This window comes from Candidatus Eisenbacteria bacterium (genome assembly GCA_035577985.1).
Classification (GTDB): domain Bacteria; phylum Desulfobacterota; class Binatia; order DP-6; family DP-6; genus DATJZY01.
Window position 1 is genome coordinate 1 of sequence record DATJZY010000093.1, and the last position, 96,859, is coordinate 96,859.

General features: G+C 69.1%; 101 protein-coding genes, 1 tRNA gene, 1 pseudogene and 1 riboswitch. Of the genes and pseudogenes, 62 read left to right on the forward strand and 41 right to left on the reverse strand.

Features of this window, described 5'->3' with window-relative positions:
* Nucleotides 1-363 (reverse strand): helix-turn-helix domain-containing protein (locus VMS22_12800; GenBank protein ID HXJ34904.1); only part of this gene is annotated, 363 nt, incomplete at its 3' end.
* Nucleotides 364-759: 396 nt separating this feature from the next.
* On the opposite strand from VMS22_12800, the pseudogene VMS22_12805 reads away from it, so the two are divergent.
* Nucleotides 760-923 (forward strand): annotated as a pseudogene (locus VMS22_12805) (tyrosine-type recombinase/integrase).
* A 307-nt stretch (nucleotides 924-1,230) separates the two neighbouring features.
* Here the strand turns inward: VMS22_12805 and VMS22_12810 are convergent.
* Entirely contained in the window at nucleotides 1,231-1,560 is a 330-nt protein-coding gene (locus VMS22_12810) for a type II toxin-antitoxin system PemK/MazF family toxin (protein ID HXJ34905.1), read from the reverse strand.
* On the reverse strand, nucleotides 1,561-1,797 hold the full coding sequence (locus tag VMS22_12815) for an antitoxin MazE family protein (protein ID HXJ34906.1): 237 nt from the start codon (nucleotides 1,795-1,797) through the stop codon (nucleotides 1,561-1,563). It lies immediately after the preceding gene.
* Nucleotides 1,798-1,891: 94 nt separating this feature from the next.
* Here VMS22_12815 and VMS22_12820 point away from each other — a divergent pair, with 94 nt between their 5' ends.
* The 3 genes from VMS22_12820 to VMS22_12830 all read left to right on the forward strand — a co-directional run bounded on the left by VMS22_12820 (nucleotide 1,892) and on the right by VMS22_12830 (nucleotide 5,347).
* Nucleotides 1,892-3,313 (forward strand): hypothetical protein, encoded by a 1,422-nt coding sequence (locus VMS22_12820; GenBank protein ID HXJ34907.1) that lies wholly within the window; start codon nucleotides 1,892-1,894, stop codon nucleotides 3,311-3,313.
* Between the two features lie 218 nt (nucleotides 3,314-3,531).
* Nucleotides 3,532-3,939, forward strand: coding sequence for an ATP-dependent dethiobiotin synthetase BioD (gene bioD, locus VMS22_12825; protein HXJ34908.1), 408 nt, complete (start codon nucleotides 3,532-3,534; stop codon nucleotides 3,937-3,939).
* 46 nt (nucleotides 3,940-3,985) lie between these two features.
* On the forward strand, nucleotides 3,986-5,347 hold the full coding sequence (locus VMS22_12830) for a hypothetical protein (protein HXJ34909.1): 1,362 nt from the start codon (nucleotides 3,986-3,988) through the stop codon (nucleotides 5,345-5,347).
* 27 nt (nucleotides 5,348-5,374) lie between these two features.
* Here VMS22_12830 and VMS22_12835 read toward each other — a convergent pair whose 3' ends face one another.
* The 9 genes from VMS22_12835 to VMS22_12875 all read right to left on the reverse strand — a co-directional run bounded on the left by VMS22_12835 (nucleotide 5,375) and on the right by VMS22_12875 (nucleotide 16,504).
* On the reverse strand, nucleotides 5,375-6,025 hold the full coding sequence (locus VMS22_12835) for a DUF1214 domain-containing protein (protein ID HXJ34910.1): 651 nt from the start codon (nucleotides 6,023-6,025) through the stop codon (nucleotides 5,375-5,377).
* Between the two features lie 1,148 nt (nucleotides 6,026-7,173).
* Nucleotides 7,174-8,697 (reverse strand): hypothetical protein, encoded by a 1,524-nt coding sequence (locus tag VMS22_12840; protein ID HXJ34911.1) that lies wholly within the window; start codon nucleotides 8,695-8,697, stop codon nucleotides 7,174-7,176.
* Between the two features lie 47 nt (nucleotides 8,698-8,744).
* Nucleotides 8,745-10,331, reverse strand: a complete 1,587-nt coding sequence (locus tag VMS22_12845; GenBank protein ID HXJ34912.1) for a hypothetical protein — start codon at nucleotides 10,329-10,331, stop codon at nucleotides 8,745-8,747.
* A 96-nt stretch (nucleotides 10,332-10,427) separates the two neighbouring features.
* Entirely contained in the window at nucleotides 10,428-11,804 is a 1,377-nt protein-coding gene (locus VMS22_12850) for a hypothetical protein (GenBank protein ID HXJ34913.1), read from the reverse strand.
* Between the two features lie 31 nt (nucleotides 11,805-11,835).
* The gene (locus tag VMS22_12855; GenBank protein HXJ34914.1) at nucleotides 11,836-12,468 is read right to left on the reverse strand and encodes a hypothetical protein; all 633 of its coding nucleotides are present in this window, start codon (nucleotides 12,466-12,468) and stop codon (nucleotides 11,836-11,838) included.
* Entirely contained in the window at nucleotides 12,465-13,739 is a 1,275-nt protein-coding gene (locus VMS22_12860) for a thrombospondin type 3 repeat-containing protein (GenBank protein ID HXJ34915.1), read from the reverse strand. The genes VMS22_12855 and VMS22_12860 overlap by 4 nt, the downstream gene beginning before the upstream one ends.
* 814 nt (nucleotides 13,740-14,553) lie before the next feature.
* Nucleotides 14,554-14,970 carry a Csp1 family four helix bundle copper storage protein gene (locus VMS22_12865; protein HXJ34916.1) on the reverse strand — a complete coding sequence of 139 codons (417 nt, stop codon included), beginning with the start codon at nucleotides 14,968-14,970 and terminating at the stop codon, nucleotides 14,554-14,556.
* A 226-nt stretch (nucleotides 14,971-15,196) separates the two neighbouring features.
* Nucleotides 15,197-15,640: a cytochrome c-type biogenesis protein CcmH gene (locus VMS22_12870; protein HXJ34917.1), complete on the reverse strand. Its 444-nt coding sequence runs from the start codon at nucleotides 15,638-15,640 to the stop codon at nucleotides 15,197-15,199.
* Between the two features lie 792 nt (nucleotides 15,641-16,432).
* A tRNA-Gly gene (locus VMS22_12875) sits at nucleotides 16,433-16,504 on the reverse strand.
* Between the two features lie 92 nt (nucleotides 16,505-16,596).
* Here VMS22_12875 and VMS22_12880 point away from each other — a divergent pair.
* From VMS22_12880 to pgeF, 7 genes are read left to right on the forward strand one after another with little or no spacing between them, the layout of a single operon-like run.
* A complete protein-coding gene (locus tag VMS22_12880; protein HXJ34918.1) occupies nucleotides 16,597-17,001 on the forward strand; it encodes a CBS domain-containing protein in 405 nt (134 codons plus the stop codon).
* The gene (locus VMS22_12885) at nucleotides 16,998-17,597 is read left to right on the forward strand and encodes an SIS domain-containing protein (GenBank protein ID HXJ34919.1); all 600 of its coding nucleotides are present in this window, start codon (nucleotides 16,998-17,000) and stop codon (nucleotides 17,595-17,597) included. The genes VMS22_12880 and VMS22_12885 overlap by 4 nt, the downstream gene beginning before the upstream one ends.
* Before the next feature lie 56 nt (nucleotides 17,598-17,653).
* Nucleotides 17,654-18,565 carry a hypothetical protein gene (locus VMS22_12890; protein HXJ34920.1) on the forward strand — a complete coding sequence of 304 codons (912 nt, stop codon included), beginning with the start codon at nucleotides 17,654-17,656 and terminating at the stop codon, nucleotides 18,563-18,565.
* The gene (locus VMS22_12895) at nucleotides 18,565-19,329 is read left to right on the forward strand and encodes an SAM-dependent chlorinase/fluorinase (GenBank protein ID HXJ34921.1); all 765 of its coding nucleotides are present in this window, start codon (nucleotides 18,565-18,567) and stop codon (nucleotides 19,327-19,329) included. The genes VMS22_12890 and VMS22_12895 overlap by 1 nt, the downstream gene beginning before the upstream one ends.
* Nucleotides 19,326-20,168 carry a site-2 protease family protein gene (locus VMS22_12900; GenBank protein HXJ34922.1) on the forward strand — a complete coding sequence of 281 codons (843 nt, stop codon included), beginning with the start codon at nucleotides 19,326-19,328 and terminating at the stop codon, nucleotides 20,166-20,168. The genes VMS22_12895 and VMS22_12900 overlap by 4 nt, the downstream gene beginning before the upstream one ends.
* A 7-nt stretch (nucleotides 20,169-20,175) precedes the next feature.
* Entirely contained in the window at nucleotides 20,176-20,628 is a 453-nt protein-coding gene (locus tag VMS22_12905; protein ID HXJ34923.1) for a dCMP deaminase family protein, read from the forward strand.
* On the forward strand, nucleotides 20,625-21,275 hold the full coding sequence (pgeF, locus tag VMS22_12910) for a peptidoglycan editing factor PgeF (protein ID HXJ34924.1): 651 nt from the start codon (nucleotides 20,625-20,627) through the stop codon (nucleotides 21,273-21,275). The genes VMS22_12905 and pgeF overlap by 4 nt, the downstream gene beginning before the upstream one ends.
* Here pgeF and VMS22_12915 read toward each other — a convergent pair.
* Entirely contained in the window at nucleotides 21,259-22,122 is an 864-nt protein-coding gene (locus VMS22_12915) for a 2-oxo acid dehydrogenase subunit E2 (GenBank protein ID HXJ34925.1), read from the reverse strand. The two genes, pgeF and VMS22_12915, sit on opposite strands and share 17 nt — an antisense overlap.
* A gap of 130 nt (nucleotides 22,123-22,252) precedes the next feature.
* Between VMS22_12915 and VMS22_12920 the strand changes: the two genes are divergently transcribed.
* The 5 genes from VMS22_12920 (at nucleotide 22,253) to VMS22_12940 (ending at nucleotide 26,196) form a co-directional block, all read left to right on the forward strand.
* A complete protein-coding gene (locus tag VMS22_12920) occupies nucleotides 22,253-22,525 on the forward strand; it encodes a hypothetical protein (protein HXJ34926.1) in 273 nt (90 codons plus the stop codon).
* Between the two features lie 27 nt (nucleotides 22,526-22,552).
* Nucleotides 22,553-23,155: an RlmE family RNA methyltransferase gene (locus VMS22_12925; protein HXJ34927.1), complete on the forward strand. Its 603-nt coding sequence runs from the start codon at nucleotides 22,553-22,555 to the stop codon at nucleotides 23,153-23,155.
* 705 nt (nucleotides 23,156-23,860) lie between these two features.
* Entirely contained in the window at nucleotides 23,861-24,619 is a 759-nt protein-coding gene (locus VMS22_12930) for a hypothetical protein (GenBank protein HXJ34928.1), read from the forward strand.
* Between the two features lie 6 nt (nucleotides 24,620-24,625).
* A complete protein-coding gene (gene gloB / locus VMS22_12935) occupies nucleotides 24,626-25,405 on the forward strand; it encodes a hydroxyacylglutathione hydrolase (GenBank protein ID HXJ34929.1) in 780 nt (259 codons plus the stop codon).
* Nucleotides 25,406-25,422: 17 nt separating this feature from the next.
* Nucleotides 25,423-26,196 (forward strand): enoyl-CoA hydratase-related protein, encoded by a 774-nt coding sequence (locus tag VMS22_12940; protein ID HXJ34930.1) that lies wholly within the window; start codon nucleotides 25,423-25,425, stop codon nucleotides 26,194-26,196.
* On the opposite strand, the gene VMS22_12945 is transcribed toward VMS22_12940, so the two are convergent.
* Nucleotides 26,197-28,233, reverse strand: coding sequence for a thioredoxin domain-containing protein (locus VMS22_12945; GenBank protein HXJ34931.1), 2,037 nt, complete (start codon nucleotides 28,231-28,233; stop codon nucleotides 26,197-26,199).
* Between the two features lie 143 nt (nucleotides 28,234-28,376).
* Here VMS22_12945 and VMS22_12950 point away from each other — a divergent pair, with 143 nt between their 5' ends.
* Both VMS22_12950 and VMS22_12955 read left to right on the forward strand, forming a co-directional pair.
* Nucleotides 28,377-28,544: a hypothetical protein gene (locus VMS22_12950; protein HXJ34932.1), complete on the forward strand. Its 168-nt coding sequence runs from the start codon at nucleotides 28,377-28,379 to the stop codon at nucleotides 28,542-28,544.
* Between the two features lie 61 nt (nucleotides 28,545-28,605).
* Nucleotides 28,606-28,744: riboswitch (cyclic di-AMP (ydaO/yuaA leader) on the forward strand.
* A complete protein-coding gene (locus VMS22_12955; GenBank protein HXJ34933.1) occupies nucleotides 28,745-29,146 on the forward strand; it encodes a septal ring lytic transglycosylase RlpA family protein in 402 nt (133 codons plus the stop codon).
* A 16-nt stretch (nucleotides 29,147-29,162) separates the two neighbouring features.
* On the opposite strand, the gene VMS22_12960 is transcribed toward VMS22_12955, so the two are convergent.
* From VMS22_12960 to hemL, 7 genes are all read right to left on the reverse strand, one after another.
* Nucleotides 29,163-29,621, reverse strand: a complete 459-nt coding sequence (locus tag VMS22_12960; protein ID HXJ34934.1) for a hypothetical protein — start codon at nucleotides 29,619-29,621, stop codon at nucleotides 29,163-29,165.
* Nucleotides 29,622-29,760: 139 nt separating this feature from the next.
* Entirely contained in the window at nucleotides 29,761-30,570 is an 810-nt protein-coding gene (locus VMS22_12965) for a ParB/RepB/Spo0J family partition protein (protein HXJ34935.1), read from the reverse strand.
* A 203-nt stretch (nucleotides 30,571-30,773) separates the two neighbouring features.
* Nucleotides 30,774-31,097 carry an ATP synthase F0 subunit C gene (gene atpE, locus VMS22_12970; GenBank protein ID HXJ34936.1) on the reverse strand — a complete coding sequence of 108 codons (324 nt, stop codon included), beginning with the start codon at nucleotides 31,095-31,097 and terminating at the stop codon, nucleotides 30,774-30,776.
* A gap of 81 nt (nucleotides 31,098-31,178) precedes the next feature.
* A complete protein-coding gene (gene atpB, locus VMS22_12975) occupies nucleotides 31,179-31,895 on the reverse strand; it encodes a F0F1 ATP synthase subunit A (protein HXJ34937.1) in 717 nt (238 codons plus the stop codon).
* The gene (locus tag VMS22_12980) at nucleotides 31,895-32,200 is read right to left on the reverse strand and encodes a hypothetical protein (GenBank protein HXJ34938.1); all 306 of its coding nucleotides are present in this window, start codon (nucleotides 32,198-32,200) and stop codon (nucleotides 31,895-31,897) included. Before VMS22_12980 ends, atpB begins: the two co-directional genes overlap by 1 nt.
* 34 nt (nucleotides 32,201-32,234) lie before the next feature.
* Nucleotides 32,235-32,420, reverse strand: coding sequence for an AtpZ/AtpI family protein (locus VMS22_12985; GenBank protein HXJ34939.1), 186 nt, complete (start codon nucleotides 32,418-32,420; stop codon nucleotides 32,235-32,237).
* Nucleotides 32,421-32,463: 43 nt separating this feature from the next.
* Complete coding sequence (hemL, locus tag VMS22_12990; protein HXJ34940.1) at nucleotides 32,464-33,747, reverse strand: glutamate-1-semialdehyde 2,1-aminomutase; 1,284 nt, start codon at nucleotides 33,745-33,747, stop codon at nucleotides 32,464-32,466.
* A gap of 117 nt (nucleotides 33,748-33,864) precedes the next feature.
* Between hemL and dnaA the strand changes: the two genes are divergently transcribed.
* From dnaA to VMS22_13110, 24 genes are all read left to right on the forward strand, one after another.
* Entirely contained in the window at nucleotides 33,865-35,229 is a 1,365-nt protein-coding gene (gene dnaA, locus VMS22_12995; GenBank protein ID HXJ34941.1) for a chromosomal replication initiator protein DnaA, read from the forward strand.
* 182 nt (nucleotides 35,230-35,411) lie between these two features.
* The gene (dnaN, locus tag VMS22_13000) at nucleotides 35,412-36,524 is read left to right on the forward strand and encodes a DNA polymerase III subunit beta (GenBank protein ID HXJ34942.1); all 1,113 of its coding nucleotides are present in this window, start codon (nucleotides 35,412-35,414) and stop codon (nucleotides 36,522-36,524) included.
* Between the two features lie 85 nt (nucleotides 36,525-36,609).
* Nucleotides 36,610-39,036 (forward strand): DNA topoisomerase (ATP-hydrolyzing) subunit B, encoded by a 2,427-nt coding sequence (gyrB, locus tag VMS22_13005; GenBank protein HXJ34943.1) that lies wholly within the window; start codon nucleotides 36,610-36,612, stop codon nucleotides 39,034-39,036.
* Between the two features lie 2 nt (nucleotides 39,037-39,038).
* A complete protein-coding gene (gyrA, locus tag VMS22_13010; GenBank protein ID HXJ34944.1) occupies nucleotides 39,039-41,528 on the forward strand; it encodes a DNA gyrase subunit A in 2,490 nt (829 codons plus the stop codon).
* A 141-nt stretch (nucleotides 41,529-41,669) separates the two neighbouring features.
* On the forward strand, nucleotides 41,670-41,828 hold the full coding sequence (gene rpmH / locus VMS22_13015; protein ID HXJ34945.1) for a 50S ribosomal protein L34: 159 nt from the start codon (nucleotides 41,670-41,672) through the stop codon (nucleotides 41,826-41,828).
* Nucleotides 41,825-42,178: a ribonuclease P protein component gene (gene rnpA, locus VMS22_13020; protein HXJ34946.1), complete on the forward strand. Its 354-nt coding sequence runs from the start codon at nucleotides 41,825-41,827 to the stop codon at nucleotides 42,176-42,178. The genes rpmH and rnpA overlap by 4 nt, the downstream gene beginning before the upstream one ends.
* Nucleotides 42,126-42,419 carry a membrane protein insertion efficiency factor YidD gene (yidD, locus tag VMS22_13025; GenBank protein HXJ34947.1) on the forward strand — a complete coding sequence of 98 codons (294 nt, stop codon included), beginning with the start codon at nucleotides 42,126-42,128 and terminating at the stop codon, nucleotides 42,417-42,419. Before rnpA ends, yidD begins: the two co-directional genes overlap by 53 nt.
* A gap of 2 nt (nucleotides 42,420-42,421) precedes the next feature.
* Nucleotides 42,422-44,038 (forward strand): membrane protein insertase YidC, encoded by a 1,617-nt coding sequence (gene yidC, locus VMS22_13030; protein ID HXJ34948.1) that lies wholly within the window; start codon nucleotides 42,422-42,424, stop codon nucleotides 44,036-44,038.
* A gap of 15 nt (nucleotides 44,039-44,053) precedes the next feature.
* Nucleotides 44,054-44,782: an RNA-binding cell elongation regulator Jag/EloR gene (gene jag / locus VMS22_13035; GenBank protein ID HXJ34949.1), complete on the forward strand. Its 729-nt coding sequence runs from the start codon at nucleotides 44,054-44,056 to the stop codon at nucleotides 44,780-44,782.
* Nucleotides 44,775-45,425, forward strand: a complete 651-nt coding sequence (locus tag VMS22_13040; protein ID HXJ34950.1) for a 16S rRNA (guanine(527)-N(7))-methyltransferase RsmG — start codon at nucleotides 44,775-44,777, stop codon at nucleotides 45,423-45,425. The genes jag and VMS22_13040 overlap by 8 nt, the downstream gene beginning before the upstream one ends.
* A gap of 56 nt (nucleotides 45,426-45,481) precedes the next feature.
* Nucleotides 45,482-46,273, forward strand: a complete 792-nt coding sequence (locus tag VMS22_13045; GenBank protein ID HXJ34951.1) for an AAA family ATPase — start codon at nucleotides 45,482-45,484, stop codon at nucleotides 46,271-46,273.
* A 24-nt stretch (nucleotides 46,274-46,297) separates the two neighbouring features.
* Nucleotides 46,298-47,170, forward strand: coding sequence for a ParB/RepB/Spo0J family partition protein (locus VMS22_13050; protein HXJ34952.1), 873 nt, complete (start codon nucleotides 46,298-46,300; stop codon nucleotides 47,168-47,170).
* 198 nt (nucleotides 47,171-47,368) lie between these two features.
* Nucleotides 47,369-47,836: a polymer-forming cytoskeletal protein gene (locus tag VMS22_13055; GenBank protein ID HXJ34953.1), complete on the forward strand. Its 468-nt coding sequence runs from the start codon at nucleotides 47,369-47,371 to the stop codon at nucleotides 47,834-47,836.
* A 48-nt stretch (nucleotides 47,837-47,884) separates the two neighbouring features.
* Entirely contained in the window at nucleotides 47,885-48,319 is a 435-nt protein-coding gene (locus VMS22_13060) for an ATP synthase F0 subunit B (GenBank protein HXJ34954.1), read from the forward strand.
* 1 nt (nucleotide 48,320) lies between these two features.
* Nucleotides 48,321-48,821 carry an ATP synthase F0 subunit B gene (locus VMS22_13065; GenBank protein ID HXJ34955.1) on the forward strand — a complete coding sequence of 167 codons (501 nt, stop codon included), beginning with the start codon at nucleotides 48,321-48,323 and terminating at the stop codon, nucleotides 48,819-48,821.
* The gene (atpH, locus tag VMS22_13070; GenBank protein HXJ34956.1) at nucleotides 48,818-49,363 is read left to right on the forward strand and encodes an ATP synthase F1 subunit delta; all 546 of its coding nucleotides are present in this window, start codon (nucleotides 48,818-48,820) and stop codon (nucleotides 49,361-49,363) included. Before VMS22_13065 ends, atpH begins: the two co-directional genes overlap by 4 nt.
* Nucleotides 49,364-49,384: 21 nt before the next feature.
* The gene (gene atpA, locus VMS22_13075) at nucleotides 49,385-50,893 is read left to right on the forward strand and encodes a F0F1 ATP synthase subunit alpha (GenBank protein ID HXJ34957.1); all 1,509 of its coding nucleotides are present in this window, start codon (nucleotides 49,385-49,387) and stop codon (nucleotides 50,891-50,893) included.
* Nucleotides 50,894-50,898: 5 nt separating this feature from the next.
* Nucleotides 50,899-51,759, forward strand: a complete 861-nt coding sequence (gene atpG, locus VMS22_13080) for an ATP synthase F1 subunit gamma (GenBank protein ID HXJ34958.1) — start codon at nucleotides 50,899-50,901, stop codon at nucleotides 51,757-51,759.
* Nucleotides 51,760-51,767: 8 nt separating this feature from the next.
* Nucleotides 51,768-53,195, forward strand: a complete 1,428-nt coding sequence (gene atpD, locus VMS22_13085; GenBank protein HXJ34959.1) for a F0F1 ATP synthase subunit beta — start codon at nucleotides 51,768-51,770, stop codon at nucleotides 53,193-53,195.
* A gap of 1 nt (nucleotide 53,196) precedes the next feature.
* Nucleotides 53,197-53,460: an ATP synthase F1 subunit epsilon gene (atpC, locus tag VMS22_13090; GenBank protein HXJ34960.1), complete on the forward strand. Its 264-nt coding sequence runs from the start codon at nucleotides 53,197-53,199 to the stop codon at nucleotides 53,458-53,460.
* A 28-nt stretch (nucleotides 53,461-53,488) separates the two neighbouring features.
* The gene (locus tag VMS22_13095) at nucleotides 53,489-54,235 is read left to right on the forward strand and encodes a glucose 1-dehydrogenase (protein ID HXJ34961.1); all 747 of its coding nucleotides are present in this window, start codon (nucleotides 53,489-53,491) and stop codon (nucleotides 54,233-54,235) included.
* Between the two features lie 134 nt (nucleotides 54,236-54,369).
* Nucleotides 54,370-54,963, forward strand: coding sequence for a TetR/AcrR family transcriptional regulator (locus VMS22_13100; GenBank protein HXJ34962.1), 594 nt, complete (start codon nucleotides 54,370-54,372; stop codon nucleotides 54,961-54,963).
* Nucleotides 54,960-56,051 (forward strand): acyl-CoA dehydrogenase family protein, encoded by a 1,092-nt coding sequence (locus VMS22_13105; GenBank protein ID HXJ34963.1) that lies wholly within the window; start codon nucleotides 54,960-54,962, stop codon nucleotides 56,049-56,051. Before VMS22_13100 ends, VMS22_13105 begins: the two co-directional genes overlap by 4 nt.
* A gap of 17 nt (nucleotides 56,052-56,068) precedes the next feature.
* Nucleotides 56,069-57,298, forward strand: coding sequence for an acyl-CoA dehydrogenase family protein (locus VMS22_13110; protein HXJ34964.1), 1,230 nt, complete (start codon nucleotides 56,069-56,071; stop codon nucleotides 57,296-57,298).
* 64 nt (nucleotides 57,299-57,362) lie between these two features.
* Here VMS22_13110 and VMS22_13115 read toward each other — a convergent pair whose 3' ends face one another.
* On the reverse strand, nucleotides 57,363-57,953 hold the full coding sequence (locus VMS22_13115) for a hypothetical protein (GenBank protein ID HXJ34965.1): 591 nt from the start codon (nucleotides 57,951-57,953) through the stop codon (nucleotides 57,363-57,365).
* Between the two features lie 148 nt (nucleotides 57,954-58,101).
* Between VMS22_13115 and VMS22_13120 the strand changes: the two genes are divergently transcribed.
* From VMS22_13120 to VMS22_13150, 7 genes are read left to right on the forward strand one after another with little or no spacing between them, the layout of a single operon-like run.
* Nucleotides 58,102-59,427 (forward strand): hemolysin family protein, encoded by a 1,326-nt coding sequence (locus tag VMS22_13120; protein HXJ34966.1) that lies wholly within the window; start codon nucleotides 58,102-58,104, stop codon nucleotides 59,425-59,427.
* A complete protein-coding gene (locus tag VMS22_13125) occupies nucleotides 59,424-60,566 on the forward strand; it encodes an acyl-CoA dehydrogenase family protein (GenBank protein ID HXJ34967.1) in 1,143 nt (380 codons plus the stop codon). The genes VMS22_13120 and VMS22_13125 overlap by 4 nt, the downstream gene beginning before the upstream one ends.
* Before the next feature lie 28 nt (nucleotides 60,567-60,594).
* Nucleotides 60,595-61,182: a TetR/AcrR family transcriptional regulator gene (locus VMS22_13130; protein HXJ34968.1), complete on the forward strand. Its 588-nt coding sequence runs from the start codon at nucleotides 60,595-60,597 to the stop codon at nucleotides 61,180-61,182.
* The gene (locus tag VMS22_13135) at nucleotides 61,179-61,877 is read left to right on the forward strand and encodes a TetR/AcrR family transcriptional regulator (protein ID HXJ34969.1); all 699 of its coding nucleotides are present in this window, start codon (nucleotides 61,179-61,181) and stop codon (nucleotides 61,875-61,877) included. Before VMS22_13130 ends, VMS22_13135 begins: the two co-directional genes overlap by 4 nt.
* Before the next feature lie 59 nt (nucleotides 61,878-61,936).
* Nucleotides 61,937-62,386: a helix-turn-helix domain-containing protein gene (locus VMS22_13140; protein ID HXJ34970.1), complete on the forward strand. Its 450-nt coding sequence runs from the start codon at nucleotides 61,937-61,939 to the stop codon at nucleotides 62,384-62,386.
* 48 nt (nucleotides 62,387-62,434) lie between these two features.
* The gene (locus tag VMS22_13145) at nucleotides 62,435-63,493 is read left to right on the forward strand and encodes a MaoC family dehydratase (GenBank protein ID HXJ34971.1); all 1,059 of its coding nucleotides are present in this window, start codon (nucleotides 62,435-62,437) and stop codon (nucleotides 63,491-63,493) included.
* Between the two features lie 5 nt (nucleotides 63,494-63,498).
* Nucleotides 63,499-63,903: an isoprenylcysteine carboxylmethyltransferase family protein gene (locus VMS22_13150; protein HXJ34972.1), complete on the forward strand. Its 405-nt coding sequence runs from the start codon at nucleotides 63,499-63,501 to the stop codon at nucleotides 63,901-63,903.
* Nucleotides 63,904-64,279: 376 nt separating this feature from the next.
* Here VMS22_13150 and VMS22_13155 read toward each other — a convergent pair whose 3' ends face one another.
* A complete protein-coding gene (locus tag VMS22_13155) occupies nucleotides 64,280-66,298 on the reverse strand; it encodes a tetratricopeptide repeat protein (GenBank protein ID HXJ34973.1) in 2,019 nt (672 codons plus the stop codon).
* A 226-nt stretch (nucleotides 66,299-66,524) separates the two neighbouring features.
* On the opposite strand from VMS22_13155, the gene VMS22_13160 reads away from it, so the two are divergent.
* The 3 genes from VMS22_13160 (at nucleotide 66,525) to VMS22_13170 (ending at nucleotide 70,880) form a co-directional block, all read left to right on the forward strand.
* The gene (locus VMS22_13160) at nucleotides 66,525-68,831 is read left to right on the forward strand and encodes a sulfatase-like hydrolase/transferase (protein HXJ34974.1); all 2,307 of its coding nucleotides are present in this window, start codon (nucleotides 66,525-66,527) and stop codon (nucleotides 68,829-68,831) included.
* A gap of 88 nt (nucleotides 68,832-68,919) precedes the next feature.
* Nucleotides 68,920-70,290, forward strand: a complete 1,371-nt coding sequence (locus tag VMS22_13165; GenBank protein HXJ34975.1) for a glutamate--cysteine ligase — start codon at nucleotides 68,920-68,922, stop codon at nucleotides 70,288-70,290.
* Between the two features lie 305 nt (nucleotides 70,291-70,595).
* Nucleotides 70,596-70,880, forward strand: coding sequence for a hypothetical protein (locus tag VMS22_13170; GenBank protein ID HXJ34976.1), 285 nt, complete (start codon nucleotides 70,596-70,598; stop codon nucleotides 70,878-70,880).
* Nucleotides 70,881-70,911: 31 nt separating this feature from the next.
* Here VMS22_13170 and VMS22_13175 read toward each other — a convergent pair whose 3' ends face one another.
* Genes VMS22_13175 through VMS22_13190 form a run of 4 tightly spaced genes read right to left on the reverse strand, consistent with a single transcriptional unit; the run spans nucleotide 70,912 to nucleotide 74,136 of the window.
* Complete coding sequence (locus tag VMS22_13175; GenBank protein HXJ34977.1) at nucleotides 70,912-71,304, reverse strand: secondary thiamine-phosphate synthase enzyme YjbQ; 393 nt, start codon at nucleotides 71,302-71,304, stop codon at nucleotides 70,912-70,914.
* The gene (locus tag VMS22_13180; GenBank protein HXJ34978.1) at nucleotides 71,301-72,308 is read right to left on the reverse strand and encodes a L,D-transpeptidase family protein; all 1,008 of its coding nucleotides are present in this window, start codon (nucleotides 72,306-72,308) and stop codon (nucleotides 71,301-71,303) included. Before VMS22_13180 ends, VMS22_13175 begins: the two co-directional genes overlap by 4 nt.
* Nucleotides 72,309-72,344: 36 nt before the next feature.
* Nucleotides 72,345-73,655: an FAD-dependent oxidoreductase gene (locus tag VMS22_13185; GenBank protein ID HXJ34979.1), complete on the reverse strand. Its 1,311-nt coding sequence runs from the start codon at nucleotides 73,653-73,655 to the stop codon at nucleotides 72,345-72,347.
* Between the two features lie 4 nt (nucleotides 73,656-73,659).
* Complete coding sequence (locus tag VMS22_13190; protein HXJ34980.1) at nucleotides 73,660-74,136, reverse strand: hypothetical protein; 477 nt, start codon at nucleotides 74,134-74,136, stop codon at nucleotides 73,660-73,662.
* 68 nt (nucleotides 74,137-74,204) lie between these two features.
* On the opposite strand from VMS22_13190, the gene VMS22_13195 reads away from it, so the two are divergent.
* Together VMS22_13195 and VMS22_13200 are read left to right on the forward strand one after the other, a co-directional pair.
* Complete coding sequence (locus VMS22_13195) at nucleotides 74,205-74,993, forward strand: SDR family oxidoreductase (GenBank protein HXJ34981.1); 789 nt, start codon at nucleotides 74,205-74,207, stop codon at nucleotides 74,991-74,993.
* Nucleotides 74,990-75,790: an SDR family oxidoreductase gene (locus tag VMS22_13200; GenBank protein HXJ34982.1), complete on the forward strand. Its 801-nt coding sequence runs from the start codon at nucleotides 74,990-74,992 to the stop codon at nucleotides 75,788-75,790. The genes VMS22_13195 and VMS22_13200 overlap by 4 nt, the downstream gene beginning before the upstream one ends.
* On the opposite strand, the gene VMS22_13205 is transcribed toward VMS22_13200, so the two are convergent.
* Nucleotides 75,769-76,692: an MltA domain-containing protein gene (locus VMS22_13205; protein ID HXJ34983.1), complete on the reverse strand. Its 924-nt coding sequence runs from the start codon at nucleotides 76,690-76,692 to the stop codon at nucleotides 75,769-75,771. The genes VMS22_13200 and VMS22_13205 overlap by 22 nt on opposite strands.
* Nucleotides 76,693-76,757: 65 nt before the next feature.
* Nucleotides 76,758-77,939 (reverse strand): alanine--glyoxylate aminotransferase family protein, encoded by a 1,182-nt coding sequence (locus VMS22_13210; GenBank protein ID HXJ34984.1) that lies wholly within the window; start codon nucleotides 77,937-77,939, stop codon nucleotides 76,758-76,760.
* A gap of 44 nt (nucleotides 77,940-77,983) precedes the next feature.
* Between VMS22_13210 and VMS22_13215 the strand changes: the two genes are divergently transcribed.
* From VMS22_13215 to VMS22_13225, 3 genes are read left to right on the forward strand one after another with little or no spacing between them, the layout of a single operon-like run.
* Complete coding sequence (locus VMS22_13215) at nucleotides 77,984-79,411, forward strand: FAD-linked oxidase C-terminal domain-containing protein (protein ID HXJ34985.1); 1,428 nt, start codon at nucleotides 77,984-77,986, stop codon at nucleotides 79,409-79,411.
* 2 nt (nucleotides 79,412-79,413) lie between these two features.
* Nucleotides 79,414-80,589 carry an FAD-binding oxidoreductase gene (locus tag VMS22_13220; protein ID HXJ34986.1) on the forward strand — a complete coding sequence of 392 codons (1,176 nt, stop codon included), beginning with the start codon at nucleotides 79,414-79,416 and terminating at the stop codon, nucleotides 80,587-80,589.
* A gap of 50 nt (nucleotides 80,590-80,639) precedes the next feature.
* On the forward strand, nucleotides 80,640-81,395 hold the full coding sequence (locus tag VMS22_13225; protein ID HXJ34987.1) for an acetoacetate decarboxylase family protein: 756 nt from the start codon (nucleotides 80,640-80,642) through the stop codon (nucleotides 81,393-81,395).
* Between the two features lie 4 nt (nucleotides 81,396-81,399).
* On the opposite strand, the gene VMS22_13230 is transcribed toward VMS22_13225, so the two are convergent.
* The gene (locus VMS22_13230) at nucleotides 81,400-82,587 is read right to left on the reverse strand and encodes a cytochrome P450 (GenBank protein ID HXJ34988.1); all 1,188 of its coding nucleotides are present in this window, start codon (nucleotides 82,585-82,587) and stop codon (nucleotides 81,400-81,402) included.
* 22 nt (nucleotides 82,588-82,609) lie between these two features.
* Nucleotides 82,610-83,476 carry an LLM class F420-dependent oxidoreductase gene (locus tag VMS22_13235; protein HXJ34989.1) on the reverse strand — a complete coding sequence of 289 codons (867 nt, stop codon included), beginning with the start codon at nucleotides 83,474-83,476 and terminating at the stop codon, nucleotides 82,610-82,612.
* Between the two features lie 88 nt (nucleotides 83,477-83,564).
* On the opposite strand from VMS22_13235, the gene VMS22_13240 reads away from it, so the two are divergent.
* The gene (locus tag VMS22_13240) at nucleotides 83,565-84,773 is read left to right on the forward strand and encodes a heterodisulfide reductase-related iron-sulfur binding cluster (GenBank protein ID HXJ34990.1); all 1,209 of its coding nucleotides are present in this window, start codon (nucleotides 83,565-83,567) and stop codon (nucleotides 84,771-84,773) included.
* Between the two features lie 4 nt (nucleotides 84,774-84,777).
* Here the strand turns inward: VMS22_13240 and VMS22_13245 are convergent, their stop codons facing one another.
* Nucleotides 84,778-85,548 carry a glutathione S-transferase gene (locus tag VMS22_13245; GenBank protein ID HXJ34991.1) on the reverse strand — a complete coding sequence of 257 codons (771 nt, stop codon included), beginning with the start codon at nucleotides 85,546-85,548 and terminating at the stop codon, nucleotides 84,778-84,780.
* Nucleotides 85,549-85,553: 5 nt separating this feature from the next.
* A complete protein-coding gene (locus VMS22_13250; protein ID HXJ34992.1) occupies nucleotides 85,554-86,195 on the reverse strand; it encodes a glutathione S-transferase family protein in 642 nt (213 codons plus the stop codon).
* 95 nt (nucleotides 86,196-86,290) lie between these two features.
* Here VMS22_13250 and VMS22_13255 point away from each other — a divergent pair, with 95 nt between their 5' ends.
* The 4 genes from VMS22_13255 (at nucleotide 86,291) to VMS22_13270 (ending at nucleotide 88,923) form a co-directional block, all read left to right on the forward strand.
* Complete coding sequence (locus VMS22_13255; protein ID HXJ34993.1) at nucleotides 86,291-86,893, forward strand: class I SAM-dependent methyltransferase; 603 nt, start codon at nucleotides 86,291-86,293, stop codon at nucleotides 86,891-86,893.
* Nucleotides 86,890-88,296 (forward strand): amidase, encoded by a 1,407-nt coding sequence (locus tag VMS22_13260; GenBank protein HXJ34994.1) that lies wholly within the window; start codon nucleotides 86,890-86,892, stop codon nucleotides 88,294-88,296. Before VMS22_13255 ends, VMS22_13260 begins: the two co-directional genes overlap by 4 nt.
* Before the next feature lie 61 nt (nucleotides 88,297-88,357).
* Entirely contained in the window at nucleotides 88,358-88,603 is a 246-nt protein-coding gene (locus tag VMS22_13265; GenBank protein ID HXJ34995.1) for a hypothetical protein, read from the forward strand.
* Nucleotides 88,600-88,923, forward strand: coding sequence for a type II toxin-antitoxin system PemK/MazF family toxin (locus VMS22_13270; protein HXJ34996.1), 324 nt, complete (start codon nucleotides 88,600-88,602; stop codon nucleotides 88,921-88,923). The genes VMS22_13265 and VMS22_13270 overlap by 4 nt, the downstream gene beginning before the upstream one ends.
* On the opposite strand, the gene VMS22_13275 is transcribed toward VMS22_13270, so the two are convergent.
* From VMS22_13275 to VMS22_13310, 8 genes are all read right to left on the reverse strand, one after another.
* A complete protein-coding gene (locus VMS22_13275) occupies nucleotides 88,908-89,339 on the reverse strand; it encodes a hydrogenase (protein ID HXJ34997.1) in 432 nt (143 codons plus the stop codon). The genes VMS22_13270 and VMS22_13275 overlap by 16 nt on opposite strands.
* Nucleotides 89,339-90,124, reverse strand: a complete 786-nt coding sequence (locus VMS22_13280; GenBank protein ID HXJ34998.1) for a glucose 1-dehydrogenase — start codon at nucleotides 90,122-90,124, stop codon at nucleotides 89,339-89,341. The genes VMS22_13275 and VMS22_13280 overlap by 1 nt, the downstream gene beginning before the upstream one ends.
* Nucleotides 90,125-90,134: 10 nt before the next feature.
* Nucleotides 90,135-91,250, reverse strand: a complete 1,116-nt coding sequence (locus tag VMS22_13285) for an ABC transporter permease (protein HXJ34999.1) — start codon at nucleotides 91,248-91,250, stop codon at nucleotides 90,135-90,137.
* Nucleotides 91,247-92,368: an ABC transporter permease gene (locus VMS22_13290; protein ID HXJ35000.1), complete on the reverse strand. Its 1,122-nt coding sequence runs from the start codon at nucleotides 92,366-92,368 to the stop codon at nucleotides 91,247-91,249. The genes VMS22_13285 and VMS22_13290 overlap by 4 nt, the downstream gene beginning before the upstream one ends.
* 136 nt (nucleotides 92,369-92,504) lie before the next feature.
* On the reverse strand, nucleotides 92,505-93,443 hold the full coding sequence (locus tag VMS22_13295; GenBank protein HXJ35001.1) for an ABC transporter ATP-binding protein: 939 nt from the start codon (nucleotides 93,441-93,443) through the stop codon (nucleotides 92,505-92,507).
* The gene (locus VMS22_13300) at nucleotides 93,440-94,351 is read right to left on the reverse strand and encodes an ABC transporter ATP-binding protein (GenBank protein ID HXJ35002.1); all 912 of its coding nucleotides are present in this window, start codon (nucleotides 94,349-94,351) and stop codon (nucleotides 93,440-93,442) included. Before VMS22_13300 ends, VMS22_13295 begins: the two co-directional genes overlap by 4 nt.
* Entirely contained in the window at nucleotides 94,348-95,325 is a 978-nt protein-coding gene (locus VMS22_13305; protein ID HXJ35003.1) for an HlyD family efflux transporter periplasmic adaptor subunit, read from the reverse strand. The genes VMS22_13300 and VMS22_13305 overlap by 4 nt, the downstream gene beginning before the upstream one ends.
* A gap of 2 nt (nucleotides 95,326-95,327) precedes the next feature.
* Nucleotides 95,328-96,770, reverse strand: coding sequence for a TolC family protein (locus tag VMS22_13310; protein ID HXJ35004.1), 1,443 nt, complete (start codon nucleotides 96,768-96,770; stop codon nucleotides 95,328-95,330).
* Nucleotides 96,771-96,859 lie beyond the last annotated feature (89 nt).

Genomic DNA, 96,859 nt, shown 5'->3' on the forward strand with positions numbered 1-96,859 from the left:
CCAGAGGCTCGCGGCGACCATCCAGCCGCGGAGCGTCTCCACGGACAACTGGAGGGCATGCTCCTCGGTGAGCTTCTGGTGCGCGAAGGTCGGGCCGAAGTCGCTGTAGCGCTCGCGCACGAGGCTCAGCGCGCGGTCGCGCGTGCTCGCCGCCAGCCGCCGATTGCTTGGCCGTCCACGCCGCCGCGACGCCAACCCCGATGCGCCGTGGTGCGTGAACGCCTCGTAGAGCCGGCGCACCTGGCGCTCGCTGAGCTTCAGCAACGCCGCCGCCTTGCGCCGCGTGAGCCGATGCTCCGCGATCCACGTCATGACCTGCAGCCGATCCAATTCCCCCATGCTCAGCTCCACCGTCTCCGCCATCGCGCCACTGTGGCCGAAAAGCGGACATCTCTACTTTGGAGGAACCGGACATTTGCACTTTGGGCCTACGCACGCCGCGTCCGACTTTCGGAGATTACGTCAGCCTTCCCACCGTTGTCCGGACTGCCGACCCGGTGCCTGTCGGATCATCCCGCGGTAGCGGGACCGTCAACCGGGAGCTGATGTTCCTCAAGCGTGTCTTCAACCTGGCTCCGCGCGATGGCAAGGCTGAGCGGAACCCCGTCCGGGACGTAAAGTTCTTCAAGGAAGACAACCAGCGGGTTCGTTGGCTCACCGAGGAGGAAGAGGCGCGTCTCCCCTGGCGTGAAGGGCAAGTCAGGGGTTAACGCGACGAACTACATGAACCGCGTCTTTGGGCCCGCGGTCGAGCGCGCAGGCATTCAGAACTTCCACTGGCACGATCTGCGGCACACCTTCGCGAGCCGGCTGGTGATGGCGGGCGTGGACCTGATGACCGCGAGGAACTCATGGGCCACAAGACGATCACGATGACGCAGCGCTACGCGCACCTGTCGCCGGAGCACAAGCTGAACGCGGTGGAGCGGCTCACTCGGCACACAACCGGCACCACTACCGGCACCAGCGCTGAAACCACCGAGGAGCATCGCGAGCCTGCGACGCAAGTGCATGATCGGCGGAGGGAAAAGAGAGCGGGCGACCGGGGTCGAACCGGCGACGTCCAGCTTGGGAAGCTGATCGACGAGGTGCTGCAAGACTATGATCCGTGGGGATAGCTCTTGCTACCGCCAGCACTTACAGGCCAGTCCGGATTCTGCCGGTTTCACTGGTTGTCCCCCGGTTTCACTCCTCAACCGGCACCACGACCGGCACCGGAGCAGGGGCTCCTCATCCCGCCAGACCAAGGAAGATCAGCAACGCGCGGTTCACGCGCACCAGGTCGCGGTCCGAGAGTCTGCCGATGCGCTTCCCGAGCTTCGCCTTCGGCACCGTGGTCACCTTGTCGACCATCAAGCGAGAGGGCCTGTCGAGCCCGTTCGAGGGACTGGGGTCGACGACGAGACGGAACAGCGGGGCGTCCGTCGGATCGCTCGTGAAGGCGCAGATCGTGATCGAACTCGTCGCGTTGAAGCGGTCGTCCTGCACGATGACCACCGGTCGCGGCTTGCCGGCGTAATCTTTGCCCCCGGCCGCGGTCCATATCTCGCCGCGTGTCACTCAGTCCTCGGAGGCCAGCGCATCGACGAATGCCTGATCCTCGGCGGCATGCCGGCTCGATGCGACGAGTCGCGACTGCCGCGCGGCCTGCGCCGCAAACCTCGGCGATCGGGTGTCGGGCACCCAGATCTGGATCGGTCGCAGCCCTTGTGCACGCAAGCGGTCCCGGTGCGCTTGAACCTTTTGCCGGGAGCTGGAGGGCCTCCGATTCCTGGACCTCGGCTTCGCGGACGGCATGAACCGAGCCTCCTTGGGTAAAGGTTACATGTAACCTACAGCTGGCCGATCGAGAGTGCAACCGGCGAGCCGCCCGGGTATGAGCGGGATCGCGATGACCAACGACTGGTGCCGAGCGCTCGGCATCGAGCCGCCCACGCTCGAGGCCGTGGCCCATCACCGGGAAGCGAACACCTTCGCGCTCCTGCTCGTCGCTCTGCTCGAGCGCGGCGAGCCCATGACGCTGGCTGAGGTCGCGACGCGGTTCGAGGAGGCGGGCATCGCCGGGCGCGCCCAGGCGCTGTCGTCCCTGAAGCGCTGCAAGCCGGGACGACCGCCGGCCTACCGTGACGGGGATCGTTATCACCTCGACCCGCACGACGACGACCTGGACTTGTGGGTGTTCCGGCTCGGTCTCCGGCCGCCGAGAGTCGCCCGCATAGCACCACCGGTACTCGGCGCCGCGCCGTTGCCGAACCCCGATGTGGCGCTCACGCCAGCCGAGCTCGACGAGGCGTGGACCGATGCGTCGCTCGGCGGCTGGTCACAACGACGCATCGTCCTCGCGGTCCTCGACGCACACGGTGCCCCGCTCGCGCCGGCCGACGTGGTCGCCGCCGTCGCCCGACGCACGCGATGGCATGGATTGACCGTGGACGCGACGAAGTTCGCCCGCCGCGGCAGCGCGGTGGCGGTGCGAGACGACGGGCGCTGGGCCGTCGCCGACGACGCCGCCGAGACGATGCGCCAGGTTCGGCGTGCACTGCGCGAACGCATCACGCTCGTGCGGCGTCAGGGGTCGCAGTATCCCGGGCCCGCCGCCGTGGAGGCGGCCACCGTGGCATGGGAACGACGGCGAGCGGCGCACCGGGCGGAGCTCGCGCGTTTGTCGCGCGCGCTCCTCGTGACGTTCCCACTCTGCTCACCGCGGGCTGCCGTGCTGCTCGACGTCGGCGAGCACACGATCCGCGCCTTCGTCGACGACGGGTTGGACGAGCTCCGCGCCGGCCTCGCGACCTACGACGTCATCGGCGCCCTGCAGGTCCGCGCCCGTCTGCGCGCGCTCGGCTTCGATCCGGGCGGACGCCGGCTCGCGGAGCTCGAGCCGCCCCAGAAGACGAAACAGCTCAACCGGCGCGGGCGCACGTTGAAGGCCACGACAACCTTGTTGGTACAGGGGTCGTGCGGCATCCGTAAGCCGTTCGGGGAGGAGGGCACGCTGGCAGCGTACCTCGCCACGGGAGCGACCGGGAAGCTTCTTCGACGACTCGAAGCCGACGCGAAGTCCCTGCACGCCCTCTACGAGTACGGACGGCTCCACGGCGCGGTGCGGCTGCGCTGGGGTTTCCTCGACGAGCGCCTCTCTGTCCCGTGGGTCGATCGCGACGAGCCGACGCTCCACGATCTCGAGAAGTCCGCGCTCGCGATGAACGTGCCGCTCGAGGTCGTGGTCGGGAGCGCGCCCGGGTGGAGCGAGCCGTGGTCCCGCGTGCGGCTCGCGCGGGTGGTGCGGGATCGGGACGGGTGGCAGCACTGACTCGTCGGGGACGACGGCGCCGTCATCGACGAGGCCACGGTGCAACGTGCGCGGCTCTCGGTCGCGGTGCATTGACCGAGCGCCCAACGGCCTACCTCGGAAAAACCGGTTGCGGTAGCAGGTGGTGGCCGGGGGCCGTAGGGGCCGTAGGCGCGACAACCCTGGGAAGTTGACGGAACCGAGAGTTATCAGTTGCTCGGTGCGGCGATCTCCCCCCTGTGCCCCCGGCTTGCGCGGTCGACGTCGACGGCATCGTCGCCCTGATCGCGCGGCGCGCGCGCGAGGTGGACGTGCTGCTCGTCGAGGGCGCCGGCGGCCTCCTCGTGCCGATCGCGGGCGATCTGACGTACCTCGATCTCGCCGTGCGGGCCCGGCTCCCGTTGCTCGTCGTCGCCGCCAACCGGCTCGGCACCGTGAACCACACGGCGCTCACCGCCCGGGTGGCGACCGCCGCCGGGCTCGACGTCCGCGGCTTCGTGCTCTCGCAGCCGACGCCGTCGACCGACGTTTCGGCGGCGTCGAACGCGGACACGATCGCGCGGCTCACCGGCCTTCCCTGCCTCGGGGTGCTGCCCCACGCCGAGCGCCCGGGCCTGACAGCGCATCTGCTCGTGATCCCGAGCTAGCCCTTCGATTTACAAGCGCCATCCCGCGCGATAGCCACCCGGGTCGATGCGCCCACTACCGATCGTCCTGCTCCTGCTGGCCTCGCTCGCGTCCGTCTGCACGGCGGGGGCCGCGGATCTCGCCGTCCTGACACGCGGGAAGGTTCTCCGTCTCGACGCCGGGTCCGATCCGGGAAAATCCCGGGGCCTCGTGCGTTTCGGGCACGACGCCGCGCTCGCCGCGGCGCCCGATCCCTCGTGCCCGTCCGCCTCCGCGTTCGATCTCGGGCTCTTCACGGTGGCGGCCAACGCGGTCGTCCGGAACGAGAAGGTCGCCCTCGAATGCGCGAAGTGGCGGAAGACCCGCACGGGCTGGCGCTACGACGATCCGGACGCCGCCGGCGGCGTCCGTCGGATCACCTACGGACCCCGGGGCCTCGCCGTCCGCCTCGTCGGCCCCGCGGCGATGCCGGCCCCCGGCCCCGTCGGCTACGCGTTCGTGTGGTTCGAGGTCGGCGCGATGCGATTCCACGGCCGCTTCCACGTCTTCGAGGCGAACACGGCCGACCGGGTGCGAAGCCGGAGACTCTCGAAGGCCGCCGGCGACGGCGAGACGCGTTTCTGGGCGATCATGTGGGGAGACGATGCTTCCGAGACGGCCGTGCAGGAGACCTCGGCGCTCCTGCAACGCGCCGCGAAGCGCTCGAAGGCGGACGCCCGATCGCGCTTCCTCCTCGGCATGCTCCATCTCTATCGTTTCGGGCAGCTCACCGAGCGCTTCAGCGCGGCCAGCGAGGCCGGCCGCGCCGAGATCGCCGCGGCCGTCGCCGCCTTCGACGACGCCGAACCGCTGCTCTGGAACCGGACGACGCGCGTCGGCGATTCCCGGATGCCGGGGTTCGCCGCCGCCGCGCGCTACGCGCTCGCCGTCGTCACCGCCGACGAGGCGCTCCGGCAGCGGGCGCTCGCGGATCTCGCGTACGCGGTCGAGATCAACGCGTTCTTCAACGTGTTCGACCTGATGACGGTCCTGCAGGCGGAGCCCGCGGGCAGCTCGGCGTTCCAGCAGGCGTTCGCCGACCTGAGCGCGTACATCGGCGATCCGAACACGCTCGCGTGCGCCGTCACCCAGCCGGAGGTGTGCACGAACGCCGGGCTCGCACCCACGGCGCTTCCCGGCACGTTCGTGATGTTCGGCGACGCCTACGCCAAGAGCGGCGACGCCGCGACGGCGAAGTACTGGTACCAGTTCGGGATCGCCGCCGAAGCGGGGTGGGCCTTCGAGGGCCTCGCCGCGGAACGCCTGGCCGGCGCCGATGCGCGGGTCGCCGCGTACCAGGACGTGGATCCCGCCAACGACCCGCCCATCATCGGCGCAGGCCCCGAGGCCTGCGCGTCCTGCCACCACCGACCGCTCACGGGCGAGTAGTCGGGACCCGGCGTCGTCGAGGCGTCGTCACGACGCCTCGCGCACGCGCGGAATCTTCCAGCTCCCGTTCAGGATCGACGGGGACTTGTCCTTCGGCCAGTACATCCGCAGCATCAGGATGAAACGGCCGGCGGGCGCGGGCAGCCAGTTCGATTCCTTGTCCGCCCCCGGGGACTCGTGCTGGATGTAGAGGTCCACCGAGCCGTCGGGATTCGTCTTGAACGTGTTGCGCTGGCTCACGTTGTAGCGGTCGAGCGCGTTCGCGACGAAGAAGTAGTCCGCGTCGTACATCGTGAGCGACCAGAAGCCGTTCACCGGCGGCAGCTCGCCCTTCTTGAAGTGCATGACGTACTTCTTCGCGCCCGTGTAGTCCTGGAGGATGTCGGGCCCCTCGGAGGTGGGATAGACCGCGTCCTCCGGACGGTTCGCGCCGAGGCCGATCGCCGTGATGAGCGCCCGCTGCCGGTACGCGGGGCCGTAGAGCCCGGTCTTGGTCGTGAACAGCCAGCCGTCCTGGAGCGTCAGGTCGCGGGCCAGGATGCCCTCCTTCATCCAGCGCATGATCGCGTGCTGGGCCGGCTTCGGCGCCTCGTTGATGCCGGCGACGATCGCGGGCGAGACCTTAGAGGCGTCGAAGTCCTGGCCCGGCACGATGCCGATCTTGGCGAGCTTGGCCACCATCGCCGCGTCGGCGGCGGCCGGAGGATTCTTAGACGCCGCCCATGGGGTCGGCTCCCAGCGAATGCGGGGCCACGCCGAGGTGGCGGGCTTGGCGAGAGGGGGCGTTTCAGCGGATCACCGAACGCAACGGAGTGTTGCGCCAGGTGCATCTGGCGGGGCGCTCCACCGGGTCGTCATCCCGCCGCGGATTCGGCTCACGCACGCCACGGAAGAGGCGCGGCGGACGCGCATCGCTGGGCTTCCGAAGTTCAGCCAGTGAGACTGGCCCTCACGCGATGCCTTTCTAGGAAGCGCGAGAAGGATTTGCTCGGTCGTGCACTTACCAGAGAGCGGGCGACCGGGGTCGAACCGGCGACGTCCAGCTTGGGAAGCTGATCGACGAAGGGCCGGAAGACTATGATCCGTGGGCATAATCCGAGCGGCGGCGCTTAGTTGGGTGCGGCGGCGGTTTCTACCGGTTTCACTCCAGTTCACCCATTTTCGCTCCTCAACCGGCACCACTACCGGCACCAAGGATTCTGCGGGTCGCGCTAGAGGGGTTGCCGGCAATGGAAGGCGGCCTAGAGGAGTGGAGAGCCTTCTTACCGCGGGTGACTGCGTCCTGGAAGATTTTGGTCATCAGGGCGCCCCGGTTTGCGACCGGCTTGAGCGAGCAAGCCTCCTTGAGCTGCGCGAAGTGGAATCGCGCGCTTTCCGGTCCGAGGGTACTCACGCAGTGGGCGAACCAGGGTCGGCTCTGGGGGCTGTCCGTGAAGGAGACGACCTCGTCGACCAAGAGGGCGATCGAGGAGAAACCAATGAAACGAGCGCTTCTTGGTGGCGTGACTCTTGCGCTCTGCGCTCGCGCCGAAGCGGGCCCGCGGAAATGGTAGTCTGCGAGTTCACCGAGTCACGGGGCACAGTGACGGTGTCCGAAGACCTGTTCGGCCGACGTGGTCATGGACTTCATGCCCGCTCCGTTCGTCTCCACGCTCCAGCTGCAACTTGGCCGCATTGCCTTCGTTCGTCCAAGGTTGAGAGGATAGCTTCGGCGTCGTCGGGGTCGACGAGCGGCGTGAAGTGCACACGCCACGCCGACCGTGGCGCATTCACGTCCACGACCGTACGGAGCTGAGCGAGCTATCGCCCTCTGCGGCCTGCCGTGATCACGGTGCGCACTCGGCGGGGGCTGGCGCCTTGCTCGCCTTGAACTGCTTGTCCACCTTCCACGCGGTCGTGCCACCGAATCGCAGGCAGTACCGGTGGGCGCCGAGCGTCACCGCCACATCGACGGGCGATGGATCGACGGCCAACCAGTGGCCGAGTCCGACCCCCTTGCCGGTGACCTTGAGGGACTTCCCCGCCTTCACCACCACGAGCGTGATCGGGCCACTCTTGTCCTTGTACTTGTAGCCCTTGCCCTGCCCCGACTTGCCGACCAGCGACCAGTTCGAGGCCGGCAGGACGTAGGTGTCGTCGAAGCCGCCGTCGACGCTACGTATCCGCACTGTGGCGCCTGCCGACGTCGGGTCGTCCTCGCTGTCGTTGCCGGCCCCGAGCGTCAGCGCTGTGTCTTTCGATCCGACGGAGAGCCCGCCCTTGGCAGGAGCGCCGGCCTTCGTCTTGAGCAACAGCGTGCTGCCCGTGAGGAGGTCGGTCGTCACGGGGGGCAGCGTCGTCGTCGTCACGCTCGTCGTGGTGGTCGATGAGGTGGGGACGGACGTCGAAGAGGTCGAGGTCGTGACGACGCTGGTGCTCGTCGTCGAGGAGCCGCCGATGGCCACGGTCACCGTCGCATAGAGGCGTGCTCCCGAGCACGCGCCCGCAGTGCCCGTCGCCCCGTTCACATTGGTGCACGGCTGCCCACCGGCGCCATTCGCGCTGTTCCCGGACTCGCCGCCGACCGCGATCGTGTAGTCACCGGCCGCCAGCGCCAGCGTCAATGTTTCGCTGCTACCGTTGTAGCCTGCGACGTGTCCCGGGTTGGAGAAACCCCCCGTGGTCGTCGTACCGCAACTGGTGCCGGAGCATGGTGTGTTGCTGACGGAGGAGATGTAGTCGATCTGACTCCAGTCGCCAGACGCGTTCGCCATGCTCCAGTTCGCGAAGGCGTCGAATTGACCGAAGTACGTGTTGTTGACCGTGTCTCGGTATCCGTCGTGGGGCGTGTACACCCAGCCGACCGGCCCGGCGTCTCTCGGCGAGGGGAGTGGCGCAAAGGTGTTGGCGTCGACGGGCTGCAACGGATCACCCGACGTGTCGTCATGCCCCTGGGGCACCAAAGTCCCCGCATACACGCTGAAGGCAGGGTTCAGCACGGTGTCCAGAACGGGCGTCGCGTTGCTCGTCGACGTCGGCTTGTAGTTCGTCGCCGTGATGGTGACGACCGCATCACCGCTCAGATGGAACACCCAGAACTCGGCGTTGGTCGTGATATAGTGACTGTCGGCGAGCGTCGCCTCAGTGCCATCGTACCAGCCGTAGCGGGTGAAGATGTTCGAGCTCTGGCAGAGAACCCCCTCGGCGACGGAGTGGCACGGATCCGTGATCGCAGTCCCGCTCGCGGTCGTCTCTTTGAACACCGTTCCGGAGTTCATGTCGTAGTTCGACACGTGAGCGTCCGCCGGGCCGCCGACGGCGAGCCAGAGTGCGGCGAGACCGACGGCGCGTAGGCCCGTGCTCGAGCTCATTTGAATTCTCCTTCTGCGGTGGACTGTATCGACCTCGTCCAGCGCACCTAGTTCATCACACAGGACGCAGGTGCCCGCTTCACGGTTCTGGCGGCCTGCGTCTCCTGAAATCTCACCGAGACACCGCAGGGGACGGCGGATTCCACGACGGGGAACTCCGCCTTCCACCGGCCTGACGCCTCCAGCCGTGCGGTTCCCAGGACTGCTCCCCCTGTGTTGCCGTCGTCCAACCGGACATCGAGGGTTCCCGACAGGAGCGCGCCGCGCTCCTGCTTGGTGACGATGGGCAGCAGCCGGATCTTCCCGCTTGCGACGAGCGTCCCGGTGGCTGCGTTCCATTGCGCGTGCGACACCTTGATCGACCTGACCGCCCGGGCCGACGAGCGCCCCGCCGGGAAAATCCGGATGGCGGTCTTGACGACCGCCGACTCTCGGCCCAGTCCACTGGTTTCCACCGCGCGGACCGACAACCGAAGGATCTTGTTGGCCAGTGACGGCGGCGGCACCCACTGCAGCGTCGCAGCGAACTTGTGCGTCGCCGGGTCGTAGGTCGTGTCGGAGACCGCCGCTCCGCGCGGTCCCTTCAGCAGCTCGATGGCGACGGGATCGGCACTGCAGCTGAACGCCGATATCCGGACCCAGGAGAGCGCCTTGCCGACCTCCCCGTCCAGCGGGTTCCCGAGGACCGCGATCTGTGGGCCCGTATCGCCCGCACACGCGGGCGGCTGGGGGACCGTCTTGATGGCGATGCTGAGCCTGCCGCCAAAGAAGCCGTTCGGCAGGCAGTCCGCGCAGCCGCCACCGATGACCACCGTGTAGTCGCCTGGCTCGAGATCCTGATCCTCGAGAATCTCGGTCGTGGTGTCGGGCGTCGCGCCGATTCCAGCGTGGTCATTCTTGTGTCCGACATAGAATATCTTGGCCCAGTCACCCGCGGGATTCCCGTCGGGACACTTCGCGACGGGACAGCCGCTCGGAAGTGTCGGCTGCCCCGGTACGGCCCATTCGTTCCCCATGCTCCAATCGCCGAGCGCATCGAACTGGCCGACGAACGGGTTGACGGGAGAGCCGTCGAGGTCGGCATTGCCGCCGTCGTTGGCCGGTGAGAACAGCCCACCGGTCGTGGAATACCCGTGCGTGTCCCTGTACCCGTCGTGCGGCGCGTACACGTGGCCCTCCGGGGCGACGTCCACTGGAGACGCGACCGGAAGAAAGTCGATGTCGTCGAGCGGGTTCGCCGGGTCGTACGGGGTATCGTCGTGGCCGTACAGCGGCATCAGGCCTCTGTAGAGGCTGAACGCGGGATCCAGCCCGGCGGGATACGTCTGGCCGTCCCGCTGCACCGGCACGGTTTCGAGAGTGAGCGTCACGAGCGACTCGCCATCGAGATGGAACTTGTAGAAGTAGCTGCCCGCGCCTAGCAACCGGTGGCTGTCGGCGAGCACCGGTCGCGTCCCGTCGGCCCAGGCGCGGTTTCCGGCCCAGTAGTCCTCCACCGGTGCTTGGGGAGTAACCTCCTTGTAGAGACAATGCGCGAGACCCTGCCTCGCCGTGGCGAACAGCAGGATTCCTGCCAGCAGTCGACTGGTGAAGCGATTCCGGTGAGGGCGCCGTGCCCTCACCGGATCGCTCATGAGCCACCCGATACGCGCGGATTGCGAGCGCATCGGGAATGTGTCGAGTGAGGATTCCACTCCGATAGCCCTACCAGTTCGACTCGACACCTCGGTTCAAGGTGCGCACACCACCGGGGCTGACGCCTCCTTCGCACTGAACTGCTGGTCCGCCTTCCATTTGGTGACACCACCGAACTGGAGGCAGTAGCGATGGCCTCCGAGCGTGAGCGTCACCCGGAGCGGCGCCGGGCTCACCGTGAGGGACTGACCGAGCCCCGCGCCCTTGCCGGTGATCTTGACGAGTTTGCCAGCGGTGATCGTCGCGCTGCCGATCGGGCCGGCGGCGAGCGTCTTATCCTTGTACTTGTAGCCCTTCCCCTCGCCCGGCTTCCCGACGAGCGCCCAGTTCGCCGCGGGCAGGTCATAGAGCTCGTCGAAGTCGCCGTTGATGCTGAAGACGCGGACCGTAGCGCCGACCGACGTCGGATCGTCCGCGCTGCCGTTCCCCGCCCCCAACGTCACCGCGGGGTCCTTCGACTGGAGCGAGAGCTTGCTCTTCGTGGGTGCACCCACCTTCGTCTTGAGCGTGATCTTCTTCCCTGTGAGCAGGTCCGAGGAGAGCCCGGGGGCTGCGGTCACGGCGAGCGTGATCCTGCCGCCGAAGCCTCCGAAAGCGCTGCACCCTGGGCATCCTCCACCGACGATGACGGTGTAATCGCCCGCGTCTAGCGGCTCGTCCTGCAGGACCTCGGCGGTCGTATCGGCCACCGCGCCGACGCCGACGTGATCGTTCCGATGTGCGACGTAGTAGATCGTCGCCCAGTCGCCGACGGGATTGCCGTCGGGGCACTCATCGACCGGGCATGCACTCGGAATGGTCGGCTGGCCGGGTATGCCGTAGGCGTTCGCCATGCTCCAATCGCCAAGCGCATCGAACTGGCCGGCGTACGGATTGATCGGATAGCCGACGTTGAAAGGATCACCGCCGTCGTTGTCCTCCGTGTAGAGTCCACCGGTGGTGGAGTAGTTCAGGGTGTCCCTGAACCCGTCGTGCGGAGTGTAGACGTGGCCCGGAGGGGCGGCATCGACGCGGGAGGCCATCGGCAGGAAATTGACGTCGTCGACGGGATTCAGCGGATCGAAGGACGCATCGTCGTGCCCCTCGAGCGACATCAATCCTTTGTAGAGGGTGAATGCCGGATCCAGGCCGAGGTCGACGAATGCATCCGGAATCGCAATCCCTTCCACACTGATCGTGACCAGCGAGGGACCGTCCAAGTGGAACTTGTAGAAGAAGTCTCCCGAGCCCAGGCAGTGGTGACTGTCGCCGAGAATGTTCCGGGTGGCGTCGGCCCAGCAGGCGTTACCGGTCCAGGCGTCATCGACCGGCGTCCCCGGCGTCAGCACCTTGTACTTGTTGTGCGCGAGTGCCGGGCTGCCAACGAGAAGCAGCAGCGCGAACATGAGTGCAGGGAAGGTTCGATTCATCATCGGTTCTCCTCATGGGTTAGCCGGAGGGAATTCATGGGGCAGTCACCGGAACGCAGCGGAATGGGGGGCCGCCCGTCTCCCCCTTCACGACCGTGCAGTCCGCGTCCTTCTTCCGCATCAGCGGCTCGTCGTTCCGCCAGTCGGCCTTGTGGCAGGACTTCCGGCGGGCGGCCGTGGTCGCGCCGATCGCCGCACAGACCTCCGCGTGTGAGCAGCCCTGCTGGTCGACGGCTGCGCCAGCGGGTGTCGCCGGACATTTGTCCTCCGCGTTCCGGAGCCCGTCGCCATCGGAGTCTTCCGTGAGGCTGGCGAGCGCGTCCTCCGCGTCACCCACGTCGGCATGGCACTCCTCGAGCGGCGTCAGGGGAACAAGCCGAAGCACCTTCTGCATCGCGGTCACGATCGTGGGATCGGACGCGTTTCCGAGGCTTCCCGACGGCGCCGGCGGTATCGCGCGCGCGCCATACACCGCCTTGATTTTCGGAAGCAGGAAATCGTACCCCTGAAACCCCTCGACGTGGCAGGCGGTGCAGGCGCTGGCTCCCACTGCCGCCTTGATCGTCTCGTTGGCGGACGCGGGCCACGCGAGCAGACCCGCGGCTACCAGCAGTAGACAGCCGAGCCGCCGCCCTCTCCCCCGACCGTTGGAGCGCGTCGCCGTCATGGGGCGTCCGTCGCAACGCAGTGAAGCGTCCGTCCACCGCTCCTGCCTTTGGCGACCGCGCAGTCCGCACCCTTCTTGGTCATCACGGGCTCGTCGTTCTTCCAGTCGGCCTTGCGACACGCTCGCCGGCCGGCAGGGGTGGTCGCATCGAACGACGCGCAGAATTCCGCCCGCGAGCAGCCCACCTGGTCGACCGCCGCCCCCAGCGGCGTCGACGGGCAGCCGTCGTGGTCGTCGGCTCGACCGTCGCCGTCCGCGTCGGGGACGGCGCTCGTCATCCGCGCCTGGACCGTGACGAGATCCGCCCGGCACTGCGCCAGGTCGTTCTCGGGATCCGTCGGGAACGGGTCGCACGCGTCGCCGACGCCGTCCCCGTCAGTGTCGCGCTGATCGGGGTCTGCCGCGCCCGGGCAGTCGTCCAGGTCGTCCGCGACGCCATCGCCATCGGCATCGGCTGGCGCGACACCCGGCGTGATCGTCACGCGGTACCTGCCAGCCACGCCGTCGAGGGCGCCCACGAACAGTGTGTACTTGCCGTCGTGGTCGGACTGCAGACGGAACGTCGTGGAGACCGTCTCGCCGGAAGTGGATGCGACCCTGTAGTCGAGCAGCTTCAATCCCGCCGAGCCCAGAGGATCGTCGACGGGGTGTGGCGACGTGGTGTAGGTCTGATGCCGTTCCGACGACGCGTTGGTGTCCCACCCTCCGTACATTGCGAACGCCAGGCGCATCGGCGCGGTGTTGGCAGGGTCGTCGTCCACGGTGACGGCCACGTACACGGGACCGCCGCCGAGGACGGCGTCGAGGGGCGCGAAATGGATGAGGCCGTAGTCGAGCCCGTGGCCCCATCCTTGATCGCCGTTGGCCGGGTCGGTCCACGAGCGCCCTCCCACCGCCAGCACGCGATCCGTCGCCAGATCGGGGTCGTGAACAGCATTGTAGGCGCTCACCTGTCCCAGCAAGCTTTCCGGGGCCGGGCTTGCGCCATTGCCCGTCTGCACGACGCGCGGCGTGACACCGTCCGTCATCAGGGCATACCACTGGACCGGGAGGCCGCCGACGTAGCCGGTAACGTCACCGTTGGTCCAGATGGCCCCCGGAGGAGTCGCCGGGAATCCGTCGGCGCCGTTCGTGCTGCCCGCGATCCCGGCACCGTAGCCGGCGAGGTTATAGGTCGTCTGTGCGTGCGCGCACGGACTCCCGAGCAACACGGCCCCAACGAGGAAGGAGAATCCGAGTCGCAGGACGGTCGCCTCCCCCTCTGGTTGCACGACGGGAAGTCCTACACGTGCCGTGCGACGCACCACATGCGACAAATCGTCGCCCCCTCGTGGCCCACTTCGCATCGGGCCCCAGGCGTTTACGTGGATCCGTTCTCTGAGTGCTCGATCCCACGCAGCCCTAAGCCCTGGCATCGTGCTCCCAGGCAACGGTCCTGGGCGTCCCTGAGCCCGGGTGGGGTATGTGTTCCCCGATCACCCGTAGCCCCGGGTCGGTCACACCATCGACGTCTCTCCGTCCGCTGTGCGTATCTGGATCGATGGCGACATCGAGCCCATCTTCAGCCCAATCCGCGTCGAGGACCCCGACAATCGGCGTGTGGACCTCGGCGGCGCGCAGATCGACGCGCACGAGGCCGTAGAGGACAACCCTGGCAAGGTCACCGGCTACCTATCGGACATTCCGGTCCCCCCCCCGGCTTGTGTGGGGTACAATAGTAGGCGGTTTGCGGCTGCCGAGCGCGTAGCCTGCCCCAGCTGCGGACGCGACGGGCGTGCGCGAGGTGACCGCAGGCCGCTTATTGGTTGCGTCAACTTCGGGCTCTAGACAGCTACCTAGTGCCTGGTTGGCCGTGGACTCCTGGATGCACATCGCGAAGCAGGCCCTGTGGTAACTCGCTCCGCGAACGGGGCGAACCCGGCGTGCTCGTCGGGTGCGGCATGAGTGAGGACGCCGTTCGTGGCGCGCGCCGGGCGCTTCGGCGAGCGCATCCTGGCAGGCCCCCCGCACGTCCAGCTTCGGCCTCCTCGGCTGGCTCACGGCGCCGAGCCCGGGTGGCCCGACACAGGGCTCATGCCAGTCGGTTCAGGCCGCGAGCACTTTCGCTGCCGCAGCGCTCTTCTCGCACGCCTCCAGGCATGTCTTGCAGATGGGATGGCGCTCCGCGTGCTTGCGGCACTCGCCGGCGCAGTCGGTACACACCGCCTCGCAGAGTCGGGCCATCGCTGGCAGATGTTTGCTCCGTGCGTCGGCGAGCGGGCCGACGCCGCGACAGACCCCGAGCATCTGCGTGACGCTCTTGGCGCAGTCGGCGATGCTGGTGTCGCCCTTGGCCAGCAGGTCGAGGCAATGCTGCAGGCACGCATCCCCCGCGCGCATGCAGCCGGCGGCGGCGTCAGCGAGCGCTGTAGCGTTGTCGCCGCCTCCGGTCGCCCCGCCGGGCACCGCCTGCATCGCCAACGTCACCGTTCCCACGGCCATCAGTTCCCGACGTGTCAGCATGGCATCCTCCTCGTGGAGGTTGCAGTAGCAGAGAACCGAGAGCGTGGGCGAGCCCCCGGAAAGCGATCCCAGGGAGGGCGTCAGCGCGGCGGGCTGTTCAATAGCAGAAAGCGCCAGCCCCTCGCCGTCCGCAGCACCCTTCGGTCACCGGGCCGGCCCCCCTGACCTCTTAGGCGAACGGGGGGCATCGTCTGATGGAATATGATTTTGATGTCTCCGGACGGGATCAGGAGTGGCGCAGCTCCGCTTCGAGTTGCGCCCGGAGCGCGGGATCCACGGCGGAGGGTGTGACGTCGGCCGTGGGCGCGGACGCGCGCATCTGGCGCCGCCACCACGCGACGACGACGCCGGAAGCGAGCGCGAGGCCGACGTATGGTGCAAGCCACGCGACGAGGCCTAAGCCCCGCCACGGGGGCATCGCTAGGATGCGCTCGCCGAAGAGTCGCTCGATCTCGGCCCGCACTTCGGCCTCGGGTACGCCCGCGGTGAGGGCCGCGCGGACCTCGTTGCGCAACGTCATCGCGCCGGAACTCGAGCAGTCCGCGAGCAGAAGACCCGGGCAATACGGGCTCATGTACTCATGATTGATCGCGCGCGCGTGTTCGTCGACTGTGCTCGCCACGATTGCCCGGCTGTGCCCGAGCAGGCCCAGCGCGACCACGGCGTACACCGCGCACCGCATCGAGCTTCACAATAGCGGTCCTTCGCGCAGAGGCCACCGTACAGATTGCGACACGATGTCGCAGGTACTCCTGCGCCGGAAGAGGTCGGTGGTCGCGCCCACACCCACTTGGCTGGACGGGAGTCGGACCAATCCACCGGAGCGAGCTCGCTTCCACGGCCATGGCGCCCGTCCTCTCGCAGTAACCGTCCGAGGATCGAGCCTTCGCGCGGACGCGTGACACCATGTCGCATCCCGGCGCTCGCGGGCGATATGTTGGATGGATGCGCTTCTCGTGGCTCGTGACGGCAGTCGCCCTCGCCTGCACCACGGGTGTCGCCGACGAACTGCTCCTGCACCCAAGTTGCGCGATCATATCCGTCGAGTTCGCGGTGCCCGCGGACTGGCGCTGTCACGGCATCGACGATTGTCTGCTCTGCGCCCGCACCGGCAGCGGAGTGAGATCTAACTAGCCGTTCGTTGTCACGCGTACGGGTGGAACGGTGGAACGCGCGCCATTCCGCGTGGCCGGTCGACTCCATCTGCCCGCCCCCGGCCGGACGGGTCGATGACCCGAGCCCGCGGCACGTATCGGAAGCCTAGCTAGATCAGGGACGGCGCGCGGCCGGGCACGGCACCGGAATCGGCGCCAGAGGTTCGCCTCAGCCCAGAGCCACGTGAGAGGCTTCGGCGAGGCACATCCCGCGCAACTCCTTTTGAAGTCCCGCTTGTCAGACTGGACTTCGCGCCCGCTTCCTATGCCACAAGAGAAAGACTCACTTCGTCGTGCACTTGGGAGAGAGCGGGCGACCGGGGTCGAACCGGCGACGTCCAGCTTGGGAAGCTGGCATTCTACCACTGAATTACGCCCGCGGCAGAGCCGTTTCAGTACCGCAGCGCGCCCGGGGTGGCAAGGCGGCGGCCGTCGTTTGACGCTCGGGGACGCCCACAGTAGAGCCACCCCCGTGCGGGGCCACGCGCGCAACATCATGACCGAGCGCGTGACGAAGATCCTACCCGATACGCTGCTGCCCGAGATCGCCGCGACGCTCGTGGATGCCGGCTTCGGGGGACTGCCCGTCTGCGACGACGACGACCGCGTGGTGGGCTTCGTCTCGGAGATCGACCTCATGGACGCGCTCCTGCGCGACGATCCCGGGGAGACGCTCGCGCGCGACATCATGTCGACTCCGGCCATCACGATCGACGAGTTCGCACCGGCCGAGGAGGCCATGACCATGCTGCGGGAGCGCGGCATCCATCACCTCCCCGTCGTGCGGCAAGGGCGCCTGGTCGGGATCATCGCGCCGGTCGACGTCCTGCGGTATTACGTCGACCACGTGCTGCCGAAGCCACCGGAGGCGGGATGAGCGCCACGCGAAGCGCGATCGCCGAGCTCTTCCGCGAGAGCGCCAAGGTGCGGGACGTGTTCCTGGCCGAGCAGTCCGAAGCCCTCGAGCGCGCGATCGACCTCGTCGCGGCAGCGCTCGGAGCCGACCACAAGGTCCTCCTGTTCGGGAACGGCGGCAGCGCGGCCGACGCCCAGCACATCGCCGCCGAGTTCGTCGGGCGGTTCTATGGCGAGCGGCGCGCCCTGCCGGCCATCGCGCTCACGACCGACACGTCGGCGCTCACGGCCATCTCCAACGACTACGGCTACGACGAGGTGTTCGCGCGGCAGGTGCGCGGGCTCGCGCGTCCGGGCGACGTCGCGATCGCCATCTCCACCAGCGGGAAGTCGGCGAGCGTGCTGCGTGCGGTCGAAGCGGCGAAGATCCTCGGCGTGAAGACGATCGGATTCACGGGCGGCACCGGCGGACCGCTCGCGTCGCTGGTCGACGTCGAGCTCCGCGTCTCGGCGAGCACCATGTCGGCGCGTATCCAGGAGACGCACATCCTCGCCGGCCACGTCATCTGCGAGCTCGTGGATCGGAAGCTCTTCGGCACGTCCCGGACCCTCTCGTGAGCCGCCGCCGGCGAATGAAGCGGCGTCCGGCACCCGCGCCACTCGATCCGCGTCGCGTGCGCACCGTCCCGCTGGGGCGCCGTCCGAGCAAGGTCGAGAAGGGCCTCCTCGGAGCGCCCGTTCGCTCCGGGCGGTCGATGCGGGCGTTCCTTCGCGGCCTCCCGGACATCCTGGGGGCGCGCGATCTCCGGACCGCCGCCGAGAAGATCGCGGGCGCGATCCGCCGCGGGCGACCGGTCGTGCTCGGCATGGGCGCGCATCCCATCAAGGTCGGGCTGGGGCCGCTCATCGTCGACCTCCTCGAGCGCAGCCGGCTCGCGGCCGTGGCCATGAACGGCGCCTGCCTGGTCCACGACTTCGAGCTCGCGTGGGGGGGCAAGACGTCGGAAGACGTTGGGCCCGGCCTCGATCGCGGGCTCTTCGGCATGGCGCGAGAGACCGGCGAGTTCCTGAACCGCGCGACGTCCGACGGCGTGACCGCCGGCCTGGGGCTCGGGCGGGCCGTGGGCGCGGCCATCCTGCGCGCGCGGCTCCCCTTCCGCCGCACCAGCATCCTCGCGGCGTGCGCCCGCCTGGACCTGCCGGCGACCGTCCACGTGGCCGTCGGCACCGACATCATCCACATGCACCCGAGCGCCGACGGCGCCGCGATCGGTGAGGGCAGCCTGCGCGACTTCCGCGTCCTGTCGGCCGTCGTGGGACGGCTCGACGGCGGGGTCTACCTCAACCTCGGCTCGGCGGTCATCATGCCCGAGGTGTTCGTGAAAGCCTTGAACCTCGCCCGCAACGTCGGCCATCCCGTGCGGCGCGTGACGACCGTCGACATGGACTTCATCCGTCACTATCGACCGGGCGTGAACGTCGTCGCGCGGCCGACCGCCATCGGCGGGCTAGGGATCCGTCTCACCGGGCACCACGAGATCATGTTCCCGCTTCTCTGGTCGGCCGTGGAGGAGGCGCTCCGCTGATCACCCTCACGACCGACTTCGGGACGACCGACCCGTTCGTCGGCATCATGAAGGGCGTGATCGCGAGCCGCGCACCGGGAGCGGCCGTGGTCGACGTCTCGCACGGCATCCCGCCCCAGAACGTGCTCGCCGGCGCGCTCGTGCTGCGCGCCGCGGCACCGTATTTCCCCCGCGGGACGACCCACGTCGCGGTCGTCGATCCGGGTGTCGGAACCGATCGCCGGGCCGTGTGCATCGAGACGGCCGAGGCCTGCTTCGTCGGACCCGACAACGGGGTCCTCTCCCTGGCGGCACCTCCCGAGCGGGTCCGGCGCATCGTCGAGCTCGAGAACCCTCGCTTCCACCTCTCGCCTCGTAGTCGCACGTTCGACGGGCGCGACGTCTTCGCGCCGGTGGCGGCCGCGCTCGAGACTGGTACGGGCGTCTCGGACCTCGGCGCGGAGCGCACCGACCTGGTCCGGGTGTCGCTGCCCGCCCCGGTGCGGGAGGGCGCGACGATTCGTGGCGAGGTCGTCTACGTGGACGGGTTTGGCAACCTCGCGACCAACATCGAGGCGCGCGACCTGCCTTCCGCCGTCGCGCGGATGGAAGTCGCCGGGCGGCGCATCGACGCCCTGTCAGCCACCTATGGGGCGGTCGCTCCCGGGGCCCCCGTCGCGCTCGTGAACAGCTGGGGCGTCGTCGAGATCGCGGTCCGGGACGGCAACGCGCGGGCGACCCTGGGCATCGGCGTCGGTGCGCCGGTCGTCATCGTGGGCGCATGAACCGTCGCCGCCTGCTCGTCCACGGGGGGCTGTTCGCGCTGACGGTCGTCACCGCGACCGCGGCCGGCGCGATCTGGGACGGCGTCGACCCCTTCGTTTCGGCCGCCGCATATGCGCGAGGGCTGCCTTACGCCATCTCGCTGCTCGCGATCCTCCTCTGTCACGAGATGGGGCACTACCTCATGTGCCGCCGGCACGGCGTCGACGCCTCGCTCCCCTATTTCCTGCCCGCCCCCCCACCGATCGTGTTCGGGACCTTCGGCGCCTTCATCCGCGTGCGATCCAGATTTCCGCATCGGCGGGCGCTCTTCGACATGGGCGCCGCGGGCCCGTGGGCGGGGTTCGTCGTGGCGATCGTCGTGCTGTTCATCGGCCTCCACTTCTCGCGCGTCGAGACGACGATGCCCGAAAGCGGGGTGTGGATGTTCGGCGACTCGCTCCTCACGGCCTGGCTCACCCGAACCGTCGTCGGGGCGGATCCGAACAACGTCATCATCCATCCCATCGCGCTGGCCGGATGGTTCGGCCTGCTCGTGACGTCGCTCAACCTCCTGCCGGCGGGACAGCTCGACGGCGGGCACATCGTGTATGCGGCAATGGGACGGGCGACGCCCGCGCTCTCCGCCGTCCTGGTGGCGGTGCTCGCCTGGCTCGGCCTCCGCGGCTGGCCGGGTTGGTATCTCTGGGCGGCCATCGTCGTCCTCATGAACTTCCTCGGACACCCCCCGACGACCGACGACCAGGCGCCGCTCGACCTGGCCCGGCTGGTGGGTGCCGTGGCCAGCCTGGTAGTCTTCGTCATCACGTTCGTGCCCGAGCCGATCCGGATCATTCCGTGAGGTCGCAATGAGCACCCGACCGAGCTGGGACCAGTACTTCATGACGATCACCCGCCAGGTGGCCGAGCGCTCGACGTGCCTGCGCGCCAAGGTGGGGGCTGTCATCGTCCGCGACAAGAACATCCTCGCCACCGGCTACAACGGCTCGCCGGCCGGACTGCCCCACTGCACAGACGTCGGCTGCCTCGTCTACAAGTCGACGACGCCCTCGGGCGAGGTCGAGGAGAACTGCTTCCGGACCATCCACGCTGAGATCAACGCCATCGCTCAGGCGGCCAAGAACGGCCACGCCATCCGGGACGCCGACATCTACATCACCCACACGCCCTGCATTCACTGCTTCAAGGTGCTCGTGAACACCGGCATCAAGCGGATCGTCTACGAGCGGCCCTACAAGCTCCACACGATCGAGGAGCTGCTCCGCTACACCGACGTCTCGCTGGCCCAAGTCGCCGAGTGACGACGACGCGCACGCTCGTCCACGAGCCATGGCTCGCGGTTCCGGGGCTCGTTCACGGCTTCCTGCCGGGCCTCGTCGACCCGCCGCGGCGGGTCGAGGTCCCACGGCAAGTTCACGGGACGCGCGTCGTGACGCTGGGCGACGGCGCCGAACGTCCCGAGGCCGACGGCCTGGTGACGTCGGCGCCCTGCGCCTGCGTCGGCATCGTCACCGCCGACTGCGTGCCGATCCTCATGCTCGCGCGCCGCGCGCGTGCCGTCGCCGCCGTGCACGCGGGCTGGCGCGGCGCCGCCGCCGGCGTCGTCGAAGCGGCGCTCGATCATCTGCGCGCGACGTTCGGCGTCGAACCGCGCGACGTCGAGATCGCGATGGGACCGGCGATCGGTGGCTGCTGCTACGAGATCGGTCCCGAGGTGCGCGCCGCGTTCGTCGCGCGTACCGGCGACGTCACCCGCGATGCGTGGACGCGTGGTGCCGATCGCGACCTGCTCGATCTTCGCGCCGCGATCGGGCTCCTCGCGCGGCGGGCCGGCGTCGTGCACGTCGCCGTGCTGGGACCCTGCACGCGCTGCGACGGCGGCTACTGCTCCTACCGTCGCGACGGGGGCGACGCCGGACGGCAGGTGAGCTTCATCGGCTGGGGGTAGCGCCGATCGCGAGCGACGGCGCCGACGTCGGCACCCGCCCGTCGTACTGCTCCGGGTTGAGGAGGTACGCGCGCATGAGGTCGACCATCTTCCCGGCCTGGTAGCCGTCCATGAACCGGTGATCGAAGGTCGCGCCGATGGTGAGGAGCGGCCGCACGACGACCCGGCCTTCTTCGGCGACCGGGCGGTCCTCGACCTGGCCCACCAGGACGACGATCGGCGTGCGGCTGAACGGCACCAGCGGAGCGAGCGCGTTCGTGATCCCGAAGGTCGCGATGTTGCTCACCATGGCGCTCCCGAACTCGTCCTTCACGATGCCGAAGCGCGAGAGGTCGAGGTCGAGATCGTAGATGAGGTAGGCGATTGTCCGCATGATCGGCCCGAGCAGCGTGACCGGAATGCGGTCCAGGAGGGACTTCGTGCGCTCGACCTGGCGGTCCTTCCGGGCGCGGAGCAGCTCGACGCGCTCCTCGACCTCGCGGGCGATGTCGACCGCGCCCTTCTCGTCGGCGCGCTGGATCTTGAATCCGGAGAGGTCCCGGCCGCCCTCGGTGGCGACCTGGAGGAAGATGTCCACCGTCTCCCGGAGCATGATGCGGCGGCGCGCCACGATGCCGTTCGTCTGCGGAAAGGCCCGGATGGCGAGCGCCAGCGAGCGCGCGATCAGGTGGGTCACGGTCACCCGGACACCCGAGGCCGCGCGGACCCGCTCGATGTAGGCCAGCGAGCCCTGCATCGGGAAGTCGACCAGGCTGTACACGCTCGGGTCCCTGGGGGGCCGCCAGGCGTGAACGGCGACCCGGCGCCATCCCTTGAGCGGCTCGAGCGGGCGGAAGGTTCGCGCCATGGGACGTCTCGTCTCTAGCGACGGCTATGCGGACCGTCAATGTGCGGCCCCTGTGCTTGTACCTCCACCAGGGCGCTGGTACTCTCCCGAGGAGCGGTCGGGTCGCTTCGGCCGCGGCAGGAGGTACGTCGTGAAAGGGTTCCTGATGACGTTGGTGGTGGTGGCGGGGTTGGTTGCGGCTCCCTCGATCGGGCGTGCCCACGATGCCTACGACGACAGCCAGTCCCACCCGCTGCGGTTGGCCGGCTACGCGCTCAACCCGGTCGGCTATGCGATCGAGTGGCTGGTGATGCGACCGATTCACTTCGTCGTCTCCCAGAAGAAGACGGAGCGCATCTTCGGTCACACGCCGCACGAGACGCCTTTCGGCGACTACCGCGCGTACACGCCGGACGAGGACTAGGCCCGCCACCGGGGAGACGCGCTCCCCGTGAGATACGAGCGCAAGGACGCGCCGTATCGTCGCGCGAAGGCCGAGGGCTTTCGCGCCCGCAGTGCGTACAAGCTGGCTGAGCTCGACGACCGGGCTCGCCTGCTCCGCCGCGGCGACCGCGTGGTCGACCTCGGCGCGTGGCCGGGTGGATGGATCCAGGTCGCCCTCGACCGCATCGGTCCGTCGGGCCGCATCGTCGCCGTCGATCTGGTCCCTATCGATCCGTTTCCGGGACGTCCCGTCGAGACAGTGGTCGGCGACCTTCGAGATCCCGCCGTCGTCGCGACGCTGCGAGAGCGACTCGGCGGCCCCGCGGACATCGTCCTCTCGGACGCCGCACCCAAGCTGACCGGCGTACGCGACGTCGACGAGGCCCACTCGTCGGAGCTGGTCGGCGCGCTGCTCGACGCCATTCCCGTTCTCCTCGGACCGGGCGGTCGAGCCCTCGTCAAGCTCTTCATGGACTCCGGATACACCGCCACGTCGGCGCGACTGCGGGAGCTGTTCGCCGATGTGAAGACCACACGTCCCTCCTCCTCGCGACGGGGATCTTCAGAGCTCTACCTGATTGCCCGGGGCTTCCGACCGGCGACCCGGTAGGGTGTGGATAAGCTGTGGACCTGTGAACAACCCCGCGCCTGGCACGCGCCCCTCCGCCGGCTCGTGCCCTTTCGGGGTGACCTGCTCGTAAAGAGCCAAGTTATTTGCGGAAAGCAGTGTGCCGCGGGCTAGGCGATAAGGTGCACCCGGGGCCGTGTTCGCGATCCGATCCGCAGGCGAACGCCAATGGGTCCCGTGTGGATAACCGGGCTGTCCCGATCGGCCTTGTGCGGCAAGCGTTTCGTGATCGCTGGGCGCGCAAAGCCTCTCCGGGCAAGGGCTACAGCGAGGGACGGCTCCGGAATACTTGCGGCGCAAGCATTCTGGTCGGCTCCATCGTTCTCGTGCCTGTGCTGCATGTGGAAGATCGTCACATGGTGCGATCGAGCCATCGGACAAAGGCGGAATCGTTCACTCTCAGATCGCGCGCGTCGTGATCGATGGGCGTCGGAGACCGCCGTCGTGGATGAGGCGCTCGCTTTGTCGACCTCGCGTGAGCGGGCGTACCGGCAGTCGTTCGCGTGAGCGCCGACCAGCTGTCCGGGCTTGTCCGGATTGCTTTTCCCGACAGCGCTTGCTCTAACGACGTCGTGCGATCGCGGATTTCGCGGCTCGCACTCTCGACTTGTTCCGCAATCGCGGAAGGGGGTGGGGATGGCACGGGTGAAAGAGGAGCCGCGTGGTCGGCTTGCAACGTTGCAGGACATGCTCGCAGGCGGAGGTCAGGTGATTCTCGACCAGGCCCAGACGCTCCGCGACGGTCTGCAGCGGCGCATCGGCGACGTGAGCCGCGGTCTGGAGGGACAGCTCGGCACGCTGTTCTCGGGACTCGAGCAGCGTTTGATGGAGCAGCTCGACGAGCTCGTGAGCGGCCTCGCGATCTCGCTCCGCAAGGACATCGACCGGTTGCGTGAGCGCCTGCGAACGATCGAAACCCGCCTGACGGACGTCCCCAAGGAAGGCGTGCGTGAGCTAGTGAATCCGCTCCAGACCCTCGCGACCAATGCCGTCGAGACGGCCGCAACCGTTCAGACGCGCCTCGAGGAGCTCGTGTCGCGCCTCCAGCAGGTCGAGCGCCGCGCCGTCGAGATCGGGCGCGAAGCGACGCAGGACACGCATGCCGCCGACGATCTGCGGCAGCGCATGGAGCGGATCGAGAGCCGCCTCGCCGACATCTCGCGCGACGTCGGCGGCAAGCTGGGTGAAGTCGGGGCCCTGCGGGAGCGCCTCACCCGCATCGAGAGTCGCGTTCTGGACACGAGCAAGGACCAGATCGCGCGCGCCGGCGAGTCGACCGGCCTGCGCGATCGGTTGGCGCGCCTCGAGGCGCGCCTGAGCGATCTTTCGCGCGAGCAGGTGGCGCGTGCGGTCGAGGCCGCCGGCCTCCGCGAGCGCGTCTTCCGACTCGAGCAGCGCACCGTCGTCGCCGAGCCGCCTCGCTTCGCGGCGGAGCGACCCGAGTAGATATCGGTGGACGTCGTCGCGGTCCCGCAGCTCCTCGACAACTACGCGTACCTGGTCATCGATCCGGCGACGCACGAGGCAGCGGTGGTCGACTGTGCCGAGGCTACGCCGGTCCTGGCCGAGGTGAAGCGTCGGGCCGTGCGGCTCACGGCCGTGCTCGCGACGCATCATCACTTCGACCACGTCGGCGGCAACAACGACCTGCGCGCGGCGCTGCCCGATCTGCGCATCTTCGGATCGGCCGAGGACGCGCCGCGCATCCCGGGCATCACCAATCCGGTGCATGACGGCGACTCCGTCGCGGTCGGCAAGCTCGCGGGACGGATCATCTTCATTCCCGCCCACACGAGCGGACACGTGGCGTACTACTTCCCGAATTGGAAAGCGGTCTTCACCGGCGACACGCTCTTCGCGGCGGGTTGCGGCCGCCTTTTCGAGGGCGACGCCAAGCAGATGATGGGCTCGCTCCAGCGCCTGGCCGTTCTCCCGGACGACACCCGCATCTACTGCGGGCACGAGTACACGCAGAAGAACCTCGAGTTCGCCGCCACGCTCGAACCGTCGAATCGGGCCGTATCCGAGAAGCTCCAGGCGGTGCGCGTTCGTCGCGGTCGTGGCGAGCCGACGGTGCCGAGCACGATCGCCGAGGAGAAGGCGACGAACCCCTTCCTGCGCACCTCCAGCCCCGAGCTCGCCGCCTCGGTCCGGGCCAAGGTTCCCGGGCTCGCGGCAGGTGACCCGGTGGCTCTGTTCGCCGCGACGCGAGCGTTGAAGGACCGGTTCTGAGGCGGTAGAGGCTCGCCATGGCCGACGAGATCCTGGCGGGCACCGAAGATCACATCTGCACGATCACCCTCAACCGGGCCGACAAGCGCAACGCGCTCAACGGCGAGATGATCGCCCAGCTTCGGGCGACCCTCGCGCGTGTGGCGAAGGACAGGGACGTCCGCGTGGTCGTGCTGCGCGCCAACGGGTCGGCGTTCTGCGCCGGCCTGGATCTCTCCGAGATGGCCAAGCAGCGCGAGGCCGGCGAGGCGGACCTCGGTGGCCTCGAGGTGGTGCTGCACGAGCTGGAGGAGGTTCCGCAACCGACGATCGCGGCCGTGCAGGGTGACGCGGTCGCCGGCGGCTGCGAGCTGGCGCTCCACTGCGACATCCGGGTGGCGGCCGACGATGCGCGCTTCTCGATGCCGCTCGCGCGTATCGGGCTTGCGGTGCCGGTGACGCTCACCTGGAAGCTCGTCGACACGATCGGCGCCGCGAAGACGAACGAGCTGCTGTTCACGGGTGAAGCCGTCGGCGCGGAGACGGCCGCGCATCTGGGCCTCGCCAACCGCGTCGTCTCGGCCGATGAGCTCGACAGCTCCGTGCAGGCGCTGGCGCGCCAGATCGTGAACAACGCGCCGCTGTCGGTTCGGGCGATGAAGGCGTTCGTGAAGCGCGCCGTGCAGTTCCGGAAGGCGACGCCGCGCGACGACCTCGAGGAGATGCATCGCCAGGTGCGCCAGAGCCGCGACCTCCAGGAAGGGCTCGCCGCGCGCCGCGAGCGACGCCCGCCGAAGTTCCGCGGCGAATAGCTACTCGAGCAGCCCCCGGAGCTCCGCCGGGTCGGTCGTCGGCGCCGAGCAGGTGAACTGCCGACATACGTACGCGGTCGGACGTCCGTCGCGAGCCGGACGATCGCGGGCGGGTGCCGGCGGCGCCGGGTCACCCGGCTCGACGCGCACGAGCGCGCGGTGCGGAAGGTAGGCCGAGCGCACGACGTCCCAGAGCGCTCGGGTCCCGGCGTCGCCGCGCGGTCCGACGATGACGACCTCGGTCGGCGTCCGCGCGTAGAGCTCGAGCGCCTCGAGGTAGGTCGCATAACCGAAGGGCTGTTGCGCAGCGGCGTCGTGGTAGAGGTGCAGCAGCTCGTCGGCGCGCGCCCGGTATCGGTCGAGACCGGTGAAGGCGTGGAGGCGGAGCAGGGTGATCGTCGCGACGGAGCTGCCCGACGGCAGGGCGCCGTCGGCGCCGGACTTGGAGCGCGTGATCAGGGCCTCGCCGTCGCTCGGGGTGAAGAAGTACCCGCCGCCCCGGTCGTCGTGGAACCGGGCGTCGATCGCGTCCACGAGCGTCTGCGCGCGCTCGAGGTGTCGCGGGTCGGCCGTCGCTTCGTACAGATCGAGGCACGCAGCCGCGAGGAACGCGTGATCGTCCAGGAACGCGAGCTGCTTCGCCTCGCCCAGCGCCCAGCCGTGGAGGAGGCGACCACCCCGTCGAACGGCACTCCACAGGAAATCGGCCGCGCCGACCGCCGCCTCGATCCAGCGCTCCACGTCGAGCACGCGACCCGCGTCGGCCAGCGCGGAGATCATTAGCGCGTTCCAGGCGACGATCACTTTCTCGTCGCGCCGTGGCGGTACGCGCCTGGCCCGCGCCTCGTACAGCCGCTCGCGGGCACGCTCGATCGCCTCGGCCGTCGCCTGCGCCGATCGTCCGAAGACCTTCGCCAGGTCCTCGACGTCCAGGGTCAGGTGCGCGATGCTCCTGCCCTCGAAGTTTCCCTCGTCGGTGATGTCCCAGTGGCGACAGACGAGGTCGACGTCGGCGGGGTCGACGATGTGCGCGACCTCCTCCCGCGTCCAGACGAAGAACTTGCCTTCCTCGCCTTCGCTGTCGGCATCGGTCGCCGAGTAGAAGGCGCCCCCGGGGTCGCGCATCTCGCGCAGGACGTAGTCGAGCGTGTCGGCGACCACGCGCCGGAAGCGATGGTCTCCGGTCACCTGGTGGGCGTCCAGATAGAGCCTCGGGAGGAGGGCGTTGTCGTAGAGCATCTTCTCGAAGTGGGGCACGAGCCACCGCTCGTCGACCGAATAGCGATGGAACCCCCCGCCGATCTGGTCGTACATGCCTCCGGCAGCCATGCGCCGGCAGGTGAGGCGGACCGCCTCGAGGAGGTCCGGGCGCGTGCGGTGATGGCGCAGCATCAGTTGGAACACCTGGGCGTGGGGGAACTTCGGCGCTGCGCCCAGGCCGCCGTAGGTCTCGTCCACGTGGCCGACCAGCGCGATCGCGGCGCGCTCCGGAAGCGACGGATCGAGCACGGTCGCAGGCGTGTTGGTCCCCTCCAGCTTCTCCACGCCTGCCAGGATTTCCTTCGTCGCCTTGGCGACGTCGTCGGGGCGTTCGTGGAACGCCCGTGCGATGGCCTGGAGGACCCGGGGGAACGCCGGCAGGCCGTGCCGGTCGACCGGCGGGAAGTAGGTCCCCCCGTGGAAGGGCTCCTTGCTCGGGGTGAGAAAGACCGTGAGGGGCCACCCCCCGCGGCCGATCAGGAGCTGGACCGCCTTCATGTACACGTCGTCGATGTCCGGCCGCTCCTCGCGATCGACCTTTATGCTGACGAAGAGATCGTTCATGAGGCCGGCGATGCCCGGATCGTCGAAGGACTCGCGCTCCATCACGTGGCACCAGTGACAGGACGAGTAGCCGATGGAGAGAAGGACGGGCTTGTTCTCCCGTCGCGCCCGCTCGAACGCTTCCTCGCCCCATGGGTACCAGTCGACCGGATTGTGGGCGTGCTGGAGGAGGTACGGGCTCGTCTCGCTGGCGAGCCGGTTCGGACGCCCCATGACGGCATGCTGGCAGTCGAGTCCCGCCGCGGCAACCGCTTCGGCGTTGACAGTCGGGCCCTTGCGGACTACCAAGCGCGATTGTGCGGACCGTGTACGTCTCGGAGTACCCGGCGATTCAGCATGCCCATGGGCCGAGCGACATGGTGACTGTCCGATTGAAGCGCCAAGGGGGCGAGTGGCGCGCCATCTGCGCCGGCTGCGACACGGAGTTCGTGTACCGCAAGCCCCAGAAGAGCACCGTCCGCCACTTCCAGTCGCCGCTCCTCCCCAACGTGAAGGGCAACTTCGACGCCGGGGACGACCACTAGGGCGTCTGCGAGGGTGGCTTGACAGCTCCTGCCCGGTGGGGCAACAAACCCGCCTACCGAAAATATCGGTACGCCTAATCCCCGTAAGGGGAGCGGAGGACCCAGAAGTTTCTGGGGTGAATCCGGAATCGTCCGGACGGGCTACGCTCTTTGTGCCCGAACCCGTCAGCTAACTTCGCCGGCGTACAAGGAGCGGGATCATGAAAGCCGAGCTCAATCGAGCCGGGGGAGCGATCCCCCGGCTCTTCGTTTTGGTGGCCCTTGGGGTCACCCTGTGCACCAGCGGAGTCGCTCGTGCGGACTTCGGGGCCGTGCCGCGCAAGACCGTGATTGCGTCGTGGTACGGGCCGGGATTTACCGGACGTCGTACGGCGAGCGGGGATCGCTTCGACCCGCGAGCGCTCACCTGCGCCCACAAGACGCTTCCGCTCGGCACGAAGCTACGCGTGACGAATCCGCGCACCGGCGCGCAGGTGCTGGTGACCGTCACGGACCGCGGGCCGTATTCCGGCCGGCGCGAGATAGACCTGTCGCACGCTGCCGCGCGCGAGGTCGGGATCATCGGGCGCGGTGTCGCGCCCGTGCTGATCGAGATCCTGTAGTCGCGCGTCGAATCGCTCAGGCGATGTGGCGCAGGCCTGGGGCGCGTCCCGTGACCGCGTGACGCGAGCCGTTCACCCGACGGAACGGGAAGCGGACGACCTTCACGCCATCGACGTACGAATCCTGTTGCCGCTGCTTCCAGCGACGCAGGCCGGCGCGAATGAATTCGCTCTCCAGATCGAGCGCGTTGCACACGTTCACGAACGAGTATGGCCAATCGAGGTCATCGGACTCGAACCATTCCTCGACCTCGGCCAGAAGACGCTGCCCGGCGCGATCTCTCGCCCAGACGTACTTCTGAAAGCTCCCGACCGCGTCCTCGAGGACGGCGAGCATGAGACGCTTCTCCGGCTGCAGGGAAGCATCGACGCCACCCTTGCCGTAGAACTGCGAGGGCATCACCACTTCGGGCTCGATCTCGAGCCCCAGCCCCGGTGAAGAGGTCACGGTTCGTTCCGCCGCCGCGTTGTTCATGACGTTCCCCCTGAGCGAAGGTCGTGCCATTGTTCGATGCCATGACTTCCGCTGAAGATACGGGGATCGTCGGACGTTCGGACGGCACCCACACGTGAAACGCCGGTAACAAAACGTGACGGGTATGCGTCTCGAAGCGCTACAACGAGGCTTTGATGCCTTTGGACATGGACGAAATCGCTCGGAGGCGGCGCTGGATGAGACGTTCCGAACGGCGCAGCACGCGTACGATTTCGGGCGGCAGCTCCAGCTGGGGATCCCCCTCCATGGCTAGCCGCCGAAGAGCTCGGTTGAACCGCCGTGCAGCGAGGAACACGTCCCGCAGGACGGGGCGATCCGTCGCCTTCCCGGTCTTTTCGGCGCGGAACTTTCGGACCGACACCGCAGCGAGCTGGATGCGTCGCCACAGCGCCTCGGCCGCTTCCGAGGTCTCCTGCCTCGCGATTCCCATCAGCAGCTCGCGCGAGATCGATCGCCCTTCGCGGTGGAGATCGGCCTTCACGGACTCGGGTAGGCGATTCAGCGCCAGCGTGTTCGACACGTAGGGACGGCTCTTCCCGAGCAGATCGGCAACGTCGCGATGGCTGTAGTCGTGGCGCTCGATGAGAAGCGCGAGCGCCTCGGCCTCTTCGAGCGGTGAGAGATCCTCGCGCTGCAGGTTCTCGATCAGCGCCACCTCGAGCGTGTCGTCGCCTTCACGAATGAGGGCGGGCACCCTATCGAGGCCAGCCAACTGCGCCGCTCGGAACCTGCGCTCTCCGGCCAGGAGCTGGAAGCCGGCGGCCTCGCTGCGCCGGACGACGATCGGCTGGAGAAGCCCTCGTGCGCGAATCGACGCGGCGAGCTCCGCCAGCGCGTCTTCGGCGAAGTGCTTGCGCGGCTGATCGGGGTTGGGAGTCACCGCGCTCAGCGGGACCATCGTCAGGACCGTTCGTTGCCGGCGCTGCAACGATCCTGCGAGCGCCAGCGAGCGAACCTTCGAGTCACCCTGCGGCGTATCGGACCCCGGGACGCTCCACCACATGCCCCACCTCCTCCTCAACAACAGATCGGGTCGTCAGCGCTCTCTCACTCCCTCGAGCACGCCGCCAGGGACGAGGTGTCGGTCGGCCGAGGGCGGCTGATCCCCGGCCGACCGCCAAGTGGACTCGGTCAGATCTTAGCCTGCAAGAAGAAGGAGATCACGAGGGCATAAAGCGTGAGCGCCTCCATTAGTGCCAGACCGATGATGAGCGGCGTCTGGATCTTGTCGGCCGAGTTCGGATTGCGCCCGATCGACTCCATGGCCGCTGCCGTCGCACGGCCCTGTCCGAGCGCCGTGCCGAGGGCCGCCACCCCGAGACCGAGACCGGCCGCGAGGGCGATCAGCCCCTTCGTGATGTCCCCGCCACCCCCCGCCGCCGTCTCCGCGAGGGCCGGACTGGCGAAGAGCACGAGGCCCATCAACGCGAACAAGAACTTCCCGAAACGCTTCATATCTCCCCTTTCAGCACCACCGGGATTTTCCGCTCCTCTTGTCCTCTTCCACTCCCACCGCCCGATGATGAAGACGATCGACTAGAGCTCCTCGACGTGCTCGGCGCCGTGGGCCACGGCCCCCGAGATGTAGATCGCCGAGAGCATGGTGAACACGAAGGACTGTACGATGCAGACGAAGAATCCGAGGGCATAGAACGCGACGGGGATCAGGGCCTTCGTCAGATCCGTGAAGATCTCGATCACCGTGTGGTCGGCGAACATGTTGGCGTAGAGACGGACACCGAGAGAGACCGGCCGGAAGGCGTGGCTGAACAGCTCGATCACCAGCATGAGGGGCGCGATGAACGCGACCGGCCCGAGGAAGTGCTTGAGGTACTTTCCGAGGCCCTGCGCCTTCACGCCGTAGGCGTGATACGCGCCGAACGACACGCATCCCAGGGCGAACGTGATGTTGAACGTCGACGTCGGCGGCGCGAAGCCGGGCACCAGCCCCAACACGTTCGAGAGCAAGATGAAGGCGAAGAAGGTGGCGAGCAGCGGCACGTAGTGCTCGGCATGGTGCGGGATGGCGCTCTTCGCGAGTCCGATGATCGCCTCGACGAAGGTCTCGGCGACGTTACGGGCGGTGACGCCGTCCTCGGGCGCGATCGCGCGCTCTGTGTTGGCGAGTCCGCTGCGAACCCTGATGCCGAAGAGGAGCAGGACCAGCACGACCAGGCTGGCCCCCGCCACGTGCTCCCAGGCACCGTGGAGGTGTGCGACCGTTCCGAACCAAGTAAACGGATGATGCTCCATCAACCCTTCCTGCCCCGCACCGCATCCCAAACGACGGCGGCCGGGAAACACGTAACTCCGAGCGCGAAGCCAATCGGATCCGGCCGCTCGCTTCCGGAGGCGAAGGCCAGCCAGCCGAGCCCCAGGAAGGCCGCAAGCTTAGCAAACAAGAGCCCGATCGCAAGGCGACGACGCCCCCCGACGACGACCAGGCCGACGAGCGCTCCGTAGAGCGCCACGGATAGCCCCATCATCGCCCCACCGAGGAGCGTCCCCCCGATTCCGGGACGCCCGGCAATCGCGGCGACGAGGGCGGCCGTCGCCACCAGGCACCAGTGTCGGGCCTGGAGGCGGGCGACGTCACTTCCCATGGTCGAGGCGGTCGAGCCGGCGAAGTTGGCTCACTAGCCGGACGAAGCCTCCGGCTACCCCGAGGAGAAGGAAGCCCAGGATGCCGTATGGTTCGGTGCCGAACTGGCGGTCGACGAGCCAGCCCACGACCGCGCCGGCGAGGATCGTCCCGACGAAGTCCCAGAACAGGGCCACCGACCGCCCGAATCGAAGTGCTGGGCTCGGGGCCGCCACCGTATCAGAGCCTCGCCAGCACTCTCTTCGCCGCGTCTCCCAGTAGGGCGACGTGATCCTCGCCGTGGGCGAGCGAGACGAACATCGATTCGAACTGGGAGGGCGGAAGGTAGATTCCCTCCTCGAGCATGCCGCGGAAGTAGCGCGCGAAGCGCTCGGTGTCGGCAGCCGTGGCCTCGTCGTACCCCGTTACGCGGTCGACCCCGAGGAAAAGCGTCAGCATGGATCCCACCCGGTTGACGGTCCCCTTGGTGCGGGTCTCGGCAAGGGCACCCCGCAGCTCCTTCTCCGCGCCCGCCCCGAGCATCTCGAGTCGCTCGTACGCCGAGGGATTCGCCTTCAGCTCCCGGAGGGCGGCGAGGCCTGCCGCAACGCTCACCGGGTTTCCCGACAGCGTTCCCGCCTGGTAGACCGGGCCCGCCGGTGCAACCATCGACATCAGGTCACGCCGGCCACCGAACGCAGCGAGTGGCATTCCACCGCCGACGATCTTGCCGAGACACGTGAGGTCCGGCCTGATGCCGTAACGTCCCTGAGCGCCTGCCCACCCCAGGCGGAAGCCCGTGATCACCTCGTCGAACACGAGAAGGGCGCCCACGCGCTCGGTCTCTTGCCGCAACATCTCGAGGAATCCGGCCTTGGGGGGAACGACGCCCATGTTCCCCGCGACCGGCTCGACCACCACGGCTGCCAGCTCCGCGGCGTGGCGTTCGATCAGGTCCCGGGTAGTGGCCAGGTCGTTGTACGGCGCCAGAAGCGTGAGATCAGCGATGGATCCGGGAACGCCGGGGCTGTCCGGGACCCCCAGCGTCAGGGCTCCGGACCCCGCCCGGACGAGCAGGGCGTCGACGTGCCCATGGTAGCATCCGACGAACTTGAGGATGCGGGAGCGCCCCGTCGCCGCCCGCGCCAGTCGCAGCGCGCTCATGGTGGCTTCGGTGCCGGAGCTGACGAGACGCACCTGCTCGACCGCCGGCAGTGCCTCGACGAGCAGCTGGGCGAGCTCGACCTCGAGCCGGGTCGGCGCTCCGAAGCTCGTGCCGCGCGCCGCCTGCTCGGCGATCGCGCGCACGACGGCGGGGTGCGCATGTCCCAGGATCAGCGGTCCCCACGAGCCGAGGAAGTCAACGTAGCGCCGTCCGTCGGCGTCGAAGACGAATGGGCCCTCGCCGTGCGCGATGAAGGCGGGGTTCCCGCCGACGGCGCGCCACGATCGCACGGGGCTGTTCACGCCGCCCGGAATCAGCCGGCATGCCTGTGCGAACAGTCGCTCCGATTCTGCGCCCACGGCGATGGCGACCGGCTAACACCGCGTGGCCTGCTGCGCAACGACTTGAACGGCGAACGCGACTTCGCCTAGAACGGCCCCCCTCCCAGCACGACGAGGGGTGGACGGGACCCTAACGTGACGCAGGCGCATCGCAGCTCGGCGGCGACGAATCTCGAGCGCCCTTGGCGAGACGTGCTCGCACGCCTGGTGTCGCACGCAACCGAGCCCGCCGCGCGCGACATCCTGCGACGTCTCCGCCTGCGCGCCGTGACGCCGGCGCAGGTCGTCGTCGAAGCGCCGAACCGTCTCGTGCTGTCGTGCGTGAACGACAACTATCTCGGCAAGCTGCAAGATGCCGTCGCCGCCGTCATGGGTCCGCGCCAGGTCGTCCTCGACCTCGCTAGCCGCGAGCAGGGCGAGCTCTTTCCCAACCTTCTGCCGCGCAAGCCCGAGCGCAGGCCCGTCGCCATCGGTACGCCCCTCAACCCGCGCTACACGTTCGGGAGCTTCGTCATCGGCGCGTCGAACCAGTTTGCGCACGCGGCGGCGCGAGCGGTGGCGACACAGCCGGGCGACCACTACAACCCGCTCTTCATCTACGGCGGTGTTGGTCTCGGAAAAACGCACCTCGTGAACGCCATCGGGCACGCGCTGCTCGATCACGATCCGACGCGCAAAATCGCCTATCTTTCGGCGGAATCCTTCATGAACGACCTCATCTCCTCGCTGCGGCGGGACCGGATGGAGGCCTTCAAGAACCGCTTCCGGCAGGTGGCCGTCCTGATCCTCGACGACGTCCAGCTCCTGGCTGGTCGCGAGCGCACGCAGGAGGAGTTTTTCCACACGTTCAACAGCCTTTACGAACAGCGCCGGCAGATCGTTCTCACGTCCGACCAGGTGCCCAAGGACATCCCGCATCTGGAAGAGCGCCTGCGCAATCGTTTCGAGTGGGGACTGATCGCCGACATCCAGGCGCCCGACATCGAGACGCGCGTCGCCATCCTCGAACGCAAGGCGGAGCTGGAATCGATCACGCTCGATCACGAGGTCGCGATCTTCCTCGCCGAGCACGTCGCCTCCAACGTCCGCGAGCTCGAAGGTGTGCTCACCCGTCTGGGCGCGCACGCTTCGCTCAGCGGCGGGCCGATCACGATCGACTACGCCCGCGACCTTCTGCGGACGACCGTCCGGTCGCTGCGGCCAGCCGTCACGGTCGACGCCATCATCGACGCCGTCTGTGCCCAGTTCTCACTGCGCTCCACGGACCTGCGCTCTCGCCGGCGGAGCAAACACGTCGCACAGCCGCGCCAGATCGCCATGTATCTCTGCCGTCGTCTCCTCGGCGCCTCGTTGCCCCGCATCGGACAGCTCTTCGGGCGCGACCACTCGACCGTCCTCCATGCCGTCGCGACGACGACGCGCCGTCTGAAAGAAGACGTTGCGCTCCAGACCATCGTCACCGCCCTCGAGCACGACCTCCGCGACGAGACCAACACCTGAAAAAGGGCGTGGACGGGCGTGGACAACCCGCCTGCGATCCACTAGGTGTGATCGCAGGAATAGCGGCGTTTTCCACGGCGTCCACACCCCTTACGACGGTGACGGTTTTCTCTCTGAAGGATCTACGGAACACCTACAGCGTATGCGGATAACTGGTAGATGTCGGCGCGGCGAGGTGGTGTATGGAGTTCAGCGTCAAGCGTGAAGATCTGCTCCACGGCTTGTACTTGGTACAGGGCGTGGTCGAGCGGCGAACACCACAGCCCATACTGGCCCACGTCCTGATCGAGCCGGACGAAGACGGCATCGCGCTCGCGGCGACCGACATGGAGGTGGGTCTGCGGTGTAGGATTCCCGCCAAGGTGAAGAAGGGTGGGCCAGTCACCGCGAATGCACGCAAGCTCTACGAGATCGTCCGTGAGGTGACGGCCGAGGAGGTCACCCTGAAGGCCAATACGGCCGGTTGGGTCGACCTCGTCGCGGGGCGCTCGAAGTTCAAGGTCGTGAGCCTCGAGCCGAAGGAATTCCCCGTGATCCCGGTCGGCCCCGGGGCGACCGCCGGGACGGCGATCAAGATCGCGGCAGGGACCCTGCGGGAGATGATCGACAAGACCCTGTTTGCGGTGTCGACCGACGAGACCCGGTTCAATCTCTCGGGGGTGTACCTGGAGAGCTCGGACGGCGGCATCCGGATGGTGGCGACCGACGGCCACCGCCTGGCGATGATCGAACGGACGCTGAAGGCGCCGAAGCTGGCCCGCGGCGTGATCATGCCACGCAAGGGCCTGGTCGAGGTCCGCAAGCTGATCGAGCAGCAGGAAGAGGTCGAGCTGGCCTTGGTGGTGGCTGACAAGGACGTGCGGGTCCAGGCCCCCAACGTGTCGTTCTTCATGCGGCTCGTGGAGGGAGAGTTTCCGGACTACAAGCAGGTCGTTCCGGGAAGCACGCGGTCCAAGGTTCGGATGAACCGCGAGGACTTCCTTGGGGCTCTGAGGCGGATCGCCCTGTTGGCGAGCGAGCGCTCACACGGGGTGAAGCTCGGCCTCGACAAGGGCACATTGGAGGTCGCTGCGAGCAACCCCGATCAGGGGGAGGCGAGCGAGGACATCGAGGTCTCGTACGCCGGCGAGCCGATGACGATCGGATTCAATGCGCGCTACTTGCTCGACGTCCTGGGTGTTCACGCCGCCGGCGACGTCGTCGAGATGGGCCTCACCGACGAGGTCGGCCCCGGGGTCATCCACGGGTCGCAGGACCCAACTTTCACGTACGTGCTCATGCCGATGCGGCTCTGAGGCTCGTTCCAAGGGCCCGGCGAAAAGTAGCACCATCCATCCCCCAACGGTATAATTTTGCGTTCGACCGGAACCCCGAGATCGCATGGCTGACGTAACGACTCCCCAGCCGGAATACGGCGCCGACAACATCAAGGTCCTGGAGGGCCTCGAAGCGGTCCGCAAGCGGCCCGGCATGTACATCGGTGACACCGGTGAACGCGGTCTTCATCACCTCGTTTTCGAGGTCGTCGACAACTCGATCGACGAAGCGCTCGCCGGTCACTGTACCGACATCGCCGTCACGATCCACATCGACAACAGCGTGACGGTCGACGACAACGGCCGTGGGATCCCGGTCGAGGTGCACCCGACCGAGGGGGTATCGGCCGCGCAGGTCGTCCTCACGAAGCTCCACGCCGGCGGCAAGTTCGACAAGGGCGCGTACAAGGTTTCCGGCGGTCTCCATGGCGTCGGAGTATCGGTCGTGAATGCCCTTTCCGAATGGCTCGAGATGGAGGTGAAGCGCAGCGGGAAGGTGTACGCCCAACGCTACCAGCGGGGTGAACCAGACGCGCCGGTCCGCGAGATCGGCGTCACCGAGCAGCGCGGAACACGCGTCACCTTCAAGCCCGACGCACTCATCTTCGAGACCCTCGACTTGAGCTTCGACATCCTCTCGCAGCGCCTGCGCGAGCTCGCATTCCTCAATCGCGGCGTTCACATCACGATCGTCGACGAGCGCGATCAGAAATCGCACGAGTTCCTGTACGAGGGCGGCATCAAGAGCTTCGTCGAGCATTTGAATCGCGCCAAGACACCGATTCACGAGGACGTGATCTACGTGCAGGGGACACGCGACGGCGTCGAGGTCGAGATCGCGATGCAGTGGAACTCGGGCTACAACGAGGCCGTCTACGCCTTCGCAAACAACATCAACACGATCGAAGGCGGCACCCACGTCATCGGTTTCCGGGCCGCGCTCACGCGCACCGTCAACTCGTACGCCGTCGCCGGCAACCTCCTGAAGGACAAGGAGGACGCGCTCCAGGGCGAGGACATTCGCGAGGGCATGTGCGCCGTCATCAGCGTCAAGGTTCCCGAGCCGCAGTTCGAGGGCCAGACCAAGACGAAGCTCGGCAACAGCGAAGTGAAGGGCATCGTCGAAGCCCTGGTCAACGACAAGCTCGGCATCTACTTGGAGGAGCATCCGAGCGAGGCGAAGCGCATCGCGCTGAAGGGCATCGAGGCGGCGCGCGTCCGTGAGGCGACGCGGAAGGCGAAGGACCTCGCGCGTCGCAAGGGTGCCCTCGACAGTGGATCGCTGCCGGGGAAGCTCGCCGACTGCCAGGAGCGAGATCCGGCGGCCTCCGAGCTGTTCATCGTCGAGGGTGATTCGGCCGGCGGCTCGGCCAAGCAAGGTCGCGACCGGAAGAACCAGGCCATCCTGCCGCTGCGGGGCAAGATCCTCAACGTCGAGAAGGCCCGCTTCGACAAGATGCTCTCGTCACAGGAGATCAAGCTCCTCATCACCGCGCTCGGCGCGGGCATCGGAAGCGACGACAAAGATCTCGCGCGGCTGCGCTACCACACGATCATTCTCATGTGCGACGCCGACGTCGACGGCGCACACATCCGCACGCTGCTGCTCACGTTCTTCTACCGGCACTTCCAGGAGGTCATCGAGGCCGGGCACCTCTTCATCGCCCAGCCGCCGCTCTACCGCGTGAAGCGCGCGAAGGCGCAGCAGTACCTGAAGGACGAGCCGGCGCTCGAGGACTACCTCATCGATCTCGCCGCCGGCGACGTGACCCTCCGCGGCCAGAACGGCCCCGCGCTCACGGGTACGCCGCTCAAGCAGCTCGTCAAGAGGGTCATGCGCATCGACAAGGTCCTGGACCTTCTCGAGCGCAAGGGACGGAATCGCCACGTGCTGGAAGCGCTCGCCCGCCAGGAGGGCATGTCGGCCGACGCGCTGGAGGACGAGGCCAAGCTGCGCACGGTCGTGACCGACGCGGAGAAATACCTCCAGACGGCCGCGCCCGACGTGCTGCCGGTCAGTTTCGACTTCGAGCAGGACCGCGAGCACGCGTGCATTCGGCTCGTCGCTTCGACGCGAGCCAACGGATCGCAGCATCGCAACGTGATCGACCGCGACCTCTGCCTCAGCGCCGAGTTCGACGAGCTCCGCCGGCTCGTGCGCGAGATCGCGCAGGCGGGTGATCCCCCCTTCGTGCTCGGTGAAGGCGAGGACGGGGAGCGATTGCCCAACCTGCACGAGGCCGTGGCGCGGGTCATGGCGGCCGCGCGCAAGGGCATCGAGATCCAGCGCTACAAGGGTCTCGGCGAGATGAACCCGACGCAGCTCTGGGAAACCACCATGGATCCGGAGGCGCGTACGCTGCTGCAGGTGAAGATCGAGGACGCCGTCGAGGCGGACATCATCTTCTCGACCCTCATGGGCGACGAGGTGGAGCCGCGGCGCAAGTTCATCGAAGAGAACGCGCTCAACGTGCGTAACCTCGACATCTGAGCATGGAGCAGGATCCCCGCCGCCTCCCCGTCAACATCGAGGACCAGATGCGCGAGTCCTACATGGACTACGCGATGTCGGTCATCATCGGTCGCGCCCTGCCGGACGCGCGCGACGGCTTGAAGCCGGTTCACCATCGGATCCTCTACGCGATGTTCAACGAGGGGCTCCTCCACAACCGGCGCTACTCGAAGTGCGCGGGCGTCGTGGGCGAGGTGCTGAAGCGCTACCACCCGCACGGCGACTCGGCGGTGTACGACGCCCTGGTTCGCCTCGCGCAGGACTGGAACGTGCGCTACCCGCTGGTCGACGGCCAGGGGAACTTCGGATCGATCGACGGTGACCCGCCGGCCGCCTATCGTTACACGGAATGCCGGCTGACGGCGCTGGCCGAGGAGCTCCTCGCCGACATCGACAAGGAGACCGTCGACTTCGCGCCGAACTTCGACGACTCGACGACCGAGCCGACCGTCCTGCCAACGAAGGTGCCGAACCTTCTCGTGAACGGCGCCGCCGGCATCGCCGTCGGCATGGCGACGAACATCCCGCCGCACAATCTGCGCGAGGTGTGCGATGCGCTGATCGCGCTCATCGAGACGCCCGAGCTCACCGTCGAGGAGCTCATGCGCTACATCCCCGGCCCGGACTTCCCGACCGCCGGGTTCATCTGCGGGCAGGGTCCGATCCGGGAGGCGTACACCGAGGGCCGCGGCATCCTCACCATGCGGGCGCGGGCGACGATCGAGACCGACGACAAGAGCGGCAAGTCGTCCATCATTGTCCACGAGATCCCGTACCAGGTGAACAAGGCTCGGCTCATCGAGCGCATCGCCGAGCTCGTGAACGAGCGCCGGCTCGACGGCATCGCCGACCTGCGCGACGAGTCCGATCGCGAGGGCATGCGGATCGTCATCGACCTCAAGCGCGACGCGGTCGCCGACGTGCTGCTGAACCAGCTCTACAAGCACACGCCGCTGCAGGAGTCGTTCGGCATCAACATGCTCGCGATCGTCGACGGGCGGCCGCAGCTCCTGTCGCTGAAGGACGCGCTCCAGGTCTTCCTGAAGCACCGGCGCGAGGTCGTCGTCCGCCGGACGACGTACGATCTTCGCAAGGCCGAGGAGCGCCTGCACGTGCTGGCGGGCCTCAAGATCGCAGTCGAGAACCTCGATCGCGCCATCGCCATCGTTCGCGGTGCCGCCGACCCGGCGACGGCGCGCGAGGGCCTCATGGCGGCCCTCGGCCTCTCACAGATCCAGGCCCAAGCGGTCCTCGACATGCGCCTGCAGCGCCTCACTGGCCTCGAGCGCGAGAAGATCATCGAGGAGTACCAGGAGACCGAGCGGCTGATTGCGCGCTACCGCCAGATTCTCGCGGACGAGCGGGAAGTCTTGAAAATCATCGCCGCCGAGCTCGCGGACATCAAGACGAAGTACGGCGATCCGCGCCGCACGCAGATCATCGACGAGGCCGCCGAGCTCTCGGCCGAGGATCTGATCGTCGAAGAGGACATGGTCGTCACGATCTCCCACGAGGGATACGTGAAGCGGAATCCCGTCGGCCTCTACCGCGCGCAGCGCCGCGGCGGTCGTGGGAAGATCGGCGCGACCACGCGGGACGAGGACTTCGTCGAGCATCTCTTCGTCGCCTCGACGCACTCCTACTTGCTCTTCTTCACAACCACCGGGAAGGTCTACTGGCTGAAGGTGCACGAGATCCCGCAGGCGGGCCGTGCCGCGCGCGGCCGCGCTGTGACGAACCTCCTGCAGCTGAAGGCCGAGGAGAAGCTCTCCGCGTTCCTCCCGGTACGGGAGTTCAAGGAGGACTGCTACCTCGTCTTCGCGACCCGGCGGGGCCTCGTCAAGAAAACCGACCTCATGCAGTACTCGTCACCACGACCGAGCGGCCTGATCGCAATCGCCCTCGAGGAGGGTGACGAGGTCGTCGGCGTCCGGCTGACCGACGGGCGCAGCGAGGTGATCCTCTCGACCGCCGAGGGCCAGGCAATCCGCTTCGAGGAGGCCGAGGTCCGGCCGATGGGTCGCTCGACGTACGGCGTGCGCGGCATGACCCTGGACGAGGGCGATCAGGTCGTCTCGATCGATCTCGTGGAGACCGGCGCGTCGCTCCTGGCCGTCGCCGAGAAGGGCTACGGCAAGCGGACCGAGATGGACGAGTACCGTCGTACCCACCGTGGCGGCAAGGGCATCATCACCATGAAGACGACCGACAAGACCGGCCGGGTCGTCGGCGTTCGCATGGTCACCGACGACGACCAGATCATGCTGGTGTCGAGCGGCGGCAAGGTGGTGCGCCTGCGCGTCAACGAGATCCGGGTGATCGGCCGCAACACGCAGGGCGTTCGACTCATCGACCTCGAGGAGGGCGAGCGCGTCGCCGCCGTCGCGCGCCTGGCCGAGCGCGAGGACGAGCCCGACAACGGCGAGGCCCCAGCGGCGGAGCCAGCGGCCGACGACTCCACCGAGTCGTAGACGTTCGACGTCGAACCGGTCGTCGAACCCCGTGTAGTCCGGCGTAGGTTCCGTACGAAAACCATCGGACCACCGCCGCTTACATTGACTTTTCAGGGAGGCCGTGGTTTGCGTTCCGGTTGCGCCGGAGCGCGCTGAGCGATGAAGAGAACCTATCAGCCGAGCAATCGGCGACGAAAGCGGACGCACGGATTTCGTGCCCGGATGGCGACCCCCGGGGGACGAAACGTGCTGAAGCGGCGGCGGGCGAAGGGGCGGAAGCGCCTTTCCGTGTCGGTCCCGCCGAAGCAGCCAGGGTGACCACGCAGCCGTCGGGTTCGTTCCCGAAGCGTGCTCGGCTCCGCCGGCGTAACGAATTTCTCCGGGTGCAGGCCGAGGGACGACGGCAGCACACCGAGCATTTCGTCGTCCTCACGGCTCCGCCCGCGTCGTGTTCGACCCGTGTCGGCATCACGGTCAGCACCCGGGTGGGGAATGCGGTCGCCAGAAATCGCGTCAAACGCCTGGTTCGCGAGGTCGTTCGGCAGGCAGGGAGCGTGGCCGAGCCCCCGCGCGACATCGTGGTCATCGCCAAGCCCGGGGCCGCTCACGCCACATATGCAGACGCCGCCGCACAACTCTCACGAGCCCTCGGCTTCGGCGAACGCTGACGAGCCCCGGCCGGGATCGGTCGCGACGGCCGTGCTGGCCGCGATCCGGGGCTATCAGCTCCTCGTTCGTCCGGCGTTGCTACCGTCCTGTCGGTTCGCGCCCAGCTGCTCGGTCTATGCCTCGGACGCCGTGCGCACCCACGGCGCCGCTCGGGGCGCCGTGCTCGCCGCGCGCCGGATCGCACGCTGCCACCCCTGGCATCCCGGAGGGTACGACCCCGTACCCGCCCGCAAAGGCTGACGATGGACCAGCGCCGCGTGATGCTCGCCGTGGCCCTCTCGCTGGCCGTCGTGCTGCTCTACAACGAGTTCGTCGTCCGGCCGCGGCAACACCGGGGCGAGGAAGCGACTCCGCCCGCCCCGACCCAGGAGGCCCAGGGCACGCCGACCCCGACGCCCGAGGCGGCCGCACCGGCCCCGCCGCCGAAATCCGGAGGATATCTTTCTTTCGATCCTGGCCAGGAATCGCCGATCGTCGTCGAAAACGACGTGTTCCGCGCGACCGTCACGCCGGTCGGCGGACGTCTGACGAGCTTCGACCTGAAGGGCTTTCGGCGCGGGGTCGCGGCCGACAGCCCACCGCTCGATCTCGTCGAGCCCGGGTCGTTGCTCCCGTTGACCGTCCAGCTCGGCGACGGCTCGAGCGACGCCGGGGTCACCTACGCGCCGAGCACCCGCGCGCTGGCGTTGTCGGCGGACGCGCAAGGCGAGGTCGTTCTCAAGGGAAAGACCGCATCGGGGACGGAGGTCGAGAAGCGCCTCCGCTTCAGCGGCAACTCCTACGTGTTCGACGTCGGCGTGCGTGTGGCAGGCGCCGACCCTCCGACGTCGGCCGGTCTGGTGATGCCGCGCCTCGCGCGCGACGGAACGCACGGCAGTGGAAGCTCGGCGCGAGAGCTGGGCGTGATCTTCTCGGAGGGGAAGCTCAGCGAGAAGGATTTCACCGGGATCGACACGAAGAGCAGCTCCGAGCCGCCCAAACCCGAGTCCAAAGCGGGCGCGCAGTGGGTCGGATTCAGCTTGCCGTACTTCCTGAGCGCCGTAGTGGCGCCCGAGACCGGCGGCGGGACGGCCGTCGTCGAACTCGCTGGTTCGACGCCGATCGTCATGATGGACGAGAAGCTCGTCGACGGGGCTGCGACGTTCAAGCTCTTCGTCGGTCCGAAGACACGCGAGCTGCTGGCCGCGGCGGGCTACGACCTCGGTCGCACGCTCGACTTCGGCTGGTTCTGGTTCATCGCCGTTCCGATGCTGCACGCGCTTCGGCTGCTGCATCGTGTGAGCGGAAACTACGGCGTCGACATCATACTCCTCACGATTCTCGTCCGGGCGGCGACGATCCCGCTCACCCAGAAGTCGTTCCGCAGCATGAAGGAGATGCAGAAGCTGCAGCCCCAGCTGAAGCGGCTCCAGGAGCAATACAAGGACGATCAGTCCCGGCTGCAGAAGGAGATGATGGAGCTGTACAAGCGCCACAACGTGAACCCGTTTTCCGGTTGTGCGCCGATGGTGCTGCAGATCCCGATCTTCGTCGGCCTCTACAATGCGCTGCTGCACGCGATCGAGCTGCGCCATGCGCCATTCGCGCTCTGGATCACAGATTTGTCGGCGCCCGAGCGGCTCATGATCGGAGGCATCGGAATTCCCGTCCTGACGATCCTCATGGGCGGAACGATGATCCTGCAGCAGTGGCTCACGCCGCAGCAGGGCGACCCGACACAGCGTCAGATGATGATGATCATGCCCCTCGTGTTCACGTTCATGTTCATCAACTTTCCGGCGGGGCTTGTTCTCTATTGGCTGGTCAGCAACATTCTCGGTATCGCGCAGCAGTATGTGATGCTCAAGTCACCGACCTAGCGGGAGAATGTACGAATGCGATCGATCGAGACGGAGGCCGGAACGATCGATGAGGCAATCGAGCGGGCCCTGGAAGCCCTCCAGGTGACGCGCGACAAAGTCGAGCTCGAGATCCTCGAGTACACGACGCGAGGTTTGCTGGGCCTGGGCGGAAAACGCGCTCGTGTCCGAGCGACCATCCGCGTGCCGCGAGCGATGGGCGAGGCCGTCGGGGCCGAGGATCTGGTTTCCCGGGGAACCCCGGGAGAGCTGAACGGTGCGCCTGCGGACGTCGTCGACCCGGTGCGGGCCGTGCTCGAAAGGATCCTGAGTGCGCTGGGCGTCGACGTCCCCGTCGAGGTGCGGGGTCCGACCGAGGACGGCCTCACGCTCGAGCTCATCGGCCAGGACACCGGCATCGTCATCGGCCGTCACGGCCAGACCCTCGACGCGATCGAGTACCTCCTGAACCGTATCGTCGCGCAACGCGGACGAACATCGATCCGCATCTCGGTCGACGTCGAAGGCTATCGCGAGCGACGACGTGAGTCGCTCGAGCTGACGGCTCGGCGGCTCGCGGCCCAGGCGAAGAAGACGGGGCGACCCGAGAGCTTGAGCCCGATGAGCCCCAGGGACCGCCGCATAGTCCATCTGGCCCTCAGCGAGGACGAAGGAGTGACGACGCGCAGCGAGGGCGAGGGCTCGTACCGCCGTGTCGTGATCATCCCGTCCCGGTCGGCAGGTCGAGCGCGATCTGGTGCCTAGCGCCACCAGCGCTTCGATTCTCGAACTTTTCAGCCTGCGGCTGGGATTCTCGCTCACCCCCGATGCCATCCGCAGGATCGATCGCTTCCTCGACACGCTGGAACTCTGGAACCGCCGGCTCCGTCTGACCGGCACACAGAGCCGCGAACAGTTGATCCAGCACCACGTCGCCGACGCGTTGGCCTGCGTTCCCTTGCTGCCGGGGGCTGGCGAGGTGCTCGATCTCGGAACGGGGGCAGGCTTCCCTGGCGTGGTCCTCTCCTGTGTGAGTCCCGATCAGACCGTGACGCTCCTCGATTCCCGGCAGCGCCCCGTGAGCTTCTTGAACGAAGTCATCCGGGTCGCCGATCTCCAGGGAGCACGCACGATCCTCCTTCGGGCAGAGGATGCGGCCAGGGACGGGCGACTGGCCGGCCGCCAGACGCTCGTGACGTCGAGAGCGATTCGTCCCGATACGTTCTTCCGACTCGCGAAGCCGCTACTTGCCCCGGGCGGCCTCGCGGTGTCGATGCAAGCGCCGGCCGTTTCCCCGGAAACGATCCGAGCGATGGTTGCACCGCTCCGCCTGGAGCTCGTCGAGCTGCGAGACTACCGTCTTCCCGACGGCGATCCCCGACGGCTCGTCGTCTGCCGCGTCTCCTAGCCCGGTTCACGGTGCCGCCGCGCTGTGCTAACAGGGCGCTGGCGGGAAGGCTGGGGATGGGGCGCATCATCGCGGTCGCGAACCAGAAGGGCGGAGTCGGCAAGACGACGACCGCGGTCAACATCGCCGCCGCGCTCGCGCTCGACGGACTCAGAACGCTGCTCGTCGATTGCGATCCCCAGGCGAGCGCAACCACCGGACTCGGCGTTCGTCCGGGCGAGGGGCAGGCGACGACGTACGATCTGCTGATCGGCGACCACATTCCCGCCGGCGTCGTATGTGGCACGAGCATCGAGCAACTCGATCTCATCCCAGCGACGCGCGATCTCGTCGGTGCGGAGATCGAGCTCGTCGGGCTCGCGCGCCGCGAATTTCGGCTACGCGATCGCCTGATGCCGATCGCGCAGCCGTACGATTTCACGATCATCGATTCGCCGCCCTCGCTGAGTCTGCTGACGGTGAACGCCCTGTGCGCCGCCGATGGCGTCCTCGTGCCGCTCCAGGCGGAATATTACGCGCTCGAAGGTCTCACGGCGCTGCTCGACACGATCGGTCGCGTGCGCGACGCGCTGAATCCGACGCTCGCGCTCGACGGCCTCGTACTGACCATGTTCGACGGGCGGAACAGCCTCGCGCAGCAGGTGCAGACGGAAGTACGGACACACTTCGGCGATCAGGTCTTCCGGACCGTCATCCCACGCAACGTCCGGCTTTCGGAGTGCCCCAGCCACGGCCTGTCGGTGCTGCAGTACGATCCGCGGTCGCGCGGAGCGGTCGCCTATCGGGCGCTCGCGCGCGAGATCGCGACGCCGCGAGCGATCCGTGAGCCGGTCGCTGCAGAGGCTTGAATGATAGATAGCATGGAGGCGAGAATGCGCAAAGCGTTGGGTCGCGGCCTCGAGGCGTTGCTGCCGGGAGCCCCCACCGAACCCGCACAGCCACAGACGCGGGACCGGATCCCGCTGGCCGAGATCCGCCCCAATCCCGACCAGCCGCGGCGCCATTTCGAGGAGGCCGCCCTGGAGAGCCTCGCCCAGTCCATCCGCCGTCGGGGGCTCCTCCAGCCCCTGGTCGTGCGCCGAGTGGACGGCGGATACGAGCTGATCGCCGGCGAGCGCCGCCTGCGGGCCGCCCAGCGGGCGGGACTCGACGTCGTGCCGGTGGTCGTGCGCGAGGCCGGCCCACAGGAGCGTCTCGAGATCGCCCTCATCGAAAACCTCCAGCGCGAGGACCTGACCCCGCTCGAAGAGGCCGAAGCCTACCGCCACCTGATCGAGGTCTATGCGCTCACGCAGGACGAGGTGGCGCAGGCCGTAGGCAAGAGCCGCCCGGCCGTGGCGAACGCGATTCGGCTCCTCTCGCTCCCGGACGCCGTCAAGGCGCAGCTCGAGGGCGGGGAGCTCAGCGCGGGCCATGCCCGAGCCGTGCTGTCGATCGACGGCCAGCGGGACCGGATCGAGTTTGCCCGCGAGCTCGTCGCCGACAAGGCGACCAAGGGGGAAGCCGAGCGCCGAGCCCAGGCCCGACGCACGAGGGAGACCCGCCCCGGAGCGCCGACCCGCCGGCGCGCGGAGGACCCGCATTGGCGATCGCTCGCCGAGGAGCTGACCAGGGCCCTCGGAACGCGCGTGCGCCTGCACCCTCGGGCGCGCGGCGGCACGATCGAGATCGAGTTCTACTCCGAGGCGGAGCTCACGCGGCTGGTCGACCGGCTTCGGGGTGCGGAACGCGCGCGAGCGTTTTGACTCCATCTCCGAGCCGGTGCTAGAACCGCCCGGCTGTCCTTCAGGTGACCACCGCGGCCGTCGGGGCGAACTCGGCGACGCCCTCGGAGTACGTCGATGGCAATTTTCGGCAAGGATCGTGAGCGGGGGGAGCGAACGCGCCTCGGGTCGTTCGAGGGCCCTGCACCATCCGGTGGAACATCGCCCGCGGAGGGGGAGATGCAGGAGCGCGACAGGGCGAGAACGACTGGTGACGAAAGCACCGGATCGAATGCATTTCTCGGCAAAGGAACACGGATTGTCGGCAAGATCTTCTTCGAAGGGCCCGCGCGCATCGAAGGCGCCGTCGAAGGCGAGATCAGTGCACAGGACACGCTCACCATCGGCGAGAGCGCGGTCGTGAATGCGCAGATCACGGGCAACTCCGTGATCGTCCATGGCCGCGTCACCGGTGACGTCAACGCGCGCAAGCGCCTCGAGATCCGCGCTCCGGGACGCCTGGTGGGTAACATCTCCACTCCGAGCCTCGTCATCTTCGAGGGGGTCGTCTTCGAGGGGCAGTGCAGCATGGGGAGCGATGCGCGCGCGACCGACAAGGATCGCAGAATGGCCATCGTCTTCCCGAAGGACGACCGGGAGGCGGGCCTCACGGCACCACCCCGCGCCGCCGGGGAGCTCGGGAAGTAGGAGAGCGTCGGCTTCCACGCGACCCGCGCTCCTCCCCGACCGGAATCCATGGAAATCCCCGAAGAGTTCTTCAAGGTCCTGCTCGTCCAGATTGCGCTCTTCGTGGGGCTTTGGATGGTGCTGAAGCGCTTCTGGTTCGAGCCGGCACTGAAGGTCATCGCGGCGCGCGAGAAGCGTTCCCACGGAGCCATCGCCGAGGCGAAGGCCGCCCAGGACGAAGCGGCGCGTCTTCGACGCGAGCACGCCGCGGCGCTCGACCAGGCCAAGAGCGAAGCACAGCGCGACGTCCAGGAGCTCCTGCGTGAAGCCGAAGTGCAGCAACGAACGCTGATCACCGAAGCGACCGAGCAGGCGCATCGGACGATGGGCGAAGTGCGCAGCCAGATCGAACGGGAGGTCGCGTCCGCCCGGCAGCAGCTGCGCGCCGACGTCCAGGCCATGGCCAGGGAAGTCGCGAAGACCGTCTTGGGACGCGCGATCTGACATGGAGCACGGGGGCCACGAGCCGTCCATCACGGAGCTGGGTTGGCCGCTGGTCAACTTCCTGCTGTTCGTGGGGCTGCTCGTCTGGCAGCTGCGCGGGCCGATTCGCGAATTCTTCCGCGCGCGCACGGAGCGTCTCCGCGACGAGCTCGCCGCCGGCGAGCAGGCGCGCAAAGAGGCCGAGGCGCTGCGCGCACGGCTCGCGAAGGACCTCGCCGATCTTCCCGCCACGCGCGACCGGCTGAAGGCCGATCTCCTCGCGACGGCGGGGCGCGAGCGCGATCAGATGATCGCGCAGGGCAAGGAGACGGCCGAGCGCATCCGGAACGATGCCAAGCTGCTCGCCGCGCAGGAGCTGGCTACGGCGCGGCGCGCGCTCCGTCAGGAGCTGGTCGGCGACGTCGTTCGGGAGGCGGGTCGGCTCGTGCAGGGCGCGCTCGCCCCCCAGGACCAGGAGCGGTTCGTGCGCGAGTTCGTCGACGCCGCGAGGTCGGCGTCGTGACCGGCGGCCTCGGTCGACGCTACGCGCAGGCATTGATCGGCCTCGCGCGCGATGGGGGTACGCTCGTCACGGCGGGCGAAGAGCTGGCACGGGCCGCGGCAACGTTCGCGACGCCCGAGCTCCGCAACGTCGTGATCAATCCCGGAGTCGCCGCGGTCAGGCGCCGCGCGGTCGTGGACGCGACGGTCACCAAGCTCGGCGTCTCGACGATCGTGGGGAACCTGATTCGCCTGCTGGGCGATCGGGATCGCCTCGCGGTGCTGGATGACGTCGCGCGCGCGTACGATGCGCTCGTCGATCGCGAGCTCGGCCGCGCGCGGGTGAAGATCCGCAGCGTGACGAAGCTCACCGACGTCCAGATCGCCGAGCTCGAGCAACTCGCACGGCGACTCACCGGGAAGAGCCAGATCGTCGTGTCCACCGAGATCGATCCCGCGCTCATCGGTGGCGTCGTGCTCGATGCCAGCGGCACCGTGTACGACGGCAGCGTCAAGACTCAGCTCGCCCGCCTGGCCGGCAGCATGGCCGGCGAGGGGGCGTAAACGACCGGGGGGAATGGTTTGATGCAGATCAACGCTGCGGAAATCAGCGACATCATCCGCCAGCAGATCAAGGACTATCAGAAGCAGGTCGAAGTACGGGAGACCGGGCTGGTCCTCTCGTGCGGCGACGGCATCGCGCGCGTCTACGGGCTCGACAAGGTCGCGGCCGGGGAGCTCGTCGAGTTTCCGCACAACGTCTTCGGCCTCGTGCTGAACCTCGAAGAGGACAACGTCGGCGTGGCGCTCATGGGCGAGGCCGACCTCATCAAGGAAGGCGACGAGGTTCGTCGGACGGGGCGCATCGCAGAGGTGCCGGTCGGCGAGGCGCTGCTCGGACGCGTCGTGAACGCGCTCGGGCAGCCGGTCGACGGCAAGGGCGCGATCAAGACGCCGCACTCCCGGCGCATCGAGCTGAAGGCGCCCGGCATCATCGCACGCGAGCCCGTGAAGATGCCGCTGCAGACTGGGCTCAAGCCCATCGATGCCATGATCCCGATCGGACGCGGCCAGCGCGAGCTGATCATCGGCGATCGCCAGACCGGCAAGACCGCGGTCGCCATCGACACGATCATCAACCAGCGCGGCGGCGACGTGCAGTGCTTCTACGTCGCGATCGGCCAAAAGCGCTCGACGGTCGCGCAGGTCGTCGACCGGCTCTCCAAGTTCGGTGCCATGGACTACACGACAGTCGTCGTTGCGTCGGCGTCGGACCCGGCGCCGATGCAGTTCATCGCGCCCTACAGCGGCTGCACGATGGGCGAGTATTTCCGCGACAGCGGACGGCACGCCCTCGTGATCTACGACGATCTTTCCAAGCAGGCGACCGCGTATCGCCAGCTCTCGCTGCTCCTGCGGCGTCCGCCGGGCCGCGAAGCGTACCCGGGCGACGTCTTCTACTTGCATTCGCGCCTCCTCGAGCGCGCCGCGAAGATGAGCCCCGAGCAGGGCGGTGGCTCGCTGACCGCGTTGCCGATCATCGAAACGCAGGCAGGCGACGTGTCCGCGTACATCCCGACCAACGTGATCTCGATCACGGACGGCCAGATCTTCCTCGAGAGCGATCTCTTCTACGCCGGCGTTCGACCCGCGGTGAACGTCGGCATCTCCGTGTCTCGCGTCGGCGGCAACGCCCAGATCAAGGCCATGAAGAAGGTCGCGGGACCCCTGCGCCTCGAGCTGGCGCAGTACCGCGAGATGGCGGCGTTCGCACAGTTCGGCTCGGACCTCGACGCCGCCACCAAGCGGCAGCTCGATCGCGGCGTGCGCCTGGTCGAGGTGATGAAGCAGGGACAATACGTTCCCCTCGCCGTCGAGAAGCAGGTCGCCATCATCTACGCCGCGACGAACGGGTACCTGGACACCCTGCCCGTCGCGGCGCTCCAGCGCTACGAGCGTGAGCTCTACAACTTCCTCGAAGCCAAGCACCCGCAGACCCTTCCCGCCGTCAAGGAGAAGAAGGAGATCACGGACGACGTGAAGGCCAAGCTCGACGCTGCGCTGCAGGACTTCGCGAAAGTCTTCGCCGCCTAGCCGCGATGCCGAGTCTCAAGGCCCTCCGCAAGCGAATCACGACGGTTCGCTCGACCCAGCAGATCACCAAGGCCATGAAGATGGTGGCCGCGGCGAAGCTGCGTCGCGCGCAGGAGGCCGCCGAGCGCGCCCGCCCCTACTCCGCGAAGGTCGCCGAGATGTTCGGCGCCGTGGTCGCGGACCTCGAGGGCAGCGAGCATCCCCTGCTCGCACGGCGGGACGAGCAACGCATCGAGGTCGTGGTCGTGACGAGCGATCGTGGCCTGTGCGGGGGTTACAATTCGAACCTGCTCCGCAGGGTGGAGGCCTTCGCACGCGAGCACACCGACAAGCGGCTCGTCGTCACCGCGGTCGGGCGCAAGGCGCTCGAGTTCTTCCGGCGACGCAACTTCACGCTCGTCGGTCAGCAGACCGACGTCCTGGCCCGGCCCGCGATCGACTCGGCGCGGGCCGTCGCCGAGGGCGTGACGAAGCGGTTCGCGTCTGGCGAGACCGACGCCGTGTACCTGCTCTACAACGCGTTCCGGTCCGCCATGTCCCAGGTTCCGACCGTCACGCCGCTGCTGCCCGTCACGCGCCCGGAGCGGGCGCAGGGCGAGCAGCCGGTCGAATACATCTTCGAGCCGGCGCGGCCCGAGCTGCTGGCGCTCCTCCTGCCCCGCTACATCGATACCCTGCTCATGCAGGCGCTGCTCGAGTCGATCGCGAGCGAGCACGGCGCCCGCATGACGGCCATGGAAAACGCGACCAACAACGCCTCCGACATGATCGGACGCCTCACGTTGTCGATGAACCGCGCCCGCCAGGCGGCGATCACCACAGAGCTGATGGAGATCGTCTCGGGCGCTGAAGCCCTGAAAGGTTGAGCACACGCATGGCGAACATCGGACGGATCACCCAGGTCATCGGCCCCGCCGTGGACGTCCAATTCACGGACGGCAACCTGCCGCCCATCTTCAACGCCCTCACCGTGTCGAACCCGGCGATCAGCGACGAGGCCGACAACCTCGTCCTCGAGGTGGCCCAGCACCTCGGCGAGAACACCGTTCGCACCATCGCCATGGACTCGAGCGAGGGGCTCGTGCGTGGCATGGACGTGAAGGACACCGGCGACGGCATCAAGGTCCCGGTCGGCGAGGCGGTGCTGGGGCGGATCATGAACGTCGTCGGGAAGCCGGTCGACGAGCGCGGCCCGATCAAGGCCACCAAGAGCTACCCGATCCACCGCGAGGCGCCGGCGTTCACGGACCAGGAAACGCAGGTCCAGATGTTCGAGACCGGCATGAAGGTCGTCGATCTGCTGGCTCCCTACCAGCGCGGCGGCAAGATCGGCCTGTTCGGCGGCGCCGGCGTCGGCAAGACCGTCATCATCCTCGAGCTCATCAACAACGTGGCGAAGCAGCACGGCGGCGTGTCGGTGTTCGCCGGCGTCGGCGAGCGCACGCGCGAGGGCAACGACCTCTACCTCGAGATGCAGGAGTCGAAGCTCCAGGACGGCAACCCCGTCATCTCGAAGGCCGCGCTCGTCTTCGGCCAGATGAACGAGCCACCCGGGGCCCGTGCACGCGTCGGCCTCACCGGTCTCACGGTCGCCGAGTACTTCCGCGACGACGAGGGCAAGGACGTCCTGCTCTTCATCGACAACATCTTCCGCTTCGTGCAGGCGAACTCCGAAGTGTCCGCCCTCCTCGGCCGCATGCCGTCGGCCGTCGGCTACCAGCCGACGCTGGCCACCGACCTCGGCGAGCTCGAGGAACGCATCACCACGACGAAGAAGGGCTCGATCACGTCGATCCAGGCCATCTACGTACCGGCCGACGACTACACCGACCCCGCGCCGGCAACGACGTTCGCGCACCTGGACGCCACCACGAACCTGTCGCGTCAGATCGCCGAGCGCGGCATCTACCCCGCCGTCGACCCGCTGGAATCGACGTCGCGCGTGCTCGACCCCGCCATCGTCGGCGAGGAGCACTACCGCGTCGCCCGCCAGGTGCAGGCGATCCTGCAGCGCTACAAGGAGCTGCAGGACATCATCGCGATCCTCGGCATGGACGAGCTCTCCGAAGAGGACAAGCTGTCGGTCGCCCGCGCGCGGAAGATCGAGCGCTTCCTCTCGCAGCCGTTCCACGTCGCCGAACAGTTCACGGGCTTCGCGGGACGCTACGTGCCGCTCTCCGAAACCATCCGCGGCTTCCGCGAGATCGTCGAAGGGAAGCACGACGACCTGCCGGAGCAGGCGTTCTACATGGTCGGCACGATCGACGAAGCCGTCGAAAAGGCGCGCAAGCTGGCAGCCTGAGATGGCGACCCGACTGCGCCTGCGCGTCTACAGCCCCGAGCGCCAGCTCGTGGACGCCGACGTCTCCGAGGTGACGGCTCCCGGAGCGTTCGGCGAGATCGGCGTCCTGCCCGATCACGCGGCGCTCGTGACCGCGCTCGAGCCCGGAACGCTCTCGTACAAGGACGGCGCGACCACGACCCGGCTCACGATCGGCGGCGGCTTTGCCGAGGTGCGCGACAACGTGATGACCGTGCTCGCCGACTCGGCGCAGGTGGAGGCGTAGCGGTTCGACGGCGAACCGCGGGCGTCGCATGGGCAGGCTCGATGGCAAGACCGCGCTGGTGACCGGCGGCGGCCGCGGCATCGGGCGCGGCATCGTGCTCGAGTTCGCCCGCGAAGGCGCCGACGTCGCGATCAACTACCGTCGGGACAAGGATGCCGCCGAGACGACCGTGCGCGACGTCCAGGGGCTCGGTCGCCGGGCGATCGCCGTGCGCGGCGACGTCAGCCAGTGGGACCAGGTGTCGGCGATGGTCGCGGAGGCGGTCGGCTTTCTCGGTGGGCTCGACATCGCGGTCGCGAACTCCGGTGTGGCGTCGAGGTTTCAGACCGTCGCAGACCTCGATCCGGGCGAGTGGAAGCGCGTGACGTCGACGGATCTCGACGGCGCGTTCTACACGGCCAAGGCCGTCATCCCTCACGTCGTCGCGCGCAAGGGCGTGGTGCTCTTCATATCCTCGGTCGGGGCCGACATGGCAGCCGCTCGCGGCGCGCCCTATCACTCGTCCAAAGCGGCCGTGAACGCGCTCGCGCGCGTCCTCGCCAAGGAGGTCGCCTCCGCCGGCGTACGGGTCAACTGCATCGCGCCGGGTCTCGTGCGCTCCGACATGGGAAACAAGCTGATCGGATTCTTCGGCGAGGGGCTCGTCCAGACGATCCCGCTCGGCCGCGCCGGCGAGCCCGTCGACATCGGACGGGCGGCCGTCTTCCTCGCCTCCGATGACGGTGGATGGATCACGGGCAAGATCCTCCGCGTCGACGGCGGCGCCTGCATGTAGGGGCTTGCGGGGTGGTGCAGCGACCTGATTTCCCCGTTGACAGGGCGCGTCACCGAAGATACTGAACGTTTAGTATGTCGCCCGTCGGCCGGCCCAGGCGAGCGGAGCGCGCCGAACCCTCGCGCAAGCACTTGATGGCGGCAGCCATCGATTGCTTCGCCCGCCTCGGCTACCAGGGCACCTCGATCGACCGCATCGCCCGCCACGCGGGCGTGACCAAAGGCGCGCTCTACTACCACTTCCGGGACAAGGAAGAGCTCCTCTTCGAGGCCGTGAGCGACCGCGTCGGCGGCTTCGAGCAGCACGTGCTCGCCGAGGTCGGGCCGTCGATCGACACGATCGGCGCGCTCCGCCGGGTCATCGACGCCTGCTTCTTTCACGCCACGGTTTCGAACCACCGGCGCTTCATCATCACCCTCATGGTCGAGGCGCTCGACACGAATCCGCAGCTCTCGGCCAAGTTCCAGCGCATCCTGCGGCGCATGCGCGCCTTCCTCGCCGAGGTCGTGCGGCGCGGTCAGGAGGCCGGGACGGTTCGAGCCGAGCTCGACGCCGAGCAAACGGCGGCGCTCGTCGCCGGCGCGATCATGGGAGCCGAGATTCAACACTACCAGGATCCCGCCGAGGTCGATCTCCGCAGGGTCCTGGACACGCTGGTCGTGCAGCTCGCCGACTGGCTGACGCCGCGATCCAGGGCGGTCGCGACGACGGGAGGCTACGAAGCATGATCAACTTTCAGCCGTCGGAGGAGCAGGAGCTCCTGCGCAAGACGCTCGCCTCCTTTGCGCGCGAGGTCGTGCGGCCGAATGCGCGCGAGGCCGACGAGAAGGAGCACGTCCCGGCGCCCGTCGTCGACAAGGGCTGGGAGCTCGGGCTCGTCCAGGACGCGATCCCCGAGGGCCTGGGCGGCTACGGCAGCCCCCGCTCGGCGATCGGGGGTACGTTCATCCTGGAGGAGCTCGGCTACGGGAGCCTCGGCGTCGCGCTCCACCTCGTGACACCCCGTCTGTTCACGATCCCGCTGCTGGTGGCCGGTACCGACGAGCAGCGCGCCAAGTGGCTTCCGAAGTTCGCCGGAACGAGCTTCGCGGTCGGGACCGCCGCCTTCACGGAGCCCCGCTGGGACTTCGACCCGACCACCCTCGCCACCAGGGCCGAGCGCAGCGGCGCCGACTGGGTCCTCACCGGTGAGAAGTGCTTCGTCCCGCTCGCCGACAAAGCCGAGGCGATCCTCGTCTACGCGACCGCGCCGGACGGCCTCGCCGCGTTCGTCGTCGAACCTGGAGCGAACGGGCTCACCGTCGGCGAGCGCGAGAAGAACATGGGGATCAAGGCCCTCGACACCTTCGGCCTGACGCTTGCGGGGGTGCGCGTCCCCGCCGCCAGCCGGCTCGGCGGCGACGGAGCGAAGCTACAGGCGCTGGTCGACGCGCAGCACGTGGCCAGCGCCGCGGCGGCGGTGGGCGTCGGACGGGCCGCGTTCGACTATGCGCGCGACTATGCCAAGGAGCGCACGGCGTTCGGCGTGCCGATCGCGACCAAGCAGGCGATCGCGTTCATGCTCTCGAACATGGCGATCGAGATCGACGCCATGCGCCTGCTCGCCTGGGAAGCGGCGTGGCGGCTCGACCAGAGCCTCCCCGCCACACGGGAAGCGTACCTGGCCAAGCAGTACGCCGCCGACGCCGTGCTGAAGATCGCCGACAACGCCCTCCAGGTGCTGGGCGGCCACGGATACATCCGCGACCATCTGGTCGAGCTGTTCCTGCGCGACGCGCGCAGCTTCGGCACGATCGATGGCGTCGCCATCGTCTGACGAGAGGAGCTGGGACCATGATCGACTTCGAGCTGTCCGAAACCGTCAAGGGCATGCAGACCATGATCCACATGCTCGCCGAGCAGGCGATGCGCCCGATCTCCCGCGAGTACGACGAGCGGGAGCACGAGAAGCCGTGGGACTTCCTCAACACGATGTGGAACGTCTCGCGCGGCGCCAGCATGACCGGCGAGGGCGGCGAAAAGACCGAGAAGAAGGAGCGTCGCGGGCCGTCCGAGCAGAACCTCAACATGTGCGTGACCGTCGAGGAGCTGTGCTGGGGCGACTGTGGCCTCTACCTCTCGATCCCGAACTCGGGTCTGGGCGGTGCCGCCGTCGCCGCGGCGGGCACGCCGGAGCAGAAGGAGCGCTTCCTCGCCCGCTTCCGGGAGGGCGAGCCCAAGTGGGGCGCCATGGCGATCACCGAGCCGCACTGCGGATCGGACAGCTCGGCCATCCAGACGACGGCGGTGAAGGACGGCGACCACTGGGTGCTCAACGGAACGAAGATCTTCTGTACGAGCGGCCTCATGGCGGCCGAGAAGTCGAAGGGCTTCGTGGTCGTATGGGCCACGCTCGACAGGTCGGCGGGCCGCGCGGGCATCCGGGCCTTCGTCGTCGATGCCGGCACGCCGGGCATGTACGTGACCAAGGTCGAGCACAAGCTCGGCATCCGGGCCTCGGACACCGCGACGATCGTGTTCGAGGACTGCCGCATCCCGCTCGACAACATCCTGGGCAGCCCCGAGGTGCCGAAGACGAGCCAGGGCTTCAAGGGCGCCATGGCGACCTTCGACGCCACCCGTCCCCTCGTCGCCGCGAGCGCCATCGGCGTCGCGCGGGCCGCGCTCGACCTCGTGAAGCAGACCCTGGCGGAGCACGGCGTCGAGCTGCGCTACGGACTGCCGCCGCACAAGCTGACGGCGCTCGAGCGCGACGTGATGGAGATGGAGGCGCAGGTGCAGGCTGCGCGCCTCCTCGTCTGGCGCGCGGCGTGGATGCTCGACAACGGACTTCGCAACAACCTCGAGGCCTCGATGTCGAAGGCCAAAGCGGGCCTCGTCGTCACCTGGGTGACCCAGAAGGCGGTCGAGCTCCTGGGCCCCCTCGGCTACTCCCGCCAGCAGCTCCTCGAGAAGTGGATGCGCGACGCCAAGATCAGCGACATCTACGAGGGCACGCAGCAAGTGAACCAGCTCATCATCGCCCGTCGCATCCTCGGCTACAGCTCCGAGCAGCTCCGCTAGGACGGACGTCGATGCTGCTGGGGGCGGGCGCCACCCGGGCGCCCACCCCCAGCGCACTACGCGGCTAGTTGGTCTTCGTCTTCTTGTGCGTGGTACGGGCCGCCATCTTCGCGACGACGGCCTCGGTGCGGTCCGCGGCGCTCTCCGCCTTCACGGCGGCGGCGTCGATGCGATCGGCGGCGTTCTCGGCCCGAGCTGCGGCGCACTCGGCCCGCTGGGACGCGGAGCCGCTGCACGTCGTCTCGGCCACGGCCGTCGGTGTGGTCGTGGTCGCGGAAGCGACCTGCTCGCCGGCGATCATCTGATGCGTGCGCAGCGCGTTGATGTCCGCGTTGGTCAGCACGCGCTGATAGCGCAACAGGTGCACCTGGGGGCTACCCAGGATCCGCGCCCGCGCGAAGCTCACCTCCTTGCGCTGCTCGAAGTAGTAGAGCGTGACCTCGTGATCGTCCCACGGTGGCTCGTCCGAGATCGGACGCACGATCGCCACGTCCGGCATGCCGTTGTACTTGATGTACCGGGCGAGCGCCCTGTTCTCCTCTACCTGAGCCTGGAGCTCGGAGCGTCCGAGATCCTGCTCGTGGCTCGCGCGCGCTACGCCCGCAAGCGCCGCCAGCGCGACCGCCACCGTCCACACCACCATCCGTCGCCGCATGTCTTCCTCCTCCACGGGGCGCGCCTCGCGCCCATCCGCTCCGAGCATAGCGGGCGGCGGCGCGAGTGTCATGCAGGGCCCCTCCGGCCTTGCTTCGGCCGCTGGCCATCCTCTAGCATGCCGCCCCGGACGGGGTTCCCGGCCACGGATGTTGCCTGACCCTTTGCTGATTGCGGTTGCCGTTGGGCTGGTCCTCCTGAACGCCTTCTTCACCGCGGCGGAGCTGTCCATGGCCCGGGTCCGCAACACCCGCATGGAGGAGCTCACCCAGGAGGGGGACTGGCGGGCCCAGGCCGTCCGGGGTCACCAGGACCGCCTGCAGTACTTCCTGTCGGCGACCCAGCTCGGCATCACCCTCGCGAGCCTCGGCCTCGGCTGGGTCGGCGAGCCGGCCTTCGCCCACCTGCTGGCGCCGACGTTCGTCACCCTGGGGATCACGTCGGACGTGGTGGTACACAACGCGGCTGCGGCTGTCGCCTTCCTCTTCATCACCTTCCTGCACATCGTCGTCGGCGAGCTCGTCCCGAAGGCCTACGCGATCCGGGCGACCGAGAAGGTCGCCTTGTGGACGGCGCTTCCCATGCGCGGCTTCCAGGTCGCCGTGAAGCCGGCGCTATGGTTCCTCGACCAGACGGCCTCCCGCATCCTGCGATGGCTGCACGTCGACATCCGCAGCACGACCGACGCGCACTCCGAGGAGGAACTGCGCATGCTGCTCGCCGAGTCGCACCGCGTCGGGACGCTGTCGGGCGAGAAGCGCGAGCTGCTCGAGAACATCATCGACTACACCGAACGCACCGCCCGGCACGCCATGATCCCGCGCGGCGACGTCGTCTACCTCTCGCTGGCGCGTCCCCTCGAGGACAACGTGAAGATCATCGCGCAGACCACGCACACGCGCTTTCCTCTCGCGACGATCGACATCGATCACGTCGCGGGCATGATCCACGTGAAGGATCTCTTCCTGCGCCGCGACCAGCTGAAGAGCTCCGAGGACCTCGTCGACATCAAGCGCGAGATCCTGTTCGTGCCGGAGTCGCGCCCGCTCGACGCGCTCCTGCGCGAGTTCCAGCAGAACCGCACGCACATGGCGATCGTGGTCGACGAATACGGCGGGACGGCCGGCATGATCACGCTCGAGGACGTGATCGAAGAGATCGTGGGAGAGATCCAGGACGAATTCGACCGCGAGTCGCCCAAGGTCGTCGAGACTCCCGACGGGCTCGTCTTCGACGGCCTCTCGCTCGTCGACGACGTGTGGGAGAAGCTCGGCATCGAGGTCGAGGGCACCCACGAGGTGAGCACCCTCGGGGGATTCGTCACCGAGCAGCTCGGACGCATCCCGCGGCTGGGCGATCGCACCGCGGTCGACGGCTACGAGCTGCGCGTGCTGGAGATGAAGGGCCGCCGTGTGAGCAAGGTGCTGGCGGCCCGGCGTGGCGAGCCGAAACCGGCGGAGGTTCCATCCGGATGATGCGTTTCGATCTGTCGCCCGAGCAGCAGCAGCTGAAGGAGACCGCCAGGCGCTTCGCGGCCGAGGAGATCATTCCGGTCGCCGCGCAGCACGACGAGGAGCAGAAGTTCCCGGCCGAGATCGTGAAGAAGGCGTGGTCGCTCGGCCTCATGAACTTCGAGGTGCCGGTCGAGCACGGCGGCCCGGGGCTCGGCGTGCTCGACACCTGTCTCGTGCTCGAAGAGCTCAACTACGGGTGCGCGGGCATCACGAACGCCATCGCCGCGAACGGGCTCGCCGCGATCCCGGTGGGCGAGGCGGGCACCGACGCGCAGAAGAAGCGCTACCTGGGTCAGCTCGCCTCCGAGCCGGCGCTCGCCGCCTTCTGCATCACCGAGCCGGGTGCCGGATCGGACGCCGCCGGCATCTCGACGACGTACCGCAAGATCGGCGACGAGTACGTTCTCAACGGGACCAAGCACTTCATCTCGAACGGCACCGTCGCGAGCTGGTACGTCGTGTTCGCCACCCAGGACCGCAAGCTGCGACACCAGGGCATCTCGGCCTTCGTCTTCCCGGCGGATCTTCCGGGCATCACGAAGCACCGCATGAAGAACAAGCTCGGACAGCGGGCCGCGGACACCGGAGAGATCGCATTCGAGGAAGTCCGGGTCCCGAAGGACGCGCTCCTCGGTCGCGAGGGGGAGGGCTTCAAGCTCGCGATGCGCACGTTCGATCGCAGCCGGCCCGAGATCGGCGCCATCTGCATCGGCGTCTCTCAGCGCGCCCTCGACGAGTGCACGCGCTACGCCAAGGAGCGACAGCAGTTCGGCCAGGCGATCGCCCAGTTCCAGGCGGTGCAGTTCATGCTCGCCGACATGGCGGTCGAGATCGAGGCGATGCGGCTGCTCACCTACAAGGCGGCGTGGATGCTGGACCAGGGTGCGCAGGCGTCGATCGTGTCGAGCTACGCGAAGGCGTTCGGCGCCGATCACGCGATGCGCATCACGACCGACGCCGTGCAGATCTTCGGCGGCTACGGCTACATGAAGGAGTATCCCGTCGAAAAGCTCATGCGTGACGCGAAGCTGCTGCAGATCTACGAAGGGACGAGCCAGGTGCAACGGATCGTGATCGCTCGGAACCTGCTCAAGAACTGAATTCGGCGACACGCCAGGGGTTGGCTCGATGAAGGTACGGGGAGAGACGACGCGCCGGGCGGTTCTGCGCGCCGCGGAAGCCGTCTTCGCGGAACGAGGCTACGCGGGTGCCCGCATGGACGAGGTCGCGGAGCGGGTCGGGATCCGGCGGGCCTCCATGGTGTACTACTTTCGCGACAAGAAGAGCCTGTACGAGGCCCTGCTCGACGATCTCTTCAATGACCTGCCCGCCCGCTACCGGGCGGCCCTCGATGCCGGGGGGCCGCTGAAGGACCGGGTACTCGGCTGCATCGACGTCTGGTCCGCGCAGGTGATCGACCGGCCCGGGTTGCTCCGGATCTCCCTGTGGGAGCTCGCCCGGGCAGGGCGCTCGAGAGCCGTGCCCCTCGCCTCGCGGATCGCCCCGATCGTGAAGCTTCTCGCCGACGCGGTGCGGATGGGTCAACGCGAGGGGGTGTTCCGGAGCGTCGACCCGGTCCGCTACGTCATGAGCGTCGCCGGGGCGACCGCGTTCCTCACCCTCGGCATGACCCTCACTGGGGCTCCCGAGCTCGATTCCGAGGCGCTCGGCACAGAGCTGCGTGGTCTCACCCGTCTCATTCTTTTTGTGGATTGACAGTCTGCCTGCACGCAGGTAGAGCCCGGACGCTGTCGGCTCTAGCGACATCACGCCGGCCCAAGGGGCACACTCGTCGCGCCGCGATCATCGTAGCCGCCGAGCAGATCTTCGCCGAGCAGGGCTACGACCGGGCGCGGCTCGAGGACGTGGCGCAACGGGTCGGCGTGCGTCGCGCGTCGCTCGTCTACTACTTCAAGGACAAGGCGGAGCTCTACGCCACCGTCCTCGACCATCTGCTGCACGAACTCTTCGCGCGCTACCAGCGCGTCCTCGTCGGCGGTGGGCCGATCGAGCAACGGATCGAGGGGCTGGTCGACGTCTGGGTCGACTTCGTCCACCATCGTCCCGCCCTGCTGCGGATTCTTCTCCGCGAGATGGCCGACGGGGTGAGCGAGCACTCGCGGCCGGTCGCCGACAGCACGCTCCCGCCGACGCTGGCGGTCATCAAGGCCATCAGCGAGGGGCACGAGACGGCGGCGCTCCGCACGATCAATCCGCTCCATCTCATCATGACGCTCGCCGGGACGAGCGCGTTCCTTCTCTTGGGGCAGACGATCGTCGCCCCGCTCGCCGCACGTGAGTATTGGACCGACGTGACGCCCGAACAGCACCACGACATCCTCCTGACGATCATGCGCCGCCTCCTGGGTACCCGTGGACCCCGCTCGGTCTCCGAGACGAAACACCGGTAGGTTCGAAGGAAGGGAGTTCGACGATGGAAGCACAAGGGCAAACCGACTGGCGTGATTGGATGCGGGGACTCGGCCGTCAAGCGCGTCGGGTGCGTGAGTTTCTCGGGCTTTCGCAGGAGCAGCTGGCGCGACTCGCCGGCGTGAGCCAGGGTGCCGTGAGCCGCCTGGAAGCGGGACGCGGGCTGGCGACTCCGCTGCTCGTCGTCGTCAAGCTGCACATCGCGATGCACAAGGCGATTTCCGCCTACGATCCGGAAGTGCTGTCGCCGGAGGCGCGGCGCTTCCTGGTGGAGAACGAGCAGCAGTTCCCCACGGGCCCCGAGAACGGCTTCCCGGCGTATCCCGTCGCGAAGGATCAGGGCATCGAGGAGCTGGTCCGCCTGTACCGCGGCCTGCCGGAGCGCCAGCGCGAGAAGATGCTGAGCGTCGTCCGCGCGACCGCGTCGGCGCTGGCGCCGGCCGATGCCGAAGGCGGCTCGGGAAGCCTCGGCGAGCGACGCGCCGGCTGACGCGACGCGTTTGCCCGGCCCGCGGCGACTCGGTAAGGGTCGCCGTCTATGGCCACGATCCGCAAGCAGCACGGGCACTATCTCGAAGATTTCCGGCCCGGCGAGTTGCTCCGTCACAAGGGTGGCAAGACGATCACCGAGGGCGTCTTCGCCCTCTTCACCGACTTCTCCTTCACCCCGAATCCCCTCTCGAAGAACGTCCGCTACGCCCAGGCCTACGGCTATCGCGGGCTCGTCCTGCCGCCGGGGCTGGTCATGGGCGTCGTGTTCAGCCAGAGCGTCGAGGACATCTCCGAGAACGCGCGCGCGAATCTCGAGTACATCGACATGCGGTTCGGCGCGCCCGTGTGCGTCGGCGACACGCTAGAGGCCGAGACGCTCATCCTCTCGGTCAAACCGTCGAGCAAGAACCCCGATCTGGGCGTCGTGCACGTGCAGACGACGGGACGCAACCAGGACGGTGACGTGGTGCTGACGTTTCAGCGCAAGGTACAGGTCTGGAAGCGCGATCCCAAGGCCGCCGTGGACGACCGCGAGGTGGCGCCGCGCGACGTCGCGTGCGTCTTCACCGCGCCCGCGTACGACCGCAAGCGCGCCTATCGCGACCTCGCGCACTTCAGCAGCCCGGATACGTACTTCGAGGACTTCAAGCCGGGCGACGTCTACGAGCACGTGCGCGGCCGCGTGATCACCACCGATCACATCATGCTGACCGGGATCCTCGACAACACCTCCCAGGTGCACTGCAACCAGTGGATGGTCGACCAGGATCCGGAGCGTTTCGTCGGCGGGAAGCTGATCGTGTTCGGAGGCATTCCGTTCCAGCTCTGCCTCGGCCTCTCGTCCGCCGACGTCGCCGACAACTCGCCGGGCGACCTGCGCTACGCGACCGGGCGGCACACGGCCCCGAGCTTCGCGGGCGATACGCTGTTCGCGAGCACCGAGATTCGCGCCGTACGCGATCTTCCCGGACGCGAGGACCTGGGCGCCCTGGACACGATCCTGCGCGGGCACAAGTTCGCCAAGAAGGGCGATGCGATCGAGAAGATCGAGATCTTCCACCTCGAGCGCGAGATCGCCGTGAAGCGTCGAAGCCACTACGCCTGAGTCGCGTGGTGCCGACGACGCTGCGCTGGCTGGGGGCTCTGCTGGTCGTCCTCGGCGCAGCGCTCGTCGTCCGCAGCGGGCTGCTCCTGTCGGGGCGAGGGCGTCCGCGACGCGGTCCACAACCCGCGTTCGTCGTCGCCGGACCCTACCGCCGCGTGCGCAACCCGCTCTTCGGCGGGATCGTGATCGCGATCCTGGGCACGGCCGCCTGGGCGGCATCCGGTGCGATCGCTCTCGTGGCGATCGCGGCCGCCGCCGCGGCGCACGCGTGGATCGTGCTCGTCGAGGAGCCCGCGCTCACGCGGCGCTTCGGGGCCGCGTACGAAGCGTACCTGCGCCGGGTTCCGCGCTGGTGGCCGTCGCGCTCCGCGTCCGACGACGACGAGGACGCCGCACGAGACGTCCGCTGATGGGCCGGGGCGGAGCCGACTCGCGTCGGCATCCGCCGCCCGGCCTCCCCTTCTCTCTCCTCAGCCGTCCTTCCGCCCCGCCGCCCCTCAACCATCCCTGCAAGCGCGACCCCCGCGCTGCGCCACAACCACCGGGGGGACGACGAGAGCAGCATCCGTGCCGGCGCGCGCGGCAGGATTTCGTCGACCGTGGGCGGCGCTCCTGCGTCTCGGGGACCGGCGCGCAACCCGGCGACGTTGCGACGGTCCTCCGCACGCTATGCGCTCCGGCACGCGCGCTGGCACGGCGGGCTCCGGCGCGACGGCGACGGCAGGCGAGATACGCGCCGGCGTGATGCGAGCGTCGCAAGCGCGACTGCGCGTACGAACCTGAACGTCACCGGCGCTCGAGGAGCTCCCGGAGATCGGGGTTCTCGGCGAGCGCGGGGTCGAGACGCGCCGCCTCGAGCACCCAGCGCTCTAGCCGCTCCTTGTCGTTCACCTGCCGCGCCAGGTCGACGAGCGCCAGGACGGCCTCGCGGTGCGTGTCCTCCTGGGCCGCCGCGCGCTCGAGCTCGTCGAGCGCCTTGGTGGTGTCGCCGGCCTTGGCATAGGCGAGCGCAAGGTTGTAGCGAGCGCGCGGGAAATCCGGATCCTCCGCGACGCAGCGCGCGAGTGCCTGCGCGGCGTCGTTCCAACGTCCCTGTTGGGCGCGCAGGAGTCCCAGCGCGAAGGCCGAGTCGGGCACGGGATCGTTCGCCAGCACCGCCTCGAACTCGGCCGCTGCCTCGTCGATCCGTCCCATGCGGGCGAGCAGCATGCCGAGGTTGTGGCGGGTCCGATACGACTTCGGCCACAGGCGCAGCGCCGCCCGATACTCCGCCAACGCATCGTCGAGGTCGCCGTGCGCGGCGTCGTCGATGGCGAGGTTGTAGTGGGCCTCGGGCGTGTCCGCGAGGCGCATCTGCCCGCTCCGCCATTCGGCCGTGGCGCGCGCGAGCGCCGCCGCGACGTCGGGTGGGAGCTCGCTCGCCGTCAGGTCGCGCAACGCGAACGCGACGTGCTGGCGGACGATCCGCACGGGATCGCCCAAATGCGCGAGCAGTGCCGCGCGCGGCTCGGGCGCGAGATGGGATCGCTGGCCGAAGGACCATGCAGCACCGGCCCGGACGAGCGCCTCGTCGTCGCCGAGCGCGGTCGTGAGCGCCTCGGTGACGCCGCTCGCGGTCGGGAAGCGCGCCAGCAGCCTCGCCGCCGATGCGCGATGGACGGCGTCCAGCTCGCCACCCACGAGCGCGATGAGACCGGGAACGCTCGCAGGGTCGCCGGCGCGCGCGCTCGCGATGGTGGCCGCGACCTCGCGCCGGAGGGCGCGCTTGCGACCGTCCGGATACCATTCGCGCATCCGCTCCGCCGCCCATGCGGCATCGCGATCGGTGTGGCATCGGTTGCACGCGTTCGGCACGCCGAGCGCGATCGTCGCCTCGGGATCCGGACGAGCGAACGCATGGTCGTGTCGCGGATCGCGCTGCATGTAGACCGTGGTCGGCATGTGGCAGCCCCGGCAGTCGGCGCCGGGAGACGTGCTCGGATGGTGCGTGTGCGCCTCGCTGTCGTACCTGGGCTCGTGACACGTGCGACAGAGTGTGTTGCCCGGCTCGCGCGTGCCGTTCCCGTGCGGATCGTGGCAGTTCCAGCAGCGGATGCCCTCGCGGAACATCTTGCTCATGTGGAACGACACGCCCTCGTACAGCTCGTCCTTGATCTGCCCGTCGGGGTAGTACGCGTCGGTGTCCAGCAGCTCGGGCTCGAACGCGTCGAGGAACTCGTCCCCCGGCGTGAAATCGGCGCGCTCGACGCGGCGGGTGTGGCACGCCTCGCATGCCGCGAGGAATCGATCCGGATTCACTCCGGCCCATGGATCGGCGCGACCCTCACGTCGCGCGGAGGCGTGCGCCTCGCCCGGACCATGGCACGCCTCGCAGCCGACGCCCATCTCGCTCCATCGGCTGGCGTAGGTGTCGGTCGCGGGCAGGTAGCCCTTCTCGAAGCTCGTCGTGTGGCAGTAGAGGCACTGCGCGTTCGCGTTCATGCCGCGATTGGTCCAGTGCCCCCAATCGCCGGGGACACGCTGCTCGCCGGCGAAGAGATCGAACCACTCGCGACGCACGACGTCGAAAGCGCGCGGGAGTGCCTGCAGTCGTCCCGGGCGAATCGTTCCGACCGGTTGCTCGACGTGCTTGCGGCCGAGAACGTAGGAGATCGGAACGTCCTCCGCGTTGCCGAGGCTCGCAGCAGTCAGCTCAAGCTGACTGCCACGGCGCACGAGTGGTCCGTCGGCGGTGACCGGCGCCAGGATCGACGCATCGGCACCGAACATCGCGAGATGATGGTTCGACGCCTCCCAGGTTCGCACGACATCGGCATGGCACGCCGCACACGACGCGGACCCGACGTAGCCTTTTGCGTCGGCGGGTCGGCCCGATTGCTCCGACGAGCCGCACGCGCCTAGCAGCGTTGCAAGAATCAGAACGACCTTCGGGCCGACGGACCACCTCCACACGCGCACGCGTGCGAGTCTATCGGCTCGATGCCGAAAAAACACTTGACACTCCGGACGTTGGACGAATACCACTTTTCCCATGGCTCCGTGTGCCCGCCGCCTCTGGGCGGCGCTCGCCCTGTTCGCCGTCATGGGGCCGCTCGCGGCACCCGCCGACGCAAAAGCTCCGGTCGTGTGGGCGCGCAAACGCCTCTCGCCCTTCTGCGAGCCGCCGTACCTCTTCTACTCGAGTCAGCACGTCGCGGGACGCCCGCCGTGCTGCGCCACGATCGAAGGCGTGTGCGCCGGTGGCGCCGCGTGTCCGGTGAACGGGCAGTGTGCGGACGGCAAGGCTTGCGTTCCGGGGCCGGTCACCGATCGCCCGAACATCATCTTCTTCATCTCCGACGACCAGGGGTACTGCCACTACGGCAACGCGGGTGAGTGTCGCAGCGCGCAGACGGGCACGCCCGTTCCGACGCCGAAGACACCGACCGTCGACATCCTCGAAGCGCACGGCACGGTGTTCCCGATCGCCCACAACACCGCGTCCTGGTGCTTCCCATCGCTCGCCACGATTCTCACCGGTCGCTATCAACGCAGCTTCCACGGGCAGAACAAGATCAACGAGGCCACGTTCTCGACCGTTCCCAGCGCGCTGCGCGGGCTCACGGGCGCCGTGGGAACGGTGAACGACCCGTTCAACACGGGCAACAAGATCGGCGGCTACTGCACGCTGCTCGCCGGCAAGTTCACCGGATCGCTCGACGAAACGTCCTTCGACGCGGTCGCGAAGACCGGCGGACGCTCGCTCGGCCGCAACGAGTGCGTCGCCGGGGCACCGGGACAGCCGCCGGCGTGCGGCACCAGCATCGCGTCGCCCTACTCTCCGTTCGTCGTCGGACGCCAGACGGACGTGTTCAACTTCCTCGACATGCTGACCTACGAGCAGCCGGGCGCACCGGGGCAGTTCTCGATGCAGCACTTCTACATGTGGTACGCGCCGCGCGTTCCGCATCAGCCCCTGCGCTCGCCGCAGCCGGTGATCGACTATCTGTTCGGCGGCCTCGGCAGCTTCCCGCGCGGCGGCGTCATGAACCTCGGCCAGTGGTGCACCGGCCAGACCTGCGCGCCGGTCGTCTCGGCGTTCAACGAGACGAACTTCGGCACCGTCCATCAGTTCTTCGGGAACATCTGGTGGGCCGACGACAACGTCCGCGAGCTGCGCAAGTTCCTCGCCATGGAAACGGCGCCGCATTGCTTCGCGTCGAACCGGCGCAGCCGCTTCGACATCGCGACGCAGTCGCAGTGCGAGACCCTTGGCGGAACGTGGGGCGGCATCGCGCCCGATCTCACCCGCAACACGATCTTCATGTACTTCTCCGACAACGGCTGGCACCTGCCGAGCTCGAAGCACGCGTTCACGGAGAACGGCCACCGCACGCGCCTCATCGTGTTCGATCCACGCGACTTGCCGACCATCCCGTCGTGGGATCCCGCCCAGGAGACGCCGCAGCCGCCCGCCTACGTCAGCCCAGCGCTCGCCCACACGGTGGATCTGCTCCCAACCGCCCTCGGCTTCGCCCTCGGGACGCCGGGCGGCAACGCGTGTCCGGTCGGTCCGGACGGCTTCGCCTGCGACGGTCACGACCTACGGCCGTATTTCGGCGATGCACCCGGCGGACCCGGGGCACCGGAGAGCCTGCGACACTCGCTCTGCGGCCACCAGACCAAGAGGACGACGGTGCCGACGCGCAACCGCTATCTGCTGACGCGGCCGGGCGCCGTCGGCCGCTGCACCAAGGCGACGAACGCGGCGTGCACGACGTCGGCCGAATGCCAGCCGGGCGAGTTCTGCCTGGGCGGCCAGTGCGCCCCCAATGTCGGCGAAGTCGCGTGCTCGACGTTCACGCCGTGCCCCGCCGGAGCGGCGTGCCTGGGCGGCGTCTGCCGGATGGGCCCCGCCTGCATCGACGACAACGACTGCGCCGGGCTCGTGGGCGCGGGGTACGTGTGCGCGGGCAAGTCCGAGAAGTGGTGTCGCAACGCCCCCAACGTGCAGTGCGGGACGAGCGACGACTGTCCGGTGTGTCCATCGGTCAACGGCAATCCGGTGCCCTGCAAGCGCCTGTGCGAGGCCCGGATGCTCAAGACGTACATCAGCCCGGGTGCCGTCGCGTCCGCTCAGCTGACGGACCTGTTCATCGACCCGGACGAAACGGACCTCCACGCCGGCAATCCGACGTCGCTCATCACGCAGATCTCGAGCATGACGGGTCCGTACGCCGGTGCGATCCGGAAGATGAACTGCTGCATCGACGATTGGTGGCCCGACGTCGTCGCGGAATCGGGCACGCTCTGCACGACCGGCTATTCGTGCCCGGCCGACCTCGTCTGCGACCACTAGCCGGGTCCGACGCGCGGCGTTAGCCGGCCGTCCGAGCGCGGGCCGCTGTCTTGCTACGGCGTCGGCCCGCGGCTACCGTCCGCGCCGCATGACGGATTTCCGCGCGAGCGGGCACGCGGTGCTGATCGAGGACACCCGTCAGCTCGTCGAGGAGTTCCACCGGGCCGCCAAGCCGCGCGCGCGCTGGATGGTCGGCACCGAGTACGAGAAGGTCGCCGTCGACGCGAAGACCGGACGCGCGGTGCCGTTCACGGGCCCCCGCGGCATCGAACGTCTCCTCACGCTGCTCGCCGAGCGGTTCGGCTGGGAGCCGCGAGAGGAGAGCGGCGCCGTCATCGCCCTCGCGCGCGAAGGGCAGTCGATCACGCTCGAGCCGGGTGGACAGATCGAGCTCGCCGGCCGTCCCTGCGCAGATCTGCACGCCACGCGGGAGGAGGTCGACACGCACGTCCGCGAGCTGGTGGCGGTCGGCCGGGAGCTGGGCATCTCGTTCCTCGGCCTCGGCTGCCATCCGCTCAGCACGCTCGACGAGATCGCGTGGGTGCCGAAGCAGCGCTACCGCATCATGCGCGAGTACATGACGCGCGTCGGCAAGCTCGGCCACCGCATGATGAAGCAGACCGCGACCGTGCAGGCCAACATCGACTTCTCCGACGAGCGCGACGCCATGCGAAAGCTCCGCGTCGGCATGGGCATCGCGCCGATCGTGAACGCAATCTTCGCGAACTCGCCCCTGGTCGACGGGGACCTCTCGGGTCACCTGAGCTTCCGCGGACACGTGTGGACCGACACCGATCGCACCCGCTGCGGCCTCCTTCCGTTCGCGTTCCGCGACGACGCCGGCTTCCACGACTACGTCGACTGGGCCCTCGACGTCCCGTTGTACTTCATCCTGCGCGACGGACGCTACGTGACCGACGTCACGGGGATTCCCTTCCGCCGGTTCCTGTCGGAGGGCTTCGGCGGCGCCCGCGCCACCCTCGACGACTGGAACCTGCACCTGACGACCCTGTTCCCCGAGGTCCGCCTGAAGGGCTTCATCGAGTTTCGTTCCGCCGACAGCCAGCCGCCCGGCCGGGTGGTCGCGCTGCCGGCCCTGGTGAAAGGGGTTTTCTACGATGCCGACTGCCAGGAGGCCGGCCTCGACGTCGTGAAGCGGTGGTCGGTCGATCAGGTGCGCGAGCTCTACGACGACGTGACCCGAGGGGCCCTGGCGGCCCGTATGAAGGGCGTGCGTGTCGTCGAGCTCGCCCGAGAGCTCCTGGAGATCGCCGCCGAGGGGCTCCGGCGTCAGCAGGCCCGCAACGAGGCCGGGCAGGACGAGCGGATCTACCTCGAGCCCGTGATCGAGCAGGTGGCGGGCGGCCGCACCCTGGCCGACGACCTCAGCCGCCAGTGGAGCGGCCCCTGGGAGCGGGCCGTGGAGCCGCTGCTCACCGCGACGGCTATCGGCATTTGAGCCGTAACCCTATTGCAATCCGTTCGGCCACGCGATAAGGGCGTCTAATTTGACGGCACAAGGTTTTTCATCCGAGTGGCCGTTCAGTAACGACGACCCGTCGTGGTAAGGCTCTGGGCGTTCGATCGCCTCGGGCGATCGTTCTCCGCCGAGCGGAGGAGGGGTAGATGGTTGCGAAGGGGAAGCGGGGCTTTTCGGGCGGGCACGACAGGTTGGCGACGTTGTTCGAACCAGACGTTCTTCTACCGGCACAATTTTTTGCGGCATTCAGGCGGGCGGGGGGTCTCGAGCGTGAGCGTCTTCTGATGCTCGCCGTCCTCGAGGACGCCATCGACTGCTACCAGAAGTTCGCGCACGCGCGGGATCCCAGGGGCGTGCAGATGTTCCAGGAAGCGCAGGAGTGGGTCTCTTCGAGCGATCGGAGCTGGCTCTTCTCCTTCGAGAACATCTGCGACACGCTCGAGATCAACGCGGACTACGTCCGGCGGGGTCTCCGCGAGTGGCGTGAGCGGGGCGGGCTGCCTCGACGGGCCAAGGTCGCAGAGCTCGCTGCGGCCGGGTCGGCCGAGCTGCAGGAAGTCAGCGCCTGATCTCGCGCCGTGCCCCGACGGGGCCGGCAAGTCAGCGCAGAGTGATCAGCACGCGACGATCGCGTGGGCCGTCGAGTTCCGCCAGCATGATCGCCTGCCAGGTCCCCAGACAGAGCTTCCCCTTGCGGAAGGGGATCGTCTCGCCGGGGCCGAGGATCGCCGCCTGGATGTGCGAGGCCGCGTTGCCGTCCACCCGGTCGTGGCGCCAGATCCCGGCCGGAATCAGGCGGTCGAGGGCGTCGAGCAGGTCGACGCACACGTTGGGGTCGTCGTTCTCGTTCACGACGATCGCCGCCGTCGCGTGCGCCACGTAGACCTGGCAGAGACCCTCCTCGAGCCGGCTCTGCGCCACGACCTCGGCCACCTGTGGGGTGAGGTCGACGAGCTCCCGCTTGGCCCCGGTCCGGACGTGCAGCTCGGTCATTGCGAGTCGTACGACGCTATCGACGCCCCCTCGACACCGGGCGAGATCTGGAACGGGATCCCGCCCGCGTTGAGGAGCCCGTCCAGGAGCAGCTCCTTGTCGATCTCGCCGCCGAAGCCGTGGCTGTCGATCAGGCCCATCGCCTCGCGGAAGATCGCCGGGTTGTGCCCATAGATGTCCTCGTGCGCCTCGGCGAAAACGACGTCGCCGCGGCGCCCGATCTTGATCGTCTGATACGTGAACTCGCCGGGGGTGCCGATCGGGACCGTAGGGAAGAGCCGCTCGATGTCCTCGGGATAGAGCCGCACGCAACCGTGGCTCACCTGCATGCCGACGCCCCACGGGATGTTCGTGCCGTGGATGCGGTACATCGGTAGGGTCAGCTCGAGACGGTACTTCCCCAATGGGTTGTCCGGATCGCCGCCGGGGATGAAGGTGCGCGGGTCGTCGCGCTCCTCGATGTGCTCCTTGCGGATGGACTCGGGGATGTTCCACTGCGGGTTGACGGTCTTCCCGTTCACCCGGAAACTTCCGGTCGGCGTTCGCCAGTCGTCGCGACCGAGACCGACCGGGTAGGTATAGACGGTGGTGGTCCCCGGCTGGCTGCCGCGCTTGTAGTAGAACAGGCGCATCTCGGGGATGTTCACGATGATCCCCGAATAGCTGCAGCATGGGAGCACCCACTCCGTCGGCAGGAGGACGACTGCGCCGATCGGTGGCACCCAGGGATCGAGACCCGGATTCGCCTCGACGATCTCGTTGTAGCCGAGGCTGTAGAGGCGGGCGAGGTCCATCAAGGTGTCGCCCCTCTTCACGCGGTACATCTTCGTCTCGCCGATGACGGTGATCGGACCGCCGTTCACCGGCGTCGGGATGGTGTAGACGGCGTTCGGCTTGGCGAAGAAATCCTCTTCCGTGTACGCCGCGGCGTGCGCGACGACCGCGCCCGCGACCACGCACACCGCGACGACGCACCCCCGCACCACCGTCCGGGCCCGCTTCATCGCGCCACCGTAGCGACGAGCTGGATGCGACTCAAATCAAAGCGGGACGCCGAGGCGCTCGAGCTGGGCGCGGACGGCGCCGACGTCGACGTCGGCGACGCGCTGGGCGCGCGGCAGCGCCTCCGCGACGGCGAGGGCGGCGCCCTGACCTTCGGCCATGCACGGCCCGATGACGCGCACCGAGGCGAACGCCTCGCGCGTCGCCGACACGCAGCGGCCGACCACGAGCAGGTTGCCTACGCCGGTCGGCAGGAGCGTGCGGTAGGGCAGCGTGTACCACAGGCCGTCGTCGAGCATGCGCCATTCCGTGCGCCCATCATCCACGTGAAGCTCGATCGGCCACGCCGCCCGGCCGATCCCGTCCGCGAACTTCCGTCCCCCGAGGACGTCGTTCTCCGTGAGTGCGTACGCGCCGCGAATCCGTCGCGTCTCGCGAATGCCGAGGCGGGGCGCCGTGTCGGACAGGAAGGCATCGGCGAAGCCGGGCATGTGCCGGCGGAGGAAGTCGGCGCAGTGCTCCGCCTGCTCGCGGCCGAGCATCTCGCCCAGCGTGAGGTCGGCGTCGTCGGCGCCGTCGACGGGCCGGCCGTCGATCGCGACGCGGCTCATGGCGACGAGCACCTCGCCCGGACGGCCGGTGGGAATGACGTTCCCCGAGCGTCGCGGCAAGTCGTCGCTCGCGTAGTGCTGCTCGAGGAGGTCGTTCAGCTCGAAGAGAGCCGGGATCGCGCGATCGAGGTCGACGTGCTGCATGTAGAACATCATCGACGGGAACTGCAGGCGCTCGCTCCGCTCGCAAGGTGCACCCGCCGCGCGCGCGAGCGCGGCGTCGCCGCTCGCGTCGACGAAATACGCGGCGCGCATCGCGACCGTACCGGCGCGCGTCGACACCGTGATCGCCTCGATCGTCCCGTCACGCGCGACGGCGCCGGTGAGGCGCGCGTAGAGGCGCACGCGCAGGTTCGGCTCGGCGCGCACGAGGTGGTCGTAGAGCACTTTCACGCCCCACGGCACGTACGGCACCGCCGCCGTCGTCTTGAAGGGCACGGGGCCGTAGCACCGTCCCGCGGCGGCGAGACGATCCATGACGTCGGCGGCGAAGCCACCGACGAGCCGCTCGAGATCGCCTCCCGTCGTTCGGTAGTAGAAGCCGCAGAACGTCCCGACGCAGCCGCCGGTCGACATGCCGCCCAGAAACGGCGATTCCTCGACGAGCACGGTCCGCAGCCCCGCGCGCGCCGCCGTCACCGCGGCCGCCATGCCGGCCGATCCCCCGCCGACGACGACGAGGTCCGCGTCCTCGACGACCGGGCATTCGCTGGCCGGCACGAGGATGCGATCGGGCACGGCGTCAGCCCTCGGACGGCGAGGTCGCGCGAACGCGCTCGGCGACAGCGGGCACCGACTTCAGCAGCATGTCGTAGTGCGCGACGCGCGGCCCGGTCGCCTTGGCGGCGGCCTCGCGATAGGCCCCGAGCGCGCTGTCGAGGTCGGCTTCCTTGCCGGCGACGATCTGCTCCTTCTCGTCGAGGCACGCGTTCACGCGCTCGGCAAGGCTCTCGAGCGTCTTCTCGGTCTCCTCGCCGCCGAGCTTCGCGGAGAGCATCTCGGCCCACACGTGCGAGAACGCGTACGTCGCGGCGACGGGTAGCCGGAGCCCGCCCGAGAGGCGATAGAGACGCTCGGCGAGCGCCGGCGCGCTCGTGAGGCCCTTGCGTGACTGGAACGCTCCGATCGCCGCCAGCTTGTCGCGCAGGCGCTCGACGCCGTAGTGCTCGGTGAGGGCGGTGATGCACTCGGTGAACTCGGCGCTCGTGAGGCTGGCCATGAGGGCCCCGTTGTTGGCCCGAGTAGCGCGGCCTGTCAACGGTCGCGGGGACGTGCTAACCGGCGCGCATGGCACAGGAGATCGCGCTCGTCACCGGCGCGTCGAGCGGCATCGGCGAAGCGCTGGCCCGCCGCATCGCTCGCGACGGCCGGCCCGTCGGCCTGGTCGCCCGGCGCAAGGATCGCCTCGAGGCCCTGGCCGGCGAGATCCGCGCGCAGCACAAGGTCGACGCGCACGTCTTCGCGAGCGACCTCACGCGCCCGTCGGCCGTCCGCGAGCTCGCGGTCGAGGTCGAAGCACGCGGCCTCGTCGTCGACTGGCTCGTGAACAACGCCGGCTTCGGCACGTTCGGGAAGTTCCACGAGCTGCCGGTCGCGCGCGAGCTCGAGGAGATCCGCCTCAACGTCGAGGCGCTGGTCGAGCTGACGGGCCGGTTCACGCCCGGTATGGTGAAACGGGGGCGCGGACTCGTCATGAACGTGTCGTCGGTCGGGGGATTCGTCCCGAGCCCGCAGATGGCGACGTACACGGCGACGAAGGCATTCGTCCTCTCCTTCTCGGAGGCGATCGGCGCCGAGCTCGAAGGCACGGGCGTCCCCGTCCTGTGCGTGTGCCCCGGCTTCACGCGCACGGAGTTCCAGAGCCACGTCGACGTCGACACCGGGGCGGTGCCCGCCATGGCGTGGCAGAGCGCGGACCAGGTCGCCGACGAGGCGGTGCGCGCCGCAGGCCGCGGCGGCGTGCTCGTGAACGGACTCATGAACCGCGCGCTCGCGGCGGCCCTCAAGTTCGTGCCCCGCTCGCTCGCGATCCGCAGCGCCACGATGTTGCTCAAGCCGCGGGAGGGCTCGGTATGAGCACGCCGGTCGCCGTGGTCACGGGCGCATCGAGCGGCATCGGCGAAGCGCTCGCCCGCCGCATCGCGCGCGAGCGCCGCAACCTCGTGCTCGTGGCGCGTCGCGCCGATCGCCTGGAAGCCCTCGCGCGCGAGCTGTCGGGCGCGCACGGCATCCAGGCCGTCGCGATTCCGGTCGATCTCGTGGGAGCGGACGGACCGCCGGCGCTCGTCGCCGAGCTCGATCGGCGCGACCTCGAGGTCGAGTGGCTGGTGAACAACGCGGGCATCGGGACGGCGGGGCGGTTCGACCGCCTGCCGGTCGAGCGCGAGCTCGACCAGATCAAGCTCAACGTCGAGGCGCCGGTCGCGCTCACCGGGCTCCTGCTTCCCGGCATGGTGCAGCGGCGGCGCGGCGCCGTCGTCAACGTCGCGTCGGTCGCCGGTTTCGGACCGATGGGCTACACCGCGACGTACGGCGCGACGAAGGCGTTCCTGCTCGCGTTCTCGGAAGCCATCGCCGTCGAGCTCGATGGGACGGGCGTCCACGTCCTGTGCGTATGTCCGGGCTTCACGCGCACCGAGTTCCAGGAAAAGGCGCACGTCGACACGAGCATGGTGCCGGGCTTCGCCTGGATGAGCGCGGAGGCGGTCGCCGACGAGACCGTGCGCGCCGTCGGCCGGCAGACCGTACTGGTGAACGGGATGCTGAACCGTTTGATGGCGGCCGGCATCCGTCTCGCGCCGCGCCGCCTCGTCGCGCGTACGATGGTGCGTTCGAACGAGCGCATGGCGGCTCAGAGCGGCACCAGCACGTAGAACGTTCCCCGCTCCTTCTGGCGTCCCGCGAACTGCTCGGCCTCCAGGCCCGAGCCGGCGAAGAGATCCGCGTGGGCGCCGCGGATGGCCGCGCCGGTGTCCTGGGCGACGACGAAGCGGCGGATCGTGGGCGTGACGAGGTAGCCGATCGCGCCGGCGGGGATGACGTCGACGTCGGTCGCAACCGAGCGACCCGGCGTCAGCTCGACGCCGAGGCTCCCCGTCGGTCCGCGCGACGCGTCCGTCATGGTGAAGAACACGTAGCGCGGGTTCTCGGCCATGAGCGCGCGTTGCTCGGTGTGCGAGAGCCCCGCGAACAGGCGGCGCACCGCGAACATCGACGCCTCGTCCTTCGGCAGCAGGCCGCGCCGGATGAGCTCCTGCGCGAGGCTCTTGTAGGGCCGGCCGTTCGTGCCGGCGAAGCGGAGTCCCGCCACGTGGCCGTCGGGAAAGCGCGCCCGCCCAGACCCCTGGACGTGCAGCGAGAAGAGCTCCAGCGGATCGTCGGTCCACGCCAGCTCGAGCCCGCGCCCGTCGAGCGCGCCGGACTCGATCTCGACGCGCGACGCGTACGGGTTCGTCAAATCCGGCGGTCGCCGGTAGATCGGGAAGCGATAGATGCCGCCCGGGGTTTCGCTGACGGCGATCTCCGGCTCGTAGTACGACGTGAGCAGCAGCGGATCGCGGACGCGCATCACCCGGAAGGACGCCCCGACCACGCGCCGGCGCTCGTCGGGATCGCGCGTCGCGGCGAGCCAGTCCACGAGCTGCTGCGCGGCGGCCGCCGTGCCGGCGCGCCCGGCGCGTTCGTAGACGGGGAGCGTGCGATCGACGGCCGCGCGCAGCGAATCCAGGTCCATGTCGTCGACGAGCGGCGGAAGCTGGCGCGCGCTCGTCGGCACGAGCGGCGACGGCCGCCACCACGGCGCGGCACACCCGGAGAGCGCGACGACGGCCGCGATCGAGGCTAGACGGCGTACGCGGCTTGTGCGGCGCCGACCGCCGCCCCCGGCACGACCGCTCGTCCCTGCGCGCGCAGCGCGTCCTCCAGGGCCGCCAGCACCGCCAGCACCGACGTTCGCCGGCTCGACTCCCCCATCAACCCGATCCGCCACACCTTCCCCTTCATGGGCCCGAGCCCGCCTCCGATTTCGATCCCCTGCTCCGCGAGGAGCCGCGCGCGCACCTTCGCCTCGTCGACGCCGTCCGGCACCGTGACCGCGTTCAGCATCGGCAGCCGATGCCCCTCTTCGGCCGCGAGCGCCAGCCCGAGCGGCGCGAGCCCGGCCGCGAGCGCGGCGTGATTCTTCGCGTGCCGTGCGAAGCGCGCCGGCAGCCCTTCCTCGACGACTATGCGCAGCGCCTCGCGCAGCGCATAGTTCATCGTGATGGGCGCCGTGTGGTGGTACACGCGCTCCTCTCCCCAGTACTGCGCGAGCAGCGACAGATCGAGATACCAGCTCTGCACCTTCGTCTTGCGCGTGCCGAGTGCCTGGGCGGCGCGCGGACCGAACGTGACCGGCGACAACCCCGGCGGGCACGAGAGGCATTTCTGGGTCCCGCTGTACGCGGCGTCGATGCCCCAGGCGTCGATCTCGACCGGCGCGCCGCCGAGCGAGGTCACGCAGTCGGCCAGCATGAGCGCGCCGTGGTCGTGCGCGAGCTTCGCGATCTCGGGCAGCGGCTGCCAGGCGCCGGTCGACGTCTCGGCGTGCACGACGGCGACGAGCTTCGGCTTCTTCGTGTCGCGCAATGCGGCCAGGATCTGCTCGGGACGGACGACCTTGCCCCACGGCGCCTCGACCCGGCGCACGAGCGCACCGGCGCGCTCGGCCACCTCCGCCATGCGCGTGCCGAAGACGCCGTTCACGCCCACCACGAACTCGTCGCCGGGCTCGAGGAGGTTCACGAGACAGGCCTCCATGCCGGCGCTGCCCGTCCCGGAGATCGGGATCGTGAGCGGGTTCGTGGTCGCGAACACGACACGCAGGAGCTGCTTCACCTCCTCCATCATGTGGACGAAGGCGGGATCCAGGTGGCCCAGGAGCGGCGCCGACATCGCGCGCAGCACGCGCGGATGCACCTGCGACGGTCCGGGGCCGAGAAGCAGACGCTCCGGCGGATTGAACTCGCCCACCTGCGCGGTCACGCGCGGGTTGTACACGAGCGGGGCACGCCGCTACAAACCGCGCGATGCTGCGGCCCGATCTCGCGGCGCGCCTGCGCGCGCTCGTCGGCGACGACGGCGTCGTCGATCATCCGGACACGCTGCGCGTCTACGACTGCGACGGCTATACGCTCGAGCGCGCCGCGCCCGAGCTGGTCGTCCTGCCGCGGACGCCGGGCGACGTGGCCGCCGTGGTGCGCCTGCTCGCGTCCGAGGGCGTTCCGTTCGTGCCGCGCGGCGCCGGCACCGGGCTCTCGGGCGGCACGCTGCCGGTCGGCGCACCGGTCATGATCTGCACGAGCCGCCTGCAGGCGATCGAAGCGATCGATCGGCGCAACCGCCGCATCGTCGTCCAGGCCGGCGTCGTGAACCAGTGGGTCACGAACGCCGTCCGCGCCGACGGGCTGCACTACGCGCCCGATCCATCGAGCCAGCCGGCGTGCACGATCGGCGGCAACGTGGCCGAGAACTCGGGCGGGCCGCACACGCTCAAGTACGGCGTCACGACGAACCACGTGCTCGGCGTCGAGCTGGTGCTGCCGTCGGGCGACGTCGTCCAGCTCGGCGGCACGGTCGAGGATCGTCCGGGATACGACCTCACCGGTCTCACGGTCGGATCGGAGGGAACGTTCGGCATCGTCACGCGCGCGACGCTGCGACTCGTGCGGACGCCCGAGGGCTACCGGACGCTCCTCGCCGTCTTCGACTCCGTCGAGGCCGCGAGCGAGGCCGTCTCCGGCATCATCGCGGCCGGCATCGTGCCCGCGGCGCTTGAGATGATGGACCGGCTCATCATCGGGGCGGTCGAGGCGGCGTACGGCATCGGCCTCCCGACCGACGCCGGTGCCGTGCTCCTGGCCGAGATCGACGGCCCCGCCGCCGGCCTCGACGATCAGCTCGCGCGCATCGAGGCCGTGTGCCGGGCGCACGGCGCGCGCGAGCTCCGCATCGCGCGCGACGACGCCGAGCGTGCCGCGCTGTGGAAGGCCCGCAAGCGCGCCTTCGGGGCGGTCGGCCGGCTCGCGCCGAACTACTGCACCCAGGACGGCGTCGTGCCGCGCACGCGCGTGCCGGACATCCTGCGTGCGATCCAGGCGGCTGCCGCGAAGCATCGGCTGCGCGTCGGCAACGTCTTCCACGCAGGTGACGGCAACATCCATCCGATCCTGCTGTTCGACGAGCGCGATCGCGACGAGGTGGCGCGCGTGCTCGCGGCGGGCCGCGAGATCCTCGAGGCCTGCGTGGCGCTCGGTGGCAGCCTCACCGGCGAGCACGGCATCGGCGTCGAGAAGTGCGCGCAGATGCCGCTCCTGTTCGGCCCCGACGACCTCCTCGCGATGACGGCGCTGCGCGCGGTCTTCGATCCGGAGCAGCGCGCGAACCCGCACAAGATCTTCCCGGACGCGAAGGTGTGCGTCGAAACACGCACGCCCCGCCGGCAGGCGCCGCTGTGACCGTGCCGTCGCCCGAGGCGGTCGACGGCGTCGTGGCGCAGTCGGTCGTGCGTCCGGGCTCGGTCGCCGAGGTGCAGGCCGTCGTGCGCGCGGGCCGGCCGCTCGTCGTCTCGGGACTCGGCGCGCACCTCGACGTCGGAGCGCCTCCGGCGCGCATCGACGCGCTCGTCCGCATGGATCGGGTCGAGCGCATCGTCGATCACGAAGCCGCCGACATGACCGTCACCGCGGAAGCCGGCTGCTCCCTCGCGACGCTGGAGCGGGTGCTCGGCGCGGCCGGGCAGTGGCTTCCCCTCGATCCACCGTCGCCCGAGCGTACGACGGTGGGCGGGCTCATCGCCGCCAATCTCTCCGGCCCGCTGCGCGCCTCGCAAGGCACGGTGCGGGATCTTCTCATCGGCATCCGCACCGTCGACGCCGAGGGCCGGCTGGTCGCGAGCGGCGGCAAGGTGGTGAAGAACGTGGCCGGGTACGACCTGCCGAAGCTCCACATCGGCGCGCTCGGCACCGTCGGCGTCGTCGTCGAGGCGACGTTCAAGCTGCGACCACGGCCCGAGCTCGAGGAAGCGGCGCTCCTTCATGCGGGCACGCTCGCCGCCGCCGCCGACCTCGCGCTCGCGGTGCGCGACGTCCTGGATCCGCTCTGGCTCGAAGCCGGCACGCTCGAGCGCGGCCCCGGTGTCGCGGTGGGCGTGGGCGGCATCGCACCGGAGATCGCCGCCGCCCGGCGCACGATCGAAGCCGTGGGCGCACGCAGCGGCCTCGCCGTGGAGTGGACGCGGGACGGCGCCGCGCTCCGTCGCAGCCTGGGCGCGTTTCCGGTCACGCCGGCGCTCGCCGTGGTTCGCGCGAGCGTGCTGCCGACGGAGGTGGGCGCCACGATGGCGGAGCTGCACCGGATCGCCGGCGACGTTCCGGTGCTGTCGCACGTCGCGAACGGCGTGGTTCGCGCGCGGCTCGACGACGCCGAGGCGCTCCGCAGGATCCTCGCGGAGCTGCGTCCCGCGATCGAAGCCGCCGGCGGATTCCTCGTCGTCGAGCGCGCTCGTCCCGACGCCAAACGGCACGTCGACGTGTGGGGTCGGCTCGGCCCCGATCTCGCCCTCATGCGGCGCGTGAAGGCGGCGTACGACCCCGGCGGCATCTTCGCTCCCGGACGCTTCGTCGGGGGGCTGTGACGTCTTCCGCTGCAGGTGACGGCCAGGCGGCCCCCTGGTAGACAGCGCCCATGGCAGCACCGAGCGTCACCGAGCCCCGCCACTACGTCTTCCAGGGGCGCGAGGTGACGCTGCCCGTCGTCGTCCGCGACGCCTCGTCGACCGCGGCGACCTACGCCGTCGACGCCACCGCCGCGCGGGCGCTCTTGCGCGGTCCGGAGCTGGACGTCGTCGAGATCTTCCCCGGCCAGGCGCTCTTCAGCATCGCGTGCATCGACTACCGCGACAACGACCTCGGCGACTACAACGAGGTGTCGCTCGCCCTCTTCGTGCGCTTGCGGGGCGAGCGACCGCTCGTGCCCTACCTGGGCAACGTCGTCGATTTCTTCCGCAACCGCCTCGCGACCTACATCGTGCACCTGCCGGTCACGCAGAGCTTCACGCGCGACGCGGGGGAGGGCATCTGGGGCTTCCCGAAGACGGTGCAGCGGATCGAGTTCGAGGACACCGACCGGCGCCGCACGTGCACGCTCGACATGGACGGACGGCACGTGCTCCGATTCTCGTCGTCGCGCGGCGGGCGTTTCACGCTGCCGGACGTGTCGATGACGACGTACGGCTACGTGGACGGCGTGCTGCACCGCACGGGATTCACGGCCGGGGCGACGGAGGTGGGCTTCGGGATCGGCGGCGCGGAGCTCGCGCTCGGCGATCATCCCATCGCCGACGAGCTGCGGCGCCTGGGGCTCCCCCGCATGGCGCTCATGACCGTGTGGATGGGCCACCAGCACGGACGCTTCGAGGCGCCCGTGCGCGTCGAGACCTAGCGCCTCAGGATCGCGTCGCGAACGCGATCGGGAGACGCAGGGGCCCGTTGATCCCGACCGGCGGCTTCCACTCCGCCCCGTCCTCGAGCTTCGGGCACGTGATGCGCGCGGTGAGGGCGGCGAGCGCCTCCTGCAGCTCCGCGCGCGCGAGCGCGGCGCCGAGACAGAAGTGCGCGCCGTGGCCGAACGCCAGGTGCGGCACCTCGCCGTTGCGGGCGGGATTCACCTCTTCGGGGCGGGGGAAGGCGCGTTCGTCGTGGTCGGCGCTCCAGATCGAGAGGAAGAGCGGCGTGCCGGGTTCGAGCCGCTCGCCGTCGTGCTCGAGCGGCTCGGACACGGTGCGACCGACGCCGGTCGCCGCCGACCGGAAGCGGAGGACCTCTTCGATCACGTCGGCGACGGCGAGCGACCCGGCGGCGACCGCGTCCCAGATATCGGGACGACCCGACAGCACGGCGATCGTCCAGCCGAGCTGGTTCTTGGTCGTCTCGTGCCCGGCGAAGACGAGCCCGGCGATCGCGGAGCGCGTCTGGAAGAGGTCCCAGCCGTCCTCGTAGGCGGCCTGGGCGATGCGGCTCACGAGGTCGTCCTTCGGATCGGCGCGGCGCTTCTCCGCCAGCTCGCCCGTGTAGTCGAGGAGCTGCAAGAGCGCTGCGTCGATCTCGCCGATCCGGGTCCCGAGCTCGATCGGGCTGAAGCCGAGCCCGATCGTGTTCGCCCAGCCGCGGAACCGGTCGCGGTCCTCCTTCGGCACGCCGATCAGCTCGCAGAGGCCGAAGGAGGGGTAGGCGTCCGCGAACTCACCCACGAACTCGCAGCGGCCGCGCGGGGCGAAGACGTCGATCAGCGCGTGCGCGGTCTCGCGCAGGAACGGACGGATCTTCTCGACGCTGCGAGGAGTGAACGTGCGTGACATGAGTGCGCGCCAGCGCAGGTGGTCGGCGCCGTCCCGGTTGAGGGGCGACTGCGCCATCCAGTCGTAGAACGTCCCCGACGTGACGCCGAGGTTGTGCATGAAGTCGACGAAGTTCGCGCGCAGGCGCGGATCGGCCAGGAAGGAGCGGACCTCATCGTGCCGGACGACGCCCGTCACGAAGTCGAAGTCGGCGAGCCACCCCGTGTCGCGCGCGTGCTTCAAGGCTCCCATGGGATCGCTGACCGCTTCGGCCATCTCGACGCGGGCTCTCGCCATCGTGGTCTCCTCGGGGCGCGGATCAGCGCCCGACTTTGGCGATCAGGTTGCCGAGCTTCTCGAGGCCCTGGGTGAGGCCCTCTGGATCGAACGCCGGCGGCGGCACCATGAAGCGCGACACGCCGAGGTCGCGCAGCTCCTTCACCGAGTCGGGCGTCGGGATCGCGCGACCCGACGTGATCTCGATCGTGCCCGGATCGCGTCCGATCTTCTTGCACTCCTCGCGCATCACGCCGAGGAGCCAGCGCAGCTTCTCGTCGTCGGTGACGCCGGGGAAGAAGCCGTCGCCGTAGCGCGCGGCACGGCGCGCGGCGAGCTCGGTGTGTCCGCCGACGACGATCGGCACGCCCGGCTTCTGGATCGGCTTCGGGTTCGATTCGAGCTTGTTCCAGCGGTAGAACTTGCCGTGGAAGGGCTCGGGCTCGTCCTTCCAGAGCGCGCGCATGGCGCGCACCATCTCCGCGGTGCGTGCGGCGCGCTCTTCGAACGGGATGCCGAGAGCCTGGAATTCCTCCTCGAGCCAACCGACGCCGATGCCGAGGATCACGCGGCCGTGCGACAGCACGTCGAGCGACGCGACTTCCTTGGCGACGTAGAGCGGATGGCGCTGCGGCAGGATGACGATACCGGTCGCGAGCTTGATCGTCTTGGTGACCGCCGCCGCGTACCCGAGCCACACCAGTGGATCGGGCATCGGCATCTGCTCGGGCGCCGGGATCTTCCCCGAGGGATCGTACGGATAGGTCGACTTGTAGCCGACGGGGATGACCACGTGCTCGATCGTCCACAGCGACTCGATGCCGCAGCGCTCCGCGGTCTGGGCCGCGTGCGTCAGCAGCTCGGGGAAGGCGAACGGGCCGGCGTTGGCGTACATGAGGCCGAATTTCATGCGGCCCTGGTACTACGGCCGGCGCCGCGAGGGAACGGGGCGGCCTCGGGGCGTCGAGCGGGCGCCGGCGTTCGGCTAGAGTCGGGCGGTGGGGTTGGTCGACCAGGCGGCGCTCGACGCGTGCGTGCACTGCGGGCTCTGCCTCGCCGCCTGCCCGACCTACGTCGAGCTCGGCACCGAGGCCGACTCGCCGCGCGGTCGGATCCAGCTCGTGCGCGGGCTCTCGGACGGCACGCTCACGCCCACGGCGGAGGTGACGCGGCATCTGGACCTCTGCCTCGGTTGCCGCGCCTGCGAGACGGCGTGTCCCTCGGGCGTTCCCTACGGACGGATCATCGAAGCCGCGCGCCCCGCCGTGGAGGCGCGGCGCTCCGCGCCGATGCGCGCCGCGCGCCGCGCCCTCGCGACGGTCCTCACGTCGCCGGGCCTGCGGCGCCTCGCATTCGCTCCGGCGCGCCTCGTCGCGGGCCGACGGGCGTTCGCACGCGTGCCGCTCGCTCGCTACGCGACGGCGCTGCCGCGCACGCGACCGCCCGCGCTCGCGGCGGTGATCGAACCCGAGGGCACGCCGCGGGGAACCGCCGTCCTCCTCACCGGGTGCGTTGCGGACGAGCTCTTCCCGGCGACCAACGTCGCGACCGCACACCTCCTCGCGCGCGCCGGCGCTCGCGTTCTCGTGCCCCGCGACCTCGGCTGCTGCGGTGCGCTCGCAGCGCATCTCGGCGTCACGGACCAGGCGGCGCGGCTCGCGAGCAACGTCGCGCGCGTCGTCCACGAGAGCGGCGCGGACTGGATCGTGTCGAACGCCGCGGGGTGCGGGGCGCACCTGCGCGGCGTGGCCCACGTGCTGCCCGGCGATCGTGCGGCGGCCCGCGTCGCGGCGGTCGCACGCGATGCGCTCGAACTGCTGGCGGAGCTGGGTCTGCCGCCGCCGCGCGGACGGCTCGACCGGCGCGTCGCCGTGCACGACCCCTGCCATCTCGCGCACGGGCAGGGCGTCCGCACGCAGGTGCGCGCGCTGCTCTCGACCATCCCCGGCGTGACGCTCGTCGAGCTGCCCGAATCCGATTGGTGCTGCGGCAGCGCGGGAACCTACAACCTCACCGAGCCCGCGATGGCGGCACGCCTGCTCGGGCGCAAGCTGGCCCGCGTGGAGGAGAGTCGCGCCGAGATCGTGGCGGCGGCGAACCCCGGCTGCCTGCTCCAGATGCGCGCCGGTGCGATCGGCCGCGGGCTCGACGTCGTCGTCGAGCATCCGATCGACCTCCTCGCCGCTGCGCACGCCGCCGGCGCGTAGCGCGCTACGCGTTCACGGCCGCCGACGTCCCGCGATGCCGGCGGTACATCTCGCGCGCCCACTCGAAGCCACGCCGCTTCTCGAACCGCGACTGGAAGTCGAGCGCGACCTCGGGAAGCGGTGGCGGCCGGTACGGGTATTCGGGCGGGAAGGTGAGCGGTGAGAGGAGCGCCGCACCAGTGAGATCGGCGACGCTGAACGTGTCGCCCACGAGATAGCCCGTCGGCCCGATCTCGCGCTCGAGGCGGTCGAAAGCGGCCTCGAAGCGCGCAAGGCTCCGCGCCGCGCCGTCGTCGGTGATGCCCATGTCCATGCGCATCGCGACGCGCGTGAGCGGAAAGGTCGCGCGATACACCGCGCGCGCCACCGCGCCGAACCCCGGCGACATGAGGTCCGCGGTGAAGCCCGCGTCGGGCAGGACCATGTGGAAGAGATAGCGGCGGATGTGGACGCCGATCTCGTCGTCGAAGAACTCCTCGAGCTCGAGCGCGCGCTGCCGGGCGGCGGCGTCGGCGGGGTAGAGCGGACGCTCGGGGAAGCGGCGCTCGAGCTCGGCGATGATGCGGGTGGAGTCGGTGATCGTCTGCCCATCGATCTGCAGGACCGGCACCGATTTCTGGCCGGAGATCCACATGACGACCGGCATGTGGGGGCCGGGGAGTAGCGAACGGCGTTCGTGACGGACGCCCTTCCAGTCGAGCGCCCAGCGCGCCTTCTCGTTGAAGTGCGAGGCCTTGAACTGCCAGAGGACGGGAACGCCGTTCGCTGCCGCCATGGCGATCAGAGCCCGTACTGCGCCTTCTCCTCCGAAATGCACGCCTTGAACGATGGCCGCTCGTGGATGCGGGCGACGTAGCGCGCGAGCTTCGGGTACTTCTGCGTGTCGACGCCGTAGCCCGCGTGGAAGAGGTTCACGAACATCGAGCACACGGCGATGTCGCCGACCGAGAGCTGTCCGCCCGCGAGGTAGTCGCCGGTGAGCTGGCTCTCCAGGTACGCGCAGATGACCGGCACCTCCTCCGCGACGGCCTTGTCGACGATCTCCTGGTTGGTCGGGCGATTGAAGAACTTGGGGTTGACGACCTTCTCGAAGAAGATCTTCGGGCCGAACACGCTCACGATCGCGGAGTCGGCGTACTCCTCGAACCAGAGTGCGCGCGCGTACTCGTACGGGTCGCTCGGATAGAGCGTCGGCGAGGGATGTTTCTTCTCGAGGTAGGCGCAGATGATCGACGAATCCGAGAAGCCCTTGTCGCCGTCCTTGAAGGCCGGGACTTTTCCAAGGGGGGAGAGCTTGCGGAACTCTTCGTCCTGCGCGCCGGGGAAAGTGGGCTGTAGCTCATAGGCGATGCCCTTCTCAGCGAGCGCGACGCGAACCTTGCGAACGAACGGGGACGCATTCACTCCGAGCACGGTCGGCATTGGTGAGATCCTCCTGGATGCCCGAGAGACGCCCGCGTGCGTGCCGAGTCAAGGGGACGTTGACCCGGCAGGCGCGGCGAGGTTAAGCGATCCGGATGGCCGATGGGCATCCGTGGCTCGCGCGCATCCTCGACTACGCGATGCGCCCGCTCTACCCGGCCCGCCGCTTCGTCGTGCCGGAGGCCACGGGTCGCGTGCTCGAGGTCGGCGTCGGCACGGGCCTCAACTTCCGCCTCTACGGAAAGATCGACGAGCTGCAGGGCGTCGATCCCGACCCCTACATGCTCGAGCGCGCGCGACCGCGGGCCAAGGAGCTGCCGTTCCCGACCGAGCTGCACCAGACCGGTGCCGAGCGCATGCCGTTCGCGGACGCGCACTTCGACACCGCCGTCATCACGTTCACGCTGTGCACGATTCCCGACCCGCCCGCGGCGCTCGCCGAGGTGCGGCGAGTCCTCCGACCCGGCGGGCGTCTCCTGTTCGTCGAGCACACGCGGTCGGTCCAGCCGATGGCAGCCCGCCTGCAGGACCTCGCGACGCCGCTCTGGAAGACGATCGGGGGCGGCTGCCACTTGAATCGTCCAGCCGTCGACATGGTTCGCGACGCCGGATTCGACGTGCGCGAGACGCTTCCCGTGTGGGGCGAGCGCTGGACGCTGACGCCGGTGTATCGAGGCCACGCCCTGAGGCCCGCGTGAGCGACCCGACCGATCTCACCCTGGCGGCCGCGGGCGACGCGCTGCGGGCGGGGCGCATCTCGCCGGTCGAGCTGACGAACGCCTACCTCGCGCGCATCGAGCGGACGAACCCGGTGCTGAACGCCTACGTCACCGTCACCGCCGAGCGCGCCCTCGCCGACGCGAAGCGCGCCACCGACGAGATCGCGCGCGGCGGTCATCGTGGACCGCTGCACGGCGTTCCGATCGGATTGAAGGATCTGGTCGACACCGCCGGGATCCGCACGACCTACGGATCGAAGGTGCACGCCGCGCACGTTCCGACGACAGACGCGGCGGTGGTCGTGCGGCTCGCCGCCGCCGGCGCGGTGCTGCTCGGCAAGCTCAACACGCACGAGTACGCGTTCGGCGTGACGACGAACAACCCGCACCACGGCCCGACGCGCAATCCGTGGGATCCGACGCGCATTCCCGGCGGGTCGAGCGGCGGATCGGGCGCCGCCGTCGCGGCGCGGATCGCCTGTGCGGCGATCGGAACCGACACCGGCGGGAGCATCCGGATCCCGGCCGCGGTGTGCGGCGTCGTCGGTCTCAAGCCCACCTTCGGTCGCGTCTCGAAGGCGGGCGTCTTCCCCATGTCGTACCTCTTCGACCACGTGGGACCGCTCGCGCGCACGGTCGAAGACGCGGCGATCATGCTCGGGGCGATCGCCGGCTACGACGCCGCCGATCCCAAATCCGTGCCGATGCCCGTCCTCGACTGGCGCACGGGGCTCGCGCGCGGCGCGCACGGCCTGCGCATCGGCGTGCCACGGAGCCGGCTCTTCGCGCCGCTCGACGCCGGCGTCGCGTCGGCGATCGAGGCGGCGCTCGACGTGCTCCGCCCTCTCGGCGCGACGATCCGCGACGTCGAGATCCCGGAGCTCCCCATGCCCGGCATGTTCGAGCTCATCATCTCCGAGGCGAAGGAGATCCACGCCGCGACGCTGGCGCATCGCAAGAGCGATCTCGGCGTCGATCTGCAGACCTACCTCTCCTCCGAGATCGGCGACGCGGTGTGGATGGCGGGCGCGCTCCGGCAGGTGGCGCAGTACGCGGCCGCGCTGCGCGCGGTGCTCGAAGAGGTCGATCTGCTCGCGCTTCCGACGTGTCCCATCCCGGCGCCCGCGATCGGCGCCGACATGGTGGACGTCGGCGGCGTCGAGATGCCGACCTTCTTCGCCATGGCGCTTCGGACCGCACCGTTCAACGCCGCAGGCCTACCGGCAATCTCGGTCCCCTGCGGCTTCTCGCGCGACGGCCTCCCGATCGGCCTTCAGCTCGCCGGCCGGCCGTTCGACGAGTCGACGGTGCTGCGCGCCGGCCACGCGTACGAGCAGGCGACCGACTGGCACACGCGCCGCCCGCCCGATTTGCGCGCGTGACATGGTTCCCACGTCGGGCTCGCTGCTTGCATCGTCACATCGTGGGCTCTACTAATTCAGCATGAAGGCCACTACCGTGAAGGTAGAGGGTGATCTACTTCAGGCCCTCGAGCGCAGCAAGCCGCCGCGCCAGAGCCTCTCGGCCTACGTTCGCTCCCTCCTTGAACAGGCGCTCGCCCGCCAGCGGATGGTGGAAGCGGCCGACCGCTACGCGGACTTCGTGCGCGAGACCCCGGACGAGCGCACGTGGCTCGCGGAATGGGACAGCGCCGACCTGATCACCCCGCCCAAGCGGAGGCGGCGGTGAGGCGCGGCAGCGTCTACTGGATCAACCTCGAGCCGGCCTCACCTCCCGAGCTCGGCAAGGTGCGCCCGGCGATCGTAGTCTCCAACACCGTCCACAACGAACGGCTCGATTCGGTCGTCGTCGTGCCGCTCTCGAGTCGGGCGCCCGAGATCTGGCCGCTTCGGCTCGAGATCCAGATTCGTGGGCTCCGAGAGTCGTACGCGGTCGTCCCCGGAATTCGTCAGGTGAGCAAGGCACGGCTCCACGAGCTCGCGGCGCAGGCACCAGGCATTGCGATCAAGCGGCTCGAAGCTGCTCTGGCCGCCTATCTGGGCGATTGACGCCGCAGGCCCCAGAGCGCCATCACGCAGCCCGCCAGGAGCGCGACCGCGCCGACCGTCAGCCCCGCTTCGACGAGCGCCTCCTGCCATGCCGTCCCCGCGTGGCCCTGACCGTGGAGCGGCGTCGAGCGGCTCGTGCCGAAGACGCCGGCGAAAAACAGCGAGACCGAGCTGACGTAGCTGCCGTCGACCACGAGCCAGTACGCGATCGAGCTCGCGCGCGCCGAGAGCCGGAGGTGCGGCCAGAAGGCGCCCATTGCGATGACGAGGATGCCGTTCATCACGGTGCCTGTGTGGGCCGAGAGGCCGATGCGCGGGTTCGCCACCTGCTGCACGACGGCTCCCATGAGGAGTCCCGCCAGCACGAGCACCATGCCGTGCCAGAAGACGCGCCGCGCACGCTCGCCCGGATCCATCACAGATCCGAGAGGTCGAGCGGCCAGTTCGACTTGTCCGTCCCGCCGTCGACCTCGAAGATCTTCCCCGTGACCCAGCTCGACGCCGACGACGCCAGGTAGAGCGCCATGAGCGCGATGTCCTCGGGTTGCCCGATGCGGCGCATCGGCGTCATCGAGGCCATCTTCGCTTCGAGGTCCTCGTTCAAGAAAGGCCGCAGCGCGCTCGTGTCGACGGCGCCGACGGCGATGGCGTTCACGCGGACCGTGGGCGCGACCTCCGCCGCCAGCGCGCGCGTCATGTAGTTGAGCGCCGCCTTCGACGTGCCGTAGGCGATGAACCCCGGATCGATCAGGCGGGAGATCGCCGACGAGACGTTGACGATCGCGCCGCCGCCCTGCTCGCGCATGTGCGGGATCGCCATCCGCGAGAGCAGGAACGCGTGCGTGACGTTGAAGCGGAAGGCGCCCTCCAGGAACCTCTCGTTCGTGCGCTGCCAGCCCTTGGGCGGCCAGCCGCCCGCGTTGTTCACCACGACGTCGACGCGGCCGAATTCGCGCAGCGTCTCCGCGACCAGGTGCTCGAGCTGCGATCGCTCGTTCACGTCGCACGCCACGGCGAGCGCACGGCGCCCGAAGCTCCGCACCTTCGCTGCCGTCGCGTCGATCTGCTCCTGCGTCCGAGCCGAGCAGACGACGTCGGCACCGACCTCCGCGAACGTCTCGGCGATCGCACGCCCGATGCCGCGGCCGGCGCCGGTGACGATCGCGACCTTGCCCACGAGTCGAAAGCGGTCGAGGATCATGGTCGCGCTTCTAGCCGAGCCGGGGCTTCATCCGCCAGCGGATCAGGGCGAGCAGGACGGCGAAGATGAGCACCAGGATCGCCGTCGGTACGAGCACGTCGATGATGCCGGTGCCGCGCCCGACGATGCGGCGGGACGCGATCTGGAACCAGCGAAGCGGCAGTAGCCCGCCGATCTCGCGGATGGGATGCGGCATGAGCGCGTACGGCAGCATGATGCCGGAGAGGACGAACGACGGCATGATGAAGAAGACGGTGATGAAGACCGCCTGCGCGGAGGTGTGGGCGAGCGTCGAGACGAGGACGCCGATCGCGAGCGACGCGAGCACGAACGGCAGCGCGACGACGCACAGGAGAAGGAAGCTCCCGCGCGGCCAGAAGCCGAAGATCACGCCCGCGAGGACCGTCGCGAGCGCGAGCACGACGTAGCAGATGACGACGATGGGGAGGAGCTTGCCGAGCACGATCTCGATCGACGAGGTCGGGAGCGAGAGCATCTGCTCGTAGGTGCCGTTCTCGCGCTCGCCGACGAGGCCGAGGCTCGTCCCGGACATGCAGAGGTTGGTCAGCAGGATGCCGGCGAGGGCGGCCAGGTAGAAGAGGCGGTCGGTGAGCGTCGGGTTGAAGCGGAAGCGCTGGCGCACGTCGATCGGGCCGGCGCGGACCGGCCGCGTCGCCGTGTCGGCACGAAAAGCCGACGCGATCGCGCTCACGACGCCGCCGATGCGTGCCGCCGAGAGCGGCTCGCTGCCGTCGAGCAGGAGCTGCACGCGCGCCTGCCCGCGGGCGGCGTCGCGCTCGAAGGTCTCGGGGACGACGACGAAGGCCAGCACCGAGCCACGCCCCAGGAGCCGCTCTCCCTCACGGTAGGAGTACACCGGCTGCGGCGGGAGGAAATACTCGGTGCGCCCGACGCTCTCGACGAAGCGGCGTGAGAGCGCGGTGCCGTCGCGATCCAGCACGGCCCACGGGACGTTGCGGGGCTTGTAGCTGAGCGCGCCGCCGAACAGGAGCACCATGATGACCGGCTGGATCAGCATCATGGCCATCACCGCCGGGTCGTTGCGCAGGACGCGCGTCTCCTTGTAGGCGACGGCGAGCACGTTCGACCAGAACCGCCGCGTCATGCGCGCTGCTCGATCTTCCGGGATGCGTAGGCGATCAGCACGATGCCGCCGGCGACGATGAAGAGGATCTGGGGCCAGAGCGTCAGCGGCCCTTCGCCGCGCAGATAGATGGCGCGGCTCACCGTGATGTAGTGCGTGGCGGGGAAGATGGCCGTGACCCACTGGAGCCACTCCGGCATGTTCCGCACCGGCACGACGAACCCGGAGAGCTGCACGAGCGGGATGCTGAAGAGGACGCTGCGCTGCACCGCTTCGGCCGCCGATCGCGACGTGGCCGAGATGAGGAGGCCGATCGCGAGCGAGATGAGGACGTAGACCGCCGAGACGGCGAGGAAGAAGAGCAGGTTCCCGCGCGGCCAGACGCCGATGCCGAAGCCGGCGATGAGGGCCATCAAGAGGACGTCGAACGCGAACACGGCGCCCAGCGGCAGGAGCTTGCCGAGCAGGATCTCGAGCGAGGTCGCGGGCGTCACCTGGAGCTGCTCGAACGTGCCGGCCGCGCGCTCGCCCACGATCGAGACGGCCGTGATGAGCACGGTCAGGAACGAGAGCACGAAGCCGTAGACGCCCGACACCATGAACGCCGTGCCGTCGAGCTTCGGGTTGAAGAGCGTGCGGGTCGCGACCTCGACGCCCGGGCGCCGCGTCGTGCCCGGATCGGCGGCGAGCGCCGTCGCCGTCGTCTCGACGATGGCGCGGAGATACCCCTCGGCGTTCCCCGCCAGGACGGTTTCGGCGGCATCGTAGACGACCTCGATCTCCGGCGGCGGCCCGCCGTGGCGCGGTGCTTCGAGCCCGCGGTCGAAGTCGGGCGGGATGACGATCGCGGCCGTGAGCCGCCCCGACCCGATCGCGCGCTCGAGCGCGTCGCGCGTCGCGAAGGGCCGCGGAACGAAGTTGCCCTGCGCGGCGAGATCGGCGACCAGACGCCGGCTCGCCGTCGTGCCGGCCGCGTCGTGGACGCCCAGCTCGAGACCCTTCACCTCCGTCGTCAGGATGAAGCCGAAGAGCAGCAGCGCCGCGATCGGCACCGCGATGAGGATCGTCACGGTGAACGGATCGCGGAAGGTCGCGCGGACCTCGCGGACGATGAGGGTTCGCAGTCGCCGCCAGGTCATTTGAGAGGGGGTTCCCTGCGGGAACCCCCGCCGGAGGCCCCCGTGCGCGACGCGCCGAAGGCGCGTCGCTCCGATGGGCGTCGGCCGCGCTTTGCGCGGCCTCCCCGCTCGCGGCCTACGGCCGAGTGGGGAGTCACTATGCCGCCTCTCCCTGCGTCGCTTCGCGGGCGAGGACGGCGCGGAACACGTCGGTCATCGAGGGTTGGGCGATCTCGATCGTGGCGCCGGCTTCGCGCAGGCGCTCGAGCTCGGCGAGGAGGGGCGCATCCAGTGCGGGGATCGTCGCCTCCACGCCGTCCGGCCGCGGTGCGAGCGTCGCGCCGGCGTCGGTGAGGATCCGTGCCGCGCGTTCGCGCGACGCGGGGGGCGCCAGGACGCGGACGCCGTAGCCGCCCGAGTACCGGCGGCGCAGCGCTTCGGGCTCGGCGTCGGCGATCAGGCGGCCGGCCTCGATGAACGACACCCAGTCGCAGTACTCGACCTCCTCCAGGAAGTGTGTCGTCACGAACACGGTGACCCCGCGGTCGGCTTCCTCCTGGATGCGGTCCCAGAAGAGCCCGCGGCTCTCGACGTCGACGCCGGCCGTCGGCTCGTCGAGGAAGAGCAGGCGCGGGCGATGGAGCGTCGCCAGGGCGAGACCTGCGCGCTGGCGAATGCCCGCCGGGAGGTTCTCGGGCCGCTCGTTCTCGGCCTCGGAGAGCGCGAACCGCTCCCGCAGCTCGCCCCATCGCGTATCGAGGGCGCGGCCCTCGATGCCGTAGAGGCCGGCGTAGAACTCCACGTTCTCGCGGATCGAGAGCCCCTGGTAGAGGCTCACCTTCTGTCCCATGTAGCCGATCCGGTCGCGCACGCGGCGCGGACGCGCGATCACGTCGATGCCGTCGACGACGATCGAGCCCTCGGTCGGCTCGAGCACGCCGATCAGCATGCGGATCGTCGTGCTCTTGCCGGAGCCGTTCGCGCCCAGGAACGCGAAGATCGTTCCCGGCTCGACGGCGATCGTGAGGCTCGACACCGCGACGAAGTCGCCGAAGCGCTTGGTGAGGCCGCTCGTGCGGATGATCGGCTCGCTCATGCGTGCGTGCTCGCGAGGTGGCGGAGGGTCGACTCCATGTCCGCGGGCGCCGGCTCGACGAGGCGGACGCCGGGAAGGCGGCGGATCGCGTCGACGAGCGCCGCTCCGTCGGCGTCGGCCTCGATGCGCGCGAAGCGGGCCGCCGCGCGGGCGGCGACGACGCCCGCGATCCCGCGCGCGGCGCGCGCGATCGCCCGTGGATCGTCGCCCCAGGCGCGCACCAGCTCGCGCGGGTTCTGGTGCTGGAGCTCCGCGGGCGTGCCGCTCGCGACCACGCGGCCCTCGTCGAGGTAGACCAGGCGGTCGCACTGCTCGGCCTCGTCGAGATAGCTCGTGCTGACGACGACGAGCGCCGCCTCCTTCGCGCGCACGAGGATCGTCCAGATCTCGGCGCGCGCACCCACGTCGACGCCCGCCGTCGGCTCGTCGAGGATGATGAGCGCCGGCGCGGGCAGGAGCGCGTTCGCGATCGCGAGCTTCTGCTTCATGCCGCCCGAGAGCGCGCCGGCGAGCCGGTCGCCGAACGGCGCGAGCTGCGTGCGCGCGAGGAGATCCGTGGCGCGGCGCTCGAACTCGTCCTCCGCGATGCCGTGCAGCCGGCCCGTGAAGCGGAGGTTCTCGCGGACGGTGAGGTCGCGATGAAGGCCGAAGGCCTGCGGGAGGTAGCCGATGCGCCGCTTGAGCTCGGTCACGTCTTGGCGGAGATCGAAGCCGAGGACGGTCGCTTCGTCGGCCTCGATCTCGAGCAGACCCGCGAGGGAGCGCAGGAGCGTCGTCTTGCCGGCGCCGTCGGGACCCGTCACGCCGAGGATCTGACGCTGCTCGACCTGCAGGTCGATCCCCGCCAGCGCCGTGCGGCGCCCGAAGCGTTTTCGAAGACCACGCAGGCGGATCAGGGGCTCGCTCATGGCAGGTAGACGTTGCCCTCGGTGCCCGGCTGCAGCTTCTCGACCCCTTCCAGGACGCGGATCTTGGCGCGGTAGACCTGCGCCATGCGGTCCGAACGGGTCTCGATCTTCTCGGGCGTGAAGTTCGCCTGGTCGGCGACGAAGCTGACCTCGCCCGGGACGCGGTGGCCCGGCAGGCTGTCGAGCTCGATCTCGACCCGCCGGCCGAGCGTGAACGCGGCCACCTCGGCGACCGGCACGTAGACCTGCACGTACTTGTCGCGCGGATCGAGCACGGCGACGATGGGCGCGCCGGGCTGCGCCAGCTCGCCGGGCCAGATGTGCTGGGTCTGCACGACCGTGGGGACGGCCGGCGCGCGGATCTCGTACTTGGCGGCCGTCACGCGCAGCTCCTGGAGCTGCGCCTCGGTGAGCGTGCGGCGCTCGCGCAGGGTCGCGAGCTCGTTGGCGGTGACGGTGATGTTGCGCTCCTCGGCTTGCGTGCGGGCTCGCATCTCCCGCGCGCGCTCGAGGCCGCTCGCGGCCTGGTCGCGCTTCTGGCGCGCGTCGTCCAGGAGCTGCACGGTGCTGGCGCCCGTCTTCACGAGCTCGGCCTCGCGTCGCAGCGTCCGGTCGGCCACCTCCGCCGTCGTCGTCGCCTGGCGGAGGTCGGCGTCCGACGCGGCGAGGTTCCGCTCCCAGGTGCTGCGCACGAGTTCGACGCGCTCCTCGGCCGTCTTGATGTCGGCGTCGACGACGGCGAGCTCGCGCTCCTTCGACTGGAGCTTCGCCTGGATGTCCTGGTCGTCCAGCCGCGCGATCACCTCGCCGGCGGGAATCGTGTCGCCCTCGGCGAAGCGTACCTCGAGGACGCGCCCCGTCACCTCGCTGCGGATGACCCGCTCCTCGCCCTCGACGAAGCCGGTGTAGTGCGCCTCGCGGCGGCCGCAGGCCGTCGCCACGAGAAGCAGGAGGAGAGGGACGGTGCGTCGCATGGCTACCTCTGGGTGGGGAGGATCGGATCGAGCGGCAGGCCCATCACCTGCTGCAGCTCGGCGCGACGCGTGTGCGCCTGGTAGAGCGCCTGGGCGAGCACGCCGCGCTGCTGCGCCAGCAGCGCCTGCGCGTCGAGGACGTCCTCGGACGTCGCGCGTCCGACGTCGAACTGCTGCTCGCGGATGCGCAGGTTCTCCTCCGCCTGGTGGACGGCGACCTCTGCGGTCGCGAACGCGGCGAGCCGCTCCTCGGCCGCACGCTGCGTCGTGCGCACGGCGGTCTCGACCTCGCGCAGCGAGCGCTCGATGCGGACGCGGTTCTTGTCGGCCTCGATCCGCGCTTCCGCGATCTGCGCCTCGCGCCGGCCGTCGGTACCGATGTCCCACGCGAAGCCGACGAACGCCGAGCCCAGGCGCTGCGGCTGGAGGATGTCGGACGTGGAGTAGTCGATGGCGCCGCCGCCCTGGAGCCGGGGGAGCCGGCCGCGCGCGAGCGCGCTGGCGGTGTCCTCGAGCCGCTGCTGGTCCTCGAGCAGCGCCAGCAGGACGGGGTTGTGCGCATAGGCGTCCTTGAGCGCATCGGCGGGCGCCGGGACGGCGGGGCGCGCCCGGACGTCGGCGGCTTCGGTCGGCGCGTCGACCGGGCGGCCGATCGTCTGGTTGAGGTTCCAGCGCGCCTCGGCGATCTGCAGGTCGCGCTGGCGGACGATCTGCTCGGTGTTGCGGACGGCGACCTGGACGACCAGGAGCTCGTTCTTGGTGAGCCGGCCGGCCGCGACGCGGCTCTCGGCGTTCGCGAGCTGCTGGCGCTGGGCCGCGAGCGTCTGCTCGGCGACCTCCTTCAGCCGCTTCGCTTCGAGGAGGGCGAAGTAGCTCTGCACGGCGGAGACCTGCTCGCCGAGCACGGTCGCCCAGCGCCGCGCCGCTTCCGCCCGGTAGCCCGCCTGCGACGCCGTCAGCCCCTTCACGATCTCGCCCCACAGGTCGATCGGTACGGTCGCGGTGCCGTTGAAGGTGGCGAAGTCCTGCGGCTGGATCTCGAAGCCGGGCGGGATGCCGGGTGGCGGCGTGGTGGCGAAGTGCACCATCTGCGCCGAGGTGTACCAGGTCTGCCGTCCCCGGCCGGTCACGTTCGGCAGGAGGCGGCCGCGCGCGTCGGCGACCCGCTCGCCCGCGATCGCGACGTCGCGGTCGGCCTCCGCGATGCGGCGGTTGCCGCTGGTCGCGAGGCGCACCACGTCGTCCAGCGTGAGCGGTGCCGACGCGTCCTCCGGCGGCGCGACGTCCTCGCCTTCGAGCGTGATCTGCGCCGCGCGCGCCCGGGTCGCCATCTCCTCGGTCCGGCGCTCGACGCTCCAGCCGCCGTCGCCCTCGGGTCGCGTGAGGACGCGCGCCGGCCCGCAACCGAGGACGAGCACGAGCACGATCGCGATCTCAGCGCGCACGGCGCCTCCGCCGCCGGATGCGGTCGATGCCGGCCACCGAGAACGCGGCGATGTGCGCGGCCAGCCGGCGCGTGTACGCCGGCGAGAAC

What these genes read in the sequence shown, in the direction of transcription:
- VMS22_12815 (HXJ34906.1), bottom strand. Translation starts at nt 1,797, where the DNA reads ATGCCGTCCGCGAAGCCGAGGTCCAGGAATCGGAGGCCCTCCAGCTCC.
- VMS22_12820 (HXJ34907.1), top strand. Translation starts at nt 1,892, where the DNA reads ATGACCAACGACTGGTGCCGAGCGCTCGGCATCGAGCCGCCCACGCTC.
- VMS22_12830 (HXJ34909.1), top strand. Translation starts at nt 3,986, where the DNA reads ATGCGCCCACTACCGATCGTCCTGCTCCTGCTGGCCTCGCTCGCGTCC.
- VMS22_12840 (HXJ34911.1), bottom strand. Translation starts at nt 8,697, where the DNA reads ATGAGCTCGAGCACGGGCCTACGCGCCGTCGGTCTCGCCGCACTCTGG.
- VMS22_12845 (HXJ34912.1), bottom strand. Translation starts at nt 10,331, where the DNA reads ATGAGCGATCCGGTGAGGGCACGGCGCCCTCACCGGAATCGCTTCACC.
- VMS22_12850 (HXJ34913.1), bottom strand. Translation starts at nt 11,804, where the DNA reads ATGATGAATCGAACCTTCCCTGCACTCATGTTCGCGCTGCTGCTTCTC.
- VMS22_12855 (HXJ34914.1), bottom strand. Translation starts at nt 12,468, where the DNA reads ATGACGGCGACGCGCTCCAACGGTCGGGGGAGAGGGCGGCGGCTCGGC.
- VMS22_12865 (HXJ34916.1), bottom strand. Translation starts at nt 14,970, where the DNA reads ATGCTGACACGTCGGGAACTGATGGCCGTGGGAACGGTGACGTTGGCG.
- VMS22_12885 (HXJ34919.1), top strand. Translation starts at nt 16,998, where the DNA reads ATGAGCGCCACGCGAAGCGCGATCGCCGAGCTCTTCCGCGAGAGCGCC.
- VMS22_12900 (HXJ34922.1), top strand. Translation starts at nt 19,326, where the DNA reads ATGAACCGTCGCCGCCTGCTCGTCCACGGGGGGCTGTTCGCGCTGACG.
- VMS22_12905 (HXJ34923.1), top strand. Translation starts at nt 20,176, where the DNA reads ATGAGCACCCGACCGAGCTGGGACCAGTACTTCATGACGATCACCCGC.
- VMS22_12915 (HXJ34925.1), bottom strand. Translation starts at nt 22,122, where the DNA reads ATGGCGCGAACCTTCCGCCCGCTCGAGCCGCTCAAGGGATGGCGCCGG.
- VMS22_12930 (HXJ34928.1), top strand. Translation starts at nt 23,861, where the DNA reads ATGCTCGCAGGCGGAGGTCAGGTGATTCTCGACCAGGCCCAGACGCTC.
- VMS22_12940 (HXJ34930.1), top strand. Translation starts at nt 25,423, where the DNA reads ATGGCCGACGAGATCCTGGCGGGCACCGAAGATCACATCTGCACGATC.
- VMS22_12945 (HXJ34931.1), bottom strand. Translation starts at nt 28,233, where the DNA reads ATGGGGCGTCCGAACCGGCTCGCCAGCGAGACGAGCCCGTACCTCCTC.
- VMS22_12950 (HXJ34932.1), top strand. Translation starts at nt 28,377, where the DNA reads ATGGTGACTGTCCGATTGAAGCGCCAAGGGGGCGAGTGGCGCGCCATC.
- VMS22_12955 (HXJ34933.1), top strand. Translation starts at nt 28,745, where the DNA reads ATGAAAGCCGAGCTCAATCGAGCCGGGGGAGCGATCCCCCGGCTCTTC.
- VMS22_12960 (HXJ34934.1), bottom strand. Translation starts at nt 29,621, where the DNA reads ATGAACAACGCGGCGGCGGAACGAACCGTGACCTCTTCACCGGGGCTG.
- atpE (HXJ34936.1), bottom strand. Translation starts at nt 31,097, where the DNA reads ATGAAGCGTTTCGGGAAGTTCTTGTTCGCGTTGATGGGCCTCGTGCTC.
- atpB (HXJ34937.1), bottom strand. Translation starts at nt 31,895, where the DNA reads ATGGAGCATCATCCGTTTACTTGGTTCGGAACGGTCGCACACCTCCAC.
- dnaN (HXJ34942.1), top strand. Translation starts at nt 35,412, where the DNA reads ATGGAGTTCAGCGTCAAGCGTGAAGATCTGCTCCACGGCTTGTACTTG.
- gyrB (HXJ34943.1), top strand. Translation starts at nt 36,610, where the DNA reads ATGGCTGACGTAACGACTCCCCAGCCGGAATACGGCGCCGACAACATC.
- gyrA (HXJ34944.1), top strand. Translation starts at nt 39,039, where the DNA reads ATGGAGCAGGATCCCCGCCGCCTCCCCGTCAACATCGAGGACCAGATG.
- rpmH (HXJ34945.1), top strand. Translation starts at nt 41,670, where the DNA reads ATGAAGAGAACCTATCAGCCGAGCAATCGGCGACGAAAGCGGACGCAC.
- yidD (HXJ34947.1), top strand. Translation starts at nt 42,126, where the DNA reads ATGCAGACGCCGCCGCACAACTCTCACGAGCCCTCGGCTTCGGCGAAC.
- yidC (HXJ34948.1), top strand. Translation starts at nt 42,422, where the DNA reads ATGGACCAGCGCCGCGTGATGCTCGCCGTGGCCCTCTCGCTGGCCGTC.
- jag (HXJ34949.1), top strand. Translation starts at nt 44,054, where the DNA reads ATGCGATCGATCGAGACGGAGGCCGGAACGATCGATGAGGCAATCGAG.
- VMS22_13045 (HXJ34951.1), top strand. Translation starts at nt 45,482, where the DNA reads ATGGGGCGCATCATCGCGGTCGCGAACCAGAAGGGCGGAGTCGGCAAG.
- VMS22_13050 (HXJ34952.1), top strand. Translation starts at nt 46,298, where the DNA reads ATGCGCAAAGCGTTGGGTCGCGGCCTCGAGGCGTTGCTGCCGGGAGCC.
- VMS22_13055 (HXJ34953.1), top strand. Translation starts at nt 47,369, where the DNA reads ATGCAGGAGCGCGACAGGGCGAGAACGACTGGTGACGAAAGCACCGGA.
- VMS22_13060 (HXJ34954.1), top strand. Translation starts at nt 47,885, where the DNA reads ATGGAAATCCCCGAAGAGTTCTTCAAGGTCCTGCTCGTCCAGATTGCG.
- VMS22_13065 (HXJ34955.1), top strand. Translation starts at nt 48,321, where the DNA reads ATGGAGCACGGGGGCCACGAGCCGTCCATCACGGAGCTGGGTTGGCCG.
- atpA (HXJ34957.1), top strand. Translation starts at nt 49,385, where the DNA reads ATGCAGATCAACGCTGCGGAAATCAGCGACATCATCCGCCAGCAGATC.
- atpG (HXJ34958.1), top strand. Translation starts at nt 50,899, where the DNA reads ATGCCGAGTCTCAAGGCCCTCCGCAAGCGAATCACGACGGTTCGCTCG.
- atpD (HXJ34959.1), top strand. Translation starts at nt 51,768, where the DNA reads ATGGCGAACATCGGACGGATCACCCAGGTCATCGGCCCCGCCGTGGAC.
- atpC (HXJ34960.1), top strand. Translation starts at nt 53,197, where the DNA reads ATGGCGACCCGACTGCGCCTGCGCGTCTACAGCCCCGAGCGCCAGCTC.
- VMS22_13095 (HXJ34961.1), top strand. Translation starts at nt 53,489, where the DNA reads ATGGGCAGGCTCGATGGCAAGACCGCGCTGGTGACCGGCGGCGGCCGC.
- VMS22_13100 (HXJ34962.1), top strand. Translation starts at nt 54,370, where the DNA reads ATGGCGGCAGCCATCGATTGCTTCGCCCGCCTCGGCTACCAGGGCACC.
- VMS22_13105 (HXJ34963.1), top strand. Translation starts at nt 54,960, where the DNA reads ATGATCAACTTTCAGCCGTCGGAGGAGCAGGAGCTCCTGCGCAAGACG.
- VMS22_13110 (HXJ34964.1), top strand. Translation starts at nt 56,069, where the DNA reads ATGATCGACTTCGAGCTGTCCGAAACCGTCAAGGGCATGCAGACCATG.
- VMS22_13115 (HXJ34965.1), bottom strand. Translation starts at nt 57,953, where the DNA reads ATGCGGCGACGGATGGTGGTGTGGACGGTGGCGGTCGCGCTGGCGGCG.
- VMS22_13120 (HXJ34966.1), top strand. Translation starts at nt 58,102, where the DNA reads ATGTTGCCTGACCCTTTGCTGATTGCGGTTGCCGTTGGGCTGGTCCTC.
- VMS22_13125 (HXJ34967.1), top strand. Translation starts at nt 59,424, where the DNA reads ATGATGCGTTTCGATCTGTCGCCCGAGCAGCAGCAGCTGAAGGAGACC.
- VMS22_13130 (HXJ34968.1), top strand. Translation starts at nt 60,595, where the DNA reads ATGAAGGTACGGGGAGAGACGACGCGCCGGGCGGTTCTGCGCGCCGCG.
- VMS22_13140 (HXJ34970.1), top strand. Translation starts at nt 61,937, where the DNA reads ATGCGGGGACTCGGCCGTCAAGCGCGTCGGGTGCGTGAGTTTCTCGGG.
- VMS22_13145 (HXJ34971.1), top strand. Translation starts at nt 62,435, where the DNA reads ATGGCCACGATCCGCAAGCAGCACGGGCACTATCTCGAAGATTTCCGG.
- VMS22_13160 (HXJ34974.1), top strand. Translation starts at nt 66,525, where the DNA reads ATGGCTCCGTGTGCCCGCCGCCTCTGGGCGGCGCTCGCCCTGTTCGCC.
- VMS22_13165 (HXJ34975.1), top strand. Translation starts at nt 68,920, where the DNA reads ATGACGGATTTCCGCGCGAGCGGGCACGCGGTGCTGATCGAGGACACC.
- VMS22_13170 (HXJ34976.1), top strand. Translation starts at nt 70,596, where the DNA reads ATGCTCGCCGTCCTCGAGGACGCCATCGACTGCTACCAGAAGTTCGCG.
- VMS22_13175 (HXJ34977.1), bottom strand. Translation starts at nt 71,304, where the DNA reads ATGACCGAGCTGCACGTCCGGACCGGGGCCAAGCGGGAGCTCGTCGAC.
- VMS22_13180 (HXJ34978.1), bottom strand. Translation starts at nt 72,308, where the DNA reads ATGAAGCGGGCCCGGACGGTGGTGCGGGGGTGCGTCGTCGCGGTGTGC.
- VMS22_13190 (HXJ34980.1), bottom strand. Translation starts at nt 74,136, where the DNA reads ATGGCCAGCCTCACGAGCGCCGAGTTCACCGAGTGCATCACCGCCCTC.
- VMS22_13195 (HXJ34981.1), top strand. Translation starts at nt 74,205, where the DNA reads ATGGCACAGGAGATCGCGCTCGTCACCGGCGCGTCGAGCGGCATCGGC.
- VMS22_13200 (HXJ34982.1), top strand. Translation starts at nt 74,990, where the DNA reads ATGAGCACGCCGGTCGCCGTGGTCACGGGCGCATCGAGCGGCATCGGC.
- VMS22_13215 (HXJ34985.1), top strand. Translation starts at nt 77,984, where the DNA reads ATGCTGCGGCCCGATCTCGCGGCGCGCCTGCGCGCGCTCGTCGGCGAC.
- VMS22_13225 (HXJ34987.1), top strand. Translation starts at nt 80,640, where the DNA reads ATGGCAGCACCGAGCGTCACCGAGCCCCGCCACTACGTCTTCCAGGGG.
- VMS22_13230 (HXJ34988.1), bottom strand. Translation starts at nt 82,587, where the DNA reads ATGGCGAGAGCCCGCGTCGAGATGGCCGAAGCGGTCAGCGATCCCATG.
- VMS22_13235 (HXJ34989.1), bottom strand. Translation starts at nt 83,476, where the DNA reads ATGAAATTCGGCCTCATGTACGCCAACGCCGGCCCGTTCGCCTTCCCC.
- VMS22_13245 (HXJ34991.1), bottom strand. Translation starts at nt 85,548, where the DNA reads ATGGCGGCAGCGAACGGCGTTCCCGTCCTCTGGCAGTTCAAGGCCTCG.
- VMS22_13250 (HXJ34992.1), bottom strand. Translation starts at nt 86,195, where the DNA reads ATGCCGACCGTGCTCGGAGTGAATGCGTCCCCGTTCGTTCGCAAGGTT.
- VMS22_13255 (HXJ34993.1), top strand. Translation starts at nt 86,291, where the DNA reads ATGGCCGATGGGCATCCGTGGCTCGCGCGCATCCTCGACTACGCGATG.
- VMS22_13265 (HXJ34995.1), top strand. Translation starts at nt 88,358, where the DNA reads ATGAAGGCCACTACCGTGAAGGTAGAGGGTGATCTACTTCAGGCCCTC.
- VMS22_13275 (HXJ34997.1), bottom strand. Translation starts at nt 89,339, where the DNA reads ATGGATCCGGGCGAGCGTGCGCGGCGCGTCTTCTGGCACGGCATGGTG.
- VMS22_13280 (HXJ34998.1), bottom strand. Translation starts at nt 90,124, where the DNA reads ATGATCCTCGACCGCTTTCGACTCGTGGGCAAGGTCGCGATCGTCACC.
- VMS22_13285 (HXJ34999.1), bottom strand. Translation starts at nt 91,250, where the DNA reads ATGACGCGGCGGTTCTGGTCGAACGTGCTCGCCGTCGCCTACAAGGAG.
- VMS22_13290 (HXJ35000.1), bottom strand. Translation starts at nt 92,368, where the DNA reads ATGACCTGGCGGCGACTGCGAACCCTCATCGTCCGCGAGGTCCGCGCG.
- VMS22_13295 (HXJ35001.1), bottom strand. Translation starts at nt 93,443, where the DNA reads ATGAGCGAGCCGATCATCCGCACGAGCGGCCTCACCAAGCGCTTCGGC.
- VMS22_13300 (HXJ35002.1), bottom strand. Translation starts at nt 94,351, where the DNA reads ATGAGCGAGCCCCTGATCCGCCTGCGTGGTCTTCGAAAACGCTTCGGG.
- VMS22_13305 (HXJ35003.1), bottom strand. Translation starts at nt 95,325, where the DNA reads ATGCGACGCACCGTCCCTCTCCTCCTGCTTCTCGTGGCGACGGCCTGC.